Source organism: Novosphingobium arvoryzae, assembly GCF_014652615.1.
In the GTDB taxonomy this organism is placed as follows: domain Bacteria; phylum Pseudomonadota; class Alphaproteobacteria; order Sphingomonadales; family Sphingomonadaceae; genus Novosphingobium; species Novosphingobium arvoryzae.
On the sequence record NZ_BMZD01000005.1, the window covers coordinates 185,001 to 280,656 of the forward strand.

82 protein-coding genes, 3 tRNA genes, 2 rRNA genes and 5 pseudogenes (1 of these 92 running past the window's edge) are annotated in these 95,656 nt (G+C 62.3%); 54 read left to right on the plus strand and 38 right to left on the minus strand.

The genetic code is table 11. The features are described 5' to 3' along the window. From IE113_RS11730 to IE113_RS11745, 4 genes are all read left to right on the plus strand, one after another. Positions 1-1,868, plus strand: a 23S ribosomal RNA gene (locus IE113_RS11730) (it extends 925 nt beyond the left edge of the window). Between the two features lie 115 nt (positions 1,869-1,983). Continuing rightward, positions 1,984-2,098: ribosomal RNA gene (gene rrf, locus IE113_RS11735) — 5S ribosomal RNA — on the plus strand. A gap of 260 nt (positions 2,099-2,358) precedes the next feature. Next, a tRNA-Met gene (locus tag IE113_RS11740) sits at positions 2,359-2,435 on the plus strand. A gap of 191 nt (positions 2,436-2,626) precedes the next feature. Continuing rightward, a complete protein-coding gene (locus IE113_RS11745) occupies positions 2,627-4,324 on the plus strand; it encodes a class I adenylate-forming enzyme family protein (protein WP_189541698.1) in 1,698 nt (565 codons plus the stop codon). Between the two features lie 106 nt (positions 4,325-4,430). Here IE113_RS11745 and IE113_RS11750 read toward each other — a convergent pair whose 3' ends face one another. Next, on the minus strand, positions 4,431-4,706 hold the full coding sequence (locus IE113_RS11750) for an HU family DNA-binding protein (RefSeq protein WP_189541700.1): 276 nt from the start codon (positions 4,704-4,706) through the stop codon (positions 4,431-4,433). A 268-nt stretch (positions 4,707-4,974) separates the two neighbouring features. On the opposite strand from IE113_RS11750, the gene IE113_RS11755 reads away from it, so the two are divergent. After that, positions 4,975-5,610, plus strand: coding sequence for a Crp/Fnr family transcriptional regulator (locus tag IE113_RS11755; protein WP_189541701.1), 636 nt, complete (start codon positions 4,975-4,977; stop codon positions 5,608-5,610). A 51-nt stretch (positions 5,611-5,661) separates the two neighbouring features. Here IE113_RS11755 and IE113_RS11760 read toward each other — a convergent pair whose 3' ends face one another. Genes IE113_RS11760 through IE113_RS11770 form a run of 3 tightly spaced genes read right to left on the minus strand, consistent with a single transcriptional unit; the run spans position 5,662 to position 9,413 of the window. Next, entirely contained in the window at positions 5,662-7,293 is a 1,632-nt protein-coding gene (locus IE113_RS11760; RefSeq protein ID WP_189541703.1) for a tetratricopeptide repeat-containing protein, read from the minus strand. Between the two features lie 9 nt (positions 7,294-7,302). Continuing rightward, positions 7,303-7,809, minus strand: a complete 507-nt coding sequence (locus IE113_RS11765; protein WP_189541705.1) for a nucleotide synthetase — start codon at positions 7,807-7,809, stop codon at positions 7,303-7,305. Further along, positions 7,809-9,413 carry a toll/interleukin-1 receptor domain-containing protein gene (locus IE113_RS11770; RefSeq protein ID WP_189541707.1) on the minus strand — a complete coding sequence of 535 codons (1,605 nt, stop codon included), beginning with the start codon at positions 9,411-9,413 and terminating at the stop codon, positions 7,809-7,811. The genes IE113_RS11765 and IE113_RS11770 overlap by 1 nt, the downstream gene beginning before the upstream one ends. A 311-nt stretch (positions 9,414-9,724) precedes the next feature. On the opposite strand from IE113_RS11770, the gene IE113_RS11775 reads away from it, so the two are divergent. The 6 genes from IE113_RS11775 (at position 9,725) to IE113_RS11800 (ending at position 17,298) form a co-directional block, all read left to right on the plus strand. Beyond that, positions 9,725-12,655 (plus strand): TonB-dependent receptor, encoded by a 2,931-nt coding sequence (locus tag IE113_RS11775; RefSeq protein ID WP_189541709.1) that lies wholly within the window; start codon positions 9,725-9,727, stop codon positions 12,653-12,655. Positions 12,656-12,812: 157 nt separating this feature from the next. Further along, positions 12,813-13,271, plus strand: coding sequence for a hypothetical protein (locus tag IE113_RS11780; protein WP_189541712.1), 459 nt, complete (start codon positions 12,813-12,815; stop codon positions 13,269-13,271). Positions 13,272-13,502: 231 nt separating this feature from the next. Beyond that, positions 13,503-14,525: a VOC family protein gene (locus IE113_RS11785; RefSeq protein ID WP_189541715.1), complete on the plus strand. Its 1,023-nt coding sequence runs from the start codon at positions 13,503-13,505 to the stop codon at positions 14,523-14,525. 14 nt (positions 14,526-14,539) lie between these two features. After that, positions 14,540-15,658 carry an FAD-dependent monooxygenase gene (locus IE113_RS11790; RefSeq protein WP_189541717.1) on the plus strand — a complete coding sequence of 373 codons (1,119 nt, stop codon included), beginning with the start codon at positions 14,540-14,542 and terminating at the stop codon, positions 15,656-15,658. A gap of 165 nt (positions 15,659-15,823) precedes the next feature. Continuing rightward, positions 15,824-16,768 (plus strand): fumarylacetoacetate hydrolase family protein, encoded by a 945-nt coding sequence (locus IE113_RS11795; protein ID WP_189541724.1) that lies wholly within the window; start codon positions 15,824-15,826, stop codon positions 16,766-16,768. Next, the gene (locus IE113_RS11800) at positions 16,765-17,298 is read left to right on the plus strand and encodes a cupin domain-containing protein (protein WP_189541726.1); all 534 of its coding nucleotides are present in this window, start codon (positions 16,765-16,767) and stop codon (positions 17,296-17,298) included. Before IE113_RS11795 ends, IE113_RS11800 begins: the two co-directional genes overlap by 4 nt. Before the next feature lie 25 nt (positions 17,299-17,323). On the opposite strand, the gene IE113_RS11805 is transcribed toward IE113_RS11800, so the two are convergent. Both IE113_RS11805 and IE113_RS11810 read right to left on the minus strand, forming a co-directional pair. Continuing rightward, positions 17,324-18,484 (minus strand): alpha/beta hydrolase family protein, encoded by a 1,161-nt coding sequence (locus IE113_RS11805; protein WP_189541875.1) that lies wholly within the window; start codon positions 18,482-18,484, stop codon positions 17,324-17,326. Positions 18,485-18,708: 224 nt separating this feature from the next. After that, positions 18,709-18,795, minus strand: a tRNA-Leu gene (locus IE113_RS11810). A 188-nt stretch (positions 18,796-18,983) separates the two neighbouring features. Here IE113_RS11810 and IE113_RS11815 point away from each other — a divergent pair. Further along, positions 18,984-19,202, plus strand: coding sequence for a hypothetical protein (locus IE113_RS11815; protein WP_189541728.1), 219 nt, complete (start codon positions 18,984-18,986; stop codon positions 19,200-19,202). Positions 19,203-19,211: 9 nt separating this feature from the next. On the opposite strand, the gene IE113_RS11820 is transcribed toward IE113_RS11815, so the two are convergent. Next, a complete protein-coding gene (locus IE113_RS11820; RefSeq protein WP_189541731.1) occupies positions 19,212-20,138 on the minus strand; it encodes a zinc-ribbon domain-containing protein in 927 nt (308 codons plus the stop codon). Positions 20,139-20,295: 157 nt separating this feature from the next. On the opposite strand from IE113_RS11820, the gene ftsE reads away from it, so the two are divergent. Genes ftsE through IE113_RS11845 form a run of 5 tightly spaced genes read left to right on the plus strand, consistent with a single transcriptional unit; the run spans position 20,296 to position 24,481 of the window. Continuing rightward, positions 20,296-21,036: a cell division ATP-binding protein FtsE gene (gene ftsE / locus IE113_RS11825; RefSeq protein WP_189541733.1), complete on the plus strand. Its 741-nt coding sequence runs from the start codon at positions 20,296-20,298 to the stop codon at positions 21,034-21,036. A gap of 4 nt (positions 21,037-21,040) precedes the next feature. After that, positions 21,041-21,982: a cell division protein FtsX gene (locus IE113_RS11830; protein WP_229822337.1), complete on the plus strand. Its 942-nt coding sequence runs from the start codon at positions 21,041-21,043 to the stop codon at positions 21,980-21,982. Next, on the plus strand, positions 21,982-22,512 hold the full coding sequence (locus IE113_RS11835) for a YdcF family protein (protein WP_189541735.1): 531 nt from the start codon (positions 21,982-21,984) through the stop codon (positions 22,510-22,512). Before IE113_RS11830 ends, IE113_RS11835 begins: the two co-directional genes overlap by 1 nt. A gap of 2 nt (positions 22,513-22,514) precedes the next feature. Beyond that, entirely contained in the window at positions 22,515-23,225 is a 711-nt protein-coding gene (locus IE113_RS11840; RefSeq protein ID WP_189541737.1) for a lysophospholipid acyltransferase family protein, read from the plus strand. Further along, on the plus strand, positions 23,222-24,481 hold the full coding sequence (locus IE113_RS11845) for an NRAMP family divalent metal transporter (protein ID WP_189541739.1): 1,260 nt from the start codon (positions 23,222-23,224) through the stop codon (positions 24,479-24,481). Before IE113_RS11840 ends, IE113_RS11845 begins: the two co-directional genes overlap by 4 nt. A gap of 12 nt (positions 24,482-24,493) precedes the next feature. On the opposite strand, the gene IE113_RS11850 is transcribed toward IE113_RS11845, so the two are convergent. Together IE113_RS11850 and hisC are read right to left on the minus strand one after the other, a co-directional pair. After that, a complete protein-coding gene (locus IE113_RS11850) occupies positions 24,494-25,408 on the minus strand; it encodes a prephenate/arogenate dehydrogenase family protein (RefSeq protein WP_189541741.1) in 915 nt (304 codons plus the stop codon). Next, positions 25,405-26,499, minus strand: a complete 1,095-nt coding sequence (gene hisC / locus IE113_RS11855; RefSeq protein ID WP_189541743.1) for a histidinol-phosphate transaminase — start codon at positions 26,497-26,499, stop codon at positions 25,405-25,407. Before hisC ends, IE113_RS11850 begins: the two co-directional genes overlap by 4 nt. Positions 26,500-26,566: 67 nt before the next feature. On the opposite strand from hisC, the gene metX reads away from it, so the two are divergent. After that, on the plus strand, positions 26,567-27,676 hold the full coding sequence (gene metX, locus IE113_RS11860) for a homoserine O-acetyltransferase MetX (protein ID WP_189541745.1): 1,110 nt from the start codon (positions 26,567-26,569) through the stop codon (positions 27,674-27,676). Further along, a complete protein-coding gene (gene metW / locus IE113_RS11865) occupies positions 27,673-28,263 on the plus strand; it encodes a methionine biosynthesis protein MetW (RefSeq protein ID WP_189541747.1) in 591 nt (196 codons plus the stop codon). Before metX ends, metW begins: the two co-directional genes overlap by 4 nt. On the opposite strand, the gene fdhD is transcribed toward metW, so the two are convergent. The 4 genes from fdhD to IE113_RS11885 form a co-directional block, all read right to left on the minus strand. Next, positions 28,252-29,007: a formate dehydrogenase accessory sulfurtransferase FdhD gene (fdhD, locus tag IE113_RS11870; protein WP_189541749.1), complete on the minus strand. Its 756-nt coding sequence runs from the start codon at positions 29,005-29,007 to the stop codon at positions 28,252-28,254. The two genes, metW and fdhD, sit on opposite strands and share 12 nt — an antisense overlap. A gap of 20 nt (positions 29,008-29,027) precedes the next feature. Beyond that, complete coding sequence (locus IE113_RS11875) at positions 29,028-29,405, minus strand: VOC family protein (RefSeq protein ID WP_189541751.1); 378 nt, start codon at positions 29,403-29,405, stop codon at positions 29,028-29,030. A gap of 57 nt (positions 29,406-29,462) precedes the next feature. Next, the gene (locus IE113_RS11880; RefSeq protein ID WP_189541753.1) at positions 29,463-30,764 is read right to left on the minus strand and encodes an MFS transporter; all 1,302 of its coding nucleotides are present in this window, start codon (positions 30,762-30,764) and stop codon (positions 29,463-29,465) included. Positions 30,765-30,825: 61 nt separating this feature from the next. After that, on the minus strand, positions 30,826-31,269 hold the full coding sequence (locus tag IE113_RS11885) for a Saro_0803 family transcriptional regulator (RefSeq protein ID WP_229822340.1): 444 nt from the start codon (positions 31,267-31,269) through the stop codon (positions 30,826-30,828). 84 nt (positions 31,270-31,353) lie between these two features. Here IE113_RS11885 and IE113_RS11890 point away from each other — a divergent pair, with 84 nt between their 5' ends. Both IE113_RS11890 and IE113_RS11895 read left to right on the plus strand, forming a co-directional pair. Next, positions 31,354-32,823 carry a lignostilbene-alpha,beta-dioxygenase gene (locus IE113_RS11890; RefSeq protein ID WP_189541757.1) on the plus strand — a complete coding sequence of 490 codons (1,470 nt, stop codon included), beginning with the start codon at positions 31,354-31,356 and terminating at the stop codon, positions 32,821-32,823. After that, positions 32,820-33,281 (plus strand): DUF3237 domain-containing protein, encoded by a 462-nt coding sequence (locus IE113_RS11895; RefSeq protein WP_189541759.1) that lies wholly within the window; start codon positions 32,820-32,822, stop codon positions 33,279-33,281. The genes IE113_RS11890 and IE113_RS11895 overlap by 4 nt, the downstream gene beginning before the upstream one ends. Here IE113_RS11895 and mdlC read toward each other — a convergent pair whose 3' ends face one another. The 6 genes from mdlC to IE113_RS11925 all read right to left on the minus strand — a co-directional run bounded on the left by mdlC (position 33,282) and on the right by IE113_RS11925 (position 41,230). Beyond that, positions 33,282-34,844 (minus strand): benzoylformate decarboxylase, encoded by a 1,563-nt coding sequence (gene mdlC / locus IE113_RS11900; RefSeq protein WP_189541761.1) that lies wholly within the window; start codon positions 34,842-34,844, stop codon positions 33,282-33,284. It abuts the gene before it with no gap. Beyond that, positions 34,844-36,436: an MFS transporter gene (locus IE113_RS11905; protein WP_189541764.1), complete on the minus strand. Its 1,593-nt coding sequence runs from the start codon at positions 36,434-36,436 to the stop codon at positions 34,844-34,846. The genes mdlC and IE113_RS11905 overlap by 1 nt, the downstream gene beginning before the upstream one ends. After that, entirely contained in the window at positions 36,433-37,488 is a 1,056-nt protein-coding gene (locus IE113_RS11910; protein WP_189541765.1) for an amidohydrolase family protein, read from the minus strand. Before IE113_RS11910 ends, IE113_RS11905 begins: the two co-directional genes overlap by 4 nt. Positions 37,489-37,574: 86 nt before the next feature. Next, entirely contained in the window at positions 37,575-39,005 is a 1,431-nt protein-coding gene (locus IE113_RS11915) for an NAD-dependent succinate-semialdehyde dehydrogenase (RefSeq protein WP_189541767.1), read from the minus strand. A gap of 14 nt (positions 39,006-39,019) precedes the next feature. Further along, positions 39,020-39,766, minus strand: a complete 747-nt coding sequence (locus IE113_RS11920; RefSeq protein WP_189541769.1) for a nuclear transport factor 2 family protein — start codon at positions 39,764-39,766, stop codon at positions 39,020-39,022. A gap of 57 nt (positions 39,767-39,823) precedes the next feature. Continuing rightward, positions 39,824-41,230 (minus strand): MFS transporter, encoded by a 1,407-nt coding sequence (locus tag IE113_RS11925; RefSeq protein ID WP_189541771.1) that lies wholly within the window; start codon positions 41,228-41,230, stop codon positions 39,824-39,826. A gap of 125 nt (positions 41,231-41,355) precedes the next feature. On the opposite strand from IE113_RS11925, the gene IE113_RS11930 reads away from it, so the two are divergent. The 5 genes from IE113_RS11930 to IE113_RS11950 all read left to right on the plus strand — a co-directional run bounded on the left by IE113_RS11930 (position 41,356) and on the right by IE113_RS11950 (position 45,243). Continuing rightward, positions 41,356-42,285 (plus strand): SDR family NAD(P)-dependent oxidoreductase, encoded by a 930-nt coding sequence (locus IE113_RS11930; RefSeq protein ID WP_189541773.1) that lies wholly within the window; start codon positions 41,356-41,358, stop codon positions 42,283-42,285. After that, the gene (locus IE113_RS11935) at positions 42,282-43,199 is read left to right on the plus strand and encodes an SDR family NAD(P)-dependent oxidoreductase (RefSeq protein WP_189541775.1); all 918 of its coding nucleotides are present in this window, start codon (positions 42,282-42,284) and stop codon (positions 43,197-43,199) included. Before IE113_RS11930 ends, IE113_RS11935 begins: the two co-directional genes overlap by 4 nt. A gap of 83 nt (positions 43,200-43,282) precedes the next feature. Beyond that, positions 43,283-43,636: a hypothetical protein gene (locus tag IE113_RS11940; protein ID WP_189541776.1), complete on the plus strand. Its 354-nt coding sequence runs from the start codon at positions 43,283-43,285 to the stop codon at positions 43,634-43,636. Positions 43,637-43,748: 112 nt separating this feature from the next. Then, positions 43,749-44,489: a ParA family protein gene (locus tag IE113_RS11945; RefSeq protein WP_189541778.1), complete on the plus strand. Its 741-nt coding sequence runs from the start codon at positions 43,749-43,751 to the stop codon at positions 44,487-44,489. A gap of 82 nt (positions 44,490-44,571) precedes the next feature. Beyond that, entirely contained in the window at positions 44,572-45,243 is a 672-nt protein-coding gene (locus IE113_RS11950) for a glutathione S-transferase family protein (protein WP_189541780.1), read from the plus strand. An 8-nt stretch (positions 45,244-45,251) separates the two neighbouring features. Here IE113_RS11950 and IE113_RS11955 read toward each other — a convergent pair whose 3' ends face one another. After that, positions 45,252-46,205 carry an NAD-dependent epimerase/dehydratase family protein gene (locus IE113_RS11955; RefSeq protein WP_189541782.1) on the minus strand — a complete coding sequence of 318 codons (954 nt, stop codon included), beginning with the start codon at positions 46,203-46,205 and terminating at the stop codon, positions 45,252-45,254. 191 nt (positions 46,206-46,396) lie between these two features. Between IE113_RS11955 and IE113_RS11960 the strand changes: the two genes are divergently transcribed. Both IE113_RS11960 and IE113_RS11965 read left to right on the plus strand, forming a co-directional pair. After that, positions 46,397-46,483: transfer RNA gene (locus IE113_RS11960), tRNA-Leu, on the plus strand. A gap of 165 nt (positions 46,484-46,648) precedes the next feature. After that, positions 46,649-47,875: a tyrosine-type recombinase/integrase gene (locus IE113_RS11965; RefSeq protein ID WP_189541784.1), complete on the plus strand. Its 1,227-nt coding sequence runs from the start codon at positions 46,649-46,651 to the stop codon at positions 47,873-47,875. A 7-nt stretch (positions 47,876-47,882) separates the two neighbouring features. Here the strand turns inward: IE113_RS11965 and IE113_RS11970 are convergent, their stop codons facing one another. Further along, positions 47,883-49,715 carry a recombinase family protein gene (locus tag IE113_RS11970; protein ID WP_189541786.1) on the minus strand — a complete coding sequence of 611 codons (1,833 nt, stop codon included), beginning with the start codon at positions 49,713-49,715 and terminating at the stop codon, positions 47,883-47,885. Positions 49,716-49,834: 119 nt separating this feature from the next. Here IE113_RS11970 and istA (IE113_RS11975) point away from each other — a divergent pair, with 119 nt between their 5' ends. The 5 genes from istA (IE113_RS11975) to IE113_RS11995 all read left to right on the plus strand — a co-directional run bounded on the left by istA (IE113_RS11975) (position 49,835) and on the right by IE113_RS11995 (position 53,971). Beyond that, positions 49,835-51,328: an IS21 family transposase gene (istA, locus tag IE113_RS11975; RefSeq protein WP_189541788.1), complete on the plus strand. Its 1,494-nt coding sequence runs from the start codon at positions 49,835-49,837 to the stop codon at positions 51,326-51,328. A 7-nt stretch (positions 51,329-51,335) separates the two neighbouring features. Beyond that, positions 51,336-52,064: an IS21-like element helper ATPase IstB gene (istB, locus tag IE113_RS11980; protein WP_066549432.1), complete on the plus strand. Its 729-nt coding sequence runs from the start codon at positions 51,336-51,338 to the stop codon at positions 52,062-52,064. 212 nt (positions 52,065-52,276) lie between these two features. After that, entirely contained in the window at positions 52,277-52,627 is a 351-nt protein-coding gene (locus IE113_RS11985) for a transposase (RefSeq protein ID WP_189541790.1), read from the plus strand. Further along, positions 52,600-53,424 carry an IS3 family transposase gene (locus IE113_RS11990; protein WP_229822346.1) on the plus strand — a complete coding sequence of 275 codons (825 nt, stop codon included), beginning with the start codon at positions 52,600-52,602 and terminating at the stop codon, positions 53,422-53,424. The genes IE113_RS11985 and IE113_RS11990 overlap by 28 nt, the downstream gene beginning before the upstream one ends. A gap of 115 nt (positions 53,425-53,539) precedes the next feature. Next, positions 53,540-53,971: an MFS transporter gene (locus tag IE113_RS11995; protein WP_189541793.1), complete on the plus strand. Its 432-nt coding sequence runs from the start codon at positions 53,540-53,542 to the stop codon at positions 53,969-53,971. A 125-nt stretch (positions 53,972-54,096) separates the two neighbouring features. Here IE113_RS11995 and IE113_RS12000 read toward each other — a convergent pair whose 3' ends face one another. Both IE113_RS12000 and IE113_RS12005 read right to left on the minus strand, forming a co-directional pair. Then, complete coding sequence (locus tag IE113_RS12000) at positions 54,097-55,425, minus strand: M20 family metallopeptidase (RefSeq protein WP_189541795.1); 1,329 nt, start codon at positions 55,423-55,425, stop codon at positions 54,097-54,099. A 242-nt stretch (positions 55,426-55,667) separates the two neighbouring features. Further along, on the minus strand, positions 55,668-57,002 hold the full coding sequence (locus IE113_RS12005) for an aromatic ring-hydroxylating dioxygenase subunit alpha (protein WP_189541797.1): 1,335 nt from the start codon (positions 57,000-57,002) through the stop codon (positions 55,668-55,670). Positions 57,003-57,208: 206 nt separating this feature from the next. On the opposite strand from IE113_RS12005, the gene IE113_RS12010 reads away from it, so the two are divergent. Then, entirely contained in the window at positions 57,209-57,745 is a 537-nt protein-coding gene (locus IE113_RS12010; protein WP_189541798.1) for a winged helix DNA-binding protein, read from the plus strand. A gap of 181 nt (positions 57,746-57,926) precedes the next feature. Here IE113_RS12010 and IE113_RS12015 read toward each other — a convergent pair whose 3' ends face one another. The 8 genes from IE113_RS12015 to IE113_RS12050 form a co-directional block, all read right to left on the minus strand. Further along, positions 57,927-58,226, minus strand: a complete 300-nt coding sequence (locus IE113_RS12015; RefSeq protein WP_189541801.1) for a YciI family protein — start codon at positions 58,224-58,226, stop codon at positions 57,927-57,929. A 167-nt stretch (positions 58,227-58,393) separates the two neighbouring features. Continuing rightward, positions 58,394-60,838, minus strand: a complete 2,445-nt coding sequence (locus tag IE113_RS12020; protein WP_189541803.1) for a TonB-dependent receptor — start codon at positions 60,836-60,838, stop codon at positions 58,394-58,396. A 157-nt stretch (positions 60,839-60,995) separates the two neighbouring features. Continuing rightward, complete coding sequence (locus IE113_RS12025) at positions 60,996-61,814, minus strand: SDR family NAD(P)-dependent oxidoreductase (RefSeq protein WP_229822347.1); 819 nt, start codon at positions 61,812-61,814, stop codon at positions 60,996-60,998. A gap of 151 nt (positions 61,815-61,965) precedes the next feature. Next, on the minus strand, positions 61,966-63,192 hold the full coding sequence (locus IE113_RS12030) for an amidase (RefSeq protein WP_189541805.1): 1,227 nt from the start codon (positions 63,190-63,192) through the stop codon (positions 61,966-61,968). A gap of 6 nt (positions 63,193-63,198) precedes the next feature. Then, on the minus strand, positions 63,199-64,065 hold the full coding sequence (locus IE113_RS12035) for a VOC family protein (RefSeq protein ID WP_189541807.1): 867 nt from the start codon (positions 64,063-64,065) through the stop codon (positions 63,199-63,201). Positions 64,066-64,082: 17 nt separating this feature from the next. After that, the gene (locus tag IE113_RS12040) at positions 64,083-65,108 is read right to left on the minus strand and encodes an FAD-binding oxidoreductase (RefSeq protein ID WP_189541809.1); all 1,026 of its coding nucleotides are present in this window, start codon (positions 65,106-65,108) and stop codon (positions 64,083-64,085) included. Continuing rightward, complete coding sequence (locus IE113_RS12045; RefSeq protein ID WP_189541811.1) at positions 65,092-66,432, minus strand: aromatic ring-hydroxylating dioxygenase subunit alpha; 1,341 nt, start codon at positions 66,430-66,432, stop codon at positions 65,092-65,094. The genes IE113_RS12040 and IE113_RS12045 overlap by 17 nt, the downstream gene beginning before the upstream one ends. A 23-nt stretch (positions 66,433-66,455) precedes the next feature. Then, positions 66,456-67,346: an alpha/beta fold hydrolase gene (locus IE113_RS12050; protein WP_189541813.1), complete on the minus strand. Its 891-nt coding sequence runs from the start codon at positions 67,344-67,346 to the stop codon at positions 66,456-66,458. A gap of 426 nt (positions 67,347-67,772) precedes the next feature. On the opposite strand from IE113_RS12050, the pseudogene IE113_RS16450 reads away from it, so the two are divergent. The 11 genes and pseudogenes from IE113_RS16450 to IE113_RS12100 all read left to right on the plus strand — a co-directional run. Further along, positions 67,773-67,931 (plus strand): annotated as a pseudogene (locus IE113_RS16450) (helix-turn-helix domain-containing protein); the annotation flags it as partial. Further along, positions 67,932-68,558: an IclR family transcriptional regulator gene (locus IE113_RS12055; protein WP_229822349.1), complete on the plus strand. Its 627-nt coding sequence runs from the start codon at positions 67,932-67,934 to the stop codon at positions 68,556-68,558. 118 nt (positions 68,559-68,676) lie between these two features. After that, positions 68,677-69,459 (plus strand): 2-keto-4-pentenoate hydratase, encoded by a 783-nt coding sequence (locus tag IE113_RS12060; RefSeq protein ID WP_189541818.1) that lies wholly within the window; start codon positions 68,677-68,679, stop codon positions 69,457-69,459. Position 69,460: 1 nt separating this feature from the next. After that, complete coding sequence (locus IE113_RS12065; RefSeq protein ID WP_189541820.1) at positions 69,461-70,420, plus strand: acetaldehyde dehydrogenase (acetylating); 960 nt, start codon at positions 69,461-69,463, stop codon at positions 70,418-70,420. Further along, positions 70,417-71,451 (plus strand): 4-hydroxy-2-oxovalerate aldolase, encoded by a 1,035-nt coding sequence (gene dmpG / locus IE113_RS12070; protein ID WP_189541822.1) that lies wholly within the window; start codon positions 70,417-70,419, stop codon positions 71,449-71,451. Before IE113_RS12065 ends, dmpG begins: the two co-directional genes overlap by 4 nt. A gap of 374 nt (positions 71,452-71,825) precedes the next feature. Then, the gene (locus tag IE113_RS12075; RefSeq protein ID WP_189541823.1) at positions 71,826-72,584 is read left to right on the plus strand and encodes an MDR/zinc-dependent alcohol dehydrogenase-like family protein; all 759 of its coding nucleotides are present in this window, start codon (positions 71,826-71,828) and stop codon (positions 72,582-72,584) included. Beyond that, positions 72,581-73,192 carry a flavin reductase family protein gene (locus tag IE113_RS12080; protein WP_189541825.1) on the plus strand — a complete coding sequence of 204 codons (612 nt, stop codon included), beginning with the start codon at positions 72,581-72,583 and terminating at the stop codon, positions 73,190-73,192. The genes IE113_RS12075 and IE113_RS12080 overlap by 4 nt, the downstream gene beginning before the upstream one ends. Before the next feature lie 180 nt (positions 73,193-73,372). Then, entirely contained in the window at positions 73,373-74,197 is an 825-nt protein-coding gene (locus IE113_RS12085; protein ID WP_189541827.1) for an IS5 family transposase, read from the plus strand. A gap of 12 nt (positions 74,198-74,209) precedes the next feature. Then, positions 74,210-74,542, plus strand: a complete 333-nt coding sequence (locus IE113_RS12090) for a hypothetical protein (RefSeq protein WP_189541829.1) — start codon at positions 74,210-74,212, stop codon at positions 74,540-74,542. Positions 74,543-74,639: 97 nt separating this feature from the next. After that, positions 74,640-75,545, plus strand: a complete 906-nt coding sequence (locus IE113_RS12095; protein WP_189541831.1) for a LysR family transcriptional regulator — start codon at positions 74,640-74,642, stop codon at positions 75,543-75,545. 151 nt (positions 75,546-75,696) lie between these two features. Then, positions 75,697-76,505: pseudogene (locus IE113_RS12100) on the plus strand (IS3 family transposase); the annotation flags it as partial. Between the two features lie 209 nt (positions 76,506-76,714). Here IE113_RS12100 and IE113_RS12105 read toward each other — a convergent pair. Then, positions 76,715-78,011, minus strand: a pseudogene (locus IE113_RS12105) (IS110 family RNA-guided transposase). A gap of 153 nt (positions 78,012-78,164) precedes the next feature. Between IE113_RS12105 and IE113_RS16310 the strand changes: the two are divergent. Further along, positions 78,165-78,560, plus strand: a pseudogene (locus tag IE113_RS16310) (integrase core domain-containing protein); the annotation flags it as partial. Between the two features lie 219 nt (positions 78,561-78,779). Here IE113_RS16310 and IE113_RS12115 read toward each other — a convergent pair. Together IE113_RS12115 and IE113_RS12120 are read right to left on the minus strand one after the other, a co-directional pair. Continuing rightward, a complete protein-coding gene (locus IE113_RS12115; protein WP_189541883.1) occupies positions 78,780-79,799 on the minus strand; it encodes an IS110 family RNA-guided transposase in 1,020 nt (339 codons plus the stop codon). A gap of 132 nt (positions 79,800-79,931) precedes the next feature. Beyond that, on the minus strand, positions 79,932-80,702 hold the full coding sequence (locus IE113_RS12120) for a maleate cis-trans isomerase family protein (protein WP_308430064.1): 771 nt from the start codon (positions 80,700-80,702) through the stop codon (positions 79,932-79,934). Between the two features lie 243 nt (positions 80,703-80,945). Between IE113_RS12120 and IE113_RS12125 the strand changes: the two genes are divergently transcribed. From IE113_RS12125 to istB (IE113_RS12140), 4 genes are all read left to right on the plus strand, one after another. Further along, positions 80,946-82,301 (plus strand): purine-cytosine permease family protein, encoded by a 1,356-nt coding sequence (locus IE113_RS12125; protein ID WP_189541835.1) that lies wholly within the window; start codon positions 80,946-80,948, stop codon positions 82,299-82,301. A 242-nt stretch (positions 82,302-82,543) separates the two neighbouring features. After that, on the plus strand, positions 82,544-83,062 hold the full coding sequence (locus IE113_RS12130) for an autoinducer binding domain-containing protein (protein ID WP_189541837.1): 519 nt from the start codon (positions 82,544-82,546) through the stop codon (positions 83,060-83,062). An 80-nt stretch (positions 83,063-83,142) separates the two neighbouring features. Beyond that, positions 83,143-84,636 (plus strand): IS21 family transposase, encoded by a 1,494-nt coding sequence (gene istA / locus IE113_RS12135; protein ID WP_189541788.1) that lies wholly within the window; start codon positions 83,143-83,145, stop codon positions 84,634-84,636. A 7-nt stretch (positions 84,637-84,643) separates the two neighbouring features. Further along, positions 84,644-85,372: an IS21-like element helper ATPase IstB gene (gene istB / locus IE113_RS12140; RefSeq protein WP_066549432.1), complete on the plus strand. Its 729-nt coding sequence runs from the start codon at positions 84,644-84,646 to the stop codon at positions 85,370-85,372. Positions 85,373-85,741: 369 nt separating this feature from the next. Here the strand turns inward: istB (IE113_RS12140) and IE113_RS16315 are convergent, their stop codons facing one another. Both IE113_RS16315 and IE113_RS12150 read right to left on the minus strand, forming a co-directional pair. Next, a complete protein-coding gene (locus IE113_RS16315) occupies positions 85,742-86,323 on the minus strand; it encodes a thermonuclease family protein (RefSeq protein ID WP_229822359.1) in 582 nt (193 codons plus the stop codon). A gap of 59 nt (positions 86,324-86,382) precedes the next feature. Next, positions 86,383-86,781, minus strand: a pseudogene (locus IE113_RS12150) (lytic transglycosylase domain-containing protein); the annotation flags it as partial. A gap of 19 nt (positions 86,782-86,800) precedes the next feature. Here IE113_RS12150 and IE113_RS12155 point away from each other — a divergent pair. The 4 genes from IE113_RS12155 (at position 86,801) to IE113_RS12170 (ending at position 92,840) form a co-directional block, all read left to right on the plus strand. Next, positions 86,801-87,325, plus strand: coding sequence for a DUF7146 domain-containing protein (locus IE113_RS12155; RefSeq protein WP_444544212.1), 525 nt, complete (start codon positions 86,801-86,803; stop codon positions 87,323-87,325). A 156-nt stretch (positions 87,326-87,481) separates the two neighbouring features. Beyond that, a complete protein-coding gene (locus IE113_RS12160) occupies positions 87,482-91,642 on the plus strand; it encodes a strawberry notch-like NTP hydrolase domain-containing protein (protein ID WP_189541842.1) in 4,161 nt (1,386 codons plus the stop codon). 53 nt (positions 91,643-91,695) lie between these two features. After that, entirely contained in the window at positions 91,696-92,109 is a 414-nt protein-coding gene (locus IE113_RS12165; RefSeq protein WP_189541844.1) for an MbcA/ParS/Xre antitoxin family protein, read from the plus strand. Continuing rightward, positions 92,106-92,840, plus strand: a complete 735-nt coding sequence (locus IE113_RS12170) for an RES family NAD+ phosphorylase (protein ID WP_189541846.1) — start codon at positions 92,106-92,108, stop codon at positions 92,838-92,840. The genes IE113_RS12165 and IE113_RS12170 overlap by 4 nt, the downstream gene beginning before the upstream one ends. 288 nt (positions 92,841-93,128) lie before the next feature. Here the strand turns inward: IE113_RS12170 and cap2-3 are convergent, their stop codons facing one another. Together cap2-3 and IE113_RS12180 are read right to left on the minus strand one after the other, a co-directional pair. Beyond that, positions 93,129-94,820: an anti-phage 6A-MBL system cap2_3 protein gene (gene cap2-3, locus IE113_RS12175; protein ID WP_189541848.1), complete on the minus strand. Its 1,692-nt coding sequence runs from the start codon at positions 94,818-94,820 to the stop codon at positions 93,129-93,131. Next, positions 94,813-95,376, minus strand: coding sequence for a ComEC/Rec2 family competence protein (locus IE113_RS12180; protein ID WP_189541850.1), 564 nt, complete (start codon positions 95,374-95,376; stop codon positions 94,813-94,815). The genes cap2-3 and IE113_RS12180 overlap by 8 nt, the downstream gene beginning before the upstream one ends. Between the last annotated feature and the right edge of the window lie 280 nt (positions 95,377-95,656).

The window sequence follows — 95,656 nt, forward strand, 5'->3', positions numbered from 1 at the left end:
TACCAATACTAACCAAACTCCGAATACCAACGAGTCTAGTTCGGCAGACAGACGGCGGGTGCTAAGGTCCGTCGTCAAAAGGGAAACAGCCCTAACCTACAGCTAAGGTCCCCAAGTCATCACTAAGTGGGAAAGCATGTGGGATTTCCAAAACAACCAGGAGGTTGGCTTAGAAGCAGCCATCCTTTAAAGAAAGCGTAACAGCTCACTGGTCTAAATAAGAGATCCTGCGGCGAAGATGTATCGGGGCTAAAGTGATGCACCGAAGCTTAGGGTTCAGTACTTGTACTGAGCGGTAGCGGAGCGTTCCGTAGGCTGATGAAGCGGTCTGGTAATGGGCCGTGGAGGTATCGGAAGTGCGAATGCTGACATGAGTAGCGATAAAGAGGGTGAGATGCCCTCTCGCCGAAAGACCAAGGGTTCCTGCTTAAAGCTAATCTGAGCAGGGTGAGCCGGCCCCTAAGACGAGCCCGAAGGGGGTAGTCGATGGGAACCACGTTAATATTCGTGGGCCTGGTGGTGTGTGACGGATCACGTGTGTTGTCTGACCTTATCGGATTGGTCAGGCTTCGAAGTGGTTCCAGGAAATAGCCCCACCGTATAGACCGTACCCGAAACCGACACAGGTGGTCAGGTAGAGTATACCAAGGCGCTTGAGAGAAGTATCCTGAAGGAACTCGGCAAATTGCCTCCGTACCTTCGGAAGAAGGAGGCCCCACATATGGGCAACCATTTGTGGGGGGCACAGGCCAGGGGGTAGCGACTGTTTAGCAAAAACACAGGACTCTGCTAAGTCGGCTTCAAGACGACGTATAGGGTCTGACGCCTGCCCGGTGCCGGAAGGTTAAGAGGAGGAGTGCAAGCTCCGAATTGAAGCCCCGGTAAACGGCGGCCGTAACTATAACGGTCCTAAGGTAGCGAAATTCCTTGTCGGGTAAGTTCCGACCTGCACGAATGGCGTAACGACTTCCCCACTGTCTCCAGGATATGCTCAGCGAAATTGAATTCTCCGTGAAGATGCGGAGTACCCGCGGTTAGACGGAAAGACCCCGTGCACCTTTACTGCAGCTTCAGAGTGGCATTAGGAAAGAATTGTGTAGCATAGGTGGGAGGCTTTGAAGCACCGGCGCCAGCTGGTGTGGAGCCATAGGTGAAATACCACCCTGTTGTTTTCTGATGTCTAACCTCGCACCGTTATCCGGTGCAGGGACCCTCTGTGGCGGGTAGTTTGACTGGGGCGGTCGCCTCCTAAAGAGTAACGGAGGCGCGCGATGGTAGGCTCAGGCCGGTTGGAAACCGGCTGTTAGAGTGCAATGGCATAAGCCTGCCTGACTGCGAGACTGACGAGTCGAGCAGAGACGAAAGTCGGTCATAGTGATCCGGTGGTCCCTCGTGGAAGGGCCATCGCTCAACGGATAAAAGGTACGCCGGGGATAACAGGCTGATGATTCCCAAGAGCTCATATCGACGGAATCGTTTGGCACCTCGATGTCGGCTCATCACATCCTGGGGCTGGAGCAGGTCCCAAGGGTTTGGCTGTTCGCCAATTAAAGTGGTACGTGAGCTGGGTTCAGAACGTCGCGAGACAGTTTGGTCCCTATCTGCCGTGGGCGTCGATACTTGAGAGGAGTTGCCCCTAGTACGAGAGGACCGGGGTGAACATGCCTCTGGTGTACCTGTCGTTCCGCCAGGAGCGCAGCAGGGTAGCTATGCATGGACGGGATAACCGCTGAAAGCATCTAAGCGGGAAGCCTCCCTCAAGATAAGGTATCTTCGAGTCGTGATAGACCATCACGTTGATAGGCCGGATGTGGAAGCGCAGTAATGTGTGGAGCTAACCGGTCCTAATAACTCTGATCATGCTTGATGAATCCCACCATCAATGACAGTCCTGCCCAGCGCATGACCGTCTGCGATGCGGACGATATCAGCCAGAACAACACCATCGATTAAAAACCCGCGCTACTTGCGCCAGCTCTATTGCTTGGTGACCATAGCGTCAGTGACCCACCCGATCCCATCTCGAACTCGGCCGTGAAACCTGACTGCGCCAATGGTACTAACGCTCAAGCGTTGGAAGAGTAGGTCGTCGCCAGGCATTACAGCTGGCGCAAGCAGCACGGACAAAAAACCCATTCACAACTCACAGCAAAGCCGCTGCCGGACCAAAACCCGAGCGGCGGCTTCGCCGTTTATGGACCTCCGCGCCCCACAAGGCCGACCCATGAACAATCCAAAAGGGCTGACACATAACAGCCCAAAACGGTAACGCGGGGTGGAGCAGCCCGCCAACCGGTTTGCACCGCAAACCGGCACACAAAACTCTCCCGGGCTGACAAACACAGCCCGCATCGGTGACGCGGGGTGGAGCAGCCCGGTAGCTCGTCAGGCTCATAACCTGAAGGTCGCAGGTTCAAATCCTGCCCCCGCAACCAATATGAACGAAAATCATCATAAACCCGATGCACAGCAGTCGCGCGCGCGGTTTGCTGTCCAGCGATCTTGTCGTGGCCGGCACGGCGCTGTCCAATGCGCGGGAAATCCCCGCTGGCAAACGCAATCGGTCCTTGCCTGCAACTGGTCGTTATGTTTCCTTGGCCGAAACAAGAACGAGCCGGGATGAGACATGCATTACGCCGAACTGAAGCAGGCACGCGAAGAATTGACCGGACCCGGCGGGGTTTTCGAAATCACCGAAATCGAGGTGCGCGGCCATCCGATCCGCACCTATCGACATGCACCGCCGAGCGTGCGCGAGGTGTGGCTGTCGACCGTCCAGTTCGCCGATCGACCCTATCTGGTCTATGGTGACGAGACGATCAGCTATGCCGATGCACATGCGCAAGTGAATGCGGTTGCGGCCTGGCTGGCGGATCAGGGCATTGTCGCAGGAGACCGGGTGGCGATTGCCATGCGGAACTATCCCGAATGGATGCTGATCTATTGGGCCTGCACTTCCTGCGGGATCGCGGTGGTGGGGATGAACGCCTGGTGGACGCCGGACGAGATGGCCTATGCCCTCAACGATGCACAGCCGAAGGCTCTGTTCACGGACCAGGAGCGTCTGGAGCGTCTGCGCCAGTGCGAAGGCGTGGCGGCTGACCTCAAGCTGGTCGGCGTCCGCCTGAGTGGCCCTGCGCCCGGCGTGACCGCGTGGGACGATGTGGTTGCCGCCGGTGGGGCGATGCCCGATGTCGTGGTTGATCCCGATGCCGATGCCTGCATTTTCTACACCTCTGGGACAACCGGGCACCCGAAGGGCGCACAGCTGACGCATCGGGGCTGCGTGGGCAATCTGTTCAACCTGATGTATGCGGCGGCATCGTCAGCGCTCGCGGTGGAACGGGCCACCGGGGTCGCTCCGCCGGAAACCCCGCCGATCCCTGCCGTGCTGATCACCACGCCGCTGTTTCATGTGACCGCCAACAATTGCGGGGCCTATGCGACCACGGCTGCGGGGGGCAAGCTGGTGCTGATGTATCGCTGGGATCCCGGCGAGGCGTTGAAACTGATCGAGCGGGAGCGCGTCACGTCGATGAGCGGGGTGCCGGTCATGGCGCGTGAACTGATCAACCATCCGGACTTTGCCTCGACCGATACCTCCAGCCTGCTGGCCCTGTCGGGCGGAGGCGCGCAGGTGCCGCCGGACCTCGTCCTGAAGATCGAGGACAAGGTGGCTACCGCGCGCCCGAGCACGGGTTACGGGATGACCGAAACCTGCGGGATCATCACCTCGATCGCCGGGGACTTCTTTGTCGACCGGCCTGACAGCGCGGGTCCGGCGATGCCGAACTTCGAGGCGCGCTGCGTTGATGACGACGGCAATACCGTTGGGGTCGGTGAAGTGGGCGAGCTGTGGGTGCGCGGGGCCTGCGTGATCAAGGGCTATATCAACCGGCCGGAAGCCACGGCGGAATCGATCACCGATGGTTGGCTGCACACGGGCGATGTGGCCCGCATGGACGAGGATGGTTTCATCTATATCGTCGACCGCAAGAAGGACATGATCCTGCGCGGGGGCGAGAACGTCTATTGCGCCGAAGTCGAAGCGGCGGTCTATCGCCATCCCGCCGTGGCCGAATGCTGTGCCTTTGGCGTAGCGGATGAGCGCTTGGGCGAGGAAGTGGGCGTGGCCGTGGTGCTGAAGCCGGGCGAAACCTTGACCGAGGCAGAACTGCGGGAGCACTGCGGCGTGATCATGGCGCGGCACAAGGTGCCGCGTTACATCTGGTTCATGGATGAAGCCCTTCCGCGCAATGCCAGCGGCAAGTTCCTGCGGCGCGAGTTGCGCGATCGGCTGAGCCCGGCGACCGTTCCCGCCTGAACCTGACTGTCGCACATGACAAAAGGCCGGCCACGCAGCGATGCGGGCCGGCCTTTCCGCATTTGGGACGACGGTGCGGACCGGCCGGCCCGCACCGTCAGACCAATCAGCCGTTCAGCTTGTCCTTGACCGCCTTGGCGGCCGAGAACGACAGCTTCTTCGAGGCGGCGATCTGGATGGTCGCGCCGGTCGAGGGGTTGCGGCCTTCGCGGGCCGGGGTGTCCTTGACCTTGAACTTGCCGAAGCCGTTCAGCGAGACTTCTTCACCAGCGGCAGCAGCGTCCGCGATCGCGGCAAACACCGCATCGACCAGCTTGCGTGCATCGGCCTTGGTGATGTCGTGCGACGCGGCAAGCTTGTCGGCGAGGTCGCTGTTGTTCATCGGAAAATCCCTTTCGTGATAATTGGACCACAGCAATTAGCCGTGAGAAAAGATAAGGTCCACTGCCAAGCGGTATTCCAGCGGCTGTCCTGTGGGCAAAACTGCACATTTTCCGGGGATTTCTGCACTCCGGACCGCGTGACGGGGCCTAGCCGGGGCTGCGATCCGGGCTTTTCCGGATATCCACCCGGTGTTAGCGTGACCATTGGCGATGAAAACGGGGCCGCAGTGTTTGGATAAGCCGGGGCAAGGTGGAACGCTGGCCGTGATGCGCCAGGCGTTCGGGTGCGGGAATGATCTTGCGATCACAATCCTCGCCTCCGCGCGCGAGGGTGAACTACCGCGCGGAGCAGTGCTCTGGCCGATTGCGGGGCGTGACGAGACGACCCTGGTGACCACCGGGCTCGCCCAGGAAGTCGCCTATGGCCGCGATGGCAGCATGCTGGTGCTGCATCAGGTTCAGCCCGGTGAATTCTTTGGCAGCCTGGTTGGCGGGAGTGCGGTTGAAACCAGCGCCCAGGTCGAAGCCGTCGTGGACAGCAGGGGCGTGCAGTTCGCCACCATTTCGATCCTGCGGCTGATGGAGAGTTACGCCTGTGTCGGCGTGGCGATAACGCGGCAACTGGCCAACCGGATCGATACCATGCGGGTGCGCATGGTGGAAACATCGATGCTGTCGGCCACCGGGCGGATCTGTGCGGAACTGCTGCGCCGGGCGCGGCGCGCCCCGGACATGACGATCCGCCCCCTGCCGGTCTTCGCGGAACTGGCCGTTACCGTGCAATCGACGCGCGAGACGGTGTCCAGAACGGTGTCCCAGCTGGAAAAGCGCGGCGTGCTGCGCCGCGAGCCCGGCGGACTGGTCGTGGTCGCCCCGCACCGTCTGGAAGAACAGGTGTACTAGACGGAGGGCAATTTCGGCCGATATCAATTGGCCGGCGTCCGGTTCTGCCGGTTAGATGGCCATGTCCGGCTGCAGGCCAGACGGGCCTAGCGTGAAGACCGCGCCTTCCGTGCTTTCATCGCCGAAATGATACAGCCGCGCCTGCAGGATCGACGTGGCACGGGCGGCCATGGTGACGGCCAGCGCCTGACTGCCCAGTGCCAGCCCCGGATGAGCCATCGTTGCCAGCCTTCGGGCAATTCCCTCACCGGGGCCATAGGGCACCCGCGCGCCTGATGCCGGGTCGGTCACTGCCGTTGAAATCGCGATGTGTGCGCCGATCGAGGGGGCTTGCAGCCCGGCAAGACGCGCGCTGGACAAGATCCCGCGCACCGTTTCCAGGGCCGTGTCCAGGTCGGTCAGATGCACGTCCCAGCGGCCCGGAGAGGCACGGACCGCTGCGGGATCGAGCAGCGCGAGCGCATCGGCAACGGGCGCGGTGCGCGCCGCAATCTGAGCGGAATCCAGGTTGGCGCGGCCGTCAAGACCGTCAAGCAGGATGCACAGGCTCACCGCGAGCGCACGCGCCGGATCGGGTTGTTCTGGCGGAAACAGCGCCTCGACTTCGGCGTCGCGCGGAATGGCCAGGCGTTCTTGCGGCCCGGCGGCGGTGGGCCACATCATGGCTTGCCGGGCGGTGTTCCTGCCGCCACCAGCCTCGTCGGTGATGATCAGTTGCCGCACGGCCGCGCCAAATCGGCGGGCATTCAGGATTGCGCCGCCAATCGCCAGCTCACCCGCGTGGGCTGTGGCCAGGGGATCGTGCACCGCTGCCGCGCCATGGCCCGAAGCGACGACCGAACACGCCTGACCCAGGACGGCGTAGAAGCGATCGGTCCAGACGCTTCCTGCGGGAGAAACCGATTGCGCGGCGAATCGGTCTGGCGGGCAGGGCAGCACGACATGCAGTTCCACTCCGGCCGCAAGGAGCCGCTCGGCAATGACGATGTCCGCCCCTGCGGCCAGCGCACCCCAGGCAAAGCCGATTCGCGTGCGTTCCAGCAGCGCATCGATCGCGGCGACAATGTCGGCCTCGCTCCGGCCGCTGGCACTGATGCCCATGTGCCCGGCAAAGTGCAGGCTGTCGGGCGGGGAAAATGCCTGCAACCAGTCAACCGTTCCGTTCCGGGCATGCTGGATGGCCCGCAGTTGGGCCAGCGTTACCGCGCGGTCATCCCATCCATCGGGATCCAGCTGCACGGCCTGTTCCATGGCGGCCTGCGCGCCTGGCAGATCGTCCAGCAGGAGCAGGGCTTCGGCACGGGTCGCGGCCAGGTAGTAGGGCGTGTCGGCGGCTGGCTGGGCCTGATCGAGCAGGCGCAGCGCTTCCTGCGCGCCGACTTGCGCGCCGCCGCGGTCCCCGGCGAGGAGCCGCAGCGTGGCCGCATTGATCGCCAGGTACGGGGCAGGACTGAGCGCGTGCGCGGCGGCATAGGCGCTTGCCGCTTCGGCAAATGTCACCGCGCGATCCGGGATCGGTCCGGTTCGCGCCCGGTCCTTGAGCAGCCGCCCCTTGACTGCCAGCGCAGCCGGATCGGCGGTTAGTTCGAGGTAGCCGGCGGCGATGAACAGATCCCAGGCGCGGTCGATCGCTCCGGCGCGGGCCAGGGCGGTGATTGCCGGGAGCGAGGCGGGGACGGACATGGCGCTCGATCAGTCGTTCGGCGGCGGATTCTTGACTTCGGGGTCGATCCGGAAGCCATTCTTCAAGGCGCTGGACTGGCCGATTTCGACATAGAGATTGAAATGGTGCCGCTCTGGCTGCGGCGTCGGCGGGTTCGGGGTGTCGTAGCGCGAGCGGGCCGTGAAAGTCAGCGTATCGGCGGTATGCGAGACATACTGGTAATACCGGGCCTGTCCGGCAACCTTGAAGCTGATCGGGTTGTCATCGAACGTCCAGTTCCAGTCCTTCGCCAGCTTGATGACGATCTGCCACTGTTCGCCAGGCTTGATGTTCAGCGAAAAGCCCTTGGTCTGGTCGCCGCCGACGATCCGGTCGGGCCCCTCATCGCGCATGGTCAGCGCGAGGTTGCGGGCACTGCCGGTGCCGTCCGGGGTCATGCCGAATACGACCACGGCCTGCTTGACGCTGCTCCCCGTTGCGGCAGGGCCGGCCAGCGGCAGTTCATCATCGTTGCTGGATAGGCGCGGGTTGCTCATCATTCTGCTCCTGATTTGCGGGATTGGGGGGATGCCGGGGCGGCGCTCAGCGCAATGGCGTCGCGGCGCCAGGCAGCCCAGTCGGCGTTGGCGGGATCAAGCCTGGTCAGGCGGTCCGCCAGCGCTTGCGCATCGCGTGCCGCAGCGCGCGCCTCGGCTGGCCGGCCGGCCTGCCCCAGCAATTTGGCGAGGCCCAGGTCGGCGAGCATTTCGGCCTCGATGGCGCGGGCATCCTTGGGGTGCGCCCGGCCCAGTGTGCGGGTCAGGTCGCGTTGTTGCTGCCGCAGCGCGATCGCCGGATCGAACCGGGACAGGGCGGCCAGCGAATCCGCCTCCCACGCCAGGCGGTTGGCAAGTTCGAGCCCGCTGACAAGGTCGGTCTGTTGCTGTTGCCACAGCCGCTGGGCGATCTGCCGCGCCGCGGCGCAATGCGGCTGCGCGATCTGCGGGCTGGCGGGGGCCGTGAGGTTCGCGGCGCAGAGATTGGTTTGAGCGTAGCCCAGCTCGCGCTGCCAGCGCGGATACGCCGGGTCGGCACTGACCAGGCGGTCGGCCAGCGCAAGATAGCGTTCCCAGTGGAGCTTGACCTGGTCCAGGTTGCGCTGGCCATCGGCTCGCTTGGTCAGGTAGGCGATGTAGCCCAGCAGGTATTCGCTCTGCGCGTGGTTGAAGATCCGCTCTGCATCCTTGGGGCGGCGCTTCAGCAGGCCATCGGTCACGCGCCAGGCTTCAAGCGCTTCCTGCCGGGCCTGAGGGCGTCCGGCGGCAGTGCGCAGGTTGTCTTCGGCCATGGCCTGAAGCAGGCGGGCGCGGCGTTCAAGGCTGTCGTCGGGCAAGGTCGAAAGATCCTGCCGCGCATAATAGTCCAGCGCCCGCTGGTTGACGGTGTCCATCGTGCTCAGGCTGCCGACTCCCTTCAACTTGTCCCTGAGATCGGTCAGCATGAATTCAACCATTCCCTCGGCGTCGGCGCGCTGCGCCTCGGCCTCGGCGCGGGCGCGCAGGGCGAGGATCAGCAGTGTCGCCAGCACTAGACTGATTGCCACGGCCCCTGCCGTGACGGCCATCACGCGGCGCTGTCGGGACTGCGCATCGCGCTGCACCAGGCGGTCGAGCGGTTGACCGGTCAGACCGGCCACGATTTTCAGCAGGCCCAGCCGCTTGCCATCGGCGTGTTTGCGGAAATCGGCGGCCAGTGGCTCGTGCGTCTGCCCGTTGTGGGTCAGCAGCGCCGGGGGGAATGCGGCTTCGGGTTCATCCTCAATCAGGGCCGCCAGAATGGGACGGTCGGGATGCAGGTCGCGGAACAGGCGGATTTCCTGATCGACCCATTGGCTGGCGCGCGCGGCAGGGCTGGCGACCACGACCAGCGCGGCCGAGCGGGACAGCGCATCGCGCACTTGCGCCGGCAGGTCTCCGGCGGCCAGTTCGGCCCGGTCGATAAACACCGGCGCCAGCCGCGTGGCCTCCGCGCCGCCAGCTTCCGCCACGCGGAATCCTTCCAGCTGGCGGTGCAGCCAGTTGGCGAAACCGGCGTCCGAATGGCTATAGCTGATGAACGCGCGATAGTGCGGCGTTGCCCCATCCGCTGGGCGCTGACCCATCAATGTTCCCCGTTTCCAAGGCTGGAACTTGTCCGAAGCAGCAGCCGTTTGCAACGTGGATTTCCCTATGGCCGCCGCAATTGAATCGCGACGCGGCACTGCGCTTTGCAAACAATCGGCAAGCTGGCCCCAGTGCAGCATTTCTGCCGCACTGGCCGCCTGATTCCGGCAGCAGGTGTGGCCATTACGCTACGGAATCCGCGATAACTAACGGAGCGATTAAAACCGGTTGTCAAGCGCTCCGCATGGTGTTCTATTCGTATGCGCAACCGCCCGGAAAAAGGGACGGGCATTATAAGGAGAGAGGGCTGATGAGGGGTAAACTGACCCTGCTTGCTGGCGTATGTGCCAGCGCAATCGCGTTTCCGGCATTTGCACAATCGTCGGACGACAATACGGCCAATGATGCCGAAACCATCATCGTTACCGCCCAGCGCGCCAACCAGCGTCTGCAGGACGTGCCGATCGCGGTCAGCGCCTTCAGCACCGAAGCGCTGGAAAAGCAGCAGATCAAGAACACCAGCGACCTTCAGCTGACCCTGCCGAACGTCACGTTCACCAAGACGAACTTCACCAGCTCCAGCTTCACCATCCGCGGCATCGGCGACCTCTGCGTCGGCGTGACCTGCGACAGCGCGACCGCCATCCACCTGAACGACGCGCCGCTGTTCGGCACCCGCATCTTCGAAGGCGAATTCTACGATCTCGCCCAGGTCGAAGTGCTGCGTGGTCCGCAGGGCACCCTGTTCGGCCGCAACGCGACCTCGGGCGTGGTCAACTTCCGCACCGCGCGCCCGGACCTGTCGGGTTTCGGCGCTTCGGTTGAGGCGGAATACGGCAACTACAACGGCGTGAAGGTCAAGGGCATGGTCAATGCCCCGATCGGCGAAAACGTCGGCGTGCGCCTCGCCGGGTTCTATCTGAACCGCGAAGGCTATACGCAGAACCTGTTCGACAACAGCCGCATCGACGACCGTGACATGTACGGCGTGCGTGGCTCGATCCGGCTTGAGCCGGGCGAAACCACCACGATCGACATCATGGCGCAGTACTTCCATGAGCGCGACAGCCGCATGCGCATCCAGAAGCAGCTCTGCCAGCGCGACCCGACCGGCGTGCTGGGCTGCCTCAGCGGCGGTCGCCCGAATGAAATGACCAACGCGAACACCACGTTCGTGGGCGTGCTGACCTCGAAGGAATTCTTCGCGATCCGCGGCCTGCCGACCGCGTTTGCGCTGGGCAGCAGCTATGGTCCGGACGCCTATGCTGGCGTGGTCAACCCGGCCGACACCCGCGTGGTCAACACCGATACCAACCCGACCTACTTCACGGACGAGTTGATCATCCAGGGCAGCCTCGCGCAGGAACTGGGCGGCGGTCTGAACCTGAAGCTCAGCGGCAACTATCAGGAAGTCGAAGTCGACTCCTCGCAGGACTACAATAACTCGGTCCAGAACCGCGCGATCTATGCTCCGGCGCTGAGCGCGCTGGCAGCGGCGAACGCCGGGTCGCTGGGCGCGGGCCTGCAGACCTACCTGGCGCCGGTTTACCGCGCGCTGACGCCGAACGGCGCGGCGGGCCAGCTCTGCACCTCGCTGCCTGAGGAAACCGGCACCGGGGCGTTCGGCGGCAACCGTGTCTGCTCGATGACCCCTACTGACTTCGACCGTTCGAACCAGACCCAGTCGAGCTGGACCGCGGAAGCGATCCTTTCGTCCGACTGGGACGGCATGTTCAACTTCCTCGTAGGCGGGATCTACGGCGAACTGCACATGACCGAGAACAGCTACTACGTGAACTCGTTCGGCATCGACTACTTCACCGGTGTCGTGGGCGCGTTCTCGGCGCTGGGCGCGGGCCTGCCGCCCGCCTACCTGGCGACGCCGTTCTACCGCAACAACACCGACGACCTGAAGGTCAAGACCTACGGCCTGTTCGGTGAAGCCTACTTCAAGTTCAACGACCAGCTGAAGCTGACGCTGGGTATCCGCTACAACAACGACGAAAAGTCGATCTCGGCGCGTACCACGCTGGCCAGCTTCCTCGCGCCGGTCGCCTCGACCAATGCGTTCTCGTCGCCCTATGTCGGTTCGTTCGATGCCGACGCGGGCCTGCCGGGCAACCAGCTGTTCCAGAACCGCAAGGTGAACTTCAGCGAATGGACCGGCCGCGCGGTGCTCGACTATGCGATCACCCCGGATAACCTGGTCTATGCCTCGTACTCGCGCGGCTACAAGTCGGGTGGTATCAACCCGCCGCTGTCGCCGGTGTTCGCGGTTCCGGAAGGGTTCAAGCCGGAATTTGTCAACGCCTTCGAAATCGGCTCGAAGAACCAGTTCGGCAACGTTACGCTGAACCTGACCGGCTTCTACTACCAGTACAAGGATCTGCAGCTGTCGCGCATCGTGGCTCGTACCTCGGTGAACGACAACGTCAGCGCCAACATCTGGGGTCTGGAAGCCGAAGCCATCATCCGGCCGACGCCTGAACTGACCGTCAACATGAGCGCCAGCTACCTCAACACCAAGGTGTCCGAGGACAAGATGCTGGCCAACCCGCGTGACTTTGGCGCGGGCCGCTCGGACTCGGTGATCATCAAGGACATCACCAACGGTGCGAACTGCGCCGTGGCGCCGACCACCGCGGGCAACGCGGCCGGGGCCAACGGGTTCGTCAACCAGGCAAACGCGCTGATCAACGCCGGGGCCATTCCGGGTGTTGCCGGCGGTGCTGGCCTGCGGGGCACGACCGGCTTCGGCGCGAACAGCGGGATCGCCTCGACCGGTGCGTTCGGGATCTGCGCGGTGCTCGATGCCCTCGCTCCGACCGTGGGCGCGGCCTTTGGCGGCGTGCAGGTCTATTCGTCGGGTATTCCGGTCAACATCAAGGGCAACAAGCTGCCCGGCGCGCCGGACTACAAGTTCTCGGCCGGTGTCCAGTATGCCGCGCCTATCGGCGAAATGACCCTGACCCCGCGTGCGGACTTCGTCTACACCGGCAAGTCGACCGGCAACATCTTCAACGGTGCGGTCAACGAGATCGACAGCTTCACGCAGGTCAATGCGCAGCTGCAGCTCGATGGTCCGGACAAGAAGTGGTTTGCCCGCGTGTGGGTGCAGAACCTGTTCGACAAGGACTCGATCACCGGCCTGTACGTGACCGACCAGTCGTCGGGCAACTACACCAACATCTTCACGCTGGAACCGCGCCGTTATGGCATCACGGCCGGCCTGAAGTTCTAAGATCGACGAAAAGCACTCCTGGGAGGGATGCTGATCTGGGCCTCGGGGGAAACCCCGGGGCCCTTTTCGTTGCGCGCTGTGCGCCGCTGTCCCCGAATGGGTCACGGCATGGCGCAGTGCGGTTGACTCGGATGCGTGAAGGCGGAATGCCAAGGCGATGACATCTGGAACCGATCCCTCGACTGGCGATGTGGCCGCATGGCAGCGGCAAATGGCCGCACTGGCCTTCGATAGCGCGGCTGCGACCGGGGGGGAGCAGCAGGAATTCGTGGCCCTTGCCAGCAGCCTGCTTCAGGCGATGCCGCATCAACTGGGCCAGGCCTTTGGCCGGTCCGCATCGCGCGACATTGGCCCCTTGCTGGAGGCCGGAGCCCCGACCGAGGCGGTGCTGGCGCTGCTCGACGGCTGGGCAGGCTACATGCTGTCGTGCGGCCCCGGTGGGCGGCCGATGGCGACCGTGGTCGTCGAGGCGATGGGCGGCGAAGCCAGTGCCGAAGGTGCGACCCCTGCGCTGGCCCTGCTTGGCGCTCTGGCTGCATTGCTGGCTGGCGATGCACTGGATGCCGATTGCGCGGCGCAGGTCGATTGGCGTTCGAACGGCGCACGGCTGAATTAGCCAACACAAAGCCGGCGATGCGGATTGTCGTCACTGGCGCCGGGCGCCGGCCCTCATTGGCCGATCTGCTCGCGCAGCTGGTGCGATCCGCGCTGACCACGCTGCAATAAGCGTTCCGGTTTTTCGATAGCTTTGCACCCATTCAATCCATGCGCTGGATTTGCGCTGGATCAACCCGCCGCGTCGCCGCCTTGCCCATGTCTGCCGCCACATTCTTGCGGGAGTTCTGGCATGGCAATTATCGGAATCCGGCGGCTCACCTGGGCGGTCGATGACGTTGCAGCCTGCGTGCGCTTCTTCACCGATTTCGGGCTGACCCTGATCGAGGAAGCGGCGGACGCGGCGTTGTTCGAAGTGGCGGACGGATCGCAGACGCTGATCCTGCAACATGGCCACCCGCGCCTGCCCGCCAACACCGCGCAGACCGGCAAGGGCGTGTACGAATGCGTCTGGGCGGTGGACAGCGCCGAAGGGCTGGCGCGGATCACGGCGCGGCTGGAGCCGGACTGTGAACTGACCACCGATGCCGAAGGCGTTGTCCACTTCACCACCCCGTTCGGGCAGGCGATTGGTCTGGCTGTGTGGCAGCCGCGCGTGGTGCACGGCGCGCCGACCCCGCAGAACACGGTGGGGCGGATCGAGCGGCTCAACCAGCCGCGCAAGTGGATCGACCGCGCGCTGCCCAAGCGCACCCATCACTGCGTCTGGACCTTCCCGGATGTCCAGCAGGCGCTGGAATTCTATCGCGACAAGCTGGGGTTCCGGATCACCGACATGCAGAAGGGCTTTGGCGTCTACATGCGCGCCGATGGCTGCTTTGAGCACCACAACGTGTTCCTGGCCGATGCCCATGCGCCGATGCCGGGGTTCAACGGGACGCTGAAGTTCCACCATGCCAACTGGGAAGTGGAAGACATCGACGAGCTGATGGTGGCCAAGAACTACCTCGACCGGCGCGGCTACAAGTATGGCGACTGGAACTGGGGCTTTGGCCGCCACCGGCTGACCAGCGCGGCGTTCCTCTATGTTCCCTGCCCGGCGGGCGGCGAGGCTGAATACGGCGCGGACTGCGACTGCGTGGACGACAGCTGGAAGCCGCGCATCTGGGACGGCGCGTTCGGCACCGCGATTTACATGACCAACCTGCCCGACTTCATGAAGGGCGAACCCAACTGGGACGTGACGTACGCACGGCCCGATCAGCTGCACTACCACCCCGCCGCGCCCGCAGCGCTGGCCGAAGCGGCGGAATGAGAGGAACCAACAGCATGAGCAAGACGCAGAACATCCTGATCGTCGGCGGCGGCGTCGCCGGGCTGGCGGCGGCCATCGGCCTCCACAACAAGGGCCTGAAGGTCGAGGTGGTGGAAAAGAACGCCGACTGGTCGGTCTATCACGTCGGCATCATCGTCCAGGCGAACTTCATCCGCGCGCTTGAGGAACTGGGGCTGGGCGAAGCGGCGGTGGCCGCCGGGTTCCCCTACAAGGGCGCGCGGTTCATGACGATGGCGGGCGACCTGATCGCCGAGCTGCCGGGGGATGCGCAGGTCGATGGCCTGCCGTCCGACCTGGGTCTGACCCGGCCCGCGCTCCATAAGGTGCTGACTGACAAGGTGCGCGAACTGGGCATTCCGGTGCGGCTGGGAGTGACGTTCGAGCGCTTCACCGACACTGGCGACGGGGTGGACGTGACCTTCACCGATGGTACCAGCGGGCGCTTTGACCTGCTGATCGGCTGCGACGGCAACTATTCGCAAGTGCGCGCGGCGCTGTGGCCCGATGCGCGGCCGCAGTTCACCGGGCAGGGCGTATGGCGCTACAACGTGCCGCGTCCGGCTGATCTCGAATGGTCGGACCTCTACATCGGCAAGCCGGGCGGCAAGGCCGGTTACTGCCCGTTGACCGAGACGGAGATGTATATCTTCGCCGTGTTCGAGGAGCCGGGCAATCCGCGCTTCGCGCCCGAAACGCTGGCTGCTGAAATGCGCCAGCGGCTGGAGGGGTTCGGCGGACGGCTGGGCGAAGCCGCTCAGGCGATCACCGATCCGGCGCTGGTGGTCTATCGCCCGCTGGAAGCCTGCATCATGCCCGATCCGTGGTATCAGGGGCGGGTGGTGCTGATCGGCGATGCCGCCCACAGCGCAACCCCGCATCTGGGGCAGGGCGCGGCGATGGCGGTGGAAGACGCGATCGTGCTGGCCGATGAACTGGCCGCCAAGGATGTCGACACGGCCCTGCGCGCGTTCATGGATCGCCGGTTTGAACGGGCGAAGCTGGTCGGCACCAGCTCGATCCAGCTGGGCGAATGGGAAATGCATCCCGAAACGGCGGGCGACCCCGTGGCACTGACCCGGCGCATCCGCGAGAAGTTGGCCGAACCGGTCTGATGCGGGGGGCTGCCAATTGGCGTTCAGTTGGCACTCCAGCCAGACCGATGCGCCCGCCGACCATCACATGGTGTCGATGGGTGCCTATCGATGGAATGCCTTTGCCGGAATGAGGCCTGCCGCCTAATCCGGCAAAGACACAAGTTTGATGGGAGAAGTTTGGCAATGCGTCTGGCAACCTTGCGCGACGGAACGAAGGACGGGCGGCTGGTGGTGGTCTCGCCCGATGGAACCGCCTGCGCGGCTGCGCCGTGCGGCACCTTGCAGGAGGCGCTGGAGAACTGGGATGCGGTCTGCGCTGATCTGGCGGCGATCGCCACGTTCCCCGATGCGCTCGACCCCGCGCTGTTGGCCGCGCCGCTGCCGCGCGCGTGGCAGTGGCTGGATGGCTCCGCCTTCCCCAGCCACGGCGACCTGATGGACAAGATGCTGGGCATGACCAAACCGCCGCTGACCGCGCCGTTGATGTATCAGGGCACGTCCGACAAGTTCTATGGCCCCAATGACGACGTGAAGTTCCCGTCTGCGGACCTGTCGATCGATTTCGAGGGCGAGTTTGGCGTGATCGTCGATTTCGTGCCGATGGGCTCCACCCCGGCGCAGTGCCTGGAGCACATCAGGCTGGTGGTGCAGATCAACGACTGGTCGCTGCGCGCACTGGCCGGGCCTGAAATGAAGACCGGGTTCGGCTGGGTCCAGGCCAAGCCGCCCTGCGCGATGGCGCCGTTTGCCGTCACGCCCGATGAACTGGGGGCGCACTGGCGCAATGGCCGGGTCTGCCTGGACCTGCTGGTGGACTGGAACGGCGCGCGGTTCGGCGCGGCCAATGGGGAGCCGATGGACTATGGCTTCCACGAACTCGTCGCCCATGCCGCCCGCACGCGCGATCTGGTAGCGGGCACGGTGATCGGTTCGGGCACGGTTTCGAACGAGAACTTCCGCGAAATCGGGTCTTCCTGCATTGCCGAGCGGCGGGGAATCGAAATCGTCGACGAAGGCGCTGCCCGGACCGAATTCATGCAGTTCGGGGATACCGTGCGAATGGAAGCGGTCATGCCCGATGGCCGCGCTCCGTTCGGGGCGATCGACCAGCGGGTGGTGCAGGCTTGACGGACCTTGCCGAAGGCGGGCCGTCTGATGGCGGCCAGTCTGATAGTGGATTGCCCCCGGTCCAGCGCCTTGTCACCGGGCATGATGCGCGGGGCCGGGCGGTGTTCCGCTCCGAAGATGTCAGCCCGACGCGGCTGATCCCCTCGGGCGACGCCGCCTTCCTGTCGCTCTGGACGACTGCCACGGTCCCCGCCGATAACAATGACGAAACCGATGGCCGCCACCGTGATGCGGGGCTGACGCTCAATCAGGGTTCGGTGCTGCGGATCGTCGATATGCTGCCGGGCAAGGAAAGCCCGATGCACCGCACCAATTCGATCGATTACGGCATTGTGCTGGAAGGCGAAGTCGAACTGGAACTGGACGACGGGGCAAAGCGCACCGTGCGGCAGGGCGGTATCGTGATCCAGCGCGGCACCAACCACTTGTGGCGCAACACCAGCGACAAGCCTTGCCGCATCGCCTTCGTGCTGATCGAGGCGCCGGCCTATCTGCACCAGGGCCGGCCCCTGCCGGAGCACAAGCCCTGAACCTGCTGGCGGCCCAGCCGCCTGCTCAGGCGGTGCGGCCGCCCAGCGTTTCGGCGAACCAGTCGGCGATGTAATCGCGCCCGAACGACATGTTATCGGCCCCGACGTGCTCGATCCCGCCTTCGCGGGCAGTGAAGATCTTGAGTTCGCGGCGGGGGCTGTTGATCAGCTGGTCATAGGCCTGGTAGGCGTAATCCACGCTGATCTGGCGGTCGTTCTCGCCGTGGGTGACGAGGAACGGCACCTTGATCCGGTCCATGTGGCCGTTGAGGTTCATGTCGCGGGTCTTTTCGAAGAAGTCGTCCTTGTCCTTCGCGCCGAACACCCAATAGACGTGGCCCCAATAGTGCGGGACGGGATTTTCACCTTCGCGTTGCAGCCGCTTGAACTGCACTTCGTACCAGTTGTGGTTCGCCCCCCAGCACGCGCCCGAAGCGAAGCGCGGTTCATAGGCGACCGCGCGCGGGGCATAGTGTCCGCCCAGCGAAATCCCGGTCATCCCGATCTTCTTAGCGTCGACTTCGGGCTGCTGTTCCAGCCAGTCCACCGCCTTGGATGCCCATTCCTCCGAATGCGCGGTGGCAGGCAGGTTCTGCAGGCGCAGCGCCTCGCCCGTTCCCGGCTGGTCGACGCACAGGGTGGAAATCCCGCGCTTGGCCAGGGCATGGGGCAGCCACGACCAATAGAGCAGTTCCTTGTTGCTATCGAGGCCGTTGCAATAGACCACCGCCGGGCGCGGGCCATCGCCGGGCGCGCGGGTCCACAGCGCGGGCATCGTGCCGCCACCTGCCAGCGGGATTTCCACCCGCTCGCAATTCAATCCGCCCAGCGCGATGCCGCGATCGAAGCATTCGCGCGCCCGGCGGTAGGTTTCCATCCGCCCCGGCGTGCCGCGCGCCTGCATCCGCTCGCCATTGAGCAGGTAGAGCGCGGCGCGTTCCAGCTTCTTGCCGGCGGAATAGGCACGGCCCTTGGCCTCGTCCTCGGCGGCCAGTTCGATCAGCGTATCGGCCTTGGCCATCCACGCTTGCATGAACGCCAGCGTCCCGGCATCGGCGCTTTCGCCCGCCGCAGCCTTTGCCGCCGCCACGACGTCCACGATCTCGCCAATCTGGCCGCCGCTTTCCATCGCGATCGCGACCGACAGGTTCCAGATGTAGTTGGGGAAGGGTTCGAACAAGGCCACGGATCTGCTCTCCAAGATATCCTGCACACCGTGGCGGGAAGCGGCCACGGCCCAGCAAGGCGAATTCCGCCCTGCTATCGCCCCGCCTATACCAGACGCAGCGCAGTGCGCTCACCATATGATGGCAGCGTTACTATCCATGAATTCAATAGCTGGCAGCAATCGCGGCAGTGCGCCATTCAGCACCGCCCGTGAGCGGGGTGGGCTGGTTCTACCGATTTGATTGGTGCGGTCGAGAAGACTCGAACTTCCACGGGCTTTCGCCCACAACGACCTCAACGTTGCGCGTCTACCAATTCCGCCACGACCGCTAAATCATCGGAGCTGCCGAAGGCGCTCCGGGGGGGTAGGAGGGCGCCCTTAGCAAAGGCGTTGCAGGGCTGCAAGCGCTGTTGCCGGTAATCTTTGCCGGTCAGGCCTGGGCGCGGCAGCGTCCCGGTTGGGGACAGTGCGGAATCGCCGGTTGCCGGGATGGTGAATCCGGCGTTCACCATCGGGCATGAGCGCGTTCTTGCCCTTTATAGCCGCGACTGTGGCGACGCTCTGGAACCCGCTGGGCACCCCGCCGCGCGCGCCGCTGGGGGCGACTGCGGTGGTGCCGGTGACGGTTGAAATCCTGCGCTTCGAAACATCGACCCCGGTTGCCGGACCCGACCGGCAGGTGCGCAAGGTGCGCCCGCGCGGCAGGGGGCAGGTCATCATGGTCGAATTCGAATAGGTCGCCCGGTCAGCCCGGTTTCCAGCCGAACTGTGCCTTGACCGCCGACTTTTCGACCGGAACGAGGGCCTCGTTGACGGAGACGCTTTCGCCCGGTGCGAGCACGCGCTTGGCCGGGCGGATTTCCGCCGTGCGCACGATCTGGCCGCGCGCGCCGCGCAGCACGACCAGAATGGTCGGGACGCTGCGCGAAACATCGGAGATGTTGGTGACCTTGCCGTTGATCCCGTAATACCAGGTGCCGTTGGGCAACTGGCGGCGGTCCTGCTGCTTGGCCGGGAAATCCAGCTTCAGGCCGGGTTGAGCCTCGGCAAACGTGGGCCGCGCGAAGGGCATCCAGTCAGGCAAGCCGTACCACGCGGTTGCACCGACGGCACCAAGCGCGACCACCGCGAACAAGGCGGCGGCAATCGTCCACATCCGTGCGGGATTGCGGCGCGGCCGGAACGGCGGCTCGTAATCGAAGCTGGAACGGCCATCGTCAAAATCCGCGCCATAGGCCGGATCGGCGTAGACCGGCCGACCCGGCAGGTCCTCGTCGCGGCGGAGCGGCGGAGGCGGAGGGAGCGGTTCGTTCTGGCCCTCGGCATCATCTAGCGCGGCCAGCGGGCGGGACGGTGGTTCGGCCAGATCCGGCTCCGGCGCGGCGACGGGCGCGCCCTGCGCTGCTTCGCTGCTGTCCACCGCAGGTTCGGGCGGCGCGGGAGGGGGCGCGGACGGAGCCGGTGCCGGGGCTGCTGCCGGCGGCGCTGCTGCGGGAGCCGTGTTGGCCGGGGCGGGCTGGGCCGCGCGAAGCGGCGGCGGCACAGCCATGTCCGGGCCTTCCTGAAACCAGCTGTGGCGGCACTTGGCGCAGCGCACCGTGCGGCCTTCCACGCCGACGGCGCTGTCGGGAACGACATAGCGGGTCGAACAGGCGGGGCAGGAAATAATCATGTTCGCACCGTTAAGCATGTAACGCCGCGCGGCAAGCGTCGGGTTGCGAATGTTGCGCGGCTAATCCCTTTTTTCCACATGGATTGGCCGCTATAGCCTGCCGACGCTTCGACGCGCCCCGGCGCCCCGCAACCTCGTACCGGACTGCCCCAGCCTGATGAACAGCACCGCCACCGGGGAAATCGTCCAGTTCGACAACGTCGGCTTGCGCTATGGCTCTGACCGTGAAGTGCTGAGCGACGTGTCCTTCACACTCTATCCCGGCACGTTCTATTTCCTGACTGGGGCCAGCGGCGCGGGCAAGACGTCGCTGCTCAAGCTGCTCTATCTGGCGCAGCGCCCGTCGCGCGGGATGATCCGGATGTTCGGGACTGATGCCATCACTCTCCCGCGCGAGCGCCTGCCAGGCTTCCGGCGCCGGCTGGGCGTGGTGTTTCAGGACTTCCGGCTGGTCCCGCACCTGTCCGCGTTTGACAACGTCGCGCTGCCGCTTCGCGTGGCGGGGGTGCCGGACCGCGAATTGCTGCGCCCGGTCGCGGACATGCTGGAATGGGTCGGGCTGGCGGACCGGATGCACGCGCAGCCGGCCCAGCTTTCCGGCGGCGAGCAGCAGCGTGTGGCCATTGCCCGGGCGGTGATCGGCCGGCCGGAATTGCTGGTGGCGGACGAGCCGACCGGTAACGTCGATCCCGATATGGCGATCAAGCTGCTGCGCCTGTTCGAGGCGCTGAACCGGCTGGGAACGACCGTGGTGGTTGCCACGCACGACGTGCACCTGCTGCGCAAGGTGCCGGATTCGCTGATCATGCGGCTGGACAAGGGCCGCCTGTCCGACCCGACCGGGGCGCTGCGCTATCCGCCGCGTCCGCACGTCGCCGCGCGGCCCAGGGAGGATTGAGGCGATGGCGCTGCAACTTCCCGCCGGGGTGCACGAGGCGATTGCCCAGGGCTGGCGCTCTGTATCGGGCAACGGCCAGAGCGAGCTGATTCCGCAGGCCCGGCTGTCCGGGCCGATGCCGTGGGTGATCGCGATCATGGTCGCGCTGACGGTGATCGCGGCCGCGGCCGGGCTGTCGTTCAGCAACACCGCACGCAATGCCGCGGACGAGCTGTCGGGCGGGGTGACGGTGCAGATCGTCAACGCCAACCCTGTGGAGCGGGACCGGCAGGCGGTGGCCGCCGTCGGGCGGTTGCGGGCGATTCCGGGCGTGGTCGATGCCAACATGGTCTCGCAGGCCGAAGTCGAACGCCTGATCGAACCCTGGCTGGGCGCGCGCGCCGCCGGGGATGAGGCGATTCCCGTGCCCGCGCTGGTCGATGCGCGGCTGCGCGATCCGCTGACCGCCGAAACCCTGGGGGCGCTGCGCCGCGCCGTGCGCGAGGTGGCGCCCGATGGCCGGGTCGATGGGCAGTCGAGCTGGCTGAAGCCGGTGTTCAGCGCGATCCAGTCGCTGCAATGGCTCTCGCTGGCGCTGGTCGGCCTGCTGGCGTTTGCGACCTCTGCAGCGGTCCTGCTGGCAGTGCGCAGCGCGCTGGGGTCGAACCGCGACACGATCGAGATCGTGCATCTGCTGGGCGGGACCGACGCACAGATCGCGCGGATTTTCCAGCGCTCGGTCGGTTTCGATGCGGCGGGCGGCGGCGCGGTGGGACTGGCGCTGGGGTTGGTGGTGGTGCTGTTCCTGGGACAGCAGTTTGCCGAACTGGGGGCCGGGCTGGTCAACAGCGGGGCGCTGGTGTGGAGTGACTGGCTGCTGCTGGCGCTTGTCCCGGCGGGGTTTGTCCTGCTGGCGATGCTGACCGCGCGGATCACCGTGCTGGCCGCATTGAAGCGGATGCTGTGATGCTGGCGCGCGGTCTTGCCTTGACGTTCCTGGGCTGGGTGCTGGGGTTCCTGTGGTTCGCCGTGGCGCTGCCGCAGCCGGCCGGGCCGGGGCAGGCCGACGCCGTGGTCGTGCTGACCGGCGGAACGGGCCGGGTCGCGCGCGGGCTGGAAGTGCTACGGCGCGGCTGGGCCGGGCGGATGCTGGTTTCCGGCGTCGACCGCGATGTGAAGCCGCACGAATTCGCGGTGGAATACAAGGTGGCCTCGGCGCAGATGGCCTGCTGCGTTACGCTGGGGTTTCAGGCGACCGACACGATGAGCAACGCCGACGAGACCGCGGCCTGGGTCCGCAGCGAGAAGATCGGGACGCTGCGCGTGGTGACCAATGACTGGCACATGCGCCGCGCACTGCTGGAGCTGGAGCAGACCTTGCCCGAAGGGGTGACCCTGCAGGCCGATGCAGTGCCGACCCGGCCATCGCTGCGCACCCTGTTCATGGAATATCACAAGCTGCTGGCGCGCCTGGTGACGCGCGGCTGGAGGGGGTGAGAATGTCCGTCTTGCGCAGCCTGCTGTTCTACATCGTGTTCTATCTGGGCAGCATCTATCACGTCGCCGGATCGGCGCTGCTGGTCACGCTCGGGTCGCGCCGCACCTTCCGCCGGGTGGTGGAGGACTGGTCGCGCTGGCACCGGTGGTGCGCGCGGGTGCTGCTGGGGATCGACCAGCGCATCGAAGGGACGATCCCGTCCGGCCAGGTGCTGGTCGCGCTCAAGCACGAGAGCTTTTACGAGGCGATCGACCTTCCCGCGATGTTTGACCGGCCTTCGGTGTTCGCCAAGGCGGAACTGATGCGGCTGCCGCTGTGGGGCTTTGCTGCCGACCGCTATGGCCTGGTGGCGGTGGAGCGGGAGCAGGGGGCCAAGGCGCTGCGCGCGATGCTCAACGCGGCGAAGAAGTACAGCGCCGATGGCCGCCCGCTGCTGATCTTTCCCGAAGGCACCCGGGTTCCCCACGGCCAGCGCGCCGAACTGCAATCGGGGTTTGCCGGCCTCTACAAGCTGCTGGGGCTGCCCGTGGTGGCTTGTGCCATCGATTCCGGGCCGCTCTATCACCGCCGCTGGAAACGGCCGGGCACGGTGACGTTCCGCTTTTCGGAACCGATTCCGCCGGGCCTCCCGCGTGAGGAGATCGAGCAGCGCGTGCAGGACGCGATCAACGCCCTCAACGCGCCCGCCCCGAACCCGTCCGGTCCGGCATGACCCAGCCAGAGGAGCGGCGCTCCGCGTTCGAAGTGCTGGGGCCGGGGCTCGTTACCGGCGCTGCAGATGACGATCCCAGCGGGATCGGCACGTATAGTCAGGTCGGCGCGCAATTCGGCTATGGCCTGGCATGGACGATGGCCTTCGGATTTCCGCTGCTCGCCTCGATCCAGGCGATCTGCGCGCGGATCGGGGCGACCACGGGCAAGGGCATCGCCCAGAACCTGCGGCGGCACTATCCCCCCGCCTTGCTGCGGCTGGTGGTCGTGCTGCTGCTGGTGGCCAACGTCATCAACCTCGGGGCCGATCTTGGTGCGATGGGGGCCGTGCTGGCCTTGCTCGTGCCGGGCCCGGTGCTGCTCTACACCGCCGCGTTCGGGGTGCTGAGCGTCGGGCTGGAAGTGTTCCTCAGCTATGATCGCTATGCCCGTATCCTGAAATGGACCACGCTGTCGCTGTTTGCCTATGTTGGCGTGGTGTTCGTGGCCGACGTTCCCGTGGGCGAGGCACTGCGCGCGCTGGTGGTGCCCAGCTTTACCTTTGACCGCGAGCACGCGATGGCGCTGGTCGCGGTGTTCGGCACCACGATCAGCCCCTACCTGTTCTTCTGGCAGGCCGGGCAGGAAGTGGAGGAACAGCACCGCCGCCACATCAAGCCGCTGCACGTTTCCCCGCGCAGCCGCGCCGAGGCGGAACTGCGGCGCATCCGGACGGACACGCTGGTCGGCATGGGCTTTTCGCACCTGGTCGCGCTGTTCATCATCATCGCCACAGCGGCCACGCTGCACGCGAACGGCGTGCGCGAAATTGCCAGCGCGGCCCAGGCGGCAGAGGCGCTGCGCCCGATCGCGGGTGATCTGGCGTTCGCGCTGTTCGCTATCGGCATCATCGGCACGGGCCTGCTGGCCGTGCCGATTCTGGCGGGCAGCGCGGCCTATGCCGTCAGCGAGACGTTCGGCTGGACCGAGGGGCTGAACCGCAAACCGCGCGAGGCCAAGGCGTTCTATGGCGTGATCGTGCTGGCCACGGCGGGCGGGGTGGCGCTGAACTTCATCGGGATCGATCCGATGAAGGCGCTCTATTGGGCAGCCGTCGTCAATGGATTGCTCGCCCCGCCCTTGATGGTCGTGACGATGCTTATCGCGCGCAACCCCAGGGTCATGGGCAAGCTGGTGATTTCCCGTCCGCTGGCCTTCGGTGGCTGGCTTTCCACGGCGGTGATGTGGATCGTCGCCGGGGTGTTCCTGCTTTCCTAGCTGGCGGCGTGCCTAGCTCCCGGCGTGATCGCTGCGGCCAAAGTCCGGCCGCGCGTCGTCCTGCCCTTCCTCGATGATCGAGCGGCGGATCGCGCGGGTGCGGGAAAACTGGTCGAACAGCGCCTGACCGTCGCCCACCCGGATCGAGCGTTGCAGCGCGGTCAGGTCTTCGGTGAAGCGCTGAAGCATTTCCAGCACCGCGTCCTTGTTGGACAGGAACACGTCGCGCCACATCGTCGGGTCGGATGCGGCGATGCGGGTGAAGTCGCGGAAACCGCCGGCGGAATACTTGATGACTTCGCTTTGCGTCACGCCTTCCAGATCATCGGCCGTGCCGACGATGGTATAGGCGATCAGGTGCGGCAGGTGGCTGGTCACGGCCAGCACCAGATCGTGGTGCTGCGCGTCCATCAGTTCGACCTTGGCGCCCAGGGCTTCCCAGAACTGGCTGAGCGCGGCGACCTGGGCAGGGTCGGCATCGGCGGGCGGGGTGATGATGCACCAGCGCTTCTGAAACAGCGTTGCAAAGCCCGCGTCCGGCCCGGACCGTTCAGTCCCGGCGACCGGGTGGGCCGGGATCACGGCCACGCCGGGCAGCGCCTCGGCCAGTGCCTTGGCAACGAACTGCTTGGATGAACCGACATCGCTGACGACCACGTCCGCGCGCAGCGCGGGGGCGATGGCTGCCGCAGCCGCTCCCATCGCGCCGACAGGGACGCACAGGATCACCAGATCGGCATCGCGCACCGCATCCTCGGCGGAGTCGTGCACGGTGTGGACCAGCCCGCGCTCCGTAGCGCGGGCGCGGGTTTCGGGGTTCGCGTCCCAGCCGGTGGTCTGCACATCGGGCAGGAACTTTTGCACCGCCAGCCCGGTCGATCCGCCCAGCAGGCCCAACCCGATGATCGCGACGCTGCGGAAGCTCACTTTGCGGCCTCCGCCATCTCGCGCAGCGCCGCGGCGATGTCGCCCATCTGCCGGGCCGTGCCGATCGTGATGCGCAGCGCCTGCGGCAGGCCCTGGCCGGGGAGCCAGCGCACGATGTAGCCGCGCTCCGCCAGGCCGTTGTAAGCCGTTTCCGCCGTCAGCGCGCCGCCGAACAGGATCAGCACGAAGTTCGCCTCGCTCGGCAGCGGGCGCAGGCCGTGGTTGCCCAGTGCCTCCAGCGCGGCGACGAAGCGTGTGCGCTCGGCCCGGTTGTGATCGCGCGCGTGGGTAACGAAGGCCTGATCCGCAACCGCCGCCTCGGCCATCGCCTGTCCGGTGTTGGAAACGTTGAACGGCCCGCGAATCCGGTTGAGCGTGGCGATCAGCCCCGGCGCGCCGGTGGCCCAGCCGATCCGCTCGCCCGCCAGGCCATAGATCTTGGAGAACGTGCGCGTGACCAGCACGTTGCCGTGCGCTTCGGCCAGCGCTAGTGCGCCGTCATCGTCTTCAGGCGCGAGGTATTCGGCATAGGCCTGATCGACCACCAGCAGCACATCGGCTGGCAGCGCAGCGTGGAGCCGGGCGATCTCGCCCCTGGGCAGGAAGCTGCCGGTCGGGTTGTTCGGGTTGGCGATGAACACCACGCGGGTCCGTTCGCTCACCAGCGCCAACAGCGCGTCGACGTCCGCGCCGAAATCGGCATCGGGGGCCACCACCGGGGTCGCGCCGCAGCGCCGCGCGGCGATGTCATAGACCGAGAAGCTGAAGCGCGAAAACAGCACTTCATCGCCCACGCCGGCATAGCCCTGCGCGGCGAGGTTGAGCAGCTCGTCCGAGCCGGTGCCCATCACCACCCGCGCCGGGTTCAGTCCGTGAACCTGCGCGATTGCGGCGCGCAGCGCGGTGCTGTCCGGATCGGGATAGCGCTGCGGTTCCACCGCGCGCGCCGCCAGCGCCGCCGGGCTGCAGCCCAGCGGGTTCTCGTTGGCGGAAAGCTTGATGAGCGGGCGCCCGTCCGCGCCGGTGCTCTTGCCGGGGACATAGGCATGGATCGCGTCGATCCAGGGCTTCGGGGTGGGTGCGTCAGCCATGATGGCGCGCCTTTAGCAGGCTTGTGGCCGATTGACAGCCCGCTTGGCGTCCCCCAAGTCGGCGGACATGGCCACTGCCGCAATCCAGACTTCCAGCCACGTCCTTGAACTGGCCCATCCGCTGCCGCTCGACGGCGGGCAGAGCCTTGATGGCGTGCGCATTTCCTATGAGACCTACGGGCAGCTGAACGCCGACAAATCCAACGCGGTGCTGATCTGCCACGCGCTGACGGGTGACCAGCACGTTGCCAGCCCGCACCCGATCACGGGCAAGCCCGGCTGGTGGATTCGCATGGTCGGGCCGGGCTTGCCGATCGACACCGACCGGTTCTTCGTGATCTGCGCCAACGTGCTGGGCAGCTGCATGGGCAGCACCGGCCCGGCGAGCATGGCGGCGGACGGACAGCCCTATGGCATGCGCTTTCCGGTCATCACCATCCGCGACATGGTGCGCGGGCACGTGGCGCTGCTCGATGCGCTGGGCATCGCCACACTGCATGCGGTGGTGGGCGGATCGATGGGCGGGATGCAGGCGCTCAGCCTGGCCGCGAACTGGCCGCAGCGCGCGCGGGCCGTGCTGGTCATCGCCTCCACCGCGCGCCATTCTGCCCAGAACATCGCGTTTCATGAGGTCGGGCGGCAGGCGATCATGGCCGATCCGAAATGGCAGGGCGGCGATTACTATGGCGCCGGCAAGGGGCCGGAAGCAGGTCTGGCCGTAGCCCGGATGGCCGCGCACATCACCTACCTGTCGGAAGAGGGGATGCACGAAAAGTTCGGACGGCGGCTCCAAAACCGGACGGCCAAGACGTTCGGGTTCGACGCCGATTTCCAGATCGAAAGCTATCTGCGCCATCAGGGGCTCAGCTTTACCGACCGGTTCGACGCCAACAGCTATCTCTATATCACCCGCGCGATGGACTATTTCGATCTGGCTGAGGAACATGGCGGGCGGTTGGCCGATGCCTTTGCCGGCAGCGATGCGCGGTTCTGCCTGGTCAGCTTCGATACCGACTGGCTCTATCCCACCAGCGAAAGCCGCACCATCGCCCACGCCCTGAACGCGGCGGGCGCGCCGGTCAGCTTTGTCGAACTTTCCGCCCCGTTCGGGCATGACAGCTTTCTGCTGGACGTGCCTGCGCTGGACCGCGTGATTGCCGGGTTCCTGGGCCAATGAGCGCGCTGCGTCCCGATCTGGCAGTAATTGCTGCCAACGTGGCCCCGCGCAGCCGGGTGCTCGACGTCGGCTGCGGCGACGGCGCCCTGATGGCGGCGCTGCGGGATACCCGTGCGGTCGATGCGCGCGGGCTGGAACTGGACCCGCTCAACGTGGCGGAATGCGTTGCGCGCGGGCTTTCGGTGATTCAGGGCGATGCCGATACGGACCTGGGCTATTACACCGATGGCGGGTTCGATTACGCGATCCTCAGCCAGACCCTGCAGACCACCAAGCGCCCCGATCTGGTGCTGGACGAATTGCTGCGGGTGGGGCGTAAGGCTTTCGTCAGCTTTCCCAACTTCGCGCACTGGCGGGTGCGGGCCAGCCTGCTGTGGCACGGCCGGATGCCGGTGACGCGGCTGCTGCCGGTGGCGTGGTATGAAACGCCCAACATCCACCATGTCACGGTGCGCGATTTCCGTGAACTGGTGGCGGCCAAGGGGCTGACGGTGGAAGGGGCGTGGTTCCTGTCCGGCGACAAACGGATCAGCGATGCAGCGGCCAACTGGCGAGCCGAGCACGCGGTGTTCCTGCTATCGCGCTGATCCGTCGTTGACCAGCAGGACGCTGTCATCGCGGGCCAGCGCCCACAGGCTGAGGCCGGCAGCGCGGGCGCGCTCCACCGCCATCGAGGTTGGCAGGGACACGCAGACGAGCGTTGTCGCCCCGCCGCGTACCGCCTTCTCGACGATTTCATAGCTGCACCGCGCGGTCGACAGCACGAAGCCGGGGGAGAGCGGCTGCCCGCTGCGCGCGCAGGCGCCAACCAGCTTGTCGAGCGCGTTGTGCCGCCCCACGTCCTCACGCACAGAGCCGATCCGGCCTGCCGCATCGACCCATGCGGCGGCATGGGCACCGTCGGTGGCGCGGGTCAGCGGCTGGTAATCGCGCAGCGCGGACAAGGCGGAAAAGATCGCCTTCGGTTCAATCCGGTCATGCGCGGCAACGAGGGGGAGGGCGACGTTGATCGCGGCCAGATTCTCGATTCCGCAGAGCCCGCAGCTCGATTCGGCAACGCGGGTGCGCACCCGTTCGGTCAGCTTGTCGATGCCCAGGCCGCGGAGTGTGGCGCGTACGATCCAGCCCGCGTCCACTTGCGCCACGGCGATGTCGGTGCAGTCCGCCGCCGAGCGGGCCAGCCCTTCGGCCAGGGCAAAGCCGATGGCGAAATCTTCGAGGTCCTGCGGGGTGGCCATCATCACCGCATAGGACAGGCCGTTGAATTCCAGCGCGACCGGGACTTCAGGCACCCACGCGCGCGATGCCGCGCGCCGGGTGCCGTCAGCCATGAATTCGGTCAGCGCAATGCTCACATCCGGTGGAGTGCGCAGAGCTTGTTCCCGTCAGGATCGCGCAGATAGGCAAGGTAGAGCTTGCCGAAGCCGGCTTCGCGCACGCCCGGCGGGTCTTCGATCGCCTTGCCGCCCGCAGCGACGCCAGCGGCGTGCCAGGCGTCGGCCTGTTCGGGGCTGCTCATCGCGAAGCCGATGGTGCAACCGTTGCCGGCCGTCGCGGGCTGGCCGTCGATCGGCGGCGTGACCAGGAACAGGCCATCGTTGTGCATGTAGATCAGGCGGCCCTTGTCGTCCTGGATGCCGGGGTTGCCGCCCACGGCGGTGAACAGGGCGTCATAGAACGCCTTGGACCGGGCAATGTCATTGCTGCCGACCATGTTGTGTGAATACACGGAAGCCTCTCCTTTTTCGGTTGCGATTGGCAACGTGTAACGCGGGTGTGCGCCGCGTCAATCGTTCCGCAGCTTGAGCATCCCCAGCATCACCGCCGCGACAACCGAACCGCAGGCCATGATGATCGACACGCCCAGCAGGCTGATGCCGCCCTGCTGGAACAGCACCCCGGTCAGGATCGGGGAACCCGCTGCCCCGATCCGGCCCGCGCCAATGGCAAACCCGGTGCCGGTGGCGCGGACGTGGGCGGGAAAGCCCTTGGCAAAGGCGGAATAGAACCCGACGATCGCGGCATTGGTGGTGAAGCCGGTGCAGAACACGGCCAGACGCCAGCCTTCCAGGGTCTGGCTGCCCAGCCCGAACAGCGCCACCGCCGCCGCGCCCAGCAGCAGCATGGCAATCGTCGGGGCCTTGATCCCGAAGCGGTGCATCAGGAACCCGAACAGCGCGCCGCCGGTGGCCCCGCCGATGTTCGCCCAGACCAGCACGCTGGCGGCTTCCGGCTGCGAATAGCCAAAGTCGGCGACGATCTTGGGCGACCATTTCAGGATGTAGTAGAACGTGATGGCGTGGAACGAATAGCCGATGGTCAGCAGCATCGTGGTGCGCAGCAGGCCCGGCTTGAGGATGTCGAAAACGCTGGGCTTTTCCACTTGCGGGGTAACCGGGGGCAGGCTGTCCACCGCGGGCAGGCGCAAGGTGGCGAGCGACTTGTTGATCCGCGCCAGCGCATCGGCGGGGCGGCGGGTCAGGTAATAATCGGGCGTTTCGGGCACGAGGAACCAGACCAGCGGAATGAAGGCGACCGTTGCGATGGCACCGAATTCGAACACCAGCCGCCAGTCGCCGCTCTTCAGCAGCATGCCGGCAATGATCCCGCCCACGGTGGCACCGATCGGATAGCCGATGACCATCAGCGACATGGCGATGCTGCGCCCCTTCAGGCTGGAAAGTTCCGCCGTCACCGCGTTGATCGCGGCCAGCATCCCGCCGATGCCCAGCCCGGTGATGAACCGCCAGACGCCCAGTTCGGTGAGGTTGCCAGAGGTGGTGGCCATGTACATGCCGATGCTCATCACGGTCAGGCAGCCCAGCACCGTTACCCGGCGGCCGAACCGGTCAGCCGCGCCGCCCAGCAGGATCGAGCCAAAGCCCATCCCCACCAGTTCCATCGCCAGCACCACGCCCAGCGCATCGCGGCCGATGCCCCATTCCTTGGCGATGCCGGGGGCGGCAAAGGCAATCGACAGCACGTCGAACCCGTCGAGCGCGTTGAGCGCGATCATCAGGATCACCGCGATCCATTGCCGCGAGGTCATGGTGGTGTGGTCGATCAATGCGCGCGGATCGTTGGCCATTCGTGCTTCCTCAAGAATACCAGTGCCGGTTAGGTCCGGCTTATCGGTCAGTCGTTGTGCGTTATTCGTGGATCCGGGCGAGCAGTTCCACCAGCGTTTTCACTTCGGCATCGGTGAACCGGCTCTTCACCCAGTTTTCGTGCTCGCGGATCGCCAGCTTGGCTTCGGCCAGCATGGCCTCGCCCTGCGGCGTCAGATAGAGCGCCTGCTTGCGCCCGTCGGTGGGCGATTTTTCGCGGCGCAGGAAATGGCGCGCCTGCAGGCGGTTGATGATCGTCATCGTCGTGGCGCGGTCCATCCGCAGGCGCTGGCCCAGATCGATCTGGGAAATGCCGGGGTGGTCGGCGACCAGCCACATCACCGAGACCTGCTTTTGCGTCAGCTCCAGCTCTGTGAACGTCTCGGTAAAGTGGCGATAGCACGCGCCATGCGCCAGGCGGATGTGGAAGCCGACGATATCCTTGATCTCGCCGATGTCGCCATCGTCGTGATCAATCGTCGTCACCGCGTCCAAATCGTCATCCCTCACCCGCATAGCACTTGCCTATTTGTTTGCACTGCATACAATCCCATTCGAGGAGAGGATGCAATGGCCCATTTTCCGGATACCCCCAGCTTTACCGGCTTCAACACGCCTTCGCGCATTGAGGCCGACATCGCCGACCTGGTTCATACCGGGGAAATCCCGCGCGAACTCAATGGCGCCTTCTACCGGGTTCAGCCCGATCCGCAATTCCCCCCGCGGCTGGGCGATGACATCGCCTTCAACGGCGACGGGATGATCACCCGCTTTCACTTCCATGACGGCCAGTGCGATTTCCGCCAGCGCTGGGCCAGGACCGACAAGTGGAAACTGGAAAACGAAGCGGGCAAGGCGCTGTTCGGGGCCTATCGCAACCCGCTGACCGATGACGAAAGCGTCAAGGGCCAGATCCGCTCCACCGCCAACACCAACGCCTTCATCTTTGGCGGCAAGCTGTGGGCGATGAAGGAGGATAGCCCCTCGTTGCTGATGGACCCGGCGACGATGGAAACCTTCGGGTTCGAAAAGTTCGGCGGCAAGATGACCGGCGAAACCTTTACCGCGCATCCCAAGATCGATCCGAAAACCGGCAACATGGTCGCCATCGGCTATGCCGCCAGCGGGCTGTGCACCGACGATGTCACCTACATGGAAATCGCCCCCAGCGGCGAGCTGATCCGCGAAGTGTGGTTCAAGGTTCCCTACTATTGCATGATGCACGACTTCGGGGTGACCGAGGATTACCTCGTGCTGCACATCGTCCCGTCCATCGGCAGCTGGGAACGGCTGGAGCAAGGCAAGCCGCATTTCGGGTTCGACACCACGATGCCGGTCTATCTGGGCGTGATCCCGCGCCGCGATGAAGTGTCGGCAGAGGACATCCGCTGGTTCAAGCGCGACAACTGCTTTGCCAGCCACGTGATGAACGCCTGGCAGGACGGCACCAAGATCCACTTCGACATTCCGGAAGCGAAGAACAACATGTTCCCGTTCTTCCCGGACGTGCACGGCGCGCCGTTCAACGGGATGGAAGCGATGAGCTATCTCACCCGCTGGACGGTCGACCTGGCCAGCAATTCGGACGAGTTCGAAAGCGTGACCAGGCTGACCGACACGGCGGGCGAATTCCCCCGGATCGATGATCGCCGCACGGGCCTGCCCTATCGCTACGGCTGGATGCTGGAGATGGATTACAAGCGCCCGGTCGAACTGAAGGGCGGCAGCGCGGGTGGGCTACTCATGAACTGCCTGTGCCTGATCGATCACCAGACGGGCAAGGAACAGCACTGGTGGTGCGGCCCGGTATCCTCGTTGCAGGAACCCTGCTTCATCCCGCGCAGCGCCGATGCGCCCGAAGGTGACGGGTGGATCGTGCAGGTCTGCAACCGGCTGGAAGAACACCGCAGCGACCTGTTGCTGTTCGATGCGCTGGACATCGAGAAAGGCCCGATCGCGACGATCCAGGTGCCGATCCGCCTGCGCTTTGGCCTCCACGGCAACTTTGCCCCGGCCGACCAGATCGGGCTGGCCGCATGATCAAGCCGGGGCTTGAGTTCGTCTATGAAGCGTCGGGTGATCTCGGCGCTCCGGTTCCCATCGGTGACACCACGGACGGCACGCGCCGGATCATCCCGATCTTTTCGGGCGGGCGGGTCGAAGGCCCGCTGATCAAGGGCCAGCTGATGGGCAACGCCGCCGACTGGCAGCTGACCCGGCCCGATGGCGTGACAGTGGCGGACGCGATCTATGCCCTGCAGACCGATGACGGCGTGATCATCCAGATCCGCAACAAGGGCCTGCGCCACGGCCCGCCCGAAGTGATGCAGCGGCTGGCAGCGGGCGAGGAGGTCGATCCGGCGGAATACTATTTCCGCACGGTGCCCGAATTCATCGCGCCCATCGGCAAGTATGACTGGATGAACCGCTCGATCTTCGTCTGCTCCGGCGCGCGCTATGCCACCGGTATCAAGCTGTGGGTCTGGCGGGTGACCTGATCACTCCACGACCAGTTCCACCAGCGTCGGGCCAGTGGCGGACAGGCTCCATTCCAGTGCGGCGTCGAGGTCTGCGGTATCCTCCACGCGCCGGGCAGGCACGCCCATGCCCCCCGCCAGCGAGACGAAATCCAGCCCGCGAATGTCGGTGCCGGGCATCTGGTTCATGGCGAACACCTTGGCAAAGTGATCCAGCGCGGCATAGCGGCCGTTGTTGAGGATCAGGAAGCTGACGTTCGCGCCTTGCTCCGCCGCGCTCCACAGGCCCTGGATGGTGTACATGGCCGAGCCATCGCCCAGCAGCGCGATGACCTTGCGGTTAGCGCTGCCGCGCGCGACGCCCACGGCGGCGGGGAGGCCATAGCCCAGCCCGCCGCTGGCGCAGGTGAAGAACCCACCCTGGCAAGTGACGGGCAAGTGATCGTGCATCGGCCCGCGCGCGGTCGGCGCTTCTTCCACCAGCATCGCATCGGCGGGGCGCAGCGCGGCGATGCGCTTGAGCGCGTAGGGCGTGGTCATCCCCGGCAGCGGCGCGGGCGCGCGCGGACAGGGCGGCGGGGCGGGGCGGGGCTTGATCTGGCCCGCGATGCTGGCTAGCCCCGCGCCGACATCGCCCAGCACGCCAAGTCCGCCCGGCAGGAACGAAAGGTGCTGCGGGTCTTCGGACAGCGCGCCCAGCGCCGCGCCTTCCGGCCAATAGGGCCCGTCGCCCTCGGCATGATAGGTGAACACCGGCGCGCCCGCCACGAGCAGCGCGTCATAGGGGGCGAGCAGCCGGACGATCTGGTCACGGAAGGCAGGCAGGAACCCGGCAAAGCGGGGATGATCTTCCGGAAACACCTCGCGCGCGGCGAAGGGGGCTACCCAGACGTCGGCCCCGGCGGCTTCGGCCAGATCAATCGCCGCTTGCCAGCCGCCGCAGCGCGCCACGCCCGTGCCCAGCACCAGCGCGGGGCGGCTGGCGCTGTCCAGCATCATCCCCAGCCGGGCGAGGCCAGCGGGATCCGGCAGGGTCTTGAGGCTGAGCGCGGGCAGCGCGGGCATTTCGCATTCCCGGTCCCAGTCATCGACCGGCACGGACACGAACACCGGCCCCATCGGCGGGGTCAATGCGATGTGAAACGCGCGGACCAGCGCGGCGGGCACGTCCTCGGCGCGCAGCGGTTCGGCAGCCCACTTGACGTAGGGGCGGGGAAACTCGGTCGCGCGTTCGGCCCCCAGGAACGGGTCCATCAGCAGCATACTGCGCGCCTGCTGGCCCGCCGTGACCACCAGCGGCGTGTTGTTGCGGAAGCTGGTGTAGAGATTGCCCAGCGCATTGCCGGTGCCCGCCGCGCTGTGCAGGTTGACCAGCGCAGGCCGCCCGCTCGACTGGGCATAGCCATCGGCCATCGCCACGACCGCGGCCTCGTTCAGGCCCAGCAAGTATTCGAACCCGTCCGGCAGCGCGCGCAGCATCGGCAGCTCGGTTGAGCCGGGATTGCCGAACAGCGCATCGACGCCGAAATGGCGGAATACGGCAAAGGCGGCATCGCGTACAGTCAGAACGGGGGCTGTCGGCATCAGGCGGCGCGCTCCATCAGGGCGTTCTCGTCACGCTGGGCACGGCGGGCGACCACCAGCATCAGCACGACAATGGCAATCCCGACGGCATTGATCGTCAGCATCGATCCGCGCAAGTCCCCGCTGGCGTCAGACAGCACGCCGACCACGTAAGGCCCGATGCCCAGCCCCAGAATGGTCGAGACGAGCAGATAGACGCTGGAGGTGGTCCCGCGAATCCGGGGTAGGACTTGCTCATACATGATCGCATAGAGCGGCGGCAGCCAGCCGGTCAGCACCATCGAATAGGCCACGAACCGCCAGTAGAACGCGGTGGCATCCGGTGCGTGGTAGACCCAGAACGAGATGAGCGGCGACAGGCCCATGCAGAACAGCGCGACATAGGCCCGGCCGACGCCCGGAAAGCGCTTTTGCAGCCAGTCCGACAGCGGCCCCCAGAACAGCGGCCCCAGAATACCCATGCCGGCCGAAACGAGGCCGAATTGCAGCGCCGTGTCCTTCAGCGACAGGCCGTAGTATTTCATCAGGAAGCTGGGGTTGAAGCTCATCATCCCGTAATTCAGCACCGATTGCAGCGTGCCGACGGCCATGACCATCAGCAGCGTTGGCGACCGGGTGATGACGCGGAAGGCCTGCGCATCGGTGACGGCCATGTTCTGCATCAGGTTGACGATCACGAACAGGCCGAACCCGATCACGCTCCATTGCAGCAGGTGCGGGTTGATGCTGACGGCTCCGAAATCCAGCGGCGGGCGCGGTGACAGCGCGGTGCAGAGCGTGACGAGGCCCCACATCGCCAGCACGATCCCTGCCAGCGCAATCAGGTTGAAGCGCCAGTATCCGCCGGATGCCCCGCGCCGTCCCAGCGCCAGCCAGTTGAACCCCGGCGTCACCGCCGCCAGCACGTTCCAGCTGGCGCGGAACGGGGCGGGATCGGGTGGGGTCTGGATCCCGTCCATGGCGCCGCGTTCCGGCTCGCGCAGGCGCCACATGAACAGCGCCAGCACGAACCCCGGCAGCGAGGCGACGAGGAACGCGAACTGCCAGCCTTTCAGGCCCAGCGGCGCGGTGCCAGAGGCAAAGGCCGCATCCCAGTCTGCCGCCGCAACGCCGCCCAGCACGAGCGATCCGCCCAGCCCCAGCGCGATGGCCGATGCCAGAACCGCCATCACGAACCCGCGCCGGTGCTTGGGCCAATAGTCATAGATCAGCGAGGTGCCCGCCGGTTGTGCCGATGCTTCCCCGATGCCGACGCCAAGGCGCGACACGGCCAGCATGGCAAAGCCATTGGCCATGCCGCCCAGCGCGGTTGCGGCGGACCAGAAGCCGATCGACAGCGCCAGCAGCTTGCTGCGCACCCAGCCATCCGCCAGCCGCCCGAGCGGCAGCGAGAACAGGGCATAGAACAGCGCGAAGACGGTGCCGTAGAGCAGCCCCATCTCCGCATCGCCAATGTTCAGGTCGCGCTTGATGGCCGGGGCCAGGATCGCAAGGATCTGCCGATCAAGCAGGCTGATCGCGTTGGTCAGCGCGATCAGCACCAGCGCATACTTCGCCCCCTTGGGGATGGCGGTGGGCAGGGCGGCGCTCACAGGTTGAACCAGCGTTCCGCGTTGGTCTGGAAGAACTTCTTCTTCTGCGCGTCGGTGATGGACAGGTTGTCCATCGCGCGCACCTCATCGGGGACGTACTGGTACGGATAGTCCATCGCGTACATCACGCGGTCCTCGCCCATCACGTCGATCATCAGCTTGACCGCCGGTTCCCAGCACAGCCCGCTGGTGGTGCCGATGAAGTTGTGGCGGATGTAGTGGAACAGGTCATGCTGCAAGGGCTTCAGCCGTTCGTAACGCTGCGAGCGGATGCCCGCCTTGTGCATGTAGTCGGTGCGATAGAGCCAGTAGGGCAGTGCCTCGAAACCGTGCCCGGCCATGATCTGCAGGTTCGGATAGCGATCGAAGATCCCGGTCGTGACCAGCCGCAGCAGGTGATAGCTCGTCTCCACGCCAAACCCGAACACCGCGCCGTCCAGCCCGGCATCGATCATCCCGCCCATCATGCTGTCGGGCAGGGTGGCGGGATGGATGTAGAGCGGCTGGCCGGTATCGGCGAGCGCGCGGAAGATCGGGTCGAACTGCGCTTCGTCCAGGTAATGCCCCTGGGTGTGGCTGTTGATCTGCACGCCCTTGAAGCCAAGTTCCTGCGCCCCCCTGCGAATTTCGGCGGCGGACCATTCCGGGTCCTGCGGAGCGACGGCGGTCAGCCCGATGAACCGGTCCGGGTAGGCGGCGCAGCGTTCGGCCAGGTAATCGTTGGCGCGGCTGGCAATGCCCTTGGCTTCGGCCACGTCGAGCAGCGGCTGCACGCCGGGGCTGGTCAGCGCCAGGATCGCCTTGTCGATCCCGGCTTCATCCATGTGCTGGATGCGCTGCGGGCCGAGCTTCAGCAGCCGGTCCATGATCTGCGTCGCGCGTTCGGACGGCGACTGGGCGTAAAAGCCCCAGAGCGAGACCATGCCCTTGTCGGCGGTGCCATCGCGCACCATCCGCAGGAACACATCGACCTGCTCGCGCGTGGCGAAGGCTTCTTCCGTGGCGATGCGGAGATAGCCGCGATCCCCGCCAGTTTTCAGATCATGGGTCATCGTTCTCTCCCTTGCTGCCGCTGGCAGGGTCAGGGCCGCCAGCCCCGCCGCCAGTCCGGCATTCACCTCACGCCGCCGCATCGCGGTCAGCCTTCATGGACGGCCTTCGTCACCATGCAGGCCAATACGCCTTCCGGGCCGTCCTCGCTGCCGTGGCCGGACCATTTGACCCCGCCGAACGGAGCATCCGCCCCGCCGATCATCGTGGTATTGATCCCCACCATCCCGGCTTCCAGCAAGCGCGACAGGCGCTGCTGGCGCTTGGCGTCGGTGGTCCAGGCATAGGCGGCGAGGCCGTAGGGCAGGCGGTTCGCCTCGGCGATCATCGCGTCCTCGTCGGCATAGGCGTTGAGGATGGCGACCGGACCGAACGGTTCCTCGTTCATGATCTCAGCGTCCAGCGGCACATCGGACAGCACCGATGGCGCATAGAAATAGCCCTGATTGCCGATGCGTTCCCCGCCACAATGCAGTTTCGCCCCGCGCTGCACGGCATCGCCGATCAGCTTGTCCATCGCTTCGGGACGGCGGGGGTTGGCCATCGGCCCCATCTGGGTGCCGTCGTCCAGCCCGTTGCCGACCTTGATCGCCTGCGCGCGCTGCGCAAAGCTTTCGCGGAAGCGGTCATAGACGCCCTGCTGGACGATGAAGCGGGTCGGGCTGACGCAGACCTGCCCGGCGTTGCGGTACTTGTGCGGGACAACCGCGTTCAGCACGTGCTCCACATCGACATCGTCGAACACCAGCACCGGGCCGTGCCCGCCCAGTTCCATCGTGGTGCGCTGCATGTTCTCGGTCGCCAGCCGGGCGAGGTGCTTGCCGACCACCGTCGAGCCGGTGAACGACAGCTTGCGGATGATGGGCGAGCCGAGCAGGTGGCGGCTGACTTCATCCGGCACGCCGAACACGGCTTGCGCGACCTGTTTGGGCAGCCCCGCATCGAGTAGGCATTGCAGCACTGCCAGCGCGGATGCCGGGGCTTCCTCCGCCGATTTCAGGATCACCGAACACCCGGCCGCAATTGGCGCGCCCAGCTTGCGGCCCGGATTGCCGATGGGGAAATTCCACGGCGCGAAGGCCGCGACCGGGCCGACCGGTTCGTGCGTTACGGTGGAGCGCATCCCCGTGGGGCGCACCAGCGTGCGGCCATAGAGGCGCTGGACCTCGCCCGCGTAGAAGTTGAACAGGCCGACGTTCATCAGCACTTCGATCCGGCTTTCGGCCAGCGGCTTGCCCTGTTCCAGCGTGGCGGTTCGGGCGATGTCTTCCTGCCGCTCCAGCATCAGCCGCGCCGCGCCCTGCAACACGGCGGCGCGCTGCTGCGCCGTGGAATCGCGCCAGATGCGGAAACCTTCGGCCGCAACGGCCAGCGCGCGGTCAAGGTCGGCGGGATCGGCCAGCGGCAACTGGCCGATTACCTCGCCCGTGGCGGGATTGACCACGGCATGCGTGCGGCGGCTGCCGCCGTCCACGCGCTCTCCGTCGATGATCATGTAGAGCGATGGATATTGCGACATGCCAGCCTACTCCGTCAGTTCTGCGCCTTCGCCCTGGCCCGGTCGATGTCGCCCTGCCAGCGCTGGGCGACCATTTCCGCCCCGGTGATCGGGTGCTTCATATGGAACGGCAGCAGCTTGTGGGTCGGCCACAGCCAGTGATCCTCGATCAGGGCGTCGGGGCCGCTGGGATCTTCGGGGTAGAGCACCTTGGGGAAGGGGACGTATTCATCGGGGGTGTAGGCCCAGCCGGTTTCGAAATCGGCGTGCCAGTGCGGGAAATAGTTCAGGCACTTGATCCGCCACTTGCCATCGTCACCCTTGACGTAGGTGTTCTCGTACAGGCCACCTTCCCACCACTGGCGGGCCTTCAGGTGCGGGGCATCGCCTTCATAGTCCTTGTGGCGACCGGCCTGCATGGTGGAACGGCCGCGCAGGCGGGCGGTCTTGCCATCGGGATCGATGTCGATGATCGTCTGGATTTGCGGGTGGTCCAGCAGGAACCCGTCGATCGGGCCGTTGTTGCCATAGGTGAACCGCTTCTGGAACCGCTCGACATAGAGCCGCCGGACGCCTTCCTTACCCTTCCACACGCCGCCGAAGAAGCGCACTTCGCCATCGTCGGCGAACAGGTCGACCACCTCGTTGTACATGCATTTGTCGATCAGGTAGCCGTAGAGGTACTGGAGCTTCTTCACGTCCAGCTCATCCTCGCGCACGGTCAGGCGGCGGTCCATTTCGGCAAGCTTCGCCTCCAGGGCGGCAATCCGGTCTTCCGACATTCGACTCTCCAATTTTTGTATGTATTGCTTACAGAATGCGGGGCGCGAGGCGACCTGTCAACGCCCCAGCGCTTCCAGCCGTTCAACTTCCTCGCGATAGGGGCGAATGGCCCGCAGCATCAGCAGGCAGGCCAGCGGCAACAGCACGCCCGCGGTCATCACCAGAGCGTGTTGCAGCTTGGCCGGATCGCCCACCACGTATTGCGCGACCAGCCCGATCACGAAGCTGCCCATCGCGCCAAAGAACGTGAACATGAACAGGTAGAACGCGGTCACCTGCCCGCGCATCGAATTGGGCGCGACGCGCTGGACGGCGGCGTTCTGCGGCACGGCCCCGGCCAGCCCGAACATGCCCGCAAACCCGAACGCGATCATCGATCCCCAGCCATTGGGAGAGAGCAGCGCGACCAGCGTCGAGACCGTGGTGCCCAGGAAGCAGATGAACGCGGCGCGCACGTTCGCGTCCTTGTGCCGCTTGGCCAGAAACTCCACCAGCAGGCCGCCCAGCAGCAGCCCGGCGAGCGACCCGATCAGCATCGTCCCGCCGATCGCCGCGCCGATCTCCGCCTCGTTCCAGCCGAAGGTGCGGATCATGAACGGCACGCGCCAGAACGCCAGGCCAAAGCTTTCGGTCGCGGCCAGCGCCAGCGCGCCGAACAGCGGGTAATAGACCTTGCGGTTGGCGTGGATGGCGCGGGCGGCATCGAAGCCCATGAAGGTCACGATCTGGCGGCCCAGGCCCGCATTGGCAGGGGGTTGTTCCACATCGGCCACCGGGGCCTGCCGCTGCGGTTCCTTGACGGTCAGGAACAGCAGCGCCGCGACGAACGCGGGCAGGGCAATCCAGATGAGGATCCATTGCCAGCCCAGGATGCGCAAGGGGCCGATCACGGTCGGTTCCCAGTTGGCCGTCATCATGATCAGCATCCCGCCGATCACCGGCCCCAGCGTGGTCCCGCCGATAAACCCGAACTGCAGCAAGGCAAAGGCGCGGGTGATAATCCGGGGCGGAAAGGCATCGGCGAGCAGCGAATAGGAACTGGGCGCATGGGCCGATCCACCCGCTGCCAGGAACACCCGGCTGCCGACGAACTGCGCGAAAGTCTGCGCGATCCCGCCCAGCGCCGTGACCAGCCCGACGACCGCGACCCCGCCCGCCAGCACGTATTTGCGCGGCCAGATATCGGCCAGCCGCGCCAGCGGGATGCCCACGAACAGGTAGCAGATGATGCTTGCCGGCCCGGCCAGAAAGCCCAGCTGCGCGTCGCTCAGCCCGAAGTCGGCCTTGATCCGCTCGGCCAGCATCCCGAACACGACCTGATCGAAGAACGTCACGAACGTGGCGAAGATGATCACGGCCAGTGCCCAGTAACGCGCGCTGGTGGATGGCCATTCCTTCTCGGCACCGGCGGGGATGGACGGCGAATCGTCGGCGGCGGGCGCCGTAGTCGGGCCGATGGCCATGCTTGCGTTGTCCTCTCCATGCGCGGGCGTTTGCGGCCCGTCGATTTGGCTTGGCAATTTGTAAGTAATGAATACAAAAAGGCGAGAAGAAAATTTGCCGACCCGATCGGCAGAAGGAGAGTGGCATGCAGAATCTGGAAGGCAAGACCGCCTTCGTCACCGGCGGGGCTTCGGGCATCGGCCTGGGGATCGCCAAGGCGCTGCTCGGCGCGGGGATGCGGGTGGTGATTGCGGACATCCGGGATGATCACCTGGCTGCGGCCACTGCCGAATTGGCGGGCGGAGCCAGTGTGCTGGCGGTGAAGCTGGACGTGACCAACCGCGAACAGTTCGCCGCTGCTGCCGATGCGGCAGAGGCCGTGTTCGGCAGGATTCACCTGCTGGTCAACAATGCGGGCGTCGGTCTGGTCGGGCCGACCGACCTGGCCACCTTCTCCGACTGGGACTGGGTCAACGGCGTCAACGTGGGCGGCGCGATCAATGGCGTGGTGACCATCCTGCCGCGCATTCTGGCGCATGGCGAGGGCGGGCATATCGTTTGCACCGCGTCGATGAGCGCGCTGGTGCCGGTCGGCGGGACCACGATCTATTCCGCCGGCAAGGCCTATGTCACCAGCATGATGGAATGCATGCGCCCCGAATTCGAGCCGCGCGGCGTGATCTGTTCCGCGTTCTGTCCCGGCGCGGTGCAATCGAACATCGCCGAATCGGGCAAGACGCGGCCCGCTGAACTGGCCGACACCGGCTATGCCGAAGCCGACAAGCGCCGTCAGGCCAGCGGCAGCCTGACCCACCTGTTCCAGACCAAGGAAGAAGTCGGCGAGCGCGTTCTGCAGGGCATCCTCAACGACGAGCTGTACATCCTCACCCACCACGAATTCCTCGAAGGCGTGCGCGAACGGGGCGAGGCCACGACGCTGGCGGTGCAGGATCATCTGCCGGAGAACCCGGAATACAAGGCGACTTTTGCGATGCTGTTCAGGAACCCCGCCATCACCGATGAGATCGCCCGGCAGAAGGCGCTGAAAGCGGCGCGCCGGGGGGGCGCGCAATGAAGGACTTTGCTGGCCGCACGGCCTTTGTTACCGGCGGCGCCAATGGCGTTGGCATCGGGATTGTCCGCAACCTGCTGGAACGCGGCGCGAAAGTCGCGATTGCCGATATCCGGCAGGATGCGATTGACCGCGCCCTGCAATCGCTCGACAACCGCGAGGTCATGGGCGTGCAACTCGACGTCGCCAGCCGCGACGGCTTCAAGGCTGCCGCGGACGCGGTTGAAGCGCAGTTCGGCCCCGTCTCGATCCTCGTCAACAATGCCGGGGTGAACCTGTTCCAGCCGATCGAGGAAAGCTCCTACGACGATTGGGACTGGCTGCTGGGCGTGAACCTGCACGGCGTTATCAACGGCGTGCAGACTTTCGTGCCGCGCATGGTCGAACGGGTGAAGGCGGGGCAGCAGGTCGGCGGCCACGTGGTCAACACCGCTTCGATGGCGGCGTTTCTGGCGGGCGGATCGCCGGGGATCTACAACACCACCAAGTACGCGGTGCGGGGCCTGTCGGAATCGCTGCGCTACAGCCTGCTGCAATACGGGATCGGCGTGTCGGTGCTGTGCCCCGGCCTCGTCAAAAGCTATATCTACGCCAGCGACGACATCCGCCCCGATGGCCTCAAAGCGCAGATGAAGGCGGTCGACACCGCCGCGGTCGAGCGGCTGGCGGGGGTCCACGAATTCGGGATGGAGCCAGACGTGATCGGCGCCCGCGTGATCGAGGCGATGGAGGCCAACCGCCTCTACATCTTCAGCCACCCCGACCATAAGGATGAACTGCGCGAAGTGTTCGACTATATCCTGGACCACTATCAGGACTATCCCAAGGATCCCGGCTTCGATCAGCGCGTCGCGTTCGAAAAGTTCCGCCGCGATGCCTTTGCCGATGCGCGGGCCCGGTCGCTGGCGGCCGGATAACCGCTGGTAGCTTGCCGTTCAGGTGCGGCGGGGTAGGGTGGCGCATGATCCGAACCGTCCCGGCCCTTGCCGCACTCACCTTGATGACTGTCCCTGCCTTGGCAACATCGCCGCCCGCAGGGCCCGCGCCCACCGTCGAACTGTCCACGGCGGTGCGCTGCGCCGCCCTGTTCGGCCTGATCGCGGGCGAGCAGGCGCGCGGGGTGGCCGATGCGCAACGCTTTCCGCCGCTGGCCCAGCGCGGGCGGGAATTCTTCGTGCGCACCGGCGCGCGGCTGATGGATGCCGAAGGGCTGGACCGCGCCGCGATGCAGGCGCGGATGCAGGCCGAGGTTGCCCGCATCCAGACTGAAAGCGCGGCGGCCCCGGATGCGCGGGCCTTTGTCGATGCGGCGATGCAGCCCTGCCTGACCCTGCTGGACGCCAGCGTACCTTAAGAAAGGTGGCGGGGGCAGTCCCGGAACGGACCACCGCCTTTCATCGCGGTTGTCACTGCGCCAGACGATGCTTAATTCCGACTTTACCAAGGGATAACAGGGTCGAATCGCCGTGGCGGTTATTGCGGTGTGCAGCGTCAAGGGGGGAGTCGGCAAAACCACGCTGGCGGTTGACCTCGCCTGGCGTTCAGCCGTTGCCGGCCAGCACCGGACCCTGCTGTGGGATCTGGATTCCCAAGGCGGTGCGGGCTTTCTGCTCGGCCACGATGAGCCCCGCGTGCCACGTGCGGCAAGCATTTTCCAGCGCGATGGCAAACCCCGCCAGCTGATCGAACCGACGGCCTATCCCGGCCTCTCGCTGCTGCCCGGCGATACCAGCCTGCGCGGACTGCCGGGTGCGCTGGCGCGGCTCGGGCCGAAGCGGCTGGCCAACATGACCGGTTTCCTGCGCCCGGATTTCGACCGGATCATTCTCGACTGTCCAGCCGGCTATAACGAACTGACCGAGCAGGTCATCCTGGCCGCCGACCTGCTGATCGTGCCGCTGCCGCCTTCGCCGCTGTCGGCCCGCTCGCTCGACATGCTGCGCCGCGATATCCTGCGGGTCCATCATCGCCATCCGCCGATCCTGCCGGTGCTGTCGATGTTCAGCTCGCGCCGGATGCTGCACCGCGCGGTGCGCGATGGCGATGCGGCGGGCTGGCCGGTGATCCCGTTTGCCAGCCTGATTGAACAGATGGCGGTGCGGCGCGCGCCGCTCGGTGCGTTCTCGCCCCACGTCGATGCCGCCCGCGCGCTGGCCCGGCTGTGGCACGGGATTGAAGCCAAGCTGGCGACTCGCAAGGCGGCCTGAGCGGGTTTTCCACCTGAAATGATTCGCTCACCCACGCGCTGCGGGTGGACGCGGGGGCTGTATTTGCTGCAAGGATGCCGCCATGTGGCAGCTTTACCAGTTCCCCCTGTGCCCGTTCAGCCGCAAGGTTCGCCTGTTGCTGAGCGAAAAGGGCGTGCCCTACGAGTTGTGGCGGGAGAATCCGTGGGAAGGGCGCGACGAGTTCCTGAACCGCAATCCGGCGGGGCGCACGCCGGTGCTGCAGGATCCGGCACGGGGCATCACCCTGGTCGATAGCCGCGCGATCTGCGAGTATTTCGAGGAAACCGTTGATCGCAGCCCGATGATCAATGGCACCGCCGCCAATCGCGCTGAAATCCGCCGCCTGGTCGCCCTGTTCGACGAGAACTTCTTTGGCGATGTCACCGCGCCGATGCTGCATGAGCGGATGAAGAAGCGGCTGATCTATCGCCAGTCGCCCGATTCGCGCGTGCTGCGCGAGGCGATGAAGCTGGCGCACGAGCACCTGTATTACATCGATCACCTGATCGATCACCGGCCCTGGCTGGCTGGCCCGACGATGAGCCTGGCCGATCTGGCCGCCGCCGCGCAGATTTCGGTCGCGGATTACCTTGGCGGACTGGACTGGACCGGGCACGATCAGGCGCGCGACTGGTATGCCGTGTTCAAGAGCCGGCCCAGCTTCCGCCCGTTGCTGTCAGAGCGGATGGAAGTGATCCAGCCGCCCAGCCACTACGCCGACGTCAACGCCTGAAGCCGCGTTCAGGCGCGGATTTTCCCGCCGAAGCGGCCATGCTTGCGATAGCGCACCAGCCAGCGATCCAGGAACAGCCCCATCGGCCGTGCCTGCGCGCCCAGTTCAGCCATGCCGGGATACTGTCCTGACACCACGTTGCCCGCCTTCAGCAGCAGCCACTGCTGGCGGCTGATCGGCGCACCCGGCAGCCAGCCGGTCAGCGTGGCGATCCCTTCCGACACCGCATCGGGCAATTCCACCAGCAGCGGCTTGCGCCCGGCCGCGGCGGCAATCCGGGCGTTCAGTTCCAGCATGGTCACGGCTTCCGGCCCGCCGATCTCGTAAGTCTTGCCGCCATGCGCCGCCGGATTGGCCAGCGCGTTGGCCACCGCTTCGGCCGCGTCATCCACGAACAGCGGCTGCAGTTTTGCCCCCGGCGCGAACACCGGCAGCACGGGCAGGGCGCTCAGCCCGGCGAACATGTTCACGAAGTTGTCGTCCGATCCGAACAGCACGGACGGACGCAGCACGGTGGCCTGCGGGAAAGCCGCCAGGACTGCCGCTTCGCCCGCCGCCTTGCTGCGGGCATAGGCGGTCGCGCCTTCGGCATCGGCGCCGATGGCGGATACGTGCACGAAGGCCCCGGCGCCCGCAGCCTTTGCCGCTGCCGCCAGCGTTCCCGCGCCTGCGCCCTGCACGGCGTCCAGATCGCCCGTGAACGCGCCAACCAGATTGACCACGGCATCGGCCCCGGCAACCACGCCTGCCAGCGTTTCCGGGCGGGTGATGTCGCAGCGCATCAGCCGCACGCTGCCGAGGTTGCCCAGCGGCTTGATCGCAAAGGCGCGCTCGGGATGGCGGCTCGCCACCCGCAGCCGCGCGCCGCGCGCCAGCAGTTCCTGCGCCAGATGCGCGCCAAAGAACCCGCTGCCGCCGACCACGGCGATCACCTTGCCTGCCAGATCCTGTGCCTTGCCCATCGCGAAAAGCCTTCGTGCTGCGAAACTTGCCCGGCCCCTTTGCACTCGCCAACCCGGCCGCGCAAGCATACCGACGGGACTGAATCACAAAAACTTCGCAAAGTGCAAACAGGAGCGTTGACAGCCCCGACGCCCCCCGTTAGAGGCGCCCTCCTACCCCGCACCGAGGCGCTTTGGCCCGGTGCTCCGGTGCCCAGATGGCGGAATTGGTAGACGCACCAGCTTCAGGTGCTGGCGCTCGCAAGGGCGTGGAGGTTCGAGTCCTCTTCTGGGCACCATTTGTTCTTCTCGGAACATCCCAAAAAGTGTATTAAACCCGCAGAAATCCAAGGGAATTGGCCCTTGGATCGTGCCGGATCGTCCCGCCTTTTCTCGGGGTTCCGCACATTTTTGCGGGCCTTTTGCGGGCCTTTGCGAAAACCACATCGGGAAAAGGCCCGCACATGCCGCTGACCGAGACTCGGCTTCGAGCACTCAAGCCAAAGGACAAGCCTTATAAGGTTGCTGACGACCGCGGATTGTACATCGAGGTCTCCCCCGCCGGCGGCAAACTCTGGCGATTCCGCTACCGGATCGGCCCGGTCGAAAAGAAGCTGTCGATCGGTGCCTACCCCGAGATCAGCCTCAAGCAGGCAAGGCAGACAGCCTATGAGGCGCGGCACAAGATCGCGTCCGGCGGCGACCCGGCGATGGAGAAGCGCAAGCAGAAGATTCGCGCCGAATTCCTCTCCGCCCAGACCTTCGAGGCAGTGGCGCGGGAGTACATCGATCAGATGATGGTGCAGAGTGGCAGGGCAGATGCCACCATCGTAAAGGCCAACTTCTTCCTCGAGCAGCTGGTGGACGCGATTGGCAGCCGACCGATCGACGAGATCGAGCCGTTTGAAGTGCTCGCTCCTCTCAAGCGGCTCGAGGCCAAGGGTAAGCACGAGACCGCGAAGAAGACCCGGTCGTTTGCGAGCCGCGTATTCCGGTATGGCGTTGCCACCACGCGCTGCAAAGGCGACCCCACGTCAATGCTTCGTGGGGCACTGATCACGCCAAAGGCAAAGCACTACGCCGCGATTCTCGAACCCAAGGAGCTTGGCGGGCTGCTACGAGCGATCCAGGACTACACAGGCAACTTCATCACCAGGTACGCCCTGCTCATCGCCCCTCACGTCTTTGTGCGGCCTGGCGAGCTACGGCATGCCGAATGGAAGGAGATCGACCTCGAAGAAGGTGTCTGGCGCATCCCTGAAGGCAAGATGAAGTCACGGCGCCCTCATGCCGTTCCGCTCTCGAAGCAGGTGATTGGCTACCTGAAAGAGCTCGCCGAGATGGTCGGAACCGAAGGTTATGTGTTCCCCTCGGCCCGTGCCTCTGTTCGTCCAATGAGCGAGAACACCTTGAATGCCGCCTTCCGCCGGATGGGCTTCACGAAGGACGAGGTGACCGCTCATGGCCTGCGGGCAACCGCCTCCACTATGCTGAACGAAAGCGGCCTTTGGAACCCCGACGCGATCGAACGAGGATTGGCCCATGGCGACAGCAATGCCGTTCGCGGCGTCTATCACCGCGGCAAGCACTGGGACGAACGGGTTCGCATGGCCCAGTGGTGGAGCGATTACCTCGATACAATCCGAGAAGGAGGCAAGGTCCTCGAGGTGGGGTTTGCGAAGGGCGGGTAAGCAACGTTCAAAGAATATCGGCCGTCAGATCTTTCTCTCCCCCGCCTGCGTCGTCCTCCGCTCGGGACGGCCACATTCCACGACCAAACAAGTTACGGGGAGTGACGGGACGGCTTGGCTCTGGAAATCCGAACATTCGGCGCTGGACAGTCCAATCGAGAGGAATGTGCGCCGATGCCAAGGTCTTGCGGTTGAGACCGGGCGGCTGTGTGCCATCGGCGATCGCCGCGACTATGTCGGGAGCGAGGTAGTTCAATCGGATGAGGCGGGAAAAATAGCCAGGCGAGCGGCCGAACCGCTGCGCCAAACCCACGAGGTCAAGGTCTCGATGTGCGTCAAACAGGGCTTGTGCCGCACGGGCATTGCGAAGCAGGATTTTGAGTTGCTTGTCAGGCTTGCATTCGGCCGTCGGGTCGCGGGGGCGCAATGTGAACGACGGCCAGCGTTCAGCTGCGATCACGCTAACCGGCACCTCAATTGCATAACGTGCGTTACTCGTTGACCAGTCCGCCTGCCGCCCAACGAAGGTCCCTTGGCCGTCCCATTCGAGAAAACGCCTGAGCTCAATTGGGCGAACCTCCATCGTGAGGGCTTCGGGGGCCACTTCGATGCGAATTAACAATGCCGCGATGAGAGCTTCGACCTGGCTAGGCGGAGCGTTCGCGAGGCGGCAAGCAGCTGCCCCGCCATATTCAGCCAACCGATCGAGCTCGGCGCCGAAAAGGCCGTGCGTACGGAGCGCAGCGCGGAGCCGGCTACGATCGGTGAGAAACGCACCGAGAGCAGCAAGCGCAACCGCATCGAGCCGGTCGGCTCGCGACCGATAGGCACGACGATACTCAGCCTGCGACCATTGGGCGTTGCTCGAAACATAGAAGTGATAGGGTTGCCCATCGACCCAGTTGACGTCGAGCAGCATGTGGCGTCCGAGATCGTCCCATAGAATTCCCGCCAGAAAGTGATCCGTGCCCAGAGCAGAAGGGCCTTTCCGCGTTCGTTTGGCAGCTAGCGCACATGCGGCATCCCAAGTCGCACGTTCAATTATCGGCGCGTGGCGGCCTGGCCAAGTTCGGTCGTGACCACGTATCTCGCCCACATAGATCGGGTAGCGCAGAATGTTGTAGACCGATCCAGCGCTCATCGGCCTTCCGCCCCTTAAGGTGCCGTTGCGTGCAGTCTTGAGCGAGCTACAAAACCCCGCCTCGCGCACCGCCGTCATTGCTGCTGTATATGTTCCGTGCCGGAGAAACGCGGCGTAGATGAAGCGGACGATCTCGGCTTCAGCCTCTACGACTTCGAGCTCCCCGTCGCGGTATTCGTACCCAAATGGGGCTAGTCCGCCGTGGATGCGTCCATGGCGCTTTCGGGTGCGGATGCTGTCGCGCACACGTTCGGCGATCAACTCCCGTTCAAATTGCGAGAAGGTCAGCAGTACGTTCAGGATCATGCGTCCCATGCTGTCGGTGGTGTCGAAAGCCTGCGACACTGACACGAGGCCAATCGAGCGCCGGTCGAAAATCTCGATCAGGCGCACGAAGTCGAGCAAGCTACGTGTCAGGCGGTCGATCTTGTATACGACAACAGTGTCGATCTCGCCTGCCTCAATGTCCTGCATCAGAGCGGCTAGCGCGGGCCGCTCGAGTCCGCTTCCTGAGTGGCCACCGTCATCATACCGCTGCAACAGCGCAGTCCATCCCCGGTATCGCTGGCTTGCGATGTAAGCCGAGCAGATCTCATGCTGTGTTGTGAGCGAATTGACTTCATGATCGAGGCGGCTGTTGGTGCTTATACGCGTGTAAATCGCACAACGATTGGGTGCGCTGAGAGGGTTGTCGGACATCGGTAGCTGTGGACCGGCGTGCAAAAGGGACCCCGTTAGCGGGGTGATCGGCGTCTAAAAGGGACCCCTCATTCCGATGGTGTAGCGGGCCGCCTGGTTTTCCAGGTGGCGAGATCGGGATGTTGGTGGTGGAGACAGTTGTTCGGATCCGACGCGAGCACGCGAACGGGAAGGCGATCAAGGCAATAGCGCGGGATCTGCGGTTGTCTCGCAAGGTGGTGCGCAAGGCGATCCGGGCGCCGGAAGGGGCGTTCGACTATCATCGCACGGTCCAACCGCTGCCCCGGCTTGGGCCCTTCCAGGAGCGGCTCGATACACTGCTGACGGAGAACGAGGCGCGGCACCGGCGTGACCGTCTGCGCATGACCCGGATCCATGATCTACTGCAGCGCGAGGGGTTCGAGGGTTCCTACGATGCTGTTCGGCGCTACGCCCGTCGCTGGACGGAAGCGCGGCGCAAGGATGCGGGTGATGGGGCGCCTGCCTTCATCCCGCTCATGTTCAAGCCTGGCGAGGCCTACCAGTTCGACTGGAGCCACGAGGACGTGGAGATCGCCGGCAAGCCGATGCGGGTGAAGGTGGCGCAGATGCGGCTGTGCGCGTCGCGGGCGGTCTATGTCCGGGCCTATCCGCGCGAGACGCAGGAGATGGTGTTCGATGCCCATGCGCGCGGCTTCGTCTTCTTTGGCGGGGTGCCGCTGCGCGGGATCTACGACAACATGAAGACCGCGGTGACGACAGTGTTCGTCGGCAAGGAGCGCGTGTTCAACCGCCGCTTCCTCGTCATGGCCGATCATTACATGGTCGAGCCCACGGCCTGCTCGCCGGCGGCAGGATGGGAGAAGGGTCAGGTCGAGCATCAGGTCCAGACCATCCGGAGTCGGTTCTTCCAGCCCCGCCTGCGCTTTGCCAGCATCGAGGAGCTCAACGGATGGCTGGAGGCCGAGTGCCTGCGCTGGGCCGCCTTGCATCCGCATCCCGAGCAGAAGGAACTGACCGTGGCCGAGGCGCTGGATCTCGAGCGGCCAGCCCTGCAGCCGATGCTGGCGCCGTTCGACGGCTTCCACGAGACCACGCATGCCGTGACTGGCACTTGCCTGATCAGCTTCGACCGCAACCGCTATTCCGTCATGGCCAAGGCCGCGCGGCGGGCGGTCCAGGTCCGCGCCTATGCCGACCGGATCGTCGTGCGCCTCGGTGACGAGGTTATCGCCGAACATGCCCGGCACTTCGGCCGTGACCGGACGATCTACGATCCCTGGCATTATCTCCCCGTTCTGGCCAACAAGCCCGGCGCCTGGCGCAACGGCGCCCCCTTCCAAGGCTGGGACCTTCCGCCGGCACTGGCGCGGCTGCGCCGCAAGCTGGGGAGCGGTGATGAGGCCGATCGGCGCTTCGTGCGGGTGCTGGCGGCCGTGCAGACCGATGGCCTGGACGCGGTCGAGGCCGCGATCCGCGAAGCGCTTGATGCCGGCGCCGCCAGCGACGAGGTGATCCTCAACATTTTGGCGCGATACCGCGAACCGGCGACTGACCGGCCTCTCGACGTGGTCGTCGACCTCAAGCTTAGCCATCCGCCAATTGCGGACTGCGCCCGCTACGATACGGTATGAGGCCTTGATGCAGCGGCATGAGATGATCGAGGCCATGCGCGGGCTCGGCCTCAGGGGCATGGCCGGCGCGTTCGACGAGGCCGTCACCACGGGACTTCAGCGCAAACGCACGACCCACGAGATCCTGACCGACCTGCTGCGGGCGGAAGCCGCGCATCGCCATGCCGCCTCGATCCGCTACCGCATGACCGCAGCCAAGCTGCCCGTGGTCAAGGATCTCGATGCCTTCGTGTTCGAGGGCACGCCGATCAACGAGGGACTGGTCCGCTCGCTGCACGCCGGTTCCTTCCTGCCAGGCAGGCGCAATATCGTGGCGGTTGGCGGCACGGGGACCGGCAAAACCCACCTGGCCACCGCGATCACCGCCAACGTGGTGCGCGCCGGCGCCCGCGGGCGCTACTTCAACACGGTTGACCTGGTCACCCGGCTCGAGGAGGAGGCTCGCATCGGCAAGGCCGGCGCCATGGCTGCCCAGCTCAGCCGGCTCGACGTCGTGGTCCTCGACGAACTGGGCTACCTGCCGTTCGCCCGCTCAGGCGGGCAGCTGCTGTTCCACCTGATCAGCAAGCTCTACGAGAAGACCTCGGTGATCATCACCACCAACCTGGCCTTCGGCGAGTGGCCCACCGTCTTCGGCGATCCCAAGATGACCACAGCCCTGCTCGACCGGATCACGCATCATTGCGATATCGTCGAGACCGGCAACGACAGCTGGCGCTTCAAACACCGCAGCTGACCACCTCAGAAATCGACTTCGCGCTGCTGCCGCCTCCGGTCGGGCTACGCCCTCCCTACGCCGTCAGCAGCGCGAAACACGCGCCCAGCATCAACCGTTCTACGCAACGCAAAGGGGGTCCCTTTTGCGCGCCGATATGGAGTGGGCCCCTGGGGTCGGACAGGTAGCCACGGATGAATTGACCGTGGGGTCGGGCTCTTGGAGAAGAGCCTATGCCTAGACATCGATCACACAGTTTGGAGTTCAAGCGGCAGGTCGTCGAGGAATACCTCGGCGGCGAGACGCTGCATGGTCTGGCCAAGCGTCACGATATTTCACGCCAACTGATCCGCGTCTGGATCGAGAAGTACGAGGGTGGTGCGTTCGACGATGACGCCCGCGCCGCAGACCTTGTCCAGCAGTACGAGGCGCGGATCGCCGCCCTCGAACGCTTGGTCGGCAGGCAAGCGCTCGAATTGGAGTTTTTAAGGGGGGCTCTGCGAAGTGCACCCCGTCCGAAAAACGGGATTACATCCGTCGTCACCGGCCCTTCGGCATGTCCGTCGCGCGAGGATGTCAGCTGATGGGCATCGCACGCTCGACCTACTACCGCGAGCTGGCCCAACGGCTCGACGACGCAGAATTGCTCGCCGCGATCACCGCGATCGCTGACGAGTTCGAAGCCTATGGTTGGCGCCGGGTCCGAGCTGCCCTGCAGCACCAAGGCGTCATTGCTAATCATAAGCGGATCAAACGTTTGATGCGTGAACACGACCTGCAACCCCGCCGTCGCCGACGGTACGTTGCGACCACTGACAGCGCCCATGATCTGCCGATCTTTCCGGATCTGGCCAAGTCTGTCGTGTTGAGCGGCCCCGACCAGCTCTGGGTCGCTGATCTCACGTACGTGGCCATCAACACCGGGTTTGCTTACGTCGCGATCATCCTTGATGCTTGGTCGCGCAAGGTTGTCGGCTATGCCATTGGCCAATCCATCGATGCGCGCCTAGCCATTGCGGCGCTCAAGGCCGCCATCGCAAGCCGCCATCCACTGCCTGGCCTCGTTCATCATTCGGACCGCGGATCGCAATATGCAGCTTCCGCCTATCGAGAGATCCTTGCCGCAACCGGCATCGTCGGCTCGATGAGCCGGCGGGGAAATCCGTACGACAATGCAAAGGCCGAGAGCTTCATGAAAACGCTCAAGGTCGAGGCGGTATACCCGATGGCCTTCGAGACCTACGCTGACGTAGCAACTCTGCTTCCACCATTCATCGAAGACGTCTACAACCGCCGCCGGCTACATTCGGCGCTGGGATATCTCAGCCCGGTCCAGTTCGAGGAGCAGCACGCCCGCCTGATGGTCAAAACTGCCGCCTGACTTCTGTCCGACCCCAGGGGCCCACTCCAATAGGGGGTCCCGATTGGACGCCGATTGACAGATTCTGACATCCTCGGGCTATTCCGCCTCGGAAGCGGGCTCTCTCCACGGGGTCATGCAACTGGCCTGGGCGGCCCCCGGCCTGATCGTGGGTCCAATCGTGGGACGGATGAAAGACCAGAAATGGCTGACCGCCATGATGGGCGTCTTGACTGCCATTGCCCTTGTTGGCCTTCAGATCGCTCCCGCTTGGGCCGTGCTCTGGGTTCCATGTCTTGGTTTCGGGACTGGGGCAGGGATGTTGCTGGGATTGATCTTTGTTGGGTTGCGGACGAACAATGCGTCCCAGACCGCGGCGCTTTCGGGAATGGTTCAATGTCTTGGGAACCTGCTCGCCGCGAGCGGTCCACCGCTGGCGGGTAAGCTTCACGACACCGCTGGAGGTTGGGAACTTCCAACGGCGATTGCGACGCTACTTGCCATCGTAATGATAGTTTTAGGTGCCGTTGCCGGCCGTTCTTCGACTGTCTCGGAACCGACAAACTGATTGCACAAAGTCACGGGCTTTACGGTTATTTGGGTTATCCGCGGCACATATTATAATCGGAAAAGTGCCGTGAGACAGATTGGGCTCCAAACTCTTTGTCGAACTTCCAAGAAAATTCGCCACTGTTACGGAAGGCCTAATTCATCGCGCCGGCGAGTCAGCGTATCGATTAAGGTGAACGCGATCTTCCGGGCACATGGCATCAAGTCTGGAATATAGGTTGCCCCCATGCCTCCCAAGCCTTCCGCAATCGGTTCGGGCGAACCCGTGGGTGGCCATGGCCAACCTATGCGTGCCGTCGGAACGCCAAAACGCCGAAGTGCCGCGCCATCAGTCTGGCCACCGAGGGGGGGGCACTCCGGGTGAGGTTGGCCTTCCACCGCCTCCCATCCCCTGCGTGCAGACTGGATAATCCAGTTTTCAGGGTCCGTGGTTCCACCAGGAGCAGAACCATACATTTCCCAATCGAGAGTGATCTCAGGATGTCGAGACGAGAAATTCGAGACGAACTCTGCGAATTGCGCTTTGACCGCCGCAGGAGAGGTCCTCGGGTTGATGCGCGCGTCGAAAAATATTTCTGTGACAGCGGATGGGAAGGCGGGCTTGTCGGGCGTACCGGATCGAATCCCCCCGATCCATCCGTGTGGTTTCACTACCCCTGAAGCGTTGCGCTCTGCATAGTCGACAAGCCAGCTTTCAAGTTCTGGAATTACGACTGCAGTCGGGACGATCGAACTTCGAAAGCCCGGCGTTCCTCTTGGGACACCGGCATAGCCGTATGTACCTAGTATACGCAGTTTGAACCAGGCAATGCCAGGCTCTTCGTGATAAACAAAGTTCCACGGTTTCATGATGATCGCGAAGTCGGCGGCGCCTCCCCTATTGAGAAGGTGGTTGACACCATTCGACATACCGGCGTTTCCGCGCTCTGAAATACTCACCGGCATGCCCCCGTCAGCGAAGCCTAGCATCAGATCGCCGACCAGCGGTACGTCGGCCTCGATCAGCGCTGCCGCGACTTCGGTCAAGGTCGCTACCAATGCCTTTGGGTTCGAGGCTCCAAGGCCGTAAACCCAATCTCCGACAATCTTGGATTGTGGTTTCAAATCGACAAAGTGGGGAGGGCCGATCCAAGGGTCATCCTCGCCATTTCCCTCAAGATGCGTATCGATCGGTGAATAGAGCATAACTGCCGCGCCGCCGCCGGTCCCGCGCCTCTCGGCCAGCACATTGCCTGAAATGTCGCTCATCGGCAGATAACGCGTTGTCATGCCCAGCTCATTCAGTCGCGCCGCCATAAACTGGCTTGCGGCGCCGGCAGCACCTGTGGGACTATGCACATCAATGAGATCCGCCAGTAATCTCTGGAGACGTTGCGGATTGAGCCGATTGACCGTTGCTTCAAACCACGCCAGGCGCTGGTTGTCAAAGGCTGCCGTGTCTGTTGAATGCATATGCCTTCCCACTTCCTAAATCGCATGCAGCGCGCAAATTCGTTTCTAATTATTTGACGCGGTGTTTCAGCGCGTCTTCAGAGAATGCTCTCAAAGCGCTTCGGAACTAACCGATTTTGTCTCGTTGCTTTACCGCGGTAACTTCGTGAGGCCATAGACTTCGACCGGCAGCGTACCGATGCCGATCGAAATCCAGAGCCGTGTGCGTATTACGCAGTCCTCAAGTGGCAGCAGACCTTCAACTATTCCTCAACTTTGACAACCTTGTAACCGGGCGGGGTGCCTTTCGAGGTTCGGCTCATCCGGATGGCGCTGGCGGGATTGACGCCTTCAACTCCCTTTCCGGGCTTCGCAATTCCCCGGTTCCATCGGGAAGCCACCTTTCGCCAGGTGATTGCCGAGATGTCGGTGGAAACCAGCTGTTCAGCGCCCCACCCAGTCCCATCTGCGTAAAAGTCTTCCTGTGCTTCTCGCGCGGCAATGTCGCAATCATTGAAGCCGTGCAGGGCCAGAGGCTCATAGAACGTCTTGTAACGATATTCGTAGGCCTTGCGGTCTTCTTCAGTCGGGCAGATCTTGACGAGGACCTCCCAATATTCGTGAGTGTCGTTGGTAATCGGCACAAACCACTCATACTGGACGCAATATTCCTCTGGCCAATTCTCGACCATGATAATACCCGGCAGCACGCAAGAGGTTCTGTAGGGACGGGCATTTACGCCGGCGACAGCAACACCCAAGCGCTTATTTTCCAACACCGGCTCCCATTTTTCCGTGCAGAGCCATTGCACCATACCCTTGGGCCCGCCTTCGTCTTCAATCAGCGCAATTGCGTCATCGTCCGCAGGAAGGATGCCGAGGGGGAGTTGCCAACCCAAAGCATGAACGATCGAGTTATCCTTGTGGACAAGGATGTGAGCATTATCCATGCCGTTCTCAACCGCGATCCGCCAATTGGTGTAACCAGTCCGATGAATGCCGAGGCAGACAGCGTTTTCGTCGAGAGCGCTTGGCGATGCGGGCCAGAGCGGATGGGGGAACCGCTCGCTGTTTGCAGGATAGCGGACCGGCAGATCTTCCGCGATCGGCGGCACGTCTTCAAGAGGAAAATCATCCTCACGAACGAAAACGAAAATCAAACCCGCGACCTCATGGACGGGATAGGAAGTCACCCCAGTTCGACCGATCAGCGGGTCATCCGGGTTCGCCAGAATAGTGGCCAGCTTGCCGTCGTCCAAGTTGAAGGTGAAGCCATGATACCAGCAGCTGATAGTGTCTTTCGTAAAGCACGTGGGCTTGGCGGACAGGCGCACACCTCTGTGAGGGCATTGATCCTTTAGCGCGAACACTTTCCCTTCGACGCGACGCAATACGATCGGGATACCGCAAATCTGAATGCCCTCGACGTCGCCTTCCCCGAGCTCCTTACTGAACAGCGCTGGATACCAGTGGTTGATAAATCCCCATTCCGCGTCCTTGTAAGGCTGGTACTGGCTCTGGACACGGGTGTCATTCACGCGTGCTTCCCCAGATTGTCCGCTGCGACGGCGGGCAATGACCGGATCACCTTCACTCATAACCTGATTCCTCTCACTGGTTCTGCTCTGCTGGCTGCGACGCCCAGACTCGATACCTTATCTGCGTATACCAGATGATGTAGCACGTCAATGGATGATCCATTGACCGTCAATATATAGATGAAGGATGCCGATGGGAGGTTGTGTCGCTAGGCTATGGACGCTACGCCCTTTAGCCTGCAACGGGCCAACGAGTGGGATGACAGATGAATCCAGAAGAACAGACGTTTAGAAACTGGCACCTCGCGACAACAGAATTCGAGTGCAAACTTTCGGATTTCGATTGGGCATTGATGCGTCTGTACGAGGCGTTCACGCGCTTTGTGTTTGCTACAGGCTCCACGACCGTCAGTGCCGATCTAAAGGTTCCGGAGCATATTATCCTGCATGTAGTGCGAATGCATGAGCGTCCCAAGACGAGCGCAACGATTGCCCGACTCATGAACCGCGATGACATACCGAACATCCAATACAGTTTGCGGAAACTCGAGGCGGCCGGGCTCGTCGTTAAGAGGCGTGATAAAGCCAGTCGGCAATTCATATATGCAGTGACGTCCGTGGGGGAGGAACTTACCGAGCGTTACGCCAAAGTTCGCTCTGACGTGTTGTTGGACCGCTTAAAGACGGTAGAGGGGCTTGAGGAAAAGCTCGAAAAAATGGCGCAGGGAATGGCCTTGCTAACGGCGTTCTATGACGATGCGGCACGCGATAGTTCGATATTGGACATTTCATCTGCGAGTTGACGATCATCGCTCATTAGGGTTGCGTGGTAGGAAGGTTTGCAATTTGTGTCGCATTGACTGAGTTCTAAAGCAGATCCTGTCCCGGCGTAGCAAGCTGGGACAGGACGGACTCATCGACGTCACGAATTCGACCATGTCCGCGGGACATTTGGACATTGGAGGGGCTACGCCGGTGATGCGACTATGCCGGTTTCTGGGCGGGCTTAAGGAACGCCAATTGCTCACTCGTGAGCGCCGGAGAGAACTCAATGATCTCAGGGTTTACGACACCCTCGGTAATAAATGGATCTTCGGCCACATAGTCTTCAAGCTGGGCGCGTGCGATATTATGGGCGACGATGACACCGCCGTCAGCAGTCGCCAGCGGCCCAGCCACAAGAAACACGCCGTCGTCAAATCCCTTCTTTACCCATCGGTTATGGGCGTCGCTTACGGATGACGCCTTGGATTTATCTATAAATCGAAGAATAACAACAAACATGGTTATGATCTCTCACTTTCTAGAGCTGAGCGCGCTCTACATTATTGAGATACGACTTGCAGGTCCGCTATCTCGTCGTTCTATCTGTGCATAGTGGTGCGCTTTGAAGCACAATGGACTGATCCTCGGCGCACCACTATCCAAGAAGAGAGTATTCCACTCGTTAATTATGGCAGTTTTGCCGAGATGGTAATGCCATACGTGGCCGGCTGACCGGTAAAGCGGCCGATCGTATCGTAATCCGTGAAAATATTGGTCAGATAGAACTTGTTGAAAACGTTCTTGCCGAACACGGATATCGACCATTTTCCATCGTCAAGTTTCACACCAGCGCGAAGATCGACAAGCGTATATCCGTCGATCTTGTATGTGTCCTGCAACGGGCGGGATGAAGCAAAATCCGGTGTAACAACTATCACACTTGAGCCGCCGATATTGGCCGATGCACTGCTACGCGCCGAAATCACCGCTCCCACAAAAGGTTCCACATTGCCGGCCCGCCATGAATAATCGACCGATAGGCGACCTTGATATTTTGGCGTATACGGAATTGCAGATCCTCGAAGATCAATCGGCTGACCGGCCGTGTTGAGCCCGATATAGTCGGTGACCTTGCTGTCAAGCACGCTGCCGGAAAGCCCGATTACCAAGCCGTCAATCGGGCGCCATGTTGCATCCAATTCCGCCCCGATGATGCGAGATTTCGGCACGTTCACAAGCTTGTCGAGCACGCCGAAGAGCGCGTCGAGGGTCTTTGCTCGAAGTTGCTTGTTGGAATAGTCATAGTAGAAGCCCGCCGCATTGACCTGCAGGCGCCGGTCGCTCGACGTCAGCTTGAAGCCCGCTTCGTAAGACAGCAGTGCTTCCTGCGTCACCCCTGCATACTGCTCCATCGTGGCGCCGGATATCACTGGGAAACTGCCAGCCTTATATCCCTTGGCGACGTTCGCATAGAAGAGAAGAAGATTGGTCGCCTTATAATCCAGGCCGACGCGCCAGGATATATTGTCTTCGTTCAGACGTCCGTTGAACGGGGAGGGCAGATAGGTGGCAGGCGTGCCATCCGTGGTTATGTTGTCGAGCTGGAAACACCCGTCACCAATGGGCGGAACTGTCAGACCCGTGGGCGTGAATCCAGCGACCGGCACAAACCCGTTTTGAATTGCTTGCGAGAGATCCTCGAAAACGGGGTTCATGCTGTTGTCACCCGGATCGCGCGAACATGTCGTAGCGCGGCGACGTGCGTCCGTATAGCGACCACCCAATTTTACGGTCAATTGGTCAGTGAGGTCATACTCGACGTTTGCAAATGCGGCCAGATTGCGCATGTGCTGGTCGGTCGAGTTTCGCGTGCCCGTGTACCCGAAAATATATGCGGTGCTGATCTGCGTAAAGCTGTTGTAGTTCTGTTCGGTGACATGGCTCTTTTCATAGTTGCCGCCGATGACCCAGCGGAAGCGGTCGCTACCGGTGTTCGAAATTCTCAACTCTTGGCTGAATGACTTGATCCGCCCATTAACTAGAAAAAAATCATCGACATCCAGTGTCGTTCCGTCGGTCTCGACGCCGCTCTCCTGCTTGTAGTCGGCATAGGAAGTGAGCGAAGTGATCGCGATCCCGTCCGACACGTTCCATGTCAGATTGAAGGTGGGCTGCAAAAGCCGGTTATCGGCGTGAGGCGCGCGCGGATTCGGGCCCCAGTCCGCTGCCCGCGCGTTGTCGGGCGCAAAAGGATAGGCACGCAGTTCCGGCGCGGTAAAGGCTGGAGCCTGAGAAAGCAGCGTCTGATACTGAGGAATTTGCGGATCACTTTCGTCGCGCCAACCCGTCAGAGTGAGCACTGCGCTCAATTCAGGCGTGGGCTCCCAATCAAAGATCAGGCGTCCGCCATAATAGCTCGTGTCAGTAGCGGTGTCGGTGCGCGTATAGCCGTGTTGCCAATTGTCGGCGCGACCTCCGGTCAGTGCCAGCCGGGCCTTGAGGGTGCTCGACAACGGTCCGCTCACATAGAGATTGCCTTCGAGGCGATTGAACCGCCCATAGGTCAGATCGCCGCCCATTTGAGCTTCATCGGTTGGCTTGGCCGCAATGAAGTTGATGGCGCCGCCAGTCGAGTTCTGACCGAAGAGCGTGCCCTGCGGTCCCTTGAGAATCTCAACCCGCTCCAGGTCGAAATTCGCATGGGTGGTCATCGCCGGGAACGGCAGTGGCACCTGGTCAACATAAATGCTTGTGGTGGGATACGCCGCAAGCGTCGATTCATAGAAGCCGACACCGCGTAGCGTATAGACAGGAGACTGGGTGGCCGAAGGCGTGTAGCTCAGTCCGGGAACCACAGCGGCAAGATCGCTAAGCGTGGTCACCTTCTGGTCTTTCAGAACGTCAGCGCTGAGCGCCGTGATCGCAAGCCCGACTTTGTTGGCCGATTGCTCGCGCTTGTTCGCGGTGACAATGATTTCTCCGACGTCGGCGGATGCGGCGCTATTCTCGGAACCAGGCGTTCCCGAGTTGCTGTTATCCACATCTTGCGCAAACGAGGGCGCTGACAAGAGCATGAATGCAAGAGCTGACGTCGAAGCCAGACTGCGCCCCAAATGATAACCCCTTTTCATCGATACCTCCCTATAGAGATGATTGTGTTCACCCTGCGTATTGGGACGGGATGCCACCAAGGAATGCCCATCCTCTGTTATATTTGTTCTTCAGTTCGGCACTTGTCGAAGTCGCCGCCCGCGCATCGCATTGCGGACACGAGCGACGACCGACGCATCATCCGGCGATCAAACCGCCATCCACGGAAAGAGTGCTTCCGGTCACGTAGGCTGACCGTTCCGACATAAGCCAAACGACGGCTTCGGCGACCTCGGAAGGCCGGCCGATCCGGCCCATAGGCACTACGCCATCCATGATATGAGCGTCACCGTCGGTGACCCTCAGAAAATTCGGTGTTTCCGTGCCGCCAGGGCAAACCGCGTTCACGCGAATGCCTTGTTTTGCGTATTCGAGGGATACGGCTTTGGTCAAACCGACTACAGCGTGCTTGCTTGCAACATAATGAGCAATGCCAGCCGAGCCTTTCAAACCAAAGATGGATGCGTTGTTGACGATGATGCCACCACCGGTTCGCAGCATCTGCTCGACCTGATATTTGACGCCCCAATATACCGCTTTGAAGTTCAGATCGATCACCCATTCGGCTTCATCTTCAGGCGTCTGATCGATTGGTTTGAAATCGTTATGGCCGCCTGCGTTGTTGAACGCGAGATCGAGACGTCCGAAACGTGAAACCGCGGCCTCAATGGCGCCTTTTATTGCCAATCGATCGAGGACGTCCGCCGGGTGCGCATGCGCAGTGCCCCCCGCAGCTTCGATCTCGGCCTTCACGCTCTCCAGAGGTTCGGGACGTCGTCCAACAAGAACCACCGTCGCTCCCGCTTGCGCCATGGCCAAAGCCGATGCTCGACCCATGCCGGTGCCAGCGCCCGTTACGATGCCAATCTTTCCCTGCAAATCCATTTTGATCCGTCCTTCCAGCTTCTGTTCAAGAATTTGATCCATGGCCATGCGTGAGGGATGGTCGGCCGACATCCTAGCCGCGCTCTTTTGGCCATTTTAACCCACAATTCGCTAATTACGCGACAGTATCTTGATTGTCAATTTATGGTCCATTCACACTCTCTAGGCCGTCCACCGAATGCCTTGTAGTTGCTGAAGAGCTGCCGTCATCAGCCCTTTGGCCTCAGAGGGTTGCTTTCAACTCCCTCGGCACGCGAAACTCTCCGCCATTCGATCTTCCAAATGGCTGATCACCAATAATGGCCCGTGCATCAGCCAGGAGCTGTCTGTCTCCTCCTACGGGGCCGATGATTTGTGCGCCCAACGGGAGTCCATCGTCCCTCCACCAGAATGGAAAACCTAGGCATGGCGTACCCAGGGCCGTCCAAATGCGCTGAAAGGCCGGGTTGCCCGTTGCCGAAAGACCTTGGGGCGCCGCCCCTGGCGCCGCGGGTACGAGTAAGAGGCTGACCTCCTCGAAAAGCGGAGGTAGTATGCTCCGGCAGTGAGCCTGCAATTCCAGCGCGGCGTTATAATTGCTATCTGTCTCCGCTCGGCCGAGCTCGAGCATGGACCGAAGCTCGTCACTCAATGCATCCCGGTGCGCGTGCAGAAGATGGCCGAGCTTTACCCAGGCTTCCCGCCTGTGGATCAAGGCCTGCGCATCTGCCAAACGCTCCAACGGCGATGGAAGGTCGACGTCCCGTAGCGACAATCCCATCGACGCCAGACGATCGGCGTAAGCCAGAAACTTAGCCTGCATCTCACCATCGGCTTCGCGCCACGCAGGACTTCGGCAAACGCCGATCACCGGATCGCGCGTGGGGGGCAAGGGCTTATGCTCAGCCGATAAGACGCCATCCGCGAGCACGAGGAGGTCAAGATCGCGCGCGAAGACACCCAGCGTATCAAGGCTGGGCGCTGTCTCGAGAACGCCGCCAAGGGGATACCGACCAAAGCTTGGTTTGAACCCCAGGGTACCACAGAAGCTCGCCGGTCGGATCATCGACCCGGCCGTTTGCGTTCCCAGCGCCAAATCTGCCTGGCCGTCAGCAACTGCAGCGGCGGACCCGCTCGACGATCCGCCAGGCGTATGGCCAGCCTTGCGGGGGTTCACGGTCGGTCCTGGATGATAGGTCGCAAACTCGGCGGTAACGGTCTTGCCTAGGATTACGGCCCCAGCAGCGCGTAAGCGCGCCACGGCAGCAGCATCGGCTTTCGCGACATTGTCTGCATACATCGCGGAGCCGTAGGCCGTGGGCATGGCCGCGACATCGATCACGTCTTTGACGCCGACCACCACACCTTCGAGCAGGCCGGCCGAAGATCGAGCCGAACGATCGACCCAGGTCCAGGCGTGAATCTCGGCATCACGCTCGTCGATCCGCGCCAAACAGCTTTCGAGTGACATTTTTCGCTACACCTGAACCCTGTGGCCCCAAAGCATCGGCTGATCGTAGCTCTTGATTTCCCAGTCGGGGCCAATCTCCCGACCACCAAAACCATATTCGATCCAAAACCCCGATGGCGTTTGAAGGTAGAAGCTCTGCATGTGGTCATTGCTGTGCTTGCCGGGCTCGATCGTAACCGGAATGCCGAGATCCCGGACGATATCGTAGCCATAGCCGACATCATCCATCGACGTTGCCTCGAGCATGACGTGCATTATTGCGCCCGCCGGACCGACGCCCTCTCTCAGGAAGGCCACTGTGTGGTGCCGCGCGTTGCAATGCATGAAGACACCGTCATGGACGTCCCATGCGATGTAATCCGATATGTCGAAGCCCATCACTTCCTGATAAAAGGCCACCGCAGCGGCCTGGTCCTTGACCCAGAAGGCGATGTGGCCAAGCCCCTGATTGCCGGTTTTGTAGCCCGAAATTCCGCGGCAAGGGGCAAACGCCGTGTTCGGCACGAGCGGTCCGTAAAATATCTCGCTCTTCGCACCCACCATGGGACAGGTATAGGTGTAGAGCTTGCGTACCTTGCGTTCGGCGCGCAACTCATCGGAACCGAGAGTGACATCGACCTGACGGTCACGCAGTGCTTGAGCGAGTTCGTCCAGGCGTGCCTCGCTGTTGACCTCCCAGCCCAATGCCGCGATGCTGTCTTCATGCGATGGATATAGCGTGAAGCGATGATGATGACTGTCCAAACGATAGTCGATGGTTTCATTGCCCGGGCGAGGCTGGGCCTCCATGCCGAATACTTGTTCGAGCATAGTGCGCCATTCAGCCGGTTTACGCACATTGAGTGCGAGGTATCCGAGACTATCCACTCCCATGTCTTCTCTCCCTGATCTCACTGGCTGGCCACAAACTGCTCAGCAAAAATGTTCTCGGACGCGAGTCCAAGTTGCTCGAGGTGCCGACGCGCGGCATCAATCATTCCGGGAGGACCGCAAAGATAAGCGACACTGTCAGGATCGAGCGGTTCGCTGGCTCCGATCACTTCCACCGGATTCCCGACCCTCACTCCTGATGGCGCTGGGCCGCGATCAACGGACAGTTGCACGTCGAGTTGCGGCAACCACTGCTGACGCAGTTCGATCGCATCCAAATGGAACAAGCTTCCCTGAGTTTGACAGCCGAAACTGAGAAGCATCTTCGGCTTACGTCCCGACCGCATGCGAAGAGCATCGATCATCGACATCATTGGAGCCAGCCCAGTCCCGCCAGCAATCATGATGTGCGGTGCTTTTTCGCCTTCCTTCAAGAAGAACTGACCATAAGGCCCGCTAATCTCGAGAACATCGTCGATCTTGGCGCCTTCCAGCAACCAGGTCGACATAACACCGCCCGGTAGCAAGCGGATCAACAATTCAATACGCGGAAGATCGGCGGGGGTGCTGGCCATGGAGTAGCTTCGCACCGCATCTGTGCCTGGTACCTTTATCTGGATGAATTGGCCTGGTCTGAACTCAAACCAGTCGCCTTCCGCGAGTTCCAATTCTAGGCGCACAACATCATCGGCGAGCCGATCTATCGCATTGACGAATGCTTTGGCTTCCGTCGCCTGATTGGTGCCAACCGCGCTGTCGTAGCCAAGCTGAAAGGTGCAGTCGCTCAGCGCTTCCGTCACGCATAGCAAGCGCAGACCTTGCGCCTTCTCTGACGGAATGAGCGTTGACGAGGCGCCAGCAAGTGTGTCTGCCTTGCCCTCCACGAGCTTGGCAAGGCAGCTCGAACATGAGCCTGACCGGCATTGATGAAGTACCGGCACATCCTCCTTGAGCGCGGCCTCGAGCACATTTTGCCCAGGCAGGGCGAAAAACTGGCGTTCAACTCCATCGCTGAATGAGATCGTTACTTTAGAACTTGTTGACATCATTGATCTTCTCAACAAAATAGCCTGGCGCCTTGCCCTCGGCGAGACGTCGCATGCGGATGCTTGAGGTTTTGGTCGAGTTGGTCACGCCTCGCCCTGGCTTGGCTATGCCTCGATTCCAGCGCGAAGCGACCTTGCGCCATGAAATGGGCGACACATCAGTTGCGACAAGCTGCTCGTCGTCCCAACCCGTCCCGTCGGTGTAGAATTCCTCCATCGCTTCGCGGGCGTAGAGATCGCAATCATTAAAACCGTGGAGACAGAGCGGAGTGTAGACCCTGTCGAAACGATATTTGAATTTGCTCCGGTCTTCATCTGATTTGCAAATGCGGACCATTACCTCCCAATATTCATACATATCGTCTGTGATCGGGACATACCATTCGTACTGAACAACATGCTCTTCGGGCCAATTCTCGACCATCAGGCAACCGGGCAACACGACAGACGTGCGGTAGAATCGTCCTTTGAGATTGTCGATTTTCAGTCCGAGCTGTTCGTTTTCGAGGACAGGCTGCCAGCGATCAGTGAACAGCCACTGCATCAAGCCCTTTGGGCCATCTTCGTCCTCGACAATGGCGATCGGTTCCTCATGGACGGGAAGAATGCCCAGCGGCAGCACCCAATCCAAGGCATGCACAATCGTGTTATCCTTGTGAACCAGGATATGCGCGTTATCGAAACCGTTCTCACAGGCGATCCGCCAGTTGCTTTGACCTGTGCGATGAATGCCAAGTGCTATGGCATCATTATCCAGAATACTGGGCGCAGAGGGCCAAAGAGGGTGAGGGAACTTCTCGCTGTTCTCGGGGAACCGAAATGGAAGATCATGCGAGAGGGGAGGGATATCCTCATCTGGAAAGTCGTCCTGCCGCACAAACACAAAAACCATGCCGGCAACTTCTTCCACCGGATAGGTCGTAACGCCGGTATTGCCGATGAGGCGATCATTTGGGTTGGCGACAATCGTGGATAGCTTGCCGTCGTCCAGATTAAACGTAAAGCCGTGATACCAGCAGCTAATCGTCTTCTTATTGAAACACATCGGCTTTGCCGACATGCGGACGCCTCGATGTACGCACTGGTCTTTCAGAGCATAGATTTTACCGTCGACACGACGAAGAACGATCGGCACTCCGCAAATCTGGATGCCTTCGACGGCCCCCTCCGGCAGCTCTTCACTAAAGAGCGCCGGATACCAGTGGTTGATGAACCCCCATGCCGCATCCTTGTAAGGCTGATACTGGGATTGCGTCCGCTCGTCGTTCGTGCGGTGTTCGACACTCTCGCTCGCCCGACGCCGAACTGGTTTTATATCGCTCATGGGGGTCCTCTCCGTTTAGGCCCTCACAGTTGGCCGGTCATAAAGGCTCCGACGACACGATCATGCTCCTCCGGCCTCTCCCATTGCGGCCAATGGGCGCAGCCGCGCATGATGTGTTTCTTCGCTCCCGGAATGATCTGTGCGAGGCGATCGGCGGCATCTTCGCCGTGAATGGGATTCTTGTCGGTCCAAAGCACCAGCGCTGGACACGAGATCTGGCTGATCTTGTCTTCCTGCCAATAAAACTCACCGATATTCGGGCGGAACAGGTAGTCGTAATATGTGAGGAGCGCGTCACGGGTTTCGGGAATGGTCCAGAGCGCACGTCGCAAATCAATCAGCTCGTCCGTTACGCCGCCGAGGGGCATCAGCCACTCGAGGCGCTTGCGAAGAGTATCCGTGGTCGGATTTGTCAAAGCGCCGACGGAAACTTGCCGAAGGGCGTCCAGATCACTCTCGCCCTCATGCACATATGCCGGATCAAGGTGCATTCCCCACGTCGTATTCAGAACGACCTTCGATGTCCGGTCGGGGTGAGTAATTGCCATGTCATACGCGATCCAGCCGCCGAGCGATTCACCTTCGATGGCAGCCGTCTCAAAGCCGAAGTGATCCATTAGATTGAGGACTTGGTCGGTAAACTGGGTAAGCCAGTGATCACTGGCCTCTGGCCCGGACGTAGAGTAGACGGGACGTGACGACATGCCATGCCAGATGAAGTCGATCGCGATCGGCTGACAGAATTCCGCCAGCCGAAGCATATTCCTGGCGTAGGTTTCGGCGTGCCCCCCGCCGCCATGCAGCAGGAACAACGGTTCCTTGTCATTTTTCACAGAAATCACCCGGCTCCGGTACTTTCCGGTGTCGATAAATTGCGTTTCCGTGCCGAGAAGATCTACATGAATTGATGACATATCTTTAATTCCGTTCGTCTTTTAAGTTCTGCGGCTGCCACAAAGTGGGACGGCGAAGCTTCGCCGTCCCAGAGGCAGGGTGTGCAGAACTCCGTTCCGCAATTTGTTGCGTCGTCCGCAAAGCGGGCTGACGGAAATCCGATCGACCTCACATCGAACGCGCCCCTGCCGCCGATCTACGGGTGCCATGCAACTTCGACAGAGCATGCGGTCTGTCTGGCGAGGCTGTCAAAATTGGGGGGTGCCCTGACTCTCACAATCCGAGAGCGCGAATGAGCCTGCGGTCGCTACAGCGCGGATAAACGATATATTGACGGTCCATTGAAGGTGGCGATATAGTCCATTTTCAGATGGGGTGTGCGCGCTGCGATCAAGCAAAAGCGCGACTCACACCGCCGAATCGGGAGAGGAGCCTGGCGGAAGGCTATGTCGACGCCCCACATTCAATCTGTGGACCGCGCATTCAGTTTGCTATCCTGTCTCGCGCGCCGAGGCGGGAGCGAGAGTCTCGACACCCTTGCGTCCGATTGCGGCCTTCGTCCTGCAACCGCCCACCGCATACTCTCCACCCTGCAGGCACATGGCATGGTGGTGCGAATTTCTCCTGGCGGCTATCGACTTGGCATGGGCCTCATTGAGCTGGCTCAAGGGGCTGCGCCAGATGTCGTCTTGTCAACCGTCGCCACACCGACACTTCGGAAGCTCACGCAAAGCGTTTGCCCTACCGCACATCTAGGAGTCCTCGACGCCGATTTTATGGTCACTTACCTTGCCAAGGCGGCGAGGAAATCGCACAATCTCCCGACAGTGATCGGAAGCAAGCTGGAAGCTTATTGCTCGGGACTGGGCAAGGTTTTACTGGCCGCGCTGGATACAGAAGTTCTTTCGCAATATTTGTCCGAAGGACCATTTATTGCTCTGACAAGAAAGACAATCACTGCTCCAGAAATATTGCTGGATGAACTCCAAAAAGTCAGGGGACAGAGGTTCGCCATTGACGATTGTGAGCTGTTTGAAAATCTCCGCTGTGTCGCGGTGCCGGTTGTTAACCGCGAGGGCCGCGTCATAGCGGCTTTATCTGCATCATTTCCTTCGCAAGATCTTCCAAAGGCGCGAATTCGCGATGTTGTGAAGCAATTGCACTCTTACGCCGATGAAATTTCACAAAGCCTCTTTCCTGATGGGCCGCAACCCTCAGTGAAATGTCCGTGATGGCGGGGGACGGTGCCCCGTCCTCTCACAATGCGAGAATCGATTAAGCCCACGACATTGCGGCTGATCTGGCCTCGCCATATCCAATTGGCGTGAACCAAGGAATGGATTCCTAAAGATGACGGAAAAACTTAAGCTTGCCGCCTCGATGCTGCGCGAGGCATATTCAGGCGATACTGTCGCCCCGCTACGCGAATTTCTTCATCCCACCGACGCTGATAGCGCATATGCGATTCAGGAGCTCAATACGCGCTTCTGGGAGGCGCAGGGGCGGCGTATTGTCGGTCGGAAGGCGGGACTGACCGCGAAGGCGGTACAGGCGCAACTCGGTGTTGATCAGCCTGACTTTGGCGTGCTGTTCGACGACATGCGGATTGACGATGGCGGTGCGCTCGATCCGGCGCGGACGTTGCAACCCAAGGCGGAGGCCGAGATCGCCTTCGTCCTCGGTGCGGATTTGCCGAGCGTCGATACGACCCCGGATCAAGTTGCAGCTGCCGTGGCCAGCGTCCACGCTGCCATCGAAATTGTCGACAGCCGGATAGCAGACTGGAAAATCACATTTGCCGACACGGTAGCCGACAATGGCTCATCGGCGTTCTTCGTCCTCGCCGCGAACGGGCTACCACTTGAAGGCCTCGACCTCGAAGCGGCTCCGATGGAAATGACGATCAATGGAGATACCGTATCAACCGGTCTGGGCGCAGCCGCGCTGGGCAATCCGCTCAACGCCGCCGCCTGGCTTGCGCAGACGCTGGCGAGCCGCGGCGAGCCCTTGAAAGCCGGTGACATTCTGCTGGCCGGAGCGCTGGGGCCGATGGTTGCGCTCACGCCGGGAGCTCGCGTTCGAGCGGTCATAGCCGGCATTGGCGAGTGCAGCTTCACTTATGGAAGGGCCTGACATGGCGAAAACAAAAACGGCCATTATCGGCTCCGGCAACATTGGCACCGATCTGATGATCAAGATCTTGCGGCTGTCCAAAACTCTCGAGGTGGGCGCTATGGTCGGGATCGATCCTGCCTCTGATGGCCTCGCGAGAGCCGCCCGTATGGGGGTGCCAATCACCGCCGAGGGAATAGACGGGCTGATTGCCATGCCGGAATTCCGCGATATCGCGATCGTATTCGACGCAACCAGCGCCGGCGCCCACAAGCGGAACAACGAACTGCTTCAGGCGCATGGCAAGCGGGTCATCGACCTGACGCCGGCGGCGATCGGCCCCTATGTGATCCCGCCTGTCAATGGTGAGACATGTCTTGATGCGCCGAACGTCAACATGGTGACCTGTGGTGGCCAGGCTACGATTCCGATCGTTCATGCCGTCGATCGCGTGGCGAAGGTGCGCTATGGCGAGATTGTCGCGTCGATCGCCAGCAAGAGCGCGGGACCAGGCACCCGCGCCAATATCGACGAGTTCACTGAGACCACCAGCCAGGCGATCGTCGACGTCGGCGGAGCGACGCGAGGAAAGGCTATCATTATTCTCAACCCCGCCGAGCCGCCCTTGATCATGCGCGACACCGTCTACTGCCTTTGCGAGGAAGCCGATCCCGAAGCGATCCGGGAAAGCGTCGAAGCAATGGTAAGCGAGGTCCAGACCTACGTACCAGGTTATCGGCTAAAGCAGGCGGTGCAGTTTGAGCACATCGGATCCAACCGCCCACTGCATATCCCGGAAATGAACGGCGATTTTACCGGTCTCAAAGTCAGTATCTTCCTCGAGGTGGAAGGTGCGGCCCATTATCTCCCTGCCTATGCCGGCAACCTAGATATCATGACCTCGGCGGCGCTGCGCACTGCAGAAAAGATCGCGGCGCGGATGGCCGCCACCGACCTCGCGCAAACGGAGGCCTCGCGATGACACTATTCGATCCTACTGCCACCAAGCTCTATATCCAGGACGTGACGCTGCGCGACGGCATGCACGCAATTCGTCATCAATATGGGCTGGAGCATGTCCAGGCGATCGCGCGCGCGCTCGACCGCGCAAAGATCGACGCGATCGAAGTCGCGCATGGCGATGGCCTCCAGGGCTCAAGCTTCAACTATGGTTTTGGGGCGCATACCGACTGGGACTGGATCGGGGCCGTAGCCGAAGTGCTCGAACATAGTGTCCTGACGACCCTGCTCCTCCCTGGCATCGGCACCGTTCACGACCTGAAGCATGCCTATGAAATGGGGGTCCGCTCGGTGCGCATCGCCACGCATTGCACTGAGGCGGATGTCTCGAAGCAACATATCGAAGCTGCGCGCGGGCTTGGCCTCGATGTCTCCGGCTTCCTGATGATGAGCCATATGACGACCCCGGAGGCCTTGGCCGGCCAGGCAAAGCTGATGGAAGACTATGGTGCTCACTGCGTTTATGTGACTGACAGCGGCGGGGCGATGAACATGGATGAATATGCCGCCCGGTTGCAAGCTTATGATCGGGTGCTCAAGCCCGAGACCCAACGTGGCGTCCATGCGCATCATAATCTCAGCCTGGGCGTGGCCAACTCGATTGTCGCCGTGCAGAATGGGGCAATTCGTGTCGATGCCTCGCTTGCCGGCATGGGAGCGGGTGCAGGCAACGCACCGCTGGAAGTCTTTATCGCTGCCGCAGATCGCTACGGCTGGAATCACGGCTGCGACCTTTACGCGCTGATGGACGCGGCTGAGGATCTCGTCCGACCATTGCAGGACCGCCCTGTTCGTGTCGATCGTGAGACCCTCACTCTTGGGTATGCCGGCGTCTATAGCTCGTTCCTCCGTCACGCCGAAAAGGCGAGTGCCGACTACGGCGTTGATACCCGAACTATCCTGGCTGAAGTTGGTCGCCGCAAGATGGTCGGCGGTCAGGAAGACATGATCGTCGATGTCGCGCTCGATCTCACCCAAAGTAGCGCAGGGTGACTCGCTCTGGTTCTGTCCGCATCGTCTCGCTGCTTCAGCAAGACGGAACATTGTCTGTGTTTCCGCAGGATGAGCCGATACCCGTTCCGAGCGGCGATCAGGTTCTAATTCGTGTGGATGCAGCGCCAATAAATCCGGCAGACATCAAATCGCTTTTCTGCTCAGCCCCTCTCGATTCTTTCCATCGATCAAGCGGCCCAGAATCCATCGGGGTATCAGGCCGTGTACCGGCGGCTCATCTCACGGCATACCGTAATCGTATCGGTGTGCCATTGCCGGTGGGAAATGAAGGAACAGGGATCGTCATCAGTACTGGGTCGTCGCTCGCGGCGAGATCCCTTCTTGGCCAAAGGGTGTCGGCCGCAGTGGGAGGCATGTTCAGCCAATATCAACTGGCCGACGCTGATGAATGCATTGCATTTCCACCTGAGTTCAGCCCAGAGCGGACCGCCGCAGCATGGATCAACCCCATGACGGCGCTGGCAATGATCGACACGATGGAGCGGGAAGGGCACAGCGCGATTGTCCTGACGGCGGCGGCATCAAGCCTGGGGCAAATGATGAACCGGCTTTGCATGCAGGAAGGCGTGCCGATAGTGAACATCGTCCGCTCGGATCGACAGGTTGCAGTTCTCCGCGAACTTGGGGTTGCCTATGTATGCAACTCCAACGGCCCTGGCTTCGAGGACGAACTGGCCGAAGCGCTTCGTCAAACGAAAGCGACACTGGCATTTGATGCAACGGGTGGAGGCACCCTTGCGGGCAAGATCCTTCATGCAATGGAACAGGCGCTAACGCATGTTCCGCAAGGCCATACCGGCTATGGCTCAACGACGCACAAGCAACTCTATTTTTTCGGCGGCCTCGATCCATCGTCAGTCAATTTCACCCGAAATTTCGGCATGGCCTGGGGAATCGGGGGATGGCTGCTTCAGAATGCGTTGACCAAAGCTCATCCTGACAAGCTGCAATGTATGAAGCACCGGATTCAGAGAGATATCGATTCGATATTCTTCACAAAATTCAGCAGAAAAATTACACAGGACCAAATCACGGACCCCGCCCTCATCAGCTCGTATGCGCATTTAAAAACGGGTGAGAAGGTTCTTGCTATCATGGAGCATTCCATTTGACTTCGTACCATACATTTTGCGTCGGCGCTCAACATGGACTTTCTCGCAATCCACTTAAATCCATTATAGCACCGCGGCCGATTGCCTGGATATCGTCGAAATCCCTCGATGGGCATCGCAATCTGGCGCCGTATAGTTTCTTCAATTTAATCAATGAACGCCCTCCTATGGTGATGTTTAGTAGCGTAGGATATAAAGATACGGTTAGGAATATTGAAGAGTCAAAAGACTTTGCAATAAGTATCGTATCTCACTCTCAGGCAGATGCGATGAATATTACGTCGGATGCACTGCCCCATGAAGATGACGAATTTGTGCTCGCAGGCGTGGACTCGCACCCTAGCACACAAATTTCTGTTCCTGGCGTTCTCGGTAGCCCCGCCATCCTCGAGTGCCGAAGCGTTTCAATCAACCGCCTTCAAGACTTGCAGGGGTGTCCTATAGATACATGGGTCGTTTTTGCGCAGATTCTTGCCGTAAGCCTTGACAAAAACTGTATCGAGGAAGGTCTTTTCAGAACCGAATTGGCCAATCCCATTTCACGCGCTGGCTATGCCGATGAATATTGGGAAACGACGGCTTCAGGAAAATTTCTGCTTTCTCGCTGAGAGAACAAACCATAGTAGGCTATGGAAACATTCGTTCTTTCCGTGACGTGTTTCAATTATATTATTAGTATTCCTCCGTTATCCGGAGCATGTATGTCAGCCATGAATGGATATGATGACGTCTCAGAGCCCGTTTGATAATGGGTTGAGCGACAGCGGCTTACGTGATTCAAGCTTGGGATGTGGACCCGAGCGAGCCGTGAGCGGATGGCTGAACATGAGAAGCGCGCCAAGCGTTATCCGACCGATCTGACTGATGCGGAGTGGGAGATCATCCGCCCGTTCCTGCCAGCGCCGCCGAAGCGCGGGCGCACGCCGTCGACTGACCTGCGCGAGGTCCTGAACGCCTTGCGGTATCTGGCTCGTTCCGGCGGAGGCTGGCGGATGCTCCCCAAGGATTTTCCGCCGTGGCAGACAGTCTATTGGTGGTTTCGCCGCTTCGTACGCCGCCTGCTGTTCCGCACGATCCACGACGTGGCGTTAATGTTGGATCGGGAGCGCGAGGCTCGCGAGCAAAGCCCTTCGGCTGCGGTGGTTGACAGCCAGTCGGTCAAAGCGCCTTCTGCTCCGTCTGGTGGCGGCTTCGATGCAGGCAAGCGGATAAAGGGGCGCAAGCGCCACATCGCCGTTGATACCGACAGTCGGCTGCTGATGGTCAACCTGACCACTGCCGACATTTCCGACAGCGCAGGCGCCCAGGAGATCGTCTCGGCAGTCCGCAGGCGCTGGCCATGGCTCAAGCATCTGTTTGGCGACGCGGCCTACGACCGCACCAAGCTGCTCGACGCTGCCGCCTATCGCGACTTCACAGTGGAGATCATCCGCCGGTCGGACGACGTCGCTGGCTTCAAGGTGCTGCCCCGACGCTGGGTGGTCGAGCGCACGTTCGGTTGGATGACACGCTGGCGCAGGCTCGTTCGCGACTATGAGAAGCGTCTCGACGTATCGGAAGCGATGATCCATCTTGCCATGGCGAGTAATCTGCTTCGCCGGCTCACACCCTGAACGGGATATTCAATGCGCAAGCCAGAGATCATTGTCACCGACAACGGGTTCGCCATCGTCCAGGCAAAGGCAACCGACGCAGTTTCGCTCGACGAGGTCGGTGAAATCATTGCCTACAAAATCGACGAACTCACCACTGATTTGCTCTGCTGCGATATTGTGACCGGCTCAGGTGACGGCCAACAGATTCGAACCATCCACGAGGAAATCCCTGGTTTCGATGCGCTCATGGTTCGCTTCGAGACTCTGCCCGGTTTCAATTCGAAATGGCGCGATGCCGTCATTCTTCCGCCCTTCGCCACCAACCGAACGACGATCTACAATCGCGCTGCCACGGCTGCCTGACGCTTTCTCAAACGGACTCTCAGAAGGTTCTAACACTAAAGTCGATTCAACAGATCAAAGGGAGATCGAGGGCAGATTCCTGAATGTTCGTCCTGTCTTGCGGCACGACGTCTTTGACCTTGTCACTTTAAGGCTCTATTCGAGCGTTATTGAAGAAGGAAATATGGCGCGCGCCGCTGAGCGCGAGCACATCACCCCGTCATCTGTAAGCCGCCGGATAACCGCGCTCGAGGCCCATCTGGGCATAAGGCTTTTGGAGCGAACCGATCGGGGCGTGCGGCCGACGGCGGCCGGGATCGATTTTCACATCTGCGCGCAAGAGATACTGTCGACCATCGAACGCACCGCGAGAAAGTTCGACACCTTCAGGAATGGCGCAGCCGGATTGGTTCGCATTCATGCACACACGACGGCAATCAATCCGTACCTAATCACAAAGCTGAGATCGTTCAATCATGCGGCGCCAAATGTGGACGTCATCATCGAGGAGAGGATGAGTGCCGAAATCATTGAAGACATTCACTCTGTCAAAGCTGACATCGGCATCGTCTCGGGTACGACTGACGCAAGCGGATTGACAAGCCATGCTTGGGTCAGCGACGAACTTGTCGCCGTTCTCCCGCGATCGAGCCCCTTGGCCAGCGTCTCACCAGTTTCTTTTTTGAACGTCATCGACTACCCATTTATTGCTATGCAACGCAGTAGTGCTCTCTACTCCTTGTTCGAGAACGCTGCCCGTGAACAACACAGGCAATTCCTGCCTTGCGCCTACATGGCCAGCTTTGAAAGCGTTGTCGTGCTGGTCGAAGCCGGTAGCGGCGTCTCCATCCTGCCAAAGGCCTATGTCACGAATAGCACGCGTTCGATAATCAGCGTCCCCCTCTCGGAACCTTGGGCGAAGCGTCAGACATCAAGATGTTACCGCTCAACGAGTCTCCTCTCACCAACCGCCATGACAGTTCTGGATTTTCTGCGGCGGCCAGAAGAGTCGATCAATCCCTGATCGAAACATGTGGCCAAAGAAACGGTTGACGTTCAGACTTCTGTTCAAATGTTTCGAGTTCTTGTTCGTGTCGCATTGTCAGGATTGGTCTGAGCCCCGCGTTTTCCTCCAGATTTGAGTAGAGTCCGGCCCATGGAAGGAGTCGGACGGAATGAAGCGCAGCAGGTTCAGCGAAGAGCAGATCATCGCGATCTTGAAGGAGCAGGAGGCGGGGATGCCGACGGCGGATGTATGCCGCCGGCACGGGGTGAGCAGCGCGACCTTTTACAAGTGGAAGGCCAAGTTCGGCGGCCTTGAGGTGTCGGAGGCGAAGCGCCTGCGACAGCTGGAGGATGAGAACGCGAAGCTGAAGAAGCTGCTGGCCGAGGCGATGCTGGACAACGCGATGCTCAAGGAGATTACCGCAAAAAAATGGTGACGCCCGCCGTTAGGCGGGAAGCGGTGGCTCACCTTGAGCAGGTGTTCGAGGTGAGCCAGCGGCGGGCGTGCGATGTGCTGGGCGTGGACCGGACGATGGTGCGGTATCGCAGCCGGCGAGGCGATGACGGGGCGATCCGGGAGCGGATGCGCGGCCTGGCGGCGGAGCGTCGCCGGTTTGGCTATCGCCGCCTGCACTGGCTGCTGGGGCGCGAGGGCGTGATGATCAACCACAAGAAATTCCGGCGGCTGTACCGGGAGGAACGCTTACAAGTGCGTCGCCGCGGCGGTCGCAAACGGGCGCTTGGCACGCGGGCGCCAATGACGATCCCACAGGGACCGGGCCAGCGCTGGTCGCTCGACTTCGTGTCGGACGCCTTCGGCTGTGGCCGTCGGTTCCGCATTTTCGCGGTGGTCGACGACTTCACCCGCGAGTGTGTCCGGCTCATCGCCGACACCTCGATCTCGGGCCTGCGGGTGGCGCGGGAGTTGGACTGGGCGATTGCCGAACGGTCCCGTCCGGCGATGATCGTCAGCGACAACGTCCTAGGTCGGGAAGCAGCGGCGGAAAACGGCCAGCAGGTCTCGTTGCGCCGATTGCGATCGGCGCGGATTGCGTTCTGATCCAGATGGCTTCCATCGTCAAGGAATGCGCTCTCGGCCATAGCAAACACAGGATCCAGCGGCCGTGCCGGTCGTGGTCCTCACCGTCCTTAAAATGAGATGCGGATGCCAGATGGAAGGCCCGAACATTATCTACAGGGTCGCCGCAGCGCCCTCACGGCACAACAGAGAGGGGTCCTTCCATCTGGTGTCCGCCCGTTCGACGAACGGACGGTACTCGGCTCCCGTCTTGATAACGGCGTGCGCGACGCGCGCCATCTTGGCGGTGAGTGCAGTCATCGCCTTGCGGCGGCGATCAGGGTCGTTGCCATGGCCGGCAACATAGCGGCCAAGCTTGTCGCGGAAACTGTTGTCGCGCTGGCGGATGGCGACTTGGGTCGCCATCCAGAAGGTGCGGCGTAGCCGGGCGTTACCGTACTTCGAGAGCTTGGTTCGCCCACGGAAGGTGCCGGACTGGCAGGTGGCAAGATCAAGTCCGCAGAACTTGAGGAACTGGCGATGGTGGGCGAACCGCCGAAGGTCGCCAGCCTCCGCGAGGATGGTCAGCGCGTTGATTGGCCCGATCCCGGGGATCATGCGCAGGAGCTGATAATCGCGGTTGTCGGCGAGCAGGGCATGGGCGGTTCGTTCAATCTCGTCGCGCTGCCGGACGAGGCTGCGTGCTTGTGCGATGACCATGCGGAACATGGCGATCGCAACGGAGTCCTCGTCGACCGGTAGTGCGACCGATGCGCACGCGGTCTCATAAATATCGTTGATTAAGCGGGCCTTGGAAACCTTGCGGCCGACCAGCGACCAGGCCTCGCGCGTGAATGCCTCTTGGCCGAGCGCTGTCATGCTCACCGGGGTGGGAAACCGCTCGAGCAAGGCCAGGAACCAGTCGGACCGGCTGTTGCCGGCGAACCGCTCGATCTCCGGGAAGTACAGCGGAAGGTAGTGCGTCAGGATCCGGTGCCAGGTCTGGGTCTTTGCCTTGGAAATAGCCTCGTGTGTCTTCGACATCTCCTGCAGATCGTTGATGCCGGCGGCAAGCGGGTCGACGTAGCGCTGGGTGGCGCCGATCCTCAGCATGTGCAGGATCACTTGCGCGTCTTTGGAATCGTTCTTGTCCCAGCCGTTGTGCAAAGCCTCACGGGTTCGAGCCAGCGCAACCGACGAAATCAACCGCAGCTCGAAGCCTGCGGCGAGCAGCCGGTGCGCCAGGGTGCGATGATAGTTACCGGTGGCTTCAAAGCCGACGACAATCGGCCGTCCAATCTCCCCGAGGTCCGCTGCGAGGCGATCATAGTCCGCCTTGGTTGCCATCACAGTCATCCGCCGCCGCCGGCCACCTTCCGGACGTTCGATCAGCACTTCCTGGCGGTGCTTGGACATATCGATGGCTACCAGCACGGCGTTGGCGGGAGTAGGGCTTCGCTTGGTCATGGTCGGTCAGTCTCCAAAGGGTTGAGTCGACAACTTCACTTTAGAGACCTGCTGGCCGGTCATGGCCGCCTTGATGAAGCCTGCGGGCGCTACGCGCCCTTGCCTTCATCAAGGCAATCCGGCTCTTCGAGAGACTGGTTCCCAATGTGCTACGGTACCGAGTTCACTAGCATGGCGATCCTGCGCTGGTCGAAGGAGCGCGACGTTGAGTGGCATTATATTGCGCCGGGCAAGCCGCAGCAGAACGGGTTCATTGAAAGCTTCAACGCCCGCCTTCGGGACGAGTGCTTGAACGAGACCATCTTCACCAGCCTAGCCCAGGCCCGGTCGGTGCTTGCCGCCTGGCGGCACGATTACAACCATCACCGGCCCCACTCGAGCCTGGGCAACATGACCCCGGCCGAGATGGCAGCCAAATCAGTCGGCAAACCGGGTTGGGGGTTAACCCCCAACCCGGTTGTCATCACGCCCGCACATGGGCATCACTCGGGCCACCGGCTTCTGTGGTTGCCGCCCGTGATGCAAGAAGTTTCTTCCCGTATGGTATGAGTGATCGAGTGCGGTCTTCTGTCAGGCCTGTCTTGCGGCATTTCAGAAGCCGCTGGCCGGTATGGTGATCTGCGGATCGGGTCCTAATCTCTACTCATCGAGTTGTTTCGCTCAGAGCGGGTCGGCAGGTTTTCCCGATCCAGATCGTTTCGATCGTTTTGCCCATTCAGGTCGATGCCTTCTTACACTCCCATCACCGCCGTGTCGGCGCCAGCACGCTTACCGTGCCAGCGCGAACGACGTCGGATTCCGATAATCCTCACCCTTCATGAGCATCGACCAGATCTGGCGCGCCATCTTGTTCGCCAATGCGATCGCGACCAGCATCAAGGGTTTTCTGGCGAGCATCCGGTCGAGCCAAGAACCAGGTTGGATGGCTTTGCGACCCAACCATGTCAGTCGGGACATCGCTCCGATAACGAGTAGTTTTCGAATGTCGGCTTGTCCGGCCTTGGACATTCGGCCGAGCTTCTCTTTACCGCCAGAAGAATGCTGGCGTGGCACGAGGCCGAGCCAAGCCGCGAACGCGCGACCATTTTGGAACACCTCCATCGGTGGTGCATATGCCTCGATTGCCAATGCCGTCATCGGCCCGACGCCTGGCATTGATTCGAGTCGACGCGAAACATCCGTTTTGAGGGCTGGAGATCTGATCGCTGCAGCCTTCGCGTCGATCCGGACATTCAGGCCATCGATCTGATCCAGCATGTCCTCGCACTCTGTGCGAACCAGCTCGGGAAGATCGCAGTTGGGGCCTTCGATAATCTCTCGGATGAGGCGCAGGTGCACGATCCGCTGAGGAACGACGTACCCAAATTCATAGAGTGCCGCCCGCAAGCCATTGATGATTTCGGTGCGCTGGTGAACGAGCCGCTCCCGTGTTCGGAAGAGCACGGCTTTCGCCTGTTGCTCTTCCGTCTTCGGTTCAATGAAGCGCATCTCGGGTCGCTGGGCCGCAATGACGATGGCTTCTGCATCGGCAGCATCGTTCTTCTGCCGCTTCACGAACGGACGCACATACTGTGCAGCGATCAGTTTGACCACATGGCCCATCTGGCGGAACTCGCGAGCCCGGTAATGTGCGCTGCCACAAGCCTCCATCACAACAATGGCAGGCTCATGCGTCGCCATGAATTCGTGAACTTTGTCCCGAGATAGCTTGCGTCGAAGCAAAACCTCACCGGTCATTGTCGCAACGTGAAACTGAAAAACACGCTTCGCCAGATCAATTCCGATCATCTTATCGATTGCCACAGTTGCCGTCCTTTCCATCTCTGGGTTTGCAAACCCACTGTTCTTGGCACATCGCGATGCCGTCAGGGAGGGCGGCAACCACCCCATCTCTACTCATAGGTGGAGGAACGTCGGGGCTCAGACCACCGCTAACGGAGCGAAGCGGGAAGAGAGTGCAAATCCGGCCCCCGGCGCTACGGGCTCAAGAGCGAGCTTTTTGAGCATCACACGCGTTGTGCAAGATGCGGCGGTAATAACAGGAAGGCCCAACAGGTCCTGAACTCGCTCGATTGCAGCAAGAGAAGGCATTTGCACGCACGCAGATAAGACGACTGTGTCAACGCCGGCTAAATCGAGTCGCTTGACATCATCCAAAAGTAGATTTGGGTCTCGCCGACCCACTTCCAGATTGTCAGAAATCTCAAGCGCGATATCGCTCGCTACAGAAAATCCTTCGTTACAAATGTAATTAACGACGAGATCCGTCAACGGCCTCATATAAGGTGTCACAACCGCGATATTTTGTGCCTGCATTTCGGCAAGAACGTCGATTAAGGCACCGGCACTTGTCACAATCGGGCTGTCGCCCCCTTCCTCATGGACTGCTGCCGCCAGAGTTTCTTCGCTTTTACAATGATAGGAGAGACCAGAGGACATGATGGCTACCAGGCAAGCGTAGCCAATGATATCAACTTTTGCATCGGACAACTCGCGAGCACAGCGAACACTTTGAGCATCCATTGCGGCGAGTTCCTCCTTCGTGACGTGCTTCATACGCATACGAGAAGAGTGAAAAGTAAATCGTTCAGGAAAAACCGCCTCGCGTGAACGAAGCATCGCAGGAATCTCAGTTTCCATCGTAGTATTGGAACTGGGAACAATCTGACCAATGCGAAAGTGCTTTACCATTTAATGAATTTCCTCACTAAGGAATCCGAAATCTGAGCGCAGGTTGGCGATAAACAACCGAGAGTTCAAATCGCCGGAGGCATAAACTCTCACGATATGAGAGTGGATCATCGGGCAATCTTGATGATCTCGCGTTTTTTGGTGAGAAGTGGCCGATCAGCCAAGCTGACCGCAATCGATGCTCCTGGCCGCGGGTGATACAGGGCTGGGCGTCATCTGCACCAAATTTAAAAAGGGGAATCCATGGCCGGCGCGATCTCGGAGAAAGACACGGACTTTGCAGACGAGCCTGTCCCCGCAGAGGCTCGAACGGCTTGGCCGCCCCTGTTTTTTGCAACCATCGGAATGGCCACTGCACTCATTTACATGCAGCTCACCTCCATAATCGCGCTCACATACGGATCGAAAATAGCCCTGTTGGCGATCGCCTACTCGACATTGATCTCTGGCGTGATGGCATGGGTCATTGCATCGATTGCAGTGCGCACAGGTTGCGGCACCAACCTTCTCGCGCGCCACATCCTTGGCTATCGCGGCGGCTCTGTTTTCAGCATCGGTCTAGGCGTAAACGCTCTCCTATTCTTCGTGCTGGAAGCAAACATCATGGCGACATCAATAAGTCATGTATATTCCGGTTTGGAAAAGTGGATAGTTCAGCTTGTCATGATAGGTCTAATTCTACCTATCATTTGGTTCGGCATGAGAGTTCTGGCGCGATTTCAGATGATCACCTTCATTTTTTATGCGATCTTGTTGAGCTTCGCATTATACATTAGCCTCCATAATCCTTCTGAAGGACGCGACTGGCTCGCTTATATGCCGGCAAAAGAGACTGATACCGGCACAGCACTTCTTAGCTCCTTCGGAATAATGAATGGCCTGGTTTTCGTTACAGCATTGATTTCAGCTGATTACGCTCGTTTTGTTCGCAAGGAAGAGCGGTTTTTGGGCACGCTATGGGTCGGTGTCGGTTTCCAGCTATTTTGCTTTCTTTTTGCCGGACTGTTGGGTCTCTGGTTTTCGGTACGCTATTCGGAGGACAATCCCGGATCTTATTTTGTCGTTATGCTTGGCGGAATGGGAGCAGTCTTTGCCATCGCTACGCAAATGCGTATTAATGTTGCAAACATTTATATCAGCACGATGGCTTTCGTAAATGCAATTGTACAGATCACAGATCGACATGTGAGCAGGCATGTAATGCTCGTGGTGGTATCTCTAATATCAGGTATATTAATGTTGTTGAATGTCGCTCACTATATTGAGGGCGTTCTTCAGCTCTTGGGCATATTCATGATTTGCTTTACGGTGCTGCTCGTGCTGGACAGCACTATGCGGCACGGCAATCTCGGAGAAACCGAGATGGCCGAAATAACCTCAGCCGGGATTGCCAACTGGCACTGGCTGGCGCTCCTATCACTGGTAACGGCCAATGCCATCGGCATTTCCGCCATGTTGGGCTGGCTCGGCGCGGCCATGCAGCCATGGGCCAGTTTTGCAGCGGGGGGCGCCCAGATCATTCTCTATCTGGTGGGTAAGGCAGCCGGCTCCGCCAGAACGGCTCGGAAATGGGATTGGGATCGCCCGATCGCCGACTGATATCTGGGCATCTCACGCAAGCGTACCTTTAGTCGACGCGGATCTAGGGCTCAATTTCAACAGCAAGCCACCGATTTGATCGCACCTCTGGCGCATTTCAGCCGAATATTCGAACCTGCTGCTTTCGGCCGTTTTCATGAAGAAGGGTGTTGAAATCTGCCTGGCCAGGAGAACTCCACACTTGGCCGAAAGTGAGACGACCAAGTGCGACCAGATCATACCCCTCGGCAAGGAGGAACCCAATGTATGTCGGCTCACGACTGCGCGAAACGCTATCCCGCCTCGACGCCGCGTCTACAACCGACATTCTACGCGACGAACTGGCTGAAGCCGCATTGGACATGGGCTTTCCCTACATGGCGCTGGTCCAGCACGGAGGGCTGCCGCGCCTTATCGATGAAGCAATGGTCATCACGAACTATCCACCCCATTTCGTTGAGTTTTATGTCACGAACCATTGTCAGGTGTACGATCCCGTCTATGAAGTGAGCCAGCGGCTTGATCGGCCATTCGGTTGGGATGAAATTTCAAGCCTCGTCGATCTGACCGAAATCCAGCTGGCGTTGTTTAAGGAAGCGCGGCGATACGGGATCGCCCACGGTGTCACCGTACCACTTCAGATTCCGAGCGAATCCTTTGCCTCATGCACCTTCGCAGGCCCAGACCCAATTGAGATGAATCCGTCCCGGCTGGCCACGCTACAAATCGTCGCCGCTTTCGGGTTTAAGGTGTGGACCGGCGTGCAAAAGGGACCCCGTTAGCGGGGTGATCGGCGTCTAAAAGGGACCCCTCATTCCGATGGTGTAGCGGGCCGCCTGGTTTTCCAGGTGGCGAGATCGGGATGTTGGTGGTGGAGACAGTTGTTCGGATCCGACGCGAGCACGCGAACGGGAAGGCGATCAAGGCAATAGCGCGGGATCTGCGGTTGTCTCGCAAGGTGGTGCGCAAGGCGATCCGGGCGCCGGAAGGGGCGTTCGACTATCATCGCACGGTCCAACCGCTGCCCCGGCTTGGGCCCTTCCAGGAGCGGCTCGATACACTGCTGACGGAGAACGAGGCGCGGCACCGGCGTGACCGTCTGCGCATGACCCGGATCCATGATCTACTGCAGCGCGAGGGGTTCGAGGGTTCCTACGATGCTGTTCGGCGCTACGCCCGTCGCTGGACGGAAGCGCGGCGCAAGGATGCGGGTGATGGGGCGCCTGCCTTCATCCCGCTCATGTTCAAGCCTGGCGAGGCCTACCAGTTCGACTGGAGCCACGAGGACGTGGAGATCGCCGGCAAGCCGATGCGGGTGAAGGTGGCGCAGATGCGGCTGTGCGCGTCGCGGGCGGTCTATGTCCGGGCCTATCCGCGCGAGACGCAGGAGATGGTGTTCGATGCCCATGCGCGCGGCTTCGTCTTCTTTGGCGGGGTGCCGCTGCGCGGGATCTACGACAACATGAAGACCGCGGTGACGACAGTGTTCGTCGGCAAGGAGCGCGTGTTCAACCGCCGCTTCCTCGTCATGGCCGATCATTACATGGTCGAGCCCACGGCCTGCTCGCCGGCGGCAGGATGGGAGAAGGGTCAGGTCGAGCATCAGGTCCAGACCATCCGGAGTCGGTTCTTCCAGCCCCGCCTGCGCTTTGCCAGCATCGAGGAGCTCAACGGATGGCTGGAGGCCGAGTGCCTGCGCTGGGCCGCCTTGCATCCGCATCCCGAGCAGAAGGAACTGACCGTGGCCGAGGCGCTGGATCTCGAGCGGCCAGCCCTGCAGCCGATGCTGGCGCCGTTCGACGGCTTCCACGAGACCACGCATGCCGTGACTGGCACTTGCCTGATCAGCTTCGACCGCAACCGCTATTCCGTCATGGCCAAGGCCGCGCGGCGGGCGGTCCAGGTCCGCGCCTATGCCGACCGGATCGTCGTGCGCCTCGGTGACGAGGTTATCGCCGAACATGCCCGGCACTTCGGCCGTGACCGGACGATCTACGATCCCTGGCATTATCTCCCCGTTCTGGCCAACAAGCCCGGCGCCTGGCGCAACGGCGCCCCCTTCCAAGGCTGGGACCTTCCGCCGGCACTGGCGCGGCTGCGCCGCAAGCTGGGGAGCGGTGATGAGGCCGATCGGCGCTTCGTGCGGGTGCTGGCGGCCGTGCAGACCGATGGCCTGGACGCGGTCGAGGCCGCGATCCGCGAAGCGCTTGATGCCGGCGCCGCCAGCGACGAGGTGATCCTCAACATTTTGGCGCGATACCGCGAACCGGCGACTGACCGGCCTCTCGACGTGGTCGTCGACCTCAAGCTTAGCCATCCGCCAATTGCGGACTGCGCCCGCTACGATACGGTATGAGGCCTTGATGCAGCGGCATGAGATGATCGAGGCCATGCGCGGGCTCGGCCTCAGGGGCATGGCCGGCGCGTTCGACGAGGCCGTCACCACGGGACTTCAGCGCAAACGCACGACCCACGAGATCCTGACCGACCTGCTGCGGGCGGAAGCCGCGCATCGCCATGCCGCCTCGATCCGCTACCGCATGACCGCAGCCAAGCTGCCCGTGGTCAAGGATCTCGATGCCTTCGTGTTCGAGGGCACGCCGATCAACGAGGGACTGGTCCGCTCGCTGCACGCCGGTTCCTTCCTGCCAGGCAGGCGCAATATCGTGGCGGTTGGCGGCACGGGGACCGGCAAAACCCACCTGGCCACCGCGATCACCGCCAACGTGGTGCGCGCCGGCGCCCGCGGGCGCTACTTCAACACGGTTGACCTGGTCACCCGGCTCGAGGAGGAGGCTCGCATCGGCAAGGCCGGCGCCATGGCTGCCCAGCTCAGCCGGCTCGACGTCGTGGTCCTCGACGAACTGGGCTACCTGCCGTTCGCCCGCTCAGGCGGGCAGCTGCTGTTCCACCTGATCAGCAAGCTCTACGAGAAGACCTCGGTGATCATCACCACCAACCTGGCCTTCGGCGAGTGGCCCACCGTCTTCGGCGATCCCAAGATGACCACAGCCCTGCTCGACCGGATCACGCATCATTGCGATATCGTCGAGACCGGCAACGACAGCTGGCGCTTCAAACACCGCAGCTGACCACCTCAGAAATCGACTTCGCGCTGCTGCCGCCTCCGGTCGGGCTACGCCCTCCCTACGCCGTCAGCAGCGCGAAACACGCGCCCAGCATCAACCGTTCTACGCAACGCAAAGGGGGTCCCTTTTGCGCGCCGATAGGGGGTCCCGATTGGACGCCGATTGACAATCGGTAGCCTCCGTTTGTGGGAGGCCGAGTGTGGGCGCGTCTGTAACGCAGGAACATATCCAGAGCATTGTCGGGTTTGGCATGCTGGAGGCCGAATCGAAGCTTGTAAGATCAAGACAGCCGAAGAGAACCGCCCGCTTCGTCAGCAAATCCGGCTAAGCAGTTTGGCAAATTCTGATGGCCCGCCAGAGCTTTGGTAACGGTCAGCACCACGGCTGCCGGCGCCCGGTCCACGTGCGGGCGAGACCTTCGCTCACGAGCTGGTCCCCAAGCGATTGGCCACCCCGGACGACGACCCGAAGTTTGCGTCCAAACCGGTCTTCATCACGATTTCCGATTGGTCGAACCTCGAACGCGCCTTCGTTCAATAGGTCACGAAGCCGATGAGTGGCTTTCATGCCGAGCTGATACTCGGCATCACACTTGGGTTCGCTGATCTCAGGCGTGTCGATGTCAGCGATCCTGATCTTCTCACCCTCGAGCCAGAAGGTGTCGCCATCCACGACGCAGGTGCGACGCGTCATTCCGCATAGCTCAAATCGTGGCGAAGAAGTCTCCGCCATCAGCGAAAACCTCGGTGTGAGCTCTGAAGAGGTGAACAAGGCCTGGTTCAACGTGGGCCAGTTCAATGCCAGCATTCCACCAGCGAATACGATCGAAAAAGCCCCCAGTCCCAAGATCCACTCCTTGCGCCGCCGATTGCCGCGCTGCTTCTTCAATTCGTCCCGGAAATCGAAGCGAATGACATTGCCATCCTCGGTGCCTCGATCTCGTTTCGGAGCCATCAAACTCAGCCTTCCCCGCTCAAGCAATCCGTTCTTCGCCACTGCTATACAAACACGCTTCAGATGCGCGAGCTAATTGCTTGCCATCTGTCCAGAACGCTGCGGACATAGCTTGGCGTTTCGTTGTTTCGGGGAATGCCGCCGGCACGGATAACCGCTCCAGGCCCTGCGTTGTAGGCCGCAAGCGCGAGGTGAATTTGCCCGAACTTGTCGAGCATCTCTCGGAGGTAACGTGCCCCGCCATCGATGCTCGCGACGGGATCATGCCGATTCGCGACGCCGAGATAACGAGCAGTGCCTGGCATCAGCTGTGCTAACCCCGCCGCGCCAGCGGGGCTGATCGCCATCGGGTTGAACCGCGATTCCGTCCAGATCAGCGCCTGCAACAAGCCTGAGGGGAGACTGTATCGGAGCTCTGCCTCTCGGACGTTCGCCGTGTAGATTGCCTCGCGAAACGAGGGGGCTGAGGCCCGCGGCATTCGCGCTGTCTCTCGCGCCCTAAGATTTCACCCTCGCACCCCGCTCGGCCCGAAGGGGAACACGCAGTACTTGCCTGCTTTGATCGCGGCAGTGACCATGGATCATGGTTTGGTGGCCATTCACCGCACGTTTCTCAATCTGGTAAGGCCCGCAGTCGTCCCCTTCGACAATCCTAAGCGCGCACTCGGAAGCTTGGCATCGGGCGCCGTTCGTCTTTTCGAACCCGTTGATGGGCGGCTCGGCCTTGCCGAAGGTATCGAGAGCGCGCTCGCCGCCAAGGCCTTAACCCAGATCCCTTGCTGGGCCTCGCTCGGCAATGAGCGTTTTGGCCTCGTGTCGATCCCGGAAAGCGTGTGCGAATTGCACCTGTTCGTCGACCATGATGCAGGCGGCGACCTTGCCGAGGAACGCGCGCGCAGCGCCTACGCCTGTGAGAGCCGGACGATCGTCACGCGTCGTCCGCGCGGTCCCGGGAAAGATTGGAACGACGCCTTGCAAGCATGGCTGCGGTCCAAATCCTGACGAAGAAAGAGGGGAGAAGGCCTTTGGCCTGATGAAGCCCGGCAAGTGGACTGGGCTTCGTCAGGAGGTTCCAAATGCCAAGCTCTGCTCCCGTTCTCTTGCTTCCCCCACCATCTGAACCGCTGGCCCTTCTGGTCGCGCGCCATCGCCGCAAGCATGGCATCCGGTGAACCGATTACGCGCCGGCAACTGCATACGCTTCTGACCGATCATTTCGGAGGCACAGATGCAGAGGGGCGCTGGTCGGTGCGCGATGCGCATATCGCGTTGGAATTGGCTCAGACCGAGTACCTGCAGGCCAACGCACAGATCGACGTTACCGCTTCGGCGGCCGACACCGACCGGATGTTTACGGCGCTGGAATCCGAGCTTCCAAGCCAGACCAATCGCAGCGACGAGCAGATCGAATGGCAGCAGTTCGCGACGCCGCCGCGCCTTGCCTGGCTTGCCGCCCGGGCTTGCGCCCCGGTAGCAGACGAGCTCGTTCTGGAACCCTCGGCCGGAACAGGGATGCTCGCGGTTTGGGCCGCCAAGGCTGGCTCGCGCCTTGCTCTCAACGAAATCTCGCCGCTTCGCCGCGACTGCCTGAATGCCTTGTTCCCGGCTGCCCGCGTGACCGGCCATGACGCCGAACTGATCGACGAATTGCTCGATCCCGCCATCAGCCCGAGCGCCGTGCTGATGAATCCGCCCTATTCGCACGGCATCGAGCGAGGGCACGATAGTCGCACCGGCTCGCGCCACCTGCGGTCGGCCTGGAATCGTCTGGCATCGGGCGGTCGGCTTGTCGCGATCATGCCCGAATGGTTCGATTGCGCTAGGTTTCTGGCGGGTTTGAAGGGGCCAGTCTCGCTGCGGCTCAATGCCGCGGTCGAACGTGCTTTTGTGAAGCACGGCACTGGGATCACCACACGACTACTGGTCCTGGACAAGGTCGAGGGCTCTGCCGAACCCGTCGTTGAGCGCACAAACGACTTTGGTCACCTTGTCGATCTTGTCGATGCCTTGCCCGCCAAAGGGGGCATGCAAACTGCTCCCGAGCAATCGAGTCTTCCGGCGCGTACGCCGTTCCGACTGGTCGTCTCGTCACACAGGTCGCTGCCGATACCGGCAAGGATTACCCCGGCAGCGCCGACGGTCATCTGCGCATTGACCTACCAGTCACTTGAAGTACCTGCACCGCTTGCGCCCCAGGTCGGGCACTATCTGCCCTATCGTCCTAGCAGAATCGTGATCGACGGTGCGGCCGAGCATCCGACACCGCTCGTTGAGTCCGTCGCCATGGGCTCGATCGCTGCACCGATGCCCGAAGCTGTGCCGCAGTTACCCGAAGGGTTGGTCGCCAAGGGCCTGCTGTCTGCTGCCCAGGCAGAGACGCTCATCTACGCGTCAAGCGCCCATGCGCGCGATCTTCCCGGGCGGTACGAGCCGGAGGATAAAGGCTGCTCTCTCAAGGCATCGGCGGAGGGCCAGGTCTATCGCCAGGGCTATTTTCTTGGCGATGGTACAGGCGCCGGCAAGGGCCGTCAGGTTGCGAGCGTCATTCTCGATCGCTGGGTACGCGGCGAACGCCGCCATATCTGGATTTCGAAGAACGAGGCGCTGCTAGAAGATGCCCGGCGCGACTGGGCTGCGCTTGGTGGTCTGCCGATCGACATCCAGCCTCTGGCTTCCTGGAAGCTCGGCACCTCCATCGCTATGCACGAGGGCATTCTCTTCGTGACCTACCCGACCCTGCGTTCGGGCCGAAGCGATGCAACCCGCCTCGATCAGATCCTGGCATGGGCGGGCGACGACTTCGACGGTGTCATCGTGTTTGACGAGGCGCACGCCATGGCCAATGCCGCTGGCGGGGAAGGATCGCGCGGCAAGGTCAAGGGATCGGAGCAGGGTATCGCTGGCGTGCGCCTGCAAAACCTCATGCCCCGCGCGCGGGTGCTTTATGCCTCGGCAACGGGCGCGTCGGACGTCAACAACCTGGCCTATGCGACGCGCCTCGGCCTCTGGGGGCCGGAGACCGCATTCGCCAATCGTGAGGCCTTCGTGGCCGACATTCGTGATGGTGGGATCGCAGCGATGGAACTGGTCGCGCGCGATCTCAAGTCGGTCGGCCTATACACCGCTCGCGCGCTCTCCTTCGCGGGTGTCGAGTACGAGATCCTGGAACATTGCCTGACCGAGGATCAGATCGCGGTCTATGATGCCTACGCTGAAGCCTGGGCGATCATCCATGCCAACCTGCGTGAAGCCCTTGAAGCCACCCGTATTGTCGACGCAGACAGCGGAGGGACGCTCAACTCCGGTGCCAAGTCTGCAGCGCTGTCGATCTTCGAGGGAACCAAGCAGCGATTCTTCGCGCAGCTGCTTCTGTCGATGAAGCTCCCGAGCCTGTTACCAGCTATCGACGCAGCGATTGCTGACGGACACGCGGTAGTCGTCCAGTTGGTCTCGACAGCAGAAGCTATGCTCGACCGCCGGCTTGCCGACCTCTCTGATGAGGAACGCGAAGTGCTGGAGATCGATCTGTCCCCGCGAGAGTATGTGATCGACTATCTCGCCAAGAGCTTTCCTGTCCGGCTGATGGCGGTCTTCACCGACGAAAACAGCAATCCTCGCTCCGAGCCGATGAGCGACGAACACGGCGCGCCAGTATTGTGCCGATCGGCACTCGCCGCGCGCGACCGGATGATCGAGCAGCTCTGCGCCTTGCCGCCGATTGCGACCGCGCTGGATGCCATCATCGAACGCTTCGGCGTGGAACAGGTGGCGGAAGTGAGCGGCCGGACACGCCGGCTCATCGTCGGCCGCGATGGCCATCAGAAACTCCAATCCCGGTCGCCGCGCGCGAATGTCGCTGAAACCCAAGCATTCATGGACGGGGCCAAGCGCATCCTTGTCTTTTCCGACGCCGGAGGAACCGGGCGCAGCTACCATGCCGATCTCGCTGCGAAGAACCAGGCCCGCCGCGTCCACTTTCTGCTCGAGCCAGGATGGCGGGCTGATGCGGCAATCCAAGGGCTTGGCCGCACCAATCGAACTAATCAGGCTTCGGCCCCGCTGTTCAGACCGGTGACGACCGATGTGCGCGGCGAGCGCCGGTTCATCTCGACGATCGCGCGGCGGCTCGATAGCCTCGGTGCCTTGACGCGCGGGCAGCGCCAGACCGGCGGACAGAACCTCTTCGATCCCGCCGATAATCTCGAAAGCATCTACGCCAAGGAAGCGCTCCACCGCTGGTTCGGCCTGCTGTTCACCGGCAAGCTCGAAGCGGTCAGCCTCGGGCGCTTCCAGGAGCTGACAGGCCTCAGGATCGAAGCTCCTGACGGGTCGATGATCGATGACCTGCCGTCGATCCAGCGCTGGCTCAACCGGATCTTGGCGCTGCCGATCGCCCTCCAGAACGCAATCTTCGATGAATTCCTGGGACTGGTCGATGCGCGGATCGATGCCGCCCGGCAGGCGGGGACGCTCGATCTCGGTCTTGAGACCATCGCAGTCGAAGACTTCACGGTTCTCTCGGACACGCTTCTTCGCACGGACCCGGCGTCGGGCGCGACTACTCACTTGCTCGAGCTCGAGATCGCGCGGGCCGTGAGGCCTTTGACCCTCGAGCGGCTCGAAGAGCTTCACGGCCTAAATGGCCAGCGTCAGCGCCCCATGCGCAATGCCCGCTCGGGGCGTGTTTCTCTCTTGGTGCCCGCTCGCAGCATCCTTTCGGACGACGGTACCCGCGTGCCTCGGTTCGAGCTGCTACGCCCGCTGCAGCGCAGCCACATCACCGCTGAGCAGCTGGCAGAAAGCAGCTGGGAAGAGATGCCGACAGGAGCCTTCCGCGAGGCTTGGGAATCAGAGGTCAACGAAGCGCGGGCCAGCCACAAACGCGAGCGCCTCTATCTTGCCACGGGGCTCCTGCTGCCGGTCTGGGACAAGCTCCCTTCGGACTTCGTCAGGGTGAGTCGCATCTCGGCTGCGGATGGCCGCTCGTTGCTTGGCCGCGAGGTTCCCGTCCATTGCGTGCCCGAACTGTGCCGGGCGCTGGGTCTCGAACGCGAGCAAGCGCTGTCAGCGGACGACATCGTCCAGACTGTTCTGGCGACTGGTCGAGCCATGGAATTCGCTGGCCGTGAGCAGCTCATGGTCAAGCGCAGCCTGGTCAATGGCTCACAGCGAATTGAACTTACCGGATGGAGTGCGGCTCGCCTCGACTGGTACAAGGCCCAAGGCTGCTTCACGGAAATCATCCGCTACCAGACGCGCCTCTTCGTGCCGATCGAGGGCCCAGCGAGCGTGCTTGCCAGATTGGTGTCATCCGCATAGGACATTGCCAAATGGCATTATAGAGCGTATATGCTGCCATATGGAGAAATGCCATGCTGGCACTGCAACCCGTTGATACTGCCGTTACCGCTTTCCGTCCCGATCCGATTACCCAGGGCGAGGCAGCTGCCATGTTCCGGGCAGTCCTCAATCTGTTCGGCAAATGGGAGCTGACCGACGAGCAGGCGGCAACGCTGCTCGACATGCCAGTGCGCTCCTATCGTCGCTGGAAGGCCGAAGGCCCCGGGCGCGTTTCGCGCGATGGGCGTGCGCGTCTCTCCAACCTCATGGGCATCCACAAGGCGCTCCGCATCATCTTCTCGGAGGCGACGCGGGGATATGCCTGGATCAGGGCAGCCAATAACGCGTTCGGTGGAGCCAGTGCGCTCGAAGTGATGCTCGGAGGCGAACTCACCGACATCATGCGGGTGCGTCGCTACCTCGACGCCGAGCGTGGTGGCTGGTGAGCGAAACGGCGGCTATCCCCGTTTCTCGAGTTGAGTGGAAGGGCGCGGTCAGGATCATCCGCAGCGCCTTTCCACCGATAGACCTGTTTGAGGACATCGCTGATCCAGCCGACTGGCCGCTGCTGATCTCGGCAGAGCAGAAGACCAATCCGCGCATCATGGCGACGATTGGTAATCTCGACTTGGTGCCGGTCGACCGCCGCGTCGGCGGAAACGGCGCGTCCTACCTCATGGCGCCGTTCACCCATGTCAGCACCGACCGGCCGAGCCGCTTTACCGATGGCAGCTACGGCGTGCTCTACGTCGGCGATCAGTTCGAGACCGCGCTGTTCGAGACGATCCACCATCATGCCCGCTTCATGGCGCGAACCCAGGAAGCGCTGGGCTGGACCTCGCAATTCCGGGAGATAGTCATGGCGGTTGATGCAGATTTGCATGATCTCCGTCCCCTAGCGGAGGAGCCGGATCCGGTGCTCAATCCCGACAGCTATGCCGCATCACAAGCGCTCGCGGTGCACCTCAGGTACGCGGGATCCGATGGCATTGTCTATCCGAGCATCCGGCATCCTGGAGGGGAGTGCGTTGCACTCTTCTACCCAGACTGCGCGTCAAACCCCTTGCAGGGGCGCCACCTCGATTATCACTGGGATGGGGAGCGCGTTGACCTCGTGCGTGATGCCGGATCAGGGGCTGTTTTCCGTATCGTTGACTTGCCGATCGATCCGGTCTGATCGCAGAAATCCCGAGTAGTTGGTCAAGTGCTGTCTGATTACTGCACTCAGTGAACGGTCAGCGGTTCTACCTTCGACGAAGCTAGCGCTAGAACGTGTTGGACCATTCGCCAGCTATAGTTCTTAGCCGCAATGACGCAGAGAGCGTAGACTAGGATAAGGACCAAGCCATATACTAGGGCACGTTCGCCATTGTCCGAGGCCCACCAGGCGAGCCCCGGCAGAGGTATCATAACTAAGGCAGTGATGGTTCCAATGTCACGGGCGGCAAGATATCGTCCGTGTGCGTCAAGCACACCTACGTCCTCTCTGTCCGATTTGGATTTCGGTGAGACCCCCGGCCGGATCGAAAAGCAGTTTGGCGGCGCGTTCGTCGTCAAGCGTTGCGTAAAGTTCGGCGATCAAGTCACAATGGTTCGGATTGTGCCCTGCGCCATCGGCGAGGAGAAACGCGCCGCGCCCTCGGCCGAAGAGTGCGGCCTCGAACAGCCGTGCACGGAGGCGAGGCGTTACGGCAGACACCAATGCCTCACGAACCGAGAGCGAAGCGGTCGAATTTATGGCGGCCCCCGCTGCCCGGGGTATGATCTGCTTGCTACGGTCAGGGTCGCAGAGATCGAGACTGAGGTCGCCGCCGTGCACGACCGGCGTCATGTCGAATCCGGAAAGTTCCTTCGCAAGCGCTTCGGCCTTATTCGTACCGACAAATTTGGCACCCAGTGCATGCCGGGCCATGTTGTGCGGCCGGAGCGACAACTCGTCGCTGACAGCGGCAATGCGTTGCCCGGCACGCGCCGCGTGCATCGCGAGCTTCGATCCCACGCTCCCGCAGCCGAGCATGGCCAGCGCGGGACGTGCCCGCACGCCGGACAACGTCTGTAGCAAACCCACGGTGAGAGACTGATAGTGCATTGCGGGGGCGACCGGCTCATCGTCGCCGCCCGCGAACAGCGTGGACCGGTTCTTGTTGGCGCGTATCTCGACGACATACGGCAGCAGCTCGATGTCGGAGGCGCTGCCGATCAGATGAATCGGGCGACGCACGCACAGGACGATGCCGATCGGGATCGGCGCGAGCAGAAACATGCCGGCGAAGCTGCGCTCGACATTAGCAAGAAAGGATTCCAGACCTCTGCCGCATCCAAGTTCGGCCGCGCGGGTGCGAAGGTCGCGCAAGGTCGCGACGCTTTCAGGCAAATAGGTGGCGCTGATACGCGGCGTGCCATCGGAATTTTTGTCCGGCCAGACCACACCTACCACCGTGTTGCCCAGGCTGGCGTCGGAATCGGTCAGGCGCGAAGTGAACGTCGGATTATCCGGTTTCCGCATAAGCGGCGTCGTCTCGCCCTTGCTCGAAACCCAGGTCTCTGCCGCGGTGTTGAGAAATGCCTCGGGCGCCCCCCGACGGAAGAACCTGCCCTGCCATGCGATCCACCCGCCGTTTCTGTTGACGACGCTGCGAGCGGCGTCAGCATCGATCTCAACGACATCGCGAAAATCGCGGCGGAGCATCGGCTCCCAACCCTGTGCGGGGTCGATCAGGCCGCTGACGGCGGCCTTGCGAAGCCAGATCGCGAGCTGCTCGACCAGATGGAAGATGCCATATTCGACCAGGCCGAACTGCAGAAAATATTCATCCTGGTCACCTTCGACCAGGCAGGGTCGCGGAGTTGCGGCGAAGGGCATGAGATGGGGAAAGTTGCGCGGGAAATCCTCGCGAAGATAGAAAAGCGGCGATTGCCACGGAAAGGCGGCGGGAAGCTTGATTATGACGGGCTCGCGTGTCCGAACACCACTCCGGCTGATGCCGTCCGCCTTCATGTCGAGCGGCATCTCGACATTCATGTCGAGCCGGATGCGCGGTCTGCCGTATTCAGGCTCGAGCACCTCACCTTCCACACATTCGGGGTGCGTCAACGCCACGCGCAGGAGATGTTTTGCGGGATCGGTTTTCGCCTCAGTTGCCACCGGTTCAGCCATGCGCACGCGCCTGGGCAGCAGTGGCGCCGATCCCCAGCGCGGCGACCGCCGCCTTGGCGGCGCTCTTCACAACCTTGGTGATACCGCTTGACGCGATCTCGTATTGCAACGCGCATTCCTCGTCCTCCCAGACGTCAGCAACGCAGATGAACCGATCGCTCTTGCCATCGACGATCGAAATATATTCACGCTTAGCGCGATCGCTGGGCGGGTCGGCCTCTTCAGGGTCGATCGCCTTTGAGCTAGCGACGACGATCGCGCCCTTCCGCATCTGGGCCAGCGCGCTACGCGCATCGTCGCAGACCTCTGCATCCTCCCCATAGGTCGAGTAGCTGTCGTAGCTAAGGCTGTGCCACGAGCAGTGGTGCGGCGCCTGGAGAATGTCGTAGCTCAGCCAGTCGGCCTGATAGTTCCCGTGCTTGCCCCACAGGCGCTCCCAGATAGCGACCTCAGCGTCGCCGCCCGTGAGGAACCGGCATTTGTCGAGGATGCCGCCGCCCCGGATCGAGAAGCGCAAGACGACCGAGGAATGATTCTTGCCGAGCAGTTCGTCCAACTCCTCGTCATCGTCCTGCGGAATTGGCGCGAGTAACTTACCGATCGGTAAGATTGCTCGCGTTGACCGGCGCCTTCGCACCCGTTCTTACCGATCGGTAAGAAATCCCCTTGCTATCGGTGCGAGCGCCTACTCTGTTGACGGGAGAGCTTAATCGGCATGTCCACGGCATCTTGGTCAACCGTAAGCGCCGACGGAACCCGGCCTTGTCAGTTTCTGGGCGGTGATGGAGTTCGCGAGGCGACAGGAGGCTTTGCGAGTGGATATCGAGCAGTCAAAC

What these genes read in the sequence shown, in the direction of transcription:
- IE113_RS12040 (WP_189541809.1), bottom strand. Translation starts at nt 65,108, where the DNA reads ATGTCAACAAGTTCTAAAGTAACGATCTCATTCAGCGATGGAGTTGAA.
- istA (WP_189541788.1), top strand. Translation starts at nt 49,835, where the DNA reads ATGTTGGTGGTGGAGACAGTTGTTCGGATCCGACGCGAGCACGCGAAC.
- IE113_RS11835 (WP_189541735.1), top strand. Translation starts at nt 21,982, where the DNA reads ATGCTGGCGCGCGGTCTTGCCTTGACGTTCCTGGGCTGGGTGCTGGGG.
- IE113_RS11985 (WP_189541790.1), top strand. Translation starts at nt 52,277, where the DNA reads ATGCCTAGACATCGATCACACAGTTTGGAGTTCAAGCGGCAGGTCGTC.
- hisC (WP_189541743.1), bottom strand. Translation starts at nt 26,499, where the DNA reads ATGGCTGACGCACCCACCCCGAAGCCCTGGATCGACGCGATCCATGCC.
- IE113_RS11915 (WP_189541767.1), bottom strand. Translation starts at nt 39,005, where the DNA reads ATGTCGCAATATCCATCGCTCTACATGATCATCGACGGAGAGCGCGTG.
- IE113_RS11920 (WP_189541769.1), bottom strand. Translation starts at nt 39,766, where the DNA reads ATGTCGGAAGACCGGATTGCCGCCCTGGAGGCGAAGCTTGCCGAAATG.
- IE113_RS11925 (WP_189541771.1), bottom strand. Translation starts at nt 41,230, where the DNA reads ATGGCCATCGGCCCGACTACGGCGCCCGCCGCCGACGATTCGCCGTCC.
- IE113_RS11930 (WP_189541773.1), top strand. Translation starts at nt 41,356, where the DNA reads ATGCAGAATCTGGAAGGCAAGACCGCCTTCGTCACCGGCGGGGCTTCG.
- IE113_RS12160 (WP_189541842.1), top strand. Translation starts at nt 87,482, where the DNA reads ATGGCATCCGGTGAACCGATTACGCGCCGGCAACTGCATACGCTTCTG.
- IE113_RS11880 (WP_189541753.1), bottom strand. Translation starts at nt 30,764, where the DNA reads ATGGCCAACGATCCGCGCGCATTGATCGACCACACCACCATGACCTCG.
- IE113_RS12125 (WP_189541835.1), top strand. Translation starts at nt 80,946, where the DNA reads ATGGCCGGCGCGATCTCGGAGAAAGACACGGACTTTGCAGACGAGCCT.
- dmpG (WP_189541822.1), top strand. Translation starts at nt 70,417, where the DNA reads ATGACACTATTCGATCCTACTGCCACCAAGCTCTATATCCAGGACGTG.
- IE113_RS12130 (WP_189541837.1), top strand. Translation starts at nt 82,544, where the DNA reads ATGTATGTCGGCTCACGACTGCGCGAAACGCTATCCCGCCTCGACGCC.
- IE113_RS12065 (WP_189541820.1), top strand. Translation starts at nt 69,461, where the DNA reads ATGGCGAAAACAAAAACGGCCATTATCGGCTCCGGCAACATTGGCACC.
- IE113_RS11940 (WP_189541776.1), top strand. Translation starts at nt 43,283, where the DNA reads ATGACTGTCCCTGCCTTGGCAACATCGCCGCCCGCAGGGCCCGCGCCC.
- IE113_RS12085 (WP_189541827.1), top strand. Translation starts at nt 73,373, where the DNA reads ATGTGGACCCGAGCGAGCCGTGAGCGGATGGCTGAACATGAGAAGCGC.
- IE113_RS12165 (WP_189541844.1), top strand. Translation starts at nt 91,696, where the DNA reads ATGCTGGCACTGCAACCCGTTGATACTGCCGTTACCGCTTTCCGTCCC.
- istB (WP_066549432.1), top strand. Translation starts at nt 84,644, where the DNA reads ATGCAGCGGCATGAGATGATCGAGGCCATGCGCGGGCTCGGCCTCAGG.
- IE113_RS11755 (WP_189541701.1), top strand. Translation starts at nt 4,975, where the DNA reads ATGCGCCAGGCGTTCGGGTGCGGGAATGATCTTGCGATCACAATCCTC.
- IE113_RS12015 (WP_189541801.1), bottom strand. Translation starts at nt 58,226, where the DNA reads ATGTTTGTTGTTATTCTTCGATTTATAGATAAATCCAAGGCGTCATCC.
- IE113_RS11845 (WP_189541739.1), top strand. Translation starts at nt 23,222, where the DNA reads ATGACCCAGCCAGAGGAGCGGCGCTCCGCGTTCGAAGTGCTGGGGCCG.
- IE113_RS11890 (WP_189541757.1), top strand. Translation starts at nt 31,354, where the DNA reads ATGGCCCATTTTCCGGATACCCCCAGCTTTACCGGCTTCAACACGCCT.
- IE113_RS12115 (WP_189541883.1), bottom strand. Translation starts at nt 79,799, where the DNA reads ATGATCGGAATTGATCTGGCGAAGCGTGTTTTTCAGTTTCACGTTGCG.
- IE113_RS11950 (WP_189541780.1), top strand. Translation starts at nt 44,572, where the DNA reads ATGTGGCAGCTTTACCAGTTCCCCCTGTGCCCGTTCAGCCGCAAGGTT.
- IE113_RS12030 (WP_189541805.1), bottom strand. Translation starts at nt 63,192, where the DNA reads ATGTCACTCGAAAGCTGTTTGGCGCGGATCGACGAGCGTGATGCCGAG.
- IE113_RS11820 (WP_189541731.1), bottom strand. Translation starts at nt 20,138, where the DNA reads ATGATTATTTCCTGCCCCGCCTGTTCGACCCGCTATGTCGTTCCCGAC.
- IE113_RS11990 (WP_229822346.1), top strand. Translation starts at nt 52,600, where the DNA reads ATGTCCGTCGCGCGAGGATGTCAGCTGATGGGCATCGCACGCTCGACC.
- cap2-3 (WP_189541848.1), bottom strand. Translation starts at nt 94,820, where the DNA reads ATGGCTGAACCGGTGGCAACTGAGGCGAAAACCGATCCCGCAAAACAT.
- fdhD (WP_189541749.1), bottom strand. Translation starts at nt 29,007, where the DNA reads ATGGCTGACGGCACCCGGCGCGCGGCATCGCGCGCGTGGGTGCCTGAA.
- ftsE (WP_189541733.1), top strand. Translation starts at nt 20,296, where the DNA reads ATGAACAGCACCGCCACCGGGGAAATCGTCCAGTTCGACAACGTCGGC.
- IE113_RS11795 (WP_189541724.1), top strand. Translation starts at nt 15,824, where the DNA reads ATGCGTCTGGCAACCTTGCGCGACGGAACGAAGGACGGGCGGCTGGTG.
- IE113_RS11745 (WP_189541698.1), top strand. Translation starts at nt 2,627, where the DNA reads ATGCATTACGCCGAACTGAAGCAGGCACGCGAAGAATTGACCGGACCC.
- IE113_RS12035 (WP_189541807.1), bottom strand. Translation starts at nt 64,065, where the DNA reads ATGGGAGTGGATAGTCTCGGATACCTCGCACTCAATGTGCGTAAACCG.
- IE113_RS11955 (WP_189541782.1), bottom strand. Translation starts at nt 46,205, where the DNA reads ATGGGCAAGGCACAGGATCTGGCAGGCAAGGTGATCGCCGTGGTCGGC.
- IE113_RS12005 (WP_189541797.1), bottom strand. Translation starts at nt 57,002, where the DNA reads ATGAGTGAAGGTGATCCGGTCATTGCCCGCCGTCGCAGCGGACAATCT.
- IE113_RS11760 (WP_189541703.1), bottom strand. Translation starts at nt 7,293, where the DNA reads ATGTCCGTCCCCGCCTCGCTCCCGGCAATCACCGCCCTGGCCCGCGCC.
- IE113_RS12075 (WP_189541823.1), top strand. Translation starts at nt 71,826, where the DNA reads ATGTTCAGCCAATATCAACTGGCCGACGCTGATGAATGCATTGCATTT.
- IE113_RS11840 (WP_189541737.1), top strand. Translation starts at nt 22,515, where the DNA reads ATGTCCGTCTTGCGCAGCCTGCTGTTCTACATCGTGTTCTATCTGGGC.
- istB (WP_066549432.1), top strand. Translation starts at nt 51,336, where the DNA reads ATGCAGCGGCATGAGATGATCGAGGCCATGCGCGGGCTCGGCCTCAGG.
- IE113_RS11965 (WP_189541784.1), top strand. Translation starts at nt 46,649, where the DNA reads ATGCCGCTGACCGAGACTCGGCTTCGAGCACTCAAGCCAAAGGACAAG.
- IE113_RS11765 (WP_189541705.1), bottom strand. Translation starts at nt 7,809, where the DNA reads ATGAGCAACCCGCGCCTATCCAGCAACGATGATGAACTGCCGCTGGCC.
- IE113_RS11780 (WP_189541712.1), top strand. Translation starts at nt 12,813, where the DNA reads ATGACATCTGGAACCGATCCCTCGACTGGCGATGTGGCCGCATGGCAG.
- IE113_RS11770 (WP_189541707.1), bottom strand. Translation starts at nt 9,413, where the DNA reads ATGGGTCAGCGCCCAGCGGATGGGGCAACGCCGCACTATCGCGCGTTC.
- metX (WP_189541745.1), top strand. Translation starts at nt 26,567, where the DNA reads ATGGCCACTGCCGCAATCCAGACTTCCAGCCACGTCCTTGAACTGGCC.
- IE113_RS11830 (WP_229822337.1), top strand. Translation starts at nt 21,041, where the DNA reads ATGGCGCTGCAACTTCCCGCCGGGGTGCACGAGGCGATTGCCCAGGGC.
- IE113_RS12020 (WP_189541803.1), bottom strand. Translation starts at nt 60,838, where the DNA reads ATGAAAAGGGGTTATCATTTGGGGCGCAGTCTGGCTTCGACGTCAGCT.
- IE113_RS11815 (WP_189541728.1), top strand. Translation starts at nt 18,984, where the DNA reads ATGAGCGCGTTCTTGCCCTTTATAGCCGCGACTGTGGCGACGCTCTGG.
- IE113_RS11895 (WP_189541759.1), top strand. Translation starts at nt 32,820, where the DNA reads ATGATCAAGCCGGGGCTTGAGTTCGTCTATGAAGCGTCGGGTGATCTC.
- IE113_RS12060 (WP_189541818.1), top strand. Translation starts at nt 68,677, where the DNA reads ATGACGGAAAAACTTAAGCTTGCCGCCTCGATGCTGCGCGAGGCATAT.
- IE113_RS12120 (WP_308430064.1), bottom strand. Translation starts at nt 80,702, where the DNA reads ATGGTAAAGCACTTTCGCATTGGTCAGATTGTTCCCAGTTCCAATACT.
- IE113_RS11790 (WP_189541717.1), top strand. Translation starts at nt 14,540, where the DNA reads ATGAGCAAGACGCAGAACATCCTGATCGTCGGCGGCGGCGTCGCCGGG.
- istA (WP_189541788.1), top strand. Translation starts at nt 83,143, where the DNA reads ATGTTGGTGGTGGAGACAGTTGTTCGGATCCGACGCGAGCACGCGAAC.
- IE113_RS11750 (WP_189541700.1), bottom strand. Translation starts at nt 4,706, where the DNA reads ATGAACAACAGCGACCTCGCCGACAAGCTTGCCGCGTCGCACGACATC.
- IE113_RS11970 (WP_189541786.1), bottom strand. Translation starts at nt 49,715, where the DNA reads ATGTCCGACAACCCTCTCAGCGCACCCAATCGTTGTGCGATTTACACG.
- IE113_RS12010 (WP_189541798.1), top strand. Translation starts at nt 57,209, where the DNA reads ATGAATCCAGAAGAACAGACGTTTAGAAACTGGCACCTCGCGACAACA.
- IE113_RS11935 (WP_189541775.1), top strand. Translation starts at nt 42,282, where the DNA reads ATGAAGGACTTTGCTGGCCGCACGGCCTTTGTTACCGGCGGCGCCAAT.
- IE113_RS12090 (WP_189541829.1), top strand. Translation starts at nt 74,210, where the DNA reads ATGCGCAAGCCAGAGATCATTGTCACCGACAACGGGTTCGCCATCGTC.
- IE113_RS11785 (WP_189541715.1), top strand. Translation starts at nt 13,503, where the DNA reads ATGGCAATTATCGGAATCCGGCGGCTCACCTGGGCGGTCGATGACGTT.
- IE113_RS12055 (WP_229822349.1), top strand. Translation starts at nt 67,932, where the DNA reads ATGGTGGTGCGAATTTCTCCTGGCGGCTATCGACTTGGCATGGGCCTC.
- IE113_RS12025 (WP_229822347.1), bottom strand. Translation starts at nt 61,814, where the DNA reads ATGTCGGCCGACCATCCCTCACGCATGGCCATGGATCAAATTCTTGAA.
- IE113_RS11910 (WP_189541765.1), bottom strand. Translation starts at nt 37,488, where the DNA reads ATGACCCATGATCTGAAAACTGGCGGGGATCGCGGCTATCTCCGCATC.
- IE113_RS16315 (WP_229822359.1), bottom strand. Translation starts at nt 86,323, where the DNA reads ATGGCTCCGAAACGAGATCGAGGCACCGAGGATGGCAATGTCATTCGC.
- IE113_RS12000 (WP_189541795.1), bottom strand. Translation starts at nt 55,425, where the DNA reads ATGCATTCAACAGACACGGCAGCCTTTGACAACCAGCGCCTGGCGTGG.
- mdlC (WP_189541761.1), bottom strand. Translation starts at nt 34,844, where the DNA reads ATGCCGACAGCCCCCGTTCTGACTGTACGCGATGCCGCCTTTGCCGTA.
- metW (WP_189541747.1), top strand. Translation starts at nt 27,673, where the DNA reads ATGAGCGCGCTGCGTCCCGATCTGGCAGTAATTGCTGCCAACGTGGCC.
- IE113_RS11995 (WP_189541793.1), top strand. Translation starts at nt 53,540, where the DNA reads ATGCAACTGGCCTGGGCGGCCCCCGGCCTGATCGTGGGTCCAATCGTG.
- IE113_RS11775 (WP_189541709.1), top strand. Translation starts at nt 9,725, where the DNA reads ATGAGGGGTAAACTGACCCTGCTTGCTGGCGTATGTGCCAGCGCAATC.
- IE113_RS12045 (WP_189541811.1), bottom strand. Translation starts at nt 66,432, where the DNA reads ATGAGCGATATAAAACCAGTTCGGCGTCGGGCGAGCGAGAGTGTCGAA.
- IE113_RS12050 (WP_189541813.1), bottom strand. Translation starts at nt 67,346, where the DNA reads ATGTCATCAATTCATGTAGATCTTCTCGGCACGGAAACGCAATTTATC.